Annotated in this window: 98 protein-coding genes and 1 tRNA gene (1 of these 99 cut by a window edge); 69 read left to right on the top strand and 30 right to left on the bottom strand. The window is 47.2% G+C overall.

Annotation, left to right across the window (positions count from 1 at the left end):
• Window positions 1-207: 207 nt before the first annotated feature.
• The 5 genes from H6995_08405 (at window position 208) to H6995_08385 (ending at window position 6,526) form a co-directional block, all read left to right on the top strand.
• Window positions 208-2,439, top strand: a complete 2,232-nt coding sequence (locus H6995_08405) for a TonB-dependent receptor (protein MCP5215016.1) — start codon at window positions 208-210, stop codon at window positions 2,437-2,439.
• A 76-nt stretch (window positions 2,440-2,515) separates the two neighbouring features.
• Entirely contained in the window at window positions 2,516-3,301 is a 786-nt protein-coding gene (locus H6995_08400) for a glucose 1-dehydrogenase (protein MCP5215015.1), read from the top strand.
• Between the two features lie 31 nt (window positions 3,302-3,332).
• Window positions 3,333-3,857 carry a VOC family protein gene (locus H6995_08395; protein ID MCP5215014.1) on the top strand — a complete coding sequence of 175 codons (525 nt, stop codon included), beginning with the start codon at window positions 3,333-3,335 and terminating at the stop codon, window positions 3,855-3,857.
• Window positions 3,858-3,946: 89 nt separating this feature from the next.
• Window positions 3,947-5,692 carry a thiamine pyrophosphate-binding protein gene (locus tag H6995_08390; GenBank protein ID MCP5215013.1) on the top strand — a complete coding sequence of 582 codons (1,746 nt, stop codon included), beginning with the start codon at window positions 3,947-3,949 and terminating at the stop codon, window positions 5,690-5,692.
• A gap of 39 nt (window positions 5,693-5,731) precedes the next feature.
• A complete protein-coding gene (locus H6995_08385) occupies window positions 5,732-6,526 on the top strand; it encodes a glucose 1-dehydrogenase (protein ID MCP5215012.1) in 795 nt (264 codons plus the stop codon).
• Window positions 6,527-6,557: 31 nt separating this feature from the next.
• Here the strand turns inward: H6995_08385 and H6995_08380 are convergent, their stop codons facing one another.
• Both H6995_08380 and H6995_08375 read right to left on the bottom strand, forming a co-directional pair.
• Window positions 6,558-7,715, bottom strand: a complete 1,158-nt coding sequence (locus H6995_08380) for an acyl-CoA dehydrogenase family protein (protein ID MCP5215011.1) — start codon at window positions 7,713-7,715, stop codon at window positions 6,558-6,560.
• Between the two features lie 525 nt (window positions 7,716-8,240).
• A complete protein-coding gene (locus H6995_08375; GenBank protein ID MCP5215010.1) occupies window positions 8,241-9,206 on the bottom strand; it encodes a helix-turn-helix transcriptional regulator in 966 nt (321 codons plus the stop codon).
• Between the two features lie 321 nt (window positions 9,207-9,527).
• Between H6995_08375 and H6995_08370 the strand changes: the two genes are divergently transcribed.
• The 7 genes from H6995_08370 to H6995_08340 all read left to right on the top strand — a co-directional run bounded on the left by H6995_08370 (window position 9,528) and on the right by H6995_08340 (window position 18,488).
• On the top strand, window positions 9,528-11,744 hold the full coding sequence (locus tag H6995_08370) for a TonB-dependent receptor (protein ID MCP5215009.1): 2,217 nt from the start codon (window positions 9,528-9,530) through the stop codon (window positions 11,742-11,744).
• Window positions 11,745-11,762: 18 nt separating this feature from the next.
• On the top strand, window positions 11,763-12,521 hold the full coding sequence (locus tag H6995_08365; GenBank protein ID MCP5215008.1) for an SDR family oxidoreductase: 759 nt from the start codon (window positions 11,763-11,765) through the stop codon (window positions 12,519-12,521).
• 51 nt (window positions 12,522-12,572) lie between these two features.
• Window positions 12,573-13,820, top strand: coding sequence for a thiolase domain-containing protein (locus H6995_08360; protein MCP5215007.1), 1,248 nt, complete (start codon window positions 12,573-12,575; stop codon window positions 13,818-13,820).
• A 37-nt stretch (window positions 13,821-13,857) separates the two neighbouring features.
• Entirely contained in the window at window positions 13,858-14,250 is a 393-nt protein-coding gene (locus tag H6995_08355; protein MCP5215006.1) for a nuclear transport factor 2 family protein, read from the top strand.
• A 138-nt stretch (window positions 14,251-14,388) separates the two neighbouring features.
• Window positions 14,389-15,423, top strand: coding sequence for an AraC family transcriptional regulator (locus tag H6995_08350; GenBank protein MCP5215005.1), 1,035 nt, complete (start codon window positions 14,389-14,391; stop codon window positions 15,421-15,423).
• A 425-nt stretch (window positions 15,424-15,848) separates the two neighbouring features.
• Window positions 15,849-17,069 (top strand): thiolase family protein, encoded by a 1,221-nt coding sequence (locus H6995_08345; protein ID MCP5215004.1) that lies wholly within the window; start codon window positions 15,849-15,851, stop codon window positions 17,067-17,069.
• A 45-nt stretch (window positions 17,070-17,114) separates the two neighbouring features.
• A complete protein-coding gene (locus H6995_08340; protein ID MCP5215003.1) occupies window positions 17,115-18,488 on the top strand; it encodes a phenylacetate--CoA ligase family protein in 1,374 nt (457 codons plus the stop codon).
• Window positions 18,489-18,623: 135 nt separating this feature from the next.
• Here the strand turns inward: H6995_08340 and H6995_08335 are convergent, their stop codons facing one another.
• Together H6995_08335 and H6995_08330 are read right to left on the bottom strand one after the other, a co-directional pair.
• Window positions 18,624-18,965, bottom strand: a complete 342-nt coding sequence (locus H6995_08335) for a hypothetical protein (GenBank protein MCP5215002.1) — start codon at window positions 18,963-18,965, stop codon at window positions 18,624-18,626.
• 4 nt (window positions 18,966-18,969) lie between these two features.
• Window positions 18,970-19,743, bottom strand: coding sequence for a nitroreductase family protein (locus H6995_08330; GenBank protein MCP5215001.1), 774 nt, complete (start codon window positions 19,741-19,743; stop codon window positions 18,970-18,972).
• 481 nt (window positions 19,744-20,224) lie between these two features.
• Here H6995_08330 and H6995_08325 point away from each other — a divergent pair, with 481 nt between their 5' ends.
• Window positions 20,225-21,226, top strand: coding sequence for a phosphotransferase (locus H6995_08325; protein MCP5215000.1), 1,002 nt, complete (start codon window positions 20,225-20,227; stop codon window positions 21,224-21,226).
• Window positions 21,227-21,894: 668 nt separating this feature from the next.
• On the opposite strand, the gene H6995_08320 is transcribed toward H6995_08325, so the two are convergent.
• Window positions 21,895-22,644 carry a FadR family transcriptional regulator gene (locus H6995_08320; GenBank protein ID MCP5214999.1) on the bottom strand — a complete coding sequence of 250 codons (750 nt, stop codon included), beginning with the start codon at window positions 22,642-22,644 and terminating at the stop codon, window positions 21,895-21,897.
• Window positions 22,645-22,863: 219 nt separating this feature from the next.
• On the opposite strand from H6995_08320, the gene H6995_08315 reads away from it, so the two are divergent.
• From H6995_08315 to H6995_08295, 5 genes are all read left to right on the top strand, one after another.
• Window positions 22,864-26,121 carry a methylmalonyl-CoA mutase family protein gene (locus H6995_08315; GenBank protein ID MCP5214998.1) on the top strand — a complete coding sequence of 1,086 codons (3,258 nt, stop codon included), beginning with the start codon at window positions 22,864-22,866 and terminating at the stop codon, window positions 26,119-26,121.
• Window positions 26,122-26,161: 40 nt separating this feature from the next.
• Window positions 26,162-27,343 (top strand): acetyl-CoA C-acyltransferase, encoded by a 1,182-nt coding sequence (locus tag H6995_08310; protein ID MCP5214997.1) that lies wholly within the window; start codon window positions 26,162-26,164, stop codon window positions 27,341-27,343.
• A complete protein-coding gene (locus tag H6995_08305) occupies window positions 27,343-28,497 on the top strand; it encodes an acyl-CoA dehydrogenase family protein (protein ID MCP5214996.1) in 1,155 nt (384 codons plus the stop codon). The genes H6995_08310 and H6995_08305 overlap by 1 nt, the downstream gene beginning before the upstream one ends.
• 47 nt (window positions 28,498-28,544) lie before the next feature.
• Window positions 28,545-29,321, top strand: a complete 777-nt coding sequence (locus tag H6995_08300; protein MCP5214995.1) for a 3-hydroxyacyl-CoA dehydrogenase — start codon at window positions 28,545-28,547, stop codon at window positions 29,319-29,321.
• Between the two features lie 150 nt (window positions 29,322-29,471).
• The gene (locus H6995_08295; protein ID MCP5214994.1) at window positions 29,472-30,680 is read left to right on the top strand and encodes a hypothetical protein; all 1,209 of its coding nucleotides are present in this window, start codon (window positions 29,472-29,474) and stop codon (window positions 30,678-30,680) included.
• A gap of 144 nt (window positions 30,681-30,824) precedes the next feature.
• Here the strand turns inward: H6995_08295 and H6995_08290 are convergent, their stop codons facing one another.
• The 3 genes from H6995_08290 to cbpA all read right to left on the bottom strand — a co-directional run bounded on the left by H6995_08290 (window position 30,825) and on the right by cbpA (window position 34,114).
• Window positions 30,825-32,684 (bottom strand): acetate/propionate family kinase, encoded by a 1,860-nt coding sequence (locus H6995_08290; GenBank protein MCP5214993.1) that lies wholly within the window; start codon window positions 32,682-32,684, stop codon window positions 30,825-30,827.
• Window positions 32,685-32,874: 190 nt separating this feature from the next.
• Entirely contained in the window at window positions 32,875-33,174 is a 300-nt protein-coding gene (locus tag H6995_08285) for a chaperone modulatory protein CbpM (protein ID MCP5214992.1), read from the bottom strand.
• A 1-nt stretch (window position 33,175) separates the two neighbouring features.
• Window positions 33,176-34,114 (bottom strand): curved DNA-binding protein, encoded by a 939-nt coding sequence (cbpA, locus tag H6995_08280; GenBank protein MCP5214991.1) that lies wholly within the window; start codon window positions 34,112-34,114, stop codon window positions 33,176-33,178.
• A gap of 286 nt (window positions 34,115-34,400) precedes the next feature.
• Here cbpA and H6995_08275 point away from each other — a divergent pair, with 286 nt between their 5' ends.
• Genes H6995_08275 through H6995_08265 form a run of 3 tightly spaced genes read left to right on the top strand, consistent with a single transcriptional unit; the run spans window position 34,401 to window position 40,171 of the window.
• On the top strand, window positions 34,401-35,762 hold the full coding sequence (locus tag H6995_08275) for a TolC family protein (GenBank protein MCP5214990.1): 1,362 nt from the start codon (window positions 34,401-34,403) through the stop codon (window positions 35,760-35,762).
• A gap of 15 nt (window positions 35,763-35,777) precedes the next feature.
• Window positions 35,778-36,998 (top strand): efflux RND transporter periplasmic adaptor subunit, encoded by a 1,221-nt coding sequence (locus tag H6995_08270; GenBank protein MCP5214989.1) that lies wholly within the window; start codon window positions 35,778-35,780, stop codon window positions 36,996-36,998.
• On the top strand, window positions 36,995-40,171 hold the full coding sequence (locus tag H6995_08265; protein ID MCP5214988.1) for an efflux RND transporter permease subunit: 3,177 nt from the start codon (window positions 36,995-36,997) through the stop codon (window positions 40,169-40,171). Before H6995_08270 ends, H6995_08265 begins: the two co-directional genes overlap by 4 nt.
• A gap of 27 nt (window positions 40,172-40,198) precedes the next feature.
• Here the strand turns inward: H6995_08265 and H6995_08260 are convergent, their stop codons facing one another.
• From H6995_08260 to metH, 7 genes are all read right to left on the bottom strand, one after another.
• Window positions 40,199-40,618 (bottom strand): PaaI family thioesterase, encoded by a 420-nt coding sequence (locus H6995_08260; GenBank protein MCP5214987.1) that lies wholly within the window; start codon window positions 40,616-40,618, stop codon window positions 40,199-40,201.
• Window positions 40,619-40,651: 33 nt separating this feature from the next.
• Complete coding sequence (locus H6995_08255) at window positions 40,652-42,676, bottom strand: NADPH-dependent 2,4-dienoyl-CoA reductase (GenBank protein ID MCP5214986.1); 2,025 nt, start codon at window positions 42,674-42,676, stop codon at window positions 40,652-40,654.
• 83 nt (window positions 42,677-42,759) lie between these two features.
• Window positions 42,760-43,017: a hypothetical protein gene (locus H6995_08250; GenBank protein MCP5214985.1), complete on the bottom strand. Its 258-nt coding sequence runs from the start codon at window positions 43,015-43,017 to the stop codon at window positions 42,760-42,762.
• A 180-nt stretch (window positions 43,018-43,197) separates the two neighbouring features.
• Window positions 43,198-43,701: a DUF934 domain-containing protein gene (locus H6995_08245; protein ID MCP5214984.1), complete on the bottom strand. Its 504-nt coding sequence runs from the start codon at window positions 43,699-43,701 to the stop codon at window positions 43,198-43,200.
• A gap of 4 nt (window positions 43,702-43,705) precedes the next feature.
• Complete coding sequence (locus tag H6995_08240) at window positions 43,706-45,364, bottom strand: nitrite/sulfite reductase (GenBank protein MCP5214983.1); 1,659 nt, start codon at window positions 45,362-45,364, stop codon at window positions 43,706-43,708.
• Between the two features lie 164 nt (window positions 45,365-45,528).
• A complete protein-coding gene (locus H6995_08235; protein ID MCP5214982.1) occupies window positions 45,529-45,753 on the bottom strand; it encodes a DUF2970 domain-containing protein in 225 nt (74 codons plus the stop codon).
• Window positions 45,754-45,789: 36 nt separating this feature from the next.
• Window positions 45,790-49,491 (bottom strand): methionine synthase, encoded by a 3,702-nt coding sequence (gene metH, locus H6995_08230; GenBank protein MCP5214981.1) that lies wholly within the window; start codon window positions 49,489-49,491, stop codon window positions 45,790-45,792.
• 316 nt (window positions 49,492-49,807) lie between these two features.
• On the opposite strand from metH, the gene H6995_08225 reads away from it, so the two are divergent.
• The 15 genes from H6995_08225 (at window position 49,808) to H6995_08155 (ending at window position 61,428) form a co-directional block, all read left to right on the top strand.
• On the top strand, window positions 49,808-50,302 hold the full coding sequence (locus tag H6995_08225; GenBank protein MCP5214980.1) for a TIGR00645 family protein: 495 nt from the start codon (window positions 49,808-49,810) through the stop codon (window positions 50,300-50,302).
• Window positions 50,303-50,400: 98 nt separating this feature from the next.
• Entirely contained in the window at window positions 50,401-50,988 is a 588-nt protein-coding gene (gene nfuA, locus H6995_08220; GenBank protein MCP5214979.1) for a Fe-S biogenesis protein NfuA, read from the top strand.
• Window positions 50,989-51,156: 168 nt separating this feature from the next.
• Complete coding sequence (locus tag H6995_08215) at window positions 51,157-51,672, top strand: DUF177 domain-containing protein (protein MCP5214978.1); 516 nt, start codon at window positions 51,157-51,159, stop codon at window positions 51,670-51,672.
• 65 nt (window positions 51,673-51,737) lie between these two features.
• Window positions 51,738-51,917: a 50S ribosomal protein L32 gene (rpmF, locus tag H6995_08210; protein MCP5214977.1), complete on the top strand. Its 180-nt coding sequence runs from the start codon at window positions 51,738-51,740 to the stop codon at window positions 51,915-51,917.
• A gap of 77 nt (window positions 51,918-51,994) precedes the next feature.
• Window positions 51,995-52,978: a phosphate acyltransferase PlsX gene (gene plsX / locus H6995_08205; protein MCP5214976.1), complete on the top strand. Its 984-nt coding sequence runs from the start codon at window positions 51,995-51,997 to the stop codon at window positions 52,976-52,978.
• Window positions 52,979-53,066: 88 nt separating this feature from the next.
• Window positions 53,067-53,999, top strand: a complete 933-nt coding sequence (gene fabD, locus H6995_08200; GenBank protein MCP5214975.1) for an ACP S-malonyltransferase — start codon at window positions 53,067-53,069, stop codon at window positions 53,997-53,999.
• Window positions 54,000-54,027: 28 nt separating this feature from the next.
• Window positions 54,028-54,768, top strand: coding sequence for a 3-oxoacyl-ACP reductase FabG (gene fabG / locus H6995_08195; GenBank protein MCP5214974.1), 741 nt, complete (start codon window positions 54,028-54,030; stop codon window positions 54,766-54,768).
• Between the two features lie 223 nt (window positions 54,769-54,991).
• Window positions 54,992-55,225, top strand: a complete 234-nt coding sequence (gene acpP, locus H6995_08190; protein MCP5214973.1) for an acyl carrier protein — start codon at window positions 54,992-54,994, stop codon at window positions 55,223-55,225.
• A 139-nt stretch (window positions 55,226-55,364) separates the two neighbouring features.
• Window positions 55,365-56,606, top strand: a complete 1,242-nt coding sequence (gene fabF / locus H6995_08185; GenBank protein ID MCP5214972.1) for a beta-ketoacyl-ACP synthase II — start codon at window positions 55,365-55,367, stop codon at window positions 56,604-56,606.
• An 89-nt stretch (window positions 56,607-56,695) separates the two neighbouring features.
• Complete coding sequence (pabC, locus tag H6995_08180; protein MCP5214971.1) at window positions 56,696-57,541, top strand: aminodeoxychorismate lyase; 846 nt, start codon at window positions 56,696-56,698, stop codon at window positions 57,539-57,541.
• A 26-nt stretch (window positions 57,542-57,567) separates the two neighbouring features.
• Window positions 57,568-58,584, top strand: coding sequence for an endolytic transglycosylase MltG (mltG, locus tag H6995_08175; protein ID MCP5214970.1), 1,017 nt, complete (start codon window positions 57,568-57,570; stop codon window positions 58,582-58,584).
• A 3-nt stretch (window positions 58,585-58,587) separates the two neighbouring features.
• Window positions 58,588-59,238, top strand: coding sequence for a dTMP kinase (locus H6995_08170; protein MCP5214969.1), 651 nt, complete (start codon window positions 58,588-58,590; stop codon window positions 59,236-59,238).
• Window positions 59,239-59,241: 3 nt separating this feature from the next.
• The gene (locus tag H6995_08165) at window positions 59,242-60,243 is read left to right on the top strand and encodes a DNA polymerase III subunit delta' (protein ID MCP5214968.1); all 1,002 of its coding nucleotides are present in this window, start codon (window positions 59,242-59,244) and stop codon (window positions 60,241-60,243) included.
• An 18-nt stretch (window positions 60,244-60,261) separates the two neighbouring features.
• On the top strand, window positions 60,262-60,609 hold the full coding sequence (locus H6995_08160; GenBank protein MCP5214967.1) for a PilZ domain-containing protein: 348 nt from the start codon (window positions 60,262-60,264) through the stop codon (window positions 60,607-60,609).
• Window positions 60,610-60,648: 39 nt separating this feature from the next.
• The gene (locus tag H6995_08155) at window positions 60,649-61,428 is read left to right on the top strand and encodes a TatD family hydrolase (GenBank protein MCP5214966.1); all 780 of its coding nucleotides are present in this window, start codon (window positions 60,649-60,651) and stop codon (window positions 61,426-61,428) included.
• Here H6995_08155 and H6995_08150 read toward each other — a convergent pair.
• A complete protein-coding gene (locus H6995_08150; GenBank protein MCP5214965.1) occupies window positions 61,419-62,240 on the bottom strand; it encodes a hypothetical protein in 822 nt (273 codons plus the stop codon). The genes H6995_08155 and H6995_08150 overlap by 10 nt on opposite strands.
• A 52-nt stretch (window positions 62,241-62,292) precedes the next feature.
• Window positions 62,293-63,438 carry an aminotransferase class V-fold PLP-dependent enzyme gene (locus H6995_08145; GenBank protein MCP5214964.1) on the bottom strand — a complete coding sequence of 382 codons (1,146 nt, stop codon included), beginning with the start codon at window positions 63,436-63,438 and terminating at the stop codon, window positions 62,293-62,295.
• Between the two features lie 222 nt (window positions 63,439-63,660).
• On the opposite strand from H6995_08145, the gene prsT (H6995_08140) reads away from it, so the two are divergent.
• Window positions 63,661-66,447, top strand: coding sequence for a PEP-CTERM system TPR-repeat protein PrsT (gene prsT / locus H6995_08140; GenBank protein MCP5214963.1), 2,787 nt, complete (start codon window positions 63,661-63,663; stop codon window positions 66,445-66,447).
• A gap of 62 nt (window positions 66,448-66,509) precedes the next feature.
• On the opposite strand, the gene H6995_08135 is transcribed toward prsT (H6995_08140), so the two are convergent.
• The 3 genes from H6995_08135 to H6995_08125 all read right to left on the bottom strand — a co-directional run bounded on the left by H6995_08135 (window position 66,510) and on the right by H6995_08125 (window position 71,147).
• Window positions 66,510-67,352: a hypothetical protein gene (locus H6995_08135; protein ID MCP5214962.1), complete on the bottom strand. Its 843-nt coding sequence runs from the start codon at window positions 67,350-67,352 to the stop codon at window positions 66,510-66,512.
• Window positions 67,353-67,529: 177 nt separating this feature from the next.
• Window positions 67,530-70,355 (bottom strand): PEP-CTERM system TPR-repeat protein PrsT, encoded by a 2,826-nt coding sequence (gene prsT, locus H6995_08130; GenBank protein ID MCP5214961.1) that lies wholly within the window; start codon window positions 70,353-70,355, stop codon window positions 67,530-67,532.
• 123 nt (window positions 70,356-70,478) lie between these two features.
• Window positions 70,479-71,147 carry a DUF4126 domain-containing protein gene (locus tag H6995_08125; GenBank protein MCP5214960.1) on the bottom strand — a complete coding sequence of 223 codons (669 nt, stop codon included), beginning with the start codon at window positions 71,145-71,147 and terminating at the stop codon, window positions 70,479-70,481.
• Between the two features lie 49 nt (window positions 71,148-71,196).
• Here H6995_08125 and H6995_08120 point away from each other — a divergent pair, with 49 nt between their 5' ends.
• On the top strand, window positions 71,197-71,895 hold the full coding sequence (locus H6995_08120; protein ID MCP5214959.1) for a hypothetical protein: 699 nt from the start codon (window positions 71,197-71,199) through the stop codon (window positions 71,893-71,895).
• Between the two features lie 9 nt (window positions 71,896-71,904).
• The gene (gene dinG, locus H6995_08115) at window positions 71,905-74,031 is read left to right on the top strand and encodes an ATP-dependent DNA helicase DinG (GenBank protein ID MCP5214958.1); all 2,127 of its coding nucleotides are present in this window, start codon (window positions 71,905-71,907) and stop codon (window positions 74,029-74,031) included.
• A 75-nt stretch (window positions 74,032-74,106) separates the two neighbouring features.
• On the opposite strand, the gene H6995_08110 is transcribed toward dinG, so the two are convergent.
• A complete protein-coding gene (locus H6995_08110; protein MCP5214957.1) occupies window positions 74,107-74,346 on the bottom strand; it encodes a hypothetical protein in 240 nt (79 codons plus the stop codon).
• Between the two features lie 539 nt (window positions 74,347-74,885).
• Here H6995_08110 and H6995_08105 point away from each other — a divergent pair.
• The 5 genes from H6995_08105 (at window position 74,886) to serS (ending at window position 80,999) form a co-directional block, all read left to right on the top strand.
• The gene (locus H6995_08105) at window positions 74,886-77,219 is read left to right on the top strand and encodes a DNA translocase FtsK 4TM domain-containing protein (protein MCP5214956.1); all 2,334 of its coding nucleotides are present in this window, start codon (window positions 74,886-74,888) and stop codon (window positions 77,217-77,219) included.
• A gap of 87 nt (window positions 77,220-77,306) precedes the next feature.
• On the top strand, window positions 77,307-77,948 hold the full coding sequence (gene lolA / locus H6995_08100) for an outer membrane lipoprotein chaperone LolA (GenBank protein MCP5214955.1): 642 nt from the start codon (window positions 77,307-77,309) through the stop codon (window positions 77,946-77,948).
• Between the two features lie 11 nt (window positions 77,949-77,959).
• Window positions 77,960-79,294, top strand: a complete 1,335-nt coding sequence (locus H6995_08095) for a replication-associated recombination protein A (GenBank protein ID MCP5214954.1) — start codon at window positions 77,960-77,962, stop codon at window positions 79,292-79,294.
• A gap of 26 nt (window positions 79,295-79,320) precedes the next feature.
• Window positions 79,321-79,698: a fluoride efflux transporter CrcB gene (gene crcB / locus H6995_08090; GenBank protein ID MCP5214953.1), complete on the top strand. Its 378-nt coding sequence runs from the start codon at window positions 79,321-79,323 to the stop codon at window positions 79,696-79,698.
• A 23-nt stretch (window positions 79,699-79,721) separates the two neighbouring features.
• Entirely contained in the window at window positions 79,722-80,999 is a 1,278-nt protein-coding gene (gene serS / locus H6995_08085) for a serine--tRNA ligase (GenBank protein MCP5214952.1), read from the top strand.
• A 1-nt stretch (window position 81,000) separates the two neighbouring features.
• On the opposite strand, the gene H6995_08080 is transcribed toward serS, so the two are convergent.
• The 5 genes from H6995_08080 to H6995_08060 form a co-directional block, all read right to left on the bottom strand.
• The gene (locus tag H6995_08080) at window positions 81,001-81,321 is read right to left on the bottom strand and encodes a TusE/DsrC/DsvC family sulfur relay protein (protein MCP5214951.1); all 321 of its coding nucleotides are present in this window, start codon (window positions 81,319-81,321) and stop codon (window positions 81,001-81,003) included.
• A gap of 18 nt (window positions 81,322-81,339) precedes the next feature.
• Entirely contained in the window at window positions 81,340-81,624 is a 285-nt protein-coding gene (gene dsrH, locus H6995_08075) for a sulfurtransferase complex subunit TusB (GenBank protein MCP5214950.1), read from the bottom strand.
• Between the two features lie 6 nt (window positions 81,625-81,630).
• The gene (tusC, locus tag H6995_08070; protein ID MCP5214949.1) at window positions 81,631-81,996 is read right to left on the bottom strand and encodes a sulfurtransferase complex subunit TusC; all 366 of its coding nucleotides are present in this window, start codon (window positions 81,994-81,996) and stop codon (window positions 81,631-81,633) included.
• Window positions 81,997-82,004: 8 nt separating this feature from the next.
• Window positions 82,005-82,397, bottom strand: coding sequence for a sulfurtransferase complex subunit TusD (gene tusD / locus H6995_08065; protein ID MCP5214948.1), 393 nt, complete (start codon window positions 82,395-82,397; stop codon window positions 82,005-82,007).
• A 69-nt stretch (window positions 82,398-82,466) separates the two neighbouring features.
• Window positions 82,467-83,153 carry a Bax inhibitor-1/YccA family protein gene (locus tag H6995_08060; GenBank protein MCP5214947.1) on the bottom strand — a complete coding sequence of 229 codons (687 nt, stop codon included), beginning with the start codon at window positions 83,151-83,153 and terminating at the stop codon, window positions 82,467-82,469.
• A 245-nt stretch (window positions 83,154-83,398) separates the two neighbouring features.
• Between H6995_08060 and H6995_08055 the strand changes: the two genes are divergently transcribed.
• From H6995_08055 to H6995_08040, 4 genes are all read left to right on the top strand, one after another.
• Window positions 83,399-83,486, top strand: a tRNA-Ser gene (locus H6995_08055).
• 351 nt (window positions 83,487-83,837) lie between these two features.
• Complete coding sequence (locus H6995_08050) at window positions 83,838-85,796, top strand: FTR1 family protein (GenBank protein MCP5214946.1); 1,959 nt, start codon at window positions 83,838-83,840, stop codon at window positions 85,794-85,796.
• Window positions 85,797-86,443: 647 nt separating this feature from the next.
• On the top strand, window positions 86,444-87,007 hold the full coding sequence (locus tag H6995_08045) for a CBS domain-containing protein (protein ID MCP5214945.1): 564 nt from the start codon (window positions 86,444-86,446) through the stop codon (window positions 87,005-87,007).
• Window positions 87,008-87,235: 228 nt separating this feature from the next.
• Window positions 87,236-87,793, top strand: coding sequence for a hypothetical protein (locus tag H6995_08040; protein ID MCP5214944.1), 558 nt, complete (start codon window positions 87,236-87,238; stop codon window positions 87,791-87,793).
• Window positions 87,794-87,843: 50 nt separating this feature from the next.
• Here the strand turns inward: H6995_08040 and H6995_08035 are convergent, their stop codons facing one another.
• Window positions 87,844-89,118: a hypothetical protein gene (locus H6995_08035; GenBank protein ID MCP5214943.1), complete on the bottom strand. Its 1,275-nt coding sequence runs from the start codon at window positions 89,116-89,118 to the stop codon at window positions 87,844-87,846.
• Between the two features lie 139 nt (window positions 89,119-89,257).
• Here H6995_08035 and H6995_08030 point away from each other — a divergent pair.
• The 9 genes from H6995_08030 to H6995_07990 all read left to right on the top strand — a co-directional run bounded on the left by H6995_08030 (window position 89,258) and on the right by H6995_07990 (window position 97,595).
• A protein-coding gene (locus H6995_08030) for an IS3 family transposase (protein ID MCP5214942.1) occupies window positions 89,258-90,351 on the top strand; the annotation gives its coding sequence in 2 pieces (ribosomal slippage) (window positions 89,258-89,507 and window positions 89,507-90,351; 1,095 coding nt in all).
• A gap of 239 nt (window positions 90,352-90,590) precedes the next feature.
• Window positions 90,591-91,919 carry a mechanosensitive ion channel gene (locus H6995_08025; protein MCP5214941.1) on the top strand — a complete coding sequence of 443 codons (1,329 nt, stop codon included), beginning with the start codon at window positions 90,591-90,593 and terminating at the stop codon, window positions 91,917-91,919.
• A 209-nt stretch (window positions 91,920-92,128) separates the two neighbouring features.
• On the top strand, window positions 92,129-92,500 hold the full coding sequence (locus H6995_08020) for a VOC family protein (GenBank protein ID MCP5214940.1): 372 nt from the start codon (window positions 92,129-92,131) through the stop codon (window positions 92,498-92,500).
• Between the two features lie 86 nt (window positions 92,501-92,586).
• Window positions 92,587-92,997, top strand: a complete 411-nt coding sequence (locus tag H6995_08015; GenBank protein MCP5214939.1) for a hypothetical protein — start codon at window positions 92,587-92,589, stop codon at window positions 92,995-92,997.
• A 183-nt stretch (window positions 92,998-93,180) separates the two neighbouring features.
• A complete protein-coding gene (locus H6995_08010; protein MCP5214938.1) occupies window positions 93,181-94,140 on the top strand; it encodes a sensor domain-containing diguanylate cyclase in 960 nt (319 codons plus the stop codon).
• Window positions 94,141-94,226: 86 nt separating this feature from the next.
• Window positions 94,227-94,655, top strand: a complete 429-nt coding sequence (locus H6995_08005) for an RDD family protein (protein ID MCP5214937.1) — start codon at window positions 94,227-94,229, stop codon at window positions 94,653-94,655.
• A 166-nt stretch (window positions 94,656-94,821) separates the two neighbouring features.
• Window positions 94,822-95,358 carry a DUF2058 domain-containing protein gene (locus tag H6995_08000; protein MCP5214936.1) on the top strand — a complete coding sequence of 179 codons (537 nt, stop codon included), beginning with the start codon at window positions 94,822-94,824 and terminating at the stop codon, window positions 95,356-95,358.
• Between the two features lie 95 nt (window positions 95,359-95,453).
• The gene (gene corA, locus H6995_07995; protein MCP5214935.1) at window positions 95,454-96,527 is read left to right on the top strand and encodes a magnesium/cobalt transporter CorA; all 1,074 of its coding nucleotides are present in this window, start codon (window positions 95,454-95,456) and stop codon (window positions 96,525-96,527) included.
• A 105-nt stretch (window positions 96,528-96,632) separates the two neighbouring features.
• A complete protein-coding gene (locus H6995_07990) occupies window positions 96,633-97,595 on the top strand; it encodes a calcium/sodium antiporter (protein ID MCP5214934.1) in 963 nt (320 codons plus the stop codon).
• Window positions 97,596-97,740: 145 nt separating this feature from the next.
• Here H6995_07990 and paaY read toward each other — a convergent pair whose 3' ends face one another.
• Together paaY and H6995_07980 are read right to left on the bottom strand one after the other, a co-directional pair.
• On the bottom strand, window positions 97,741-98,349 hold the full coding sequence (paaY, locus tag H6995_07985; GenBank protein MCP5214933.1) for a phenylacetic acid degradation protein PaaY: 609 nt from the start codon (window positions 98,347-98,349) through the stop codon (window positions 97,741-97,743).
• A gap of 73 nt (window positions 98,350-98,422) precedes the next feature.
• On the bottom strand, window positions 98,423-101,923 hold the full coding sequence (locus tag H6995_07980) for an indolepyruvate ferredoxin oxidoreductase family protein (protein ID MCP5214932.1): 3,501 nt from the start codon (window positions 101,921-101,923) through the stop codon (window positions 98,423-98,425).
• 210 nt (window positions 101,924-102,133) lie between these two features.
• Here H6995_07980 and H6995_07975 point away from each other — a divergent pair, with 210 nt between their 5' ends.
• Entirely contained in the window at window positions 102,134-102,586 is a 453-nt protein-coding gene (locus tag H6995_07975) for an Lrp/AsnC family transcriptional regulator (GenBank protein ID MCP5214931.1), read from the top strand.
• Between the two features lie 54 nt (window positions 102,587-102,640).
• Here H6995_07975 and paaF read toward each other — a convergent pair whose 3' ends face one another.
• Window positions 102,641-103,936, bottom strand: coding sequence for a phenylacetate--CoA ligase (gene paaF, locus H6995_07970; GenBank protein ID MCP5214930.1), 1,296 nt, complete (start codon window positions 103,934-103,936; stop codon window positions 102,641-102,643).
• Between the two features lie 332 nt (window positions 103,937-104,268).
• Between paaF and paaZ the strand changes: the two genes are divergently transcribed.
• The 11 genes from paaZ to H6995_07915 form a co-directional block, all read left to right on the top strand.
• On the top strand, window positions 104,269-106,314 hold the full coding sequence (gene paaZ / locus H6995_07965; protein ID MCP5214929.1) for a phenylacetic acid degradation bifunctional protein PaaZ: 2,046 nt from the start codon (window positions 104,269-104,271) through the stop codon (window positions 106,312-106,314).
• Window positions 106,315-106,346: 32 nt separating this feature from the next.
• The gene (locus tag H6995_07960) at window positions 106,347-107,138 is read left to right on the top strand and encodes a 2-(1,2-epoxy-1,2-dihydrophenyl)acetyl-CoA isomerase (GenBank protein ID MCP5214928.1); all 792 of its coding nucleotides are present in this window, start codon (window positions 106,347-106,349) and stop codon (window positions 107,136-107,138) included.
• 14 nt (window positions 107,139-107,152) lie between these two features.
• Window positions 107,153-107,608: a hydroxyphenylacetyl-CoA thioesterase PaaI gene (gene paaI / locus H6995_07955; GenBank protein MCP5214927.1), complete on the top strand. Its 456-nt coding sequence runs from the start codon at window positions 107,153-107,155 to the stop codon at window positions 107,606-107,608.
• Window positions 107,605-108,810 (top strand): 3-oxoadipyl-CoA thiolase, encoded by a 1,206-nt coding sequence (gene pcaF / locus H6995_07950; protein MCP5214926.1) that lies wholly within the window; start codon window positions 107,605-107,607, stop codon window positions 108,808-108,810. Before paaI ends, pcaF begins: the two co-directional genes overlap by 4 nt.
• A gap of 13 nt (window positions 108,811-108,823) precedes the next feature.
• Window positions 108,824-109,783 (top strand): 1,2-phenylacetyl-CoA epoxidase subunit A, encoded by a 960-nt coding sequence (gene paaA / locus H6995_07945; protein ID MCP5214925.1) that lies wholly within the window; start codon window positions 108,824-108,826, stop codon window positions 109,781-109,783.
• 45 nt (window positions 109,784-109,828) lie between these two features.
• Complete coding sequence (paaB, locus tag H6995_07940) at window positions 109,829-110,116, top strand: 1,2-phenylacetyl-CoA epoxidase subunit B (protein MCP5214924.1); 288 nt, start codon at window positions 109,829-109,831, stop codon at window positions 110,114-110,116.
• Between the two features lie 16 nt (window positions 110,117-110,132).
• Entirely contained in the window at window positions 110,133-110,891 is a 759-nt protein-coding gene (gene paaC / locus H6995_07935; protein ID MCP5214923.1) for a phenylacetate-CoA oxygenase subunit PaaC, read from the top strand.
• A gap of 4 nt (window positions 110,892-110,895) precedes the next feature.
• Complete coding sequence (gene paaJ / locus H6995_07930; protein ID MCP5214922.1) at window positions 110,896-111,420, top strand: phenylacetate-CoA oxygenase subunit PaaJ; 525 nt, start codon at window positions 110,896-110,898, stop codon at window positions 111,418-111,420.
• A 9-nt stretch (window positions 111,421-111,429) separates the two neighbouring features.
• Window positions 111,430-112,524 (top strand): phenylacetate-CoA oxygenase/reductase subunit PaaK, encoded by a 1,095-nt coding sequence (gene paaK, locus H6995_07925; protein MCP5214921.1) that lies wholly within the window; start codon window positions 111,430-111,432, stop codon window positions 112,522-112,524.
• Between the two features lie 76 nt (window positions 112,525-112,600).
• Window positions 112,601-113,485: a phenylacetic acid degradation operon negative regulatory protein PaaX gene (gene paaX, locus H6995_07920; protein ID MCP5214920.1), complete on the top strand. Its 885-nt coding sequence runs from the start codon at window positions 112,601-112,603 to the stop codon at window positions 113,483-113,485.
• A 28-nt stretch (window positions 113,486-113,513) separates the two neighbouring features.
• Window positions 113,514-115,343 carry the 5' portion of an enoyl-CoA hydratase/isomerase family protein gene (locus H6995_07915; GenBank protein ID MCP5214919.1) on the top strand. Its footprint extends 318 nt past the window's final position, so the window shows 1,830 of its 2,148 coding nt (coding positions 1-1,830); the start codon lies at window positions 113,514-113,516; the stop codon falls past the right edge of the window.

Below are 115,343 nucleotides of genomic sequence, written 5' to 3'. Positions count from 1 at the left end.
TCTGGGTTGCTGAGAAGCTGTATTTCGCTAAGGATTTATACTCAATACTCAAATAATTGAGTAATTTTTGCTATTAAGTTTTTCCCTGGCAAAGGTAATCTGTCTACCTAACAGCGCGGCTAAAGATGGCGTTAATTGCCGTATGGCTACTGTTGTAAATGTTTAGTATAAATAACAAAAACAAATGCTTGTGGAGGATACTTTATTATGAAAATGAAGAACCTGCTTATCGGCTCAACAATTTTTTCTATGCTGTGCACAGACTTGGTAGCGGCGCAGCTTGAAGAAATTATCGTCACCGCGACGAGGCGTGAAGTTAATATACAGGACACTGGCATTTCGGTGACAGCGATTTCCGGGGAAGCTTTAGAACAGTTTAATATTACGGAAACGGATTTACTTTCCATTATTACACCGGGGCTAATGTTTCAGAACGGAGGAGGTAGCCCGCTGGTGGGATTGGTATCTATCCGTGGCGTGGCACAGAATGATTTTGCTGGTCATATTGAGTCCCCTAATGCGCTTTATTTGGATGAGGTTTATCAGTCATCTATTTCTACCAATTCCGTGAAAATGTTTGATATGAACCGGGTAGAGGTTTTGCGCGGTCCACAGGGCACACTCTTTGGCCGTAATGCGACGGGTGGTCTAGTTCACCTGATTACCAATAAGCCGACGGAAGAAACCGAAGGTTATCTCAAATTAACGGCTGGTAGCTATGATTCCTATGGTTTTCAGGGTGCGATTAGTGGTTCTGTCAGCGACACCCTGACGGCCCGTCTGGCGGTCTATTACAATAAAGCCGATGGTTTTATCGAGAATGACATAGGCCCCGATCAAATAGAAGACGACACGAAGTCTGCCCGTCTGCACCTTAACTTTGCGCCGAACGACAAACTCAATATTTTATTGAGTGCTGATTTCTATGATATGGATATCGACAATGTGGGTGCGGCCTATACCCAGGCGGCGGCAGTTGATCCAGTGACGGGTTTAGGCTTCAATGTGGGTTCGACCGGCAACCTGATCACCGGCTATGTGGATGCTGACGGCGACAAGTATAGCGGTAGTTATGATCAACCGGGTTATCTTGACCGTCAGTTCAATAATGTCTCTGCAAAAATTTCCTATGACTTCGGTGGTTATCAGCTGGTTTCCATCAGTAACTTCAATAGCGTCGAAGTGGAATATCTTGAGGATAACGATTTAAGCCCTTTCCCCTTTATCGAGTTTGGACAGACTGGCGATAGCGATACCCTAAGCCAGGAATTGCGTATTGAAGAAGTAGAGGGGGAAACCCGATGGACTGCAGGCGTTTACTACCTCAATATCGATGGCGATTACTCCCAGGATCTTAATGTCTTGCCACCGCCGGATTTCGACGCCAACGTATTGGAGCTGGGGCAGCAGGCACTCTGGTCAGTCGAAACGACTTCCTACTCAGTATTCGGCCAAATTGAACGCGATCTATCTGACCAGCTGATGCTAACGGCGGGGATACGTTGGACTTACGATGATAAGGATTATGCCTACCTTGCGGTGCCACGGTTTGCTGTTGGGGGCATGTCGATTCCAGGTGTCGCGCCACTGATCGCGCCTCCCGGCAGTTTGGTAGAAGCGTCTTTAGCAAATAACGGCGTCAGCGATAGTTACGATGAGGATGGCACATCGGCGCGGTTACAGTTGGATTATTCTGTGACTCCAGACTGGTTGCTATACGCCAGTTTCAATAAGGGCTATAAGGCGTTTAACTATAATGCCGGTTTTGCGGGTCATGCGCCCTTCGCCGGCGTACGCTTTGACGGCGAAGATATTTATGCCTACGAAATTGGTAGCAAACTGGATTTCTGGTCGGGCAAAGGCCGTTGGAATATCAGTGCTTACTATTATGATTACAAGGACTATCAAGCCTTTGATCAACGCGGCATAAACTTCACCCTGTTTAATACCGACGCCACTATCAGCGGTTTGGATACGGAATTGCAATTGAAACCAGCCGACAACACGACCTTGATGTTTAGCGCGGCGTTTTTGGATACCGAGGTTGAAGATGTGCTGATTGGTACGGATCCGGCGAATCCGATCTCGGTAGATCGAGAAGCGCCCCAGTCTCCCTCCTTTACCTTCAGTGGTGCAATTGTACAAGACTTTAATCTGAGTGCGGGGGTCATCACGGTTCAGTTCAGCGGTTACTACAACAGTGGTTACTATTCGCAGTTAACCAACGCGCCAAACACGGATATTCCCAGTTATGCGATCTTTAACGGGCGTATCAGTTTTAGCGATCCTGACAGAAAGTATCAAATCGCATTATTCGCGAAAAACCTGTTTGATAAAGAATACTTTACCTACGCCTTTGATATCGCCTCGAATGGATTTACCGAACAAAGTTTGGGGATTCCACGCTGGGTCGGTGTTGAAGGTAGCTACAACTTTTAACGTCAATTTATTCTCCTCACCCTAACCCTCTCCTCAAGGAGAGGGGATAAGGTTAACTTTAGGGCTAAGATTCATTATGAAGAGATTAACTGACAAGGTGGCACTGGTTACCGGTGGCGCTTCAGGAATCGGGCGCGCTTCCTGTGAGAAACTGGCGTCGGAAGGTGCACAGGTGCTGGTGACCGATGTCAACGTAGCGGGCGGCCATCTTACGGTGGAAACCGTTGGTACTGCAGCTCGCTTTCAGCAACTTGACGTTAGCCAGGAGGCAGACTGGATTGCTGCGATACAACAAGCGATCAACTATTTCGGTAGGTTGGATATTCTAGTGAATTGCGCAGGTATCGGCTTTAGTGGGCATGCCGAAGAGATTGATCTGGAGGCTTGGAATCAGATTGTCGCGGTTAACCTAACCGGCACGATGCTGGGTTGCAAACATGGCATCAAGGCGATCAAAAAATCCGACGGTGGTGGGTCAATTATTAACATCTCTTCTGTTGGCGGCTTACTGGGTACATCCGATTTGGCAGCCTATTGTGCGACCAAAGGCGGGGTAACGCTGCTCACTAAAGCCGTGGCCTTGGATTGCGCAGAGCTGGGTTATGGCATTCGTTGTAACTCTATCCATCCTACTTATGTGGATACCGAAATGCTTGATCCAGTAGCGGCAATGATCGGCAGTCGAGAGCAGATGGTTGCTACCATGTTGCGTAACGTTCCGTTAGGGCGTCTAGCCACAGCTCAGGATATTGCCAATTCAGTTTCATTTTTAGCCAGCGATGAATCCGCCATGATTACGGGTACCGCATTCTTGGTAGATGGTGGCACCACTGCCGGTATGCCAGCGAGTCACTCGGCTTAGTGTGGGAATTTCGAACGAAGGAGATAAATCAATGACTCAGCCGGAACGAACAGTAATGCAAATGGCCTACGTGGTCGAGAATATGGAGCAAGCGCTGGAGCGCTGGCTACAAAAAATAAAAGTTGGCCCGTTTTTTGTGCTGAAAAGTCTGGCAGCGGAAAATATGCGTTATCGAGGTGAACCGACTAATTTGGATATCGATGTGGCGCTTGGGTTTTCCGGAAATCTTTGCATCGAATTGATCCAACAAAACTGTGATTCCCCCTCCGTTTATCGCGAACTATTGCAACGCCAAGGCCCAGGCTTTCATCATTGGGGACTGTATTCTGAGACCTTTGATGAAGATGTGCTGCGCTATCAACAGCAGAATCACGAGCTGGCATTTAGTGGCAAGGTCAGCGTCGGAGCACGTTTCGCTTATATGGATACGGTGAAGGATCTTGGTGGCATGCTGGAGTTGATTGAGGTGACGCCGGTAGTGAGCGATTTATTTCACAACATGGAAAGTGCGCACTGGGATTGGGATGGCAGAGATCCGGTTCGCTATGTCGGCTAATTAAAAAATTTAGCAATAAAACCCGCCGCAGCGTCAGCAAAGTTTTAGTTGCCCGCGAACGGTAGATTCAATTTTAAGAGGTGGTATAGATGGAATGTACAGTCAGTGCAATGTTGCTCGCAATTCTCAAAAAACACGGTGTTAAATATATTTGTGGTTTGCCGGCGGCACAGATCGGTTTGATTATGGACGGCGCATCCCGCGATCCGGAGCTAAAATATGTTACCACGCGACACGAAGAAGCCGCCGGACATATGGCAGCCTCCATTTCCCGCGTGACTGATACGATGGGCGTGTGCTTCGCGACAGTCGGCCCCGGCGCGACTAATATTGTACCGGGTGTAGCTGCCGCTTATGCGGACAATATTCCGCTGCTGGTGATTACCGGTCAGAACCAGGCCAGAACCATCGACCCAAGCATTGACCAGTTGCAATCGGCGGATCAGTTGGGGTTGTTCAAATCCATCACGAAATGGAACGCCTCCATTCATCATGCCGAACGTGCACCGGAGCTGATTGAGCGAGCCGTTCATATTGCGCGTTCAGGTCGTCCCGGCCCGGTTCATTTGGATATTCCCTGTGATGTTGGCACCCAGTTATGCAGCTATGACCTGGACCAGGTTCCTCCTTATCAATTAAAAAGACCGACCCCAAATCGGGAGGAATTACAGCAAGTGTTAGGGGCACTATCCTCTGCCCGTAAACCGGTGCTAATTGCTGGCGGCGGTGTCGCGCGATCCGGTGGTGTTGAAGCATTTCGGGAACTACTTGAGGTGACTGATATGCTGGCAATGTCGACCGCCAATGGCCGTGGCGTGATTCACCCCGATCATCCGAATAATATAGGTTCGGCAGGCCTAGTGTCCGGGCAGGTAGCCATTGATGTCGCTCAGGAAGCGGATTTGGTATTGGCCTTTGGTTGCAAGTTTTCCACCTTCACTCCGATTCACAAACCACCGCATTATCCGAAACCAAAAGCGCAGAAAATTATCCAGATTGATATTGATGCTGAATGTATTGGTAAGGCGGCGCCTATTGAAATTGGCTTGGTGGGTGATGCCAAGGCGACTTTGGAATTGCTGGTTGAACTGATTAAAGAGGGTGTTCAGCTTAATCCGGATACGGCTTGGAAAGACAGCGTGATTAAAAGACGTAACGACTGCCGGGAGTTGTATCGATCAACGGCGGTTGAAGCGAAAGTGGTTGGAGGTACCGGCATGCTCAATGAGTCCGCCGTCGCTAAAGCCATCAGCGAATTGTTACCCAAAGACGCCATTGTCGCTCATGATGGCGGCCAGACCATGATGTGGACGCTTTCGCATATTCAGGTCGATAGCCCGGAGCGGTCACTTTTTGTTCCAGGAATGGGGCATCTGGGTTTTGGTTTACCCTACGCAAACGCGGCGAAACTGGCCCATCCTAAGCGCCCCGTTTTCTGTCTGACTGGTGATGGCGCGATGGGTATGACCATTCAGGAGTTAGAAACAGCGGTGCGCTACGGTTTGAACGTTATCACCATCATTTTCAATGACAGCTATTGGGGTATGTATAAACCCTTTGGAGATATACTGGATAACCCCGAGTTCGGTACCAAATTATCCAAGGTGGATTTTGCTAAAATCGCGCAGGGCTTTGGTTGCTATGCTGAAGATGTGACGGAGTTGAAACAGCTAGCTGCGGCCATTAAACGCGCAATGGAATCGAACAAACCGGCGGTGATTAATGTTGGCGTAGATTTTACACCCCATCCGATGGATTTTCTCTGGCCTAATATTATTCTGGATGGATTCCAGTTTCCCGAACTACCGAAAAATAAAATGCGGGCAGTCGCCTAAAAGTTTTGTGCCTGATAAGTTGGAAATGGAGAAATCATGATGGCTAAAGCGTCAGGTAGAGTCGGTGGGAAAATTGCACTGGTGACCGGTGGTGCAAACGGGTTGGGGCGTGCGATCGCCGCGCTCTTGGTAGAGCAGGGAGCGACAACTATTATTACAGATGTGCAGGAAGCGAACGGACAAAAAACAGCAGAAGAAATTGGTGCTGTTTTTATGCTGCAAAATGTGGCTGTGGAGTCCGAGTGGGAAGCAATCTTAAGCGCTATAAAAAGTGATTATGGCCGCCTGGATATTCTGGTGAATAATGCTGGCATCAGTGGGCCGGTAGAGAACGCCGACCCAGAAACCACCGCGCTGGAAACTTGGCAGAAGATACAGGAAGTCAACAGCCAAAGTATTTTTCTCGGTTGTAAACACGCTATTCCTTTGATGAGGTCTGGCGGTGGCGGGTCGATCATTAATCTATCATCTATCGCGGCTCTGGTAGCCACACCCTTCATAGCGGCATACGGTGCAAGTAAGGCCGCAGTGCGGCAATACACCAAATCAGTTGCCTCACACTGTGCGGCTACCGGTTCAAAAATTCGCTGCAATAGCGTTCATCCTGGCCAAATTAAAACCGCCATGCATGATAATTTGATCAATGAAACAGTACGCCTGACCGGAATTAGCAAAGAGGAAGCCGAACAGCAGTTTTTAGCCCGTATACCCTATGGCGAATACGGAGAACCGGATGATATCGCTTACGCTGTATTGTATCTGGCGTCGGATGAATCCAAACACGTCACGGGAATACAGTTGGTGGTGGATGGTGGTATGGAGCTAAACGGCTGAGTTGCAGAGTTTATCGTTGAGTTTGCTTTGGCTAGGCGATCTCTTGAAGTAACTCTCGCGCAATAATGACGCGTTGTATTTCACTGGTGCCCTCATAAATCGAAGTAACTCTAGCGTCTCTCGTGTATCTCTCCAATGGCAGCTCTTGGGTGTAGCCAAGGCCGCCCATAAATTGTAGCGCGGTATGGCATACGCGGTTTGCTGTTTCGGTGGCATACAGTTTGGCCATCGATGCATTTTTGGAGAAAGTCTTGCCGTTTTCCTTTAAATAGGCAGCTTTCATCAATAGTAATTGGGCCGCTTCAAGCTCGGTATAAGCATCTGCGAGCATCCACTGTAACCCCTGAAAATTGCTGAGCGGTTGACCAAACTGTTTTCTTTGCGGCAGGTATGCTCGGGCATAGTCCATTGCTGCTTGGCCAATACCGAGTGCTAGTGAGCCAACACCGATTCTGCCACCAGCCAGTTCCGCTACGGCAATCCGAAAACCATCGTTCAATTGCCCCATCAATGCAGATTCAGGAATGCGGCAATTTTCAAATATTACCGTGTTTGTGCTTGATCCGCGTTGTCCCATTTTTTTTTCTGTGGGGGCGATGGTTAGCCCTGGCGTATTGTGCTCTACCAGGAAGCAGGAAATGCCTTTCCCCTTGGGGCGAGAAGAGTCAGTCACTGCCCAGACAACAAAAATACCAGCATACTCGGCACTGGTGATCCAAGCTTTGTTGCCATTTAGTACCCATTCGCCGTTGCTTAAAACGGCTTTGGTACGCATTTGCGAAGGGTCAGAGCCAGCACCGGGTTCAGACAAACAAAAAGATCCAGCGCTGTATTCACCACTGCATAACTTTGGAAGGTAGCGCTTTTTTTGTGCTTCACTGGCAACGCTCTGGATCACTTCACCTACCATGTTGGTGACAGACATGGTGGCGGCGGTAGCGGCGCAACCACGCCCAATTTCGGTCATTGCCAAACTGAAAGCAACAGGACCTGCCTGTGTGCCGCCGTACTCGGAATTGACATTAAGTCCCATAAAACCAAGTTGCGCTAGCTTGTGTACGTTCTGAATGAGTATTTTGTGGCTGGACTTTTGATCCAACAGCGCGGCCTGTGGCGCTAACTCTGAGTTGGAAAATTTTCTTGCCATGTCCTGTATCATGCTCTGTTCTTCGGATAGATTCATATCCATTTGCTAAATCCTATTATTTTCATTGAGCTGAGATTAAGAGGTGTATATTTCGATGGTTAAATTTGACGGTTAAACCATCTCGTTAATATCACCACGAAGGAAAGTGTGCTTTATAATTTTACCGCCAACGATACGGATTAATGTCGTGTTTTCTCCGTCCCCAATGGCGAGTGGACGTGTATTGTCGTAGAGCTTTTCAACGAAATATTCCTTAGTGATGCGGCGCATGTTTTTGCACGGCTTCTTTTCCTCCCGTAGAATTTTATAGAAACGCCAGTCTGCAAAAATAGCATTGGTTTTATTGCTATTTAAATTACATGACTTGAACGCGGTTATTACCAATATAGTGTGAATGACTAAGTTTAAACCTATTGAGGAGTGACTATATCGGCTGCGAGATTATTGGCGAATGGCGGCAAGTTGCTAATTGTTAGCAAAAAACGCTAATCGTTTTAGCGATAAACCATTTTATTTTGAGATAAAAATAGTGGTTTCTCGCTATAAAGAAAATAAAAACATAAGTGGTTATTTGAATTTATGGCGACGAAATTGTTTTGGCGAAAGGCCGTATTTTGCTTTGAAAACACGGCTAAAGTAAGCTGAGTCATTGAAGCCGATCATGAAGGCAATATCAGTGACACTGAGGTCGCTAAGCCCCGTATCAGACAAATAGCGTGCCGCCAGGGCTGTGCGTTTATCGGAAATTGTCTTAGTTAAACTCATCTCTGTGCTCGCAAAAAGTTTATGTAGATAACGATCGCTGATGCCTAATGCCCGGGAAATACTTTGGACGCCGATATCAACATCGAACAGATTTTCCTCGATATATTCTTGTGCTTCTTGCAGTAGGGTTTGAGGATTCTTATTTTTGACTAGCTGAGTTGCCGAGCGTGATTCGGTACAGGCTTTGGCGAGATCTAGCAGTACGTTGATGATGGGGCGTTCTTCGCTGGTTCTAACCTTGTGTGCATTCTTACGTAAGGTGAGCAAGGTAGAGCGTAATATATTTGATAGCACATCATGATCATCAATGACCACAATCTGATCTTGACGAATCAGTGACTGGGCGACACTGTGGTAGGTGGCTGGTATAAATACGGAGATTTGACGAATGTTTTCTTTGGATTCGAATTGTAGGGGGTGATTGCTGTTCCAGATAAATAAATTGCCACGTTTGACGAAGTCATGACACTCATCCACTGAAATGCTGTAACCCTTGCCATCGAGAATGTAGGAAATGATGAGATAGCAAGGTTGTTTGGTAGTGCCGTGTGGCAGTGCCCGCTCGCCTTTAATAGGTAATGTCATGACATCAGTGACGAAACATTCACCGAAACTATATTTTTTGATATAGGCGTTAATCTGGCGGTTTAGGCCTTCACTCTGTTTGATTTTCCAATCAAAATGAACCTCGCTCAGATGTTCGCTAAAGGCTTTGAAGTCCTCATTTTTATTGAGTTTTTGGGCTTTCCAGTCAATTTCCAGAGGCATGCTATGCACTCCAAAGGTTGGGCATTTAGTGGTTTAAATAATAGCTAAATTTTTATTCACGTATGCGCGATTGTCTAAATATTTGTTCCCTACAGTCAAAGAACTCTGTGATAGATCGCAATATGCTATGTTCGTCAAAATGATGAAATTACCGGATCCGACTAGGTTCATCATGGTGGATTTAGGATAAGTTGACGAGTGTTTTTAGACAAGGGAATTGTAATCTTAGCTGGCGTGCTAAGAGTAGATGAAAAAACAGAAGAGAGGCTTGCGCAAGATAATCTTGGTAAGCCCGAATGCTATTCGGGAGGATAGAAATAAATGAGCAATAAAATTTCCGCATTAAAATCCTGTCTGTTTATTGCTGTCGTGAGTGTTTTGGCGCAGCTCTACGGGCAGGCAGCGCTGGCGGGTTCGATCAAAAGCTACCAGATTGAAGAGGTGATAGTTACCGCCCGGAAGAAAGCTGAGAGTGTTCAAGATGTGCCGATATCTATCGCTGCCTTCGATGCAAATTCGATCAAAGAAAACGGTTTCAGCGATACCTTGAGCATTGACGAAAAGGTGCCAAACCTGGAGATAAAGACCTTTGGCGGACAACCCAATATTTTTATTCGGGGGGTGGGTAATAATGACTACAACGCGACGACGGTGAGTCCGGTCAGTATTTATCTGGACGATGTGGTGATGGGACTGACGGGGTCGCAAATCTCTCAGGTCTACGATCTGGAAAGAATTGAGGTGTTGCGCGGTCCTCAGGGTACTCTCTTTGGCAGAAACACGACCGGTGGCGCTATAGCCTTTCATTCAAACAAGCCGACTGATCGATTTCAGTCGGGTATTAGCGCAACTGTCGGCAACTATGAGCGTAGGGGCTTCGAAGGCTACCTCAACCTGCCATTGATAGCGGACAGGTTGATGCTCAGGCTGGCGGCAAAAACCGACTATAACGAGGGTGACCGGGAAAATTTATTTGACGGCAAAGACGCCAATGGGGTGGAAACACACTCCGGGCGCGCCAGCATCCGCTATCTACCTTCCGATAAGGTGCAGGTTGATTTCAGTGTTCACGCCCATGTTGATCGGAGCGATTTTAAACAGGGCAAACCGGTCGGGACTTTCCCAGGTAACACCAGCGTGCTTGGTTATGCTGATTCCTCTCCTGGGAACACCGAGAAACTGAATTTTAACGGCAAAAATAAGCACTATATTGATGCCGAAGGAGCGTTGCTGAAAATTGAATATGATCTTGGTGAAGCCACATTGAAATCCATTACTGCATTTGAAAACAGTGAAACCGATTACTGCGGCGATTTTGATCACAGTCCGTTATCGTTGGATGAAATCTGTTTTGAAACGGATGGTGATCAGTTCTCTCAGGAATTTAATATCAATATGATGCTGAATGAAAAAACAGACTTGGTTGCAGGTGTTTTTTATCTGACAGAGGACATTCAGTATGACACCTTCGCCAATCTCTTTGGTGCACTTCCTGTCGGTGTAGCACTGCCTTTGCTGGCTGGTTCGGAGCGCGAAACAACAACCTATGCCGTATTTTCCGAACTTAACTTTGATGCGGGTAATGGCTGGTCAATTAATGCTGGCATTCGCTATACCTACGAAGAGAAAGATGCGGATTTGTTCAGTTCAGTCGTACTTAATCTGTTTAACCCCAGCGCCCCTGACATCGCTCCGGTACCCATTATTCCTATGACCAAGCTCGTGGATGATTGGAGTGCAGTCTCCGGACGCTTGGCGGTGGATTATAAGTTCAATAACGATGTTATGGCTTATGCCAGTGTTTCCCGAGGTTTCAAATCGGGCGGATTTAACCTGGGTGCTTTTTTTGATCCGAATGAGCTGACCACGGTCGATCCGGAGTATTTGATCGCCTATGAACTGGGCTTGAAATCAACCCTGATGGATAATCGTTTGCAATTGAATCTGGCGACTTTCTATTACGATTATTCGGAATTACAGGTATTAACCTTTGTTTCCGGTAGCACCCCAGCTAATCCGCTGGTGTTTGCTTTGGAAAATGCCTCCGACGCAGAGATTTATGGCGTTGAATTGGAAATCAAAGCTTTCCCTTTGGATGGCCTTGAGCTTACTGCCGGTGTTGGTTACCTAGATACCCAGTACAAAGACTTTGAATCCACCGTTGGCGGTGATTTGTCCGGTAATGTGCTGCCGGGCGCTCCGGAATGGAATATTAATCTGGCGCTTGCCTATGATATTGGGTTATCGAATGGGATGACATTGCGTCTTCAAGGTGACTATTCCTACACTGATGAGCGTTTCTTTAATTCATTCGAGCTAGAGTCAATTAGCTCCAGAGGCGATCATGACTTGCTCGGCGCACGGGTATCCTTGTTGGCGGAAGGTGGCGCTTGGGATATCTCCCTTTGGGGACGGAATCTTGCCGACGAGGAGTACGTGGTTGATAGTACCGATCTGTCAGGTGTATTCGGATTTATTCCGCTGTTCTATGGCGATCGTCGCAGCTATGGCCTTGATTTTACCTACCGTTACGAATAACCGCCATAGGTGAAAAGGGTGAGCTTTTCAGAACAAGTTATACTGGTGACAGGCGCCGCTTCGGGTATAGGAGCGGCCACCAGCAAAGCCTTTATAGACCACGGTGGCTTGGTCATTGCGCTGGATGTGAATGAACCGGGTTTACGGGAAATTAGCGCACATTGCGGTGACAGGCTCACCGCTGTGCGTTGTGATCTTGGTACTGAGGTATCAATAGAAAAAGCGCTAGCGAAAATTAAGGCACGTTTTGATCGGGTTGATGTACTAGTCAATAACGCTGGGGCAGGTAGGTTTGTGGGGATGGAATTTACCCCCGCTGACTTTGACCAGCATTTCCACATTAATCTTCGTGGCCCCATGTTATTGATCAAGCACAGTCTTGAACTGTTGCGGGCAAGCCGGTCTGCCAATGTGGTTAATATCGCCTCCGTAGCAGCGCGTCTTGAATGGGGTAATCATTTTTTGTATTCCTGTGCGAAAGCCGGAGTGGAGAAGTACACCAAACATTTGGTGCGCGACCTGCCCTGGCTGAGGGCTAACTGTATTTTACCAGGGGTTATCGATACAGCCATTATCGACCGTTTGGCGACTGCGCAAGAAAAGGCAGGGCTGTTTCAGTTAATGGAAGAGCAGGTTCCATGTGGTCGTGTGGGAAGTCCTGACGATGTCGCGCAAGCCATACTGTTTTTGGCTTCGTCCAATGCCAGTTATATCAATGGCGCATCGTTGGTGGTCGATGGTGGATTGAGCCATGCAAATACCTGGTTAGGGTTATAGAAAACAGTGGTCTTTTAAGTCATGAGTGTGAAAATTTAATAAGAGGAAAATATGTCCGCACGTACCTATATCTTGGGTGGCGTCCAATCAGACTTTAGCCGTGATATGTTCAAAGAAGGTAAAACTGTATTTGATCTTTTTAGTGAAACCATGGAGCAGGCGTTAGCAACTACTGGCATCGATCCGACTAAGGTAGAAAGAGGGCACATTGGTAATGCCTCGGGCGATGTATTGACGCACTACGCGCAAATGGGTGGCTTCTTCGGTATGGCGAATGACAAATTTGCTGGCATGCCTGCCAGTAGACATGAGGCAGCTTGTTGTTCGGGTTCGATGGCTATGCTGGGAGCAATCTCGGATATTGGCGCGGGGTTTTATGATTTGGTCTGTGTTGCCGGGGTTGAGGTGATGGGGGTTGATACCGCTGATATCAAAGAGTTCGCCACTTTGGATCAAGCGATTGGTGCACATGCTTGGCCGACGGAAAGGACCCAGGAAGAGTGGGTTTGGCCTTATCTGTTCAGCCAGTTTCAACGCGATTACATAGACCGTTATGGGTTGGATTACGCGCATCTTGGCGAAATATCCCGTATTAATCTTAATAACGCCAAGCGAAACCCAAATGCCAGAGGGAAAAATTATCCCTTCACCGATGCCTGCTTCACAGCCAACGATGAGGTAAACCCGGTGGCAATGAGCGATTTTCGTGTGCATGACGTATGCCGTACGGCGGATGGAGCGGCGATTTTATTTTTAGCGAGCGAAGATTTCGCCAGGGAATATGCAACCAAACATGGCTTGAAATTTGAACAGATACCCTGGATCAAAAGCTTTGCTCATAGCACGATGCCGACGGAACTGGCGGTTAAACGACGGCTCTCGCAGGCCTCCGGAAGCGACTATTACATGCCACACCTAAAAAAAACCATTGATAGCGCGGTAGATCGTGCTGGTATGGCGAGTATTAAAAAAATGGATGTGCTGGAGTTGCATGATTGCTTTAGCGTTACCGAGTATATGATTTTAGATCACTGTGGTTTAGCGGCTCCCGGTGAGGTATGGCAAGTCATCGAAGATGACACGATTGGACTGAGTGGATCTTTTCCGGTTAATCCGAGTGGTGGTTTATTGGGTGCTGGTCATCCGATAGGTTGTACGGGCGTGCGTATGGCACTGGATTGCTACAAGCAGGTAACGCAAAGTGCTGGAGACTATCAGGTTGAGGGTGCAAAAAATGCCATGCTGATTAATGTCGGCGGTACGCTAACGACAGTGGCCGCGATGGTCATTGGTCTCTAGTTAATCCAATCATAATAGCCTCCAGTGGAGAACAGGTTTGAATCAAGAGCAGGAAATTACACAATTACTCGATCATCATCTCAATGCATTGCTCAGCACCAATGTGCCTGAAATTCTTAGCGATTACGATGATGACTCATTGATCTATACACCCAATGGTCCGGTGCAGGGGTTATCTAATTTGAAAATTATGTTTGCTAGCTTTCTAGCAAATTTACCAGCGGATGTTTTGCAAAGTATTGAGGTCTTGCGCCAGGATATATACCAGGATACGGCATATATTCTCTGGCGAGCGGGTGATCAGATACCCTTGGGCACGGATACCTTTGTTATTCGAAATGGTAAGATCGCGATACAGAGTTTTGCCGCACAGCTGAATTTTAGTCAGTTATCAGAGGTCTCAGGCGTAAAAGATGCTATGAAAAAGTAAGTGAGTTTAGTTTATGTAATGGTAATCATGTCTCAAAAGCTTTATGAGGAACCATTCACTTTATTTTTATAGTCTTTTACTCTGTAGTAAAGCAATCATATAAACTTATCCGCAAAATCAGTTTTCAACGATCAGACTATGAATCTTAGAAATACCATTCACAGCCATTTCGTGTTGCCATTGCTGCGCAATGCGCACAGCAGAGGACTGGCTCCCGAGAAGATACTGCAATCGGTAGATTTATCACCGGAAGTGATGCATGAGCCTAAGGTGAGATTTACTTTAGATCAGTACACAGCCATATTGCGGTCGCTCTGGAAAGAGTTGGATGACGAGTTTTTTGGTTTGAGTGTTAAGCCTGTGCATTTTGGTACTTTTGCACTCTTTTGTGAGCTGTCGATGAAGGAAGGGCGCGTTGGTGCCGCTTTAGAAAAACAGGCAGAGTGTTTCAAACTTGCGACTGAGGGGATCAGATGGCACTTGGAACAGCGGGGAGAAGATGCTGTGCTCAGCCTTAAAATCAATAAATCAGAGCCGAACTCAGACAATATACTAACCGAATACTTATTGGCAATGACACACCGGTTTGCCGGGTGGTTGGCGGGTCAACACATCCCCTTATCTCAAGCCTGTTTTGACTATCCTCAACCTGACTATGTAAAAGAATATGATGTCTTATTTGGTTGTCTCTACCGGTTCGATCAACCGATACTGGCCTTAGTATTCCCTAAACACTGCTTAAACTGGTCTATTGTTCGTACCTCAGAGGAATTGATCCCTTTCTTGAAGCAGTCACCTGTGGGAATGCTAGTACGACCGGAAACGGATAAAAGCTTTGTGATTAAAGTAAGAAGAGTTCTGTTAGATTCCAGCGGAGATGAGTTAGAATTTCCGAGCTTCGAAGAAGTCGCTAAAAAATTGGGGGTAAGTGCTGGCACGCTTCGTCGTCGGTTAAAGGAAGATAATACTTCATACCAGCTCCTTAAGGATGGCATTAGACGAGATGTTGCGATTGAGCTGCTCTGCGATCCGTCAAAGTCTGTGTTTGAGGTCGCCTATGCAGTTGGTTTTTCCGAAACCAGCACTTTTTCCCGGGCTTTTAAGTCCTGGACCGGGCTGCCGCCCACGGCCTATCGTGATCTGGGTGAAGAGGCTCTCGTAGAAAATCAATAGATCAGGTTGGTTTTCGTAATCCTTGCATTGATTCATTATCATTTCTCAAATTTAAGCGCAGCTATCGCCAAAAACTCTTTTCCGTGCGGTACGAATAATTCACCTATTTTCCATTGGGACTTAACTTAGGGATTTTCTACTTGCTCCACGCGCTCTTTGATGAAACAGCGCCCCCCTTTTTTTAGATCGTAGTTGAAGCTAAGGCAAAGACTCATTCGAAATAAATAAGGCCTTAGAGCCATTAGTTTTGACGATAGTATTTTTTGCTAACAACTCGCCATTTGCTGCCATTCGCCGAACTTGGACCTACCTATATAGTGCTATCAATAACGGGAGTTCCATTGTTCGCGGCTTCCGGTTGACTATCTTGCAATCGAGTCGGATAAATTTTTTAGAGGGTTGCGCAAACAAATAAGGATCGGAATGTGAGAGACGTGGCAGTGGTCGGCGTCGGGATGACCAAGTTTGGAAAATATCAGAATACCGGTATCAAAGAATTGGTTTGCGAGTCGGTGCAAGAAGCATTGAAGGATTCGGGTATTGAGAAGAAACAGTTGCAGGCGGCCTATGTGGGGAACGCCGCTGCAGGAGCAATAACGGGGCAGCATATGATTCGTGGGCAGGTGACTTTAGCGCCCATGTCGATAGATGAGATTCCGATTTACAATATTGAAAACGCCTGTGCCAGTAGCTCTACGGCATTTAATTTAGCTTGGCAGGCAATCGCGACGGGAGTCCATGATTGTGTGCTGGTGGTAGGATTTGAAAAGCTCTACGATGAGGATAAGAATAAATCTTTCCTAGCGCTCGAATCCGGTTTAGATGTGGTGGAGTACCAAACATATTTCGCAGATGTGGAGCGACGCCTCGGGCTTGAAGAACAAATATTTAAGGAAGGCGGCGTTAACCGTAGTCGCTTTCTTGATGTCTATTCGTTTCTGGCGCGAAGGTTTATGGATCAATATGGCTTAAAGCAGGAGCATTTAGCGCAGCTTGCCGTAAAAGCACATAAAAATGGCTCGCTAAATCCTAAAGCGCAGTATCAAGAAAGGGTCACGGTTGAACAGGTTCTACAATCCGGTGATGTGTCCTACCCGCTGACTCGCATGATGTGCGCACCGATAGGGGATGGAGGTTCGGCAGCCATACTTTGCTCGGCGTCGATGGCGGCCAGATATACATCGCACCCGGTCTGGGTTGCGGGGTCTTTGGTGTCTAGCGGGAGCATCAGGTCAGACCTTGACCTCTCCATCACCAAGCGTACCGCGACCAAACTTTATGAGACTTCAGGCGTTGGCCCTGAAGACATCAGTTTTGCGGAAATCCATGATACGACGTCTTCCGCTGAAATTATGTATTTGGTAGAGCTTGGTTTTTGTGGTGGTGAAAATGCGGTCAATTGTATTGAGCAAGGATATTTTGATATTGATGGTAAACTTCCCTCTAATCCATCGGGTGGGCTGACGACCAAAGGACATCCGGTCGCAGCCACAGGTGTTGCGCAAATTTATGAGGTGGTATTGCAGCTGCGCGGTCAAGCTGGAAAGCGGCAAGTTGCCAATGCAAAAATAGGAATGACTCACAACGGCGGAGGTTTGTTAGGCGTAGAGCCCGCAGCAATGGTGATGCATTTGTTTAAGCGCTAATCCGAGAGTAACGCCTTAATAAAGTAAAACGTAGAGATTGGGTATATGAGTGCCAGCCAGGATAACAATCGACAATATTTTAATCAGGACGTAGAGCCTTTACTGAACACGCCTCAGATGAAGCTAATGCAGGAGGACAGGTTAAAGTCTGTATTGCAATACTTCTACGACAATGTGCCCTTTGATCGTGAAAGAATGGATTTAGCCGGTATCACCCCAGAGAGCATTAAAAGTCTGGATGATTTGGCGAGACGGTTGCCTTTTTGCGGGCAAGCAGACTTCAGAGCGGCCTTTGAGCGTGTAGATAATGACATGTTCAAAGCCTATGAAATCCTGTTCGGTAAGAAACGGATGCAAGACTTGCATTTACTGACGACGACCTCCGGCACCACCGGGGTACCAACGCCCTATCCGGTATTCCACAAGTCGGCAGAAGCGATGGGCGAGATTATGGGGCGCTGGGGTTGGCGCGCGGGTATTCGCAGTGGCGATCGTTTGGCGATCGGTTTTGGCTTAAGCATGCATGCCGCCGGTACGCCGCAAATATACTGGTACAAAAAAATTCCAGGTGTCACTATTATCCCCATCGGAGCGGAAGCGGGTACTGAGCGATTTTTGCAGATGGTTAAACTGTTTAATGTCAATGTCATCACCTGTACACCCTCGTTGGCAATACACCTTATAGAACGTTGTCCCGAAGTGCTGGGCAAACCTATTAAGGCGCTCGGTATAGATAGATTGATTCTTGGTGCTGAGCCGGGAGCGGGCATCCCAGAGGTGAGAGCCCGGTTGGAGAATGAGTATGGCGCTAAAGTATTTGATGTTGGCGCCGGTTATGGCGTTTCCTGCGATTGTGATGAATACCAGGGCATGCACTGGATCGCCGACGATTTTTGTCATTACGAATTGGTGCATCCGGAGACCCACAAACCGGTTGCTATGGAGCATGGTGCTACCGGTATGGCGGTGTTCACGCCGCTAGACCCTGAAGGGGCAATATTTTTTGCTAATCTTCGGGTGACTTTAAATGATATCCATCAGGTGTTTACTGAACCCTGTCCCTGTGGCAATAGCGGGTTTCGATACAAAATCGTCGGTAGGGCCGATGATATGCTCAAGGTTAAGGGTGTACCTGTTTACCCCGCAGCGATACAGGGCGTGATTAATGGCTTTGTGCCGCGTGTTTCTGGCTCTTTTCGAATTGTGCTGGATGAACCACCGCCGCGAGTTGTTCCGCCGTTGAAGCTCAAGATTGAGTATGCACAAGGCATCAAAGAGTCTGAATTGCCAGCGTTGGAGGAGGAGGTGCTTGGCAAGATGCACTCCTTACTTAAGGTTCGACCTACGATTACCTGGCTTTCCCCCAATTCCTTAGAACGAGCATTGAAGAAGACGCAACTGCTGGAGAAGAACTACTAGAGGGCCTATAAGGACTAGCAAAAGTAACGGGGTATAGAATTAACCAAATTCCATTATTCAAATGGAAAGGGCTGTCGTCTTAAGATGACAGCCCTTTTAGCATGAAAAACCGGTATAGTTGGAGGGAGTAAAAAACTATACCAGTACCCCATTATGGGTGAAAAACGAGTAGACACTGCTTCGTAAGCGGCGCTTTTCAACTCCGGTTAAACCAGACGCAACAACAAACTCCAGTGCTTTTTCGGTTAACTCTTCACGACGTTTTTTGCTGGCAAAGCGTTCTCCGGTATCGCGCTTGCGAAGAAAGCAGAAGGCATAAAGTTCATCTGGATCTTTTTCCATAAAGGCGCAAAAAGACTCCAACGCTTCCAGTTTTCCAGGGTCTTCGACAAGGGGGTCGCCTCCCCATTGATCTTTTAACCCCTTGGCCCAAATTTGCACGGTCTCATAGGATTCAATTGGTTTAGAAATCGACATAATTCTATTCTACTAGCCCCAGTTGTTGGCAGAGTCGGCGTACTTCTTCTTTCCTGCCTGGTTTTGGTTCAGGATCTTGTAGCATGCCAGCTTTCTCCAGCTCTTTGACGACTTTTTCATCACGCACAAATGGCGTACTGACGTTGCGTTCATAATAGAGATTTTCGAAGGGTGGCCTAGGCCGTTGACCTGGGTCTTCAAGTGAATATCCTATATTCATGACATAATGCGGTAACCATTCTTTAGGTACACCGAAAGCTTCTTTAGCGACGTCTTCGACCATCACTGAATAGCAGGCTCCCAAGCCCTGGTTGATAGCCATTAGCAGGCCTTGCATTGCGGCACCGCCATCATCCCAGGCCATCATAGCCGGGTAGGTTGGGCTTTCAGAAAGCGGTTTTAGTACTGCGGGCCAAGCGTGTTCTTCCACAAATTTATAGGTCCAGCCGTGGCTGGGGTTACAGGCGTGGACATCGATCAATTCCTTGACGCGATTACCCTTGTCTACAGGGACTACTGTCGGATCTGCAAAGCAATAGATATGAACGGGAGCCAACTCCATCAGTACACCGGTTACTGGTACTTTCAGTCTTTCAAACAACGCGGGATCAAGCTCATCGCGATAGACAACAACAGCTCTAAGCCAGTGGGCATTCATCGCACAGGATGATAGGCGCATTGCTTCAAGAATTTTCTGGATTTTATCCCTTTCTACCGGGCGATCTGGATCGAAAAACCGGGTGGAGCGTCTGTTACCTATTACTTGCTCAAAATTCATTATTTCTCTCCTATCATGCGCCACTTTTTATGCAAGCGCCTAAAGTTCTTTTTGGTTCTAGGTTTCGTGCCAGCGAATACTACTCCACAGGATAAAATTCGTGCAATGGACAGTATACGCCTAGCCAGCCTTTCAAGGGCAATCACACCAAATGAAAGTGATTACGGCAAAGCATAACGATCAGGCTAAATAGGGTAAATGGCGGAATCCTGCAATTCGTGTGCAAAATCTTTCACGGCTACATTTCCTGGTGGAATCGGCAAACAAATTGCCTAATTTGGCCATGTACTCTAATGTCGAACGCCTATAGTATTTTTGTCACTATTTGAGCAGTTCCAGTCAGGGGCTCAGTGATGCGAGGCGCTACGATGGATGACTTCTTGTTGATGGGTGGGGCATGTATAAAGTGCGGACTACGTCGATTTGACAGTCTAGTCGTAGTGGTTTTTGAAGCGACAGTCCGTACCAAAGGCCATATTGAATGAAGTATGTTGCTGTCAACCGTGACACCCGATCTTTTCAGCTTCCGTTGAGCGATATTCAGATACAGCGCCTTACCCAAAATGCTTTTGGTGAAATGCCGCTCAGTTGGCAGCTGATGACAACAGGCAAGTTTAATACAAGTTATCGGATTGAATTTGCGCATCTTCCTACCTGTATTCTTAGGGTGGCCCCATCCTCTGACGTTGTTCTTTTTCGGCATGAAAAGCTACTTTTGCGTCGAGAAAATTTGGTTCAGCAACAGCTGAACAAGATATCTGACAAAGTGCCCGTCAATTTGTATGCGGACTTTAGCCAGGAGTTGATCGCACGCAACTATGTCTTTCAGAATTGCCTGGAGGGTGAACTGTGGGACGCCGTTAAATGCGATTTAACTGCGGATCAAAATGACCATCTCTGGAGAAGCCTTGCGCCAATTGTTCGCGCTATCCATCAACTGGAAGGTGAGTCTTTTGGCTCGCCCTTGTTGAAAGGTAATTACCAATGCTGGAGTGACGCAGTTATAGATTGGGTTGCGGGTATGGTAACGGATATGCAGCGTTATCGACTCAATAGCACCGATGCACAAAGATTTCTTGAGCTAGTTATATTAGGGCGAGGTTTACTTGATGATGTGAAGCGTCCAACCTTGGTGCATGGCGATCTCTGGCAAAAAAATATCCTAATTACTCGCCATCATGGTGAAGTGCAAATCAGTGGGATATTGGATGCGGAACGTGCTTTTTGGGGGGAGCCACTGGCTGAGTGGATTTTTTCCTTTTTGGAAATACCTCCGGGCTTTTGGGGAATATATGGTGCGTTACCAAAAGATCATTCCGCTGTTTTTAGAAAAAGCGTATACGAGGGCAGGGGTGCTCTTCAGCTCTGTTTGGAAGCGTGGCGATTTAATTTTGATAGCGGTTTTGCCGAAAAAAACCTTCATCAAGTCATCAGGAAACTGGAGCGGCAGCTTGGATTAAAAAAGCTGGAACCAGCAGCCTGACAACTGAGAACGGCTGGGCAGCATTGGCTTGATATCCGTGATCAATATTAATTATACAAACATCTGTTATTTCTAATGCCAGTTCTACGGATTTCCGAAGGGTAGGTTGAGTAAAAATTTATGTGTTCGTCCTTATATCCTCGCACATGGTGAGATTGTCCATAGGGTAGATGAAGCTTGATAGAGAGGCGCTACAGAGGTTTGCCTACAAGGGGGAGTACACCCAGACTATACGGTGAAAAATATCTCGAAATTTGTTGTGTGGTTAAATCGATAGCACAGTTAATGCGTGCTCATGAATATTTCGCTTTGAAAGTTTGGCCAATCGCGAGAACGTTAGGGGTATCTATAGAGGAATTTTTGATTTGTTTAAAGGCTGATGGCTTGGCAATTTTGCCCGGATAAAACCAACACTGAACATGGCTGTAAATTATTGAGACGACTCCTCAAATAGGAATAAAAATGACCGCTACGATTATGTGTACCCATATTGATCATCCGCAACATGGGTAGGAATTTGCCCCCATAAAAATGGATACGTTTATCAGAGGTGCGGGAAAAATAGTTTGGCAGAGTGGTACCCTGTATAGGCAGGCAATAGAATAATGGATGCATGTTTCGTTTGTAGCGGTAGAGTTCAAAATATATTGGTTTGTAACTCTTAGCAGTTATAAGCTCTGGTGATCAATCGGTCCGTTGAAGTCTAGGCCAGCCATCTTAATGCCACGCTCGAAATCAACCATATGTTTTCGCATCCACTCTTCGGCGGTTTTTTTATCGCCTTGGCAGATGGCTTCGTACATACGGGTATGGCAATCGAGAATACGCCCGCCAGGGTGCATGCGATCAATGACGGCTTTGAACGCGGGATAGAAGAGTTGATTCAGGGGTTCGCGCGCCATTAACAACGCGTTGTTGCAGGTTGCCTGGGCGATCAAATTGTGGAATTCGATTTCCGCCTCCAGTAACTCTTTGGTGTCCGATTTAGCCGCAGCAGTTTGTTCTAAATTGGTGGCGAGTTTTTCCTTTAGTTCGGTAGAAATGCTCTCGCAGGCTAGCCCTGCAGCCAAGGGTTCGAGGCCCATCGCAATCTGCCACAATTCTTTAAAAGTGACTTCGTGCATGAGCATGGCAGTGCTTAGCGAATTACTGGCGGATTCCTTACTGGGCAGGCAAACGACTAAGCGTTTGCGGTCAGCGCGGCCGATCAGGCCACCATATTCAAGCAACCGTATGGCTTCGCGGATGGTGGTGCGGGTGACGCCGAACTGTTCGGCCAGATCCATTTCGGTAGGGAGTAATTCGCCAGCTTTTAATTCGCCGTTGATTATGGCGCTACGAATTTTTTGGCTCACCGCTTGGTAAGCGGGCGCACGGTTGAGTTTTTGAAATTTGCCATCGGCTAAGGTGTCAGTCATTTTGTTCATCAGATACATGCAAGTTTTGAATAGTGACTATCTTAGTGCAATCCATAAGCAATTGAAATGTTATCGTATTGACACATTGTCAGACAATATGTCAATATTGGCAAAATTTCAACCAAAGTATGTTTAGAAAGCGCGTCTTCTCGTTAGTTGTGGATTTATACTTTGCTGCAATGAGTTTCGCGCAATCACGGGGAACACTAGGAATTGCCAATGGGACAGAGTAAAGCGGTGACGACAAACGATACTTTAAGGCGACAAACTGTACCATTTCGGTTTATCACAGCGGCTAGTCTGTTTGATGGTCACGATGCTTCTATCAATATCATGCGCCGAATTCTGCAATCGGCAGGTGTTGAGGTTATTCACCTAGGACACAATCGTTCGGTGGCGGAAGTAGTGCAATCTGCACTGCAGGAAGATGTACAGGGAATTGCCATCAGTTCCTACCAGGGCGGCCATGTCGAATACTTTAAATATATGATCGACCTGCTCAAGCAAAACGACGCCAGCCATATTCAGGTATTCGGTGGCGGTGGTGGTGTGATCGTGCCGGAAGAAATCAAAGAGCTGGAAAGCTATGGTGTTTCGCGTATTTACTCGCCGCAGGACGGGCAGCAGCTGGGTCTGCGCGGTATGATCGATGATATGTTGTCGCGCTGTTGTTTGGGTAGTAACGACAAAGCTATCTCCTCACTGGAAATGCTTGAACAGGGCGATCGAAATTTGCTGGCACGAACTATTACTGCTATCGAGCGTGGCGAGTTGAATGATGCTCAATCGCAGGCGCTGACGCAGCGCGCCGCCAAGACCACAGTGCCAGTGCTGGGAATTACCGGAACCGGTGGTGCCGGTAAATCCTCCTTGACTGATGAGTTGGTTCGTCGCTTTCGCTTGGACACGGGCGATGCGATTAAAATTGCCGTGCTGGCGATTGATCCCACCCGTCGTAAAACCGGTGGTGCGCTGCTGGGTGATCGCATTCGGATGAATGCCATTTATCATCCGAACCTTTATATGCGCTCCATTGGCACACGTTCTTCTTCTGGTGAAATTCCAAAATCATTGGTACAAATTATCGACGCCACCAAATTGGCAGGGTTTGATTTGATCATCGTCGAAACCCCCGGCATTGGCCAGGGTGATGCTGGTATTGTCCCATTTGTCGATGTGCCACTCTACGTTATGACACCGGAATTTGGGGCGCAGAGCCAGCTGGAAAAAATCGACATGCTGGATTTTGCTGAGCTAGTGGTGATCAATAAGTTTGACCGTAAAGGCAGTGAAGATGCCTATCGTGACGTATCAAAACAGGTGCAGCGCAACCGCGAAGCTTTCTCGCAAACACCGGATGAAATGCCGGTGTTTGGTACTATCGCTGCGCACTTTAATGACGACGGCGTGACTGCTGCCTACCAGTCGTTGCTGTCAGTCTTGCGCAATAAAGGCATACGTGAATTTGACAGTCTCTTGCCTCAGGTGAAGGTTAAAACATCCTCCGAACGATCCGCTATAGTACCGGTCCATCGGCAACGCTATCTGGCTGAAATCGCTGAGTCCGTGCGTGGTTATCACGGCACGGTGGCGAAGCAGGTGAAGTTAGCGCGGGAGCGGCAGCAGCTCGTGGAATCCAGCCGTATGCTGCGCGAATCCGGCGGGCAGGCAACCAGTCTTGAGGCGCTGATTCAAGCTCGCGAAGAGGAAATGGATTCACGCGCACGCAAATTGATCGATAGCTGGCCCGCCACAAAACAGGCTTATAAAGCCGAGGCATATGTGGAGAAAATCGGTAGTCGGGAGATCAGTTTTCAGTTAACCCGCACCAGTTTGTCGGGCAATAAAATTGCACGGGTGGCAGTACCAGATTTTGAAGATCACGGTGAGTTGCTGAAATGGCTGCTACTGGAAAATTTGCCGGGGCGTTTTCCCTACACCGCCGGCGTCTTTTCTTTTAAGCGTGAGGGGGAAGATCCGGCGCGCATGTTCGCGGGGGAGGGCGATGCATTTCGTACCAATCGACGCTTTAAGAAACTGTCTGAACATTCTGAGGCGAAACGACTATCGACCGCGTTTGACTCCGTGACACTCTATGGTTGCGACCCCGGAGAGCGCCCCGATATTTACGGCAAAGTCGGTAATGCGGGCGTTTCCATTGCAACCCTGGATGATATGAAAGCACTCTATGACGGCTTTGACCTCTGCGATCCGAGAACCTCGGTTTCCATGACTATCAATGGGCCCGCGCCGACTATATTGGCGATGTTCTTGAATACAGCCATTGACCAAAAAATAGAGCGTTTCAAAGAAGAGAATCAGCGTGATCCTAATCAATCCGAATTAGCACAGCTCAAGACAACGGCCTTGGAACAGGTGCGCGGAACGGTGCAGGCGGATATTTTGAAGGAAGATCAGGGCCAGAATACCTGCATCTTCTCGACCGAATTCAGTCTGCGGATGATGGGCGATATTCAGCAGTATTTTATCGATCACCGGGTTAATAATTTCTACTCTGTGTCCATCTCCGGCTATCATATTGCAGAGGCGGGAGCGAACCCTATCACGCAACTGGCGCTGACACTGGCTAATGGTTTTACCTATGTAGAGACCTATCTGGCGCGCGGCATGCACATTGATGATTTTGCTGGCAACCTGTCCTTCTTTTTTTCCAACGGTATGGATCCTGAATACACTGTAATGGGTCGTGTGGCGCGACGGATTTGGGCGGTTGCCATGCGTTTCAAGTATGGCGCGAATAGCCGCAGTCAACGGTTGAAATATCATATTCAAACCTCCGGGCGTTCGTTGCACGCACAGGAAATGGATTTCAACGATATTCGCACCACGCTACAGGCGCTGATCGCTATTTATGACAACTGTAATAGTCTGCACACCAACGCCTACGACGAGGCCATTACTACCCCCACGGAAGAATCAGTGCGACGAGCAATGGCGATTCAGCTCATCATTAATAAAGAGTGGGGGCTGGCTAATAATGAAAACCCCAACCAGGGCGCCTTTATCATGGATGAATTGACTAATCTGGTGGAAGAGGCTGTGCTTGTGGAGTTCGATAAAATTTCCGAACGCGGTGGCGTGTTGGGAGCGATGGAAACCGGCTACCAGCGTGGAAAAATTCAAGAGGAATCCATGTTTTATGAGCATAAAAAGCATGATGGAAGCTTGCCCATTATTGGCGTGAATACTTTCTTAGGGAAACCACAGCCAGAGAGCGTCAGTATCGAATTGGCACGCTCCACCGAAGATGAAAAACAAAACCAGATAAAACGCTTGGGTGAATTTCAGCAGTCTCATGAAACGGAATCGGAGCAGGCGCTAGCCAGTCTGAAGCAGGTGCTGATGGATGGTGGCAACGGCTTCGAAGCGTTAATGGAGGCGGTAAAATTTTGTTCCCTTGGTCAGATTACGGAAATGTTATTTGAAGTGGGCGGTCAATACAGGCGAAATATGTAACGGCTGTTTAGCCGGACAATGACAAATTTAGGAATCAATCATGACAGATGAAGCAGTTGTAATTGTTAGTGGCGCACGTACACCTATAGGTAATTTTCAGGGCGTTTTCTCCGAAATGAGCGCGCCGCAACTGGGGGCTGTCGCAACCAAAGAAGCCTTGGCGCGAGCTGGGCTAAACACCGAGCAGATTGAAGAGTTAATCTTTGGCTGCGTGCTTCCCGCTGGCTTGGCTCAGGCGCCTGCTCGGCAGGTGGCGCTGGGCGCTGGTCTCGATATCAGCACGCAATGCACTACTGTCAATAAGATGTGTGGTTCTGGCATGAAGGCGGTGATGTTGGCCCATGATCAAATTAAAGTGGGCAGCTGTAATGTGGCGATTGCTGGCGGCATGGAGAATATGACCTTGGCGCCTTACCTGGTTCCCAAAGCACGCGGGGGTTTACGCCTCGGTCATGGCGAACTCAAAGACCATATGTTTTATGATGGTCTGGAAGATGCTTATAGCGGGCGTCTTATGGGCAGTTTTGCCCAGGATGTTGCCGATAAAGAGGGTTTAACTCGGCAACAGATGGATGATTACGCCGTTGTCTCGTTGCAGCGAGCGCAGGCGGCGATAGTTAATGGGTATTTCGGTGACGAAATAGCCTCGGTAACGGTCACTTCACGCAAAGGCGATGTTGTGGTCGCTGAAGATGAATTACCGAAAGTTGCCAACATTGAAAAGATTCCGACACTCAAACCGGCCTTTAAGAAAGACGGTACCATCACCGCAGCCAATTCCAGCGCCATTTCTGATGGCGCGGCATCTCTCGTGCTAACCACAGAATCCCATGCCAAGGTACTGGGCTTGCAGCCAATGGCGCGGATTGTTGCGCATTCCACCCACGCCCAAGCCCCCAGTGAGTTTTCGCTTGCCCCCGGTGGTGCAATTCGAAAAGTGCTGGATCGGGCTGGTTGGGACGCCCAAGAGGTAGACCTTTATGAGATCAATGAAGCTTTCGCTATGGTTGCATTGCTGGCAATACGCGAATTCAGCTTGGATCAGGGCAAGGTCAATATTCATGGTGGCGCTTGTGCCCTCGGACACCCGGTCGGTGCTTCCGGTGCGCGCATTATTGTCACGCTCATGTACGCGCTGAAGCGGTTGCAGCAGCAAAAGGGGGTTGCCAGCCTATGTATTGGCGGCGGTGAAGCGACTGCCGTTGCGATAGAGATGCTTTGATGGATCTCAATTTCACTGAAGAACAAAGTATGATTCAGGACATGGCGCGCCGCTTTGCCGAGGCGGAACTGGCACCTGTGGCTGAACAGATTGATCAACAGGGCGACCGAACGAGTTTTTTGCATAACTTGAAGGAGCTGGCTGCTTTAGGCTTTATGGGGCTGAATATTCGTGCAGACTATGGCGGCGCGGAAACCGGTACTATCGCGTTTAGCTTGGCGATTACAGAAATTGCCAAAGCTTGTGCTTCGACCGCTGTCACTATGTCAGTCAATAATATGGTGGCAGAAGTTATCCAGGCGATTGCCAGCGACGAACAGAAACAAACCTATCTCCCCAAAATATGCAGTGGTGAATATCCGGCTGCGGCGTTTTGCCTTTCCGAAAGCGGTGCTGGTTCTGACCCCGCTGGTATGAAAACAAGAGCGGTTAAAGAGGGCAAAAACTGGGTGTTGAATGGTTCCAAAATGTGGATCACCAGCGCTGAATATGCCGGTGTTTTTGTGGTGTGGGCTGTGACCGATCCGTCCCAGCCGAAGGGCAAAGGTATTTCCTGCTTTTTGGTGGAAGCTACTACCCCCGGCATTAGCATTGGCAAAACAGAAGCGAAAATGGGGCAGCGTGGCTCCGCGACCAACAGCGTAACCTTTGAAGATTGTCGAATTCCCGAAAGCGCTTTGATGGGTAAATTGAATGATGGCTATCAAATCGCCATTCAAGAGTTGGCCGGTGGGCGTATCGGTATCGGTTCGCTCGCGTTAGGTGTTGCGCTAGCAGCAATGGATTTTAGCCGCGCCTACATTGCCGAGCGCAAACAGTTTGGCAAAGCGATCAGCGAGTTTCAAGGTATTCAATGGATGCTGGCTGACGCCTATACAGAGTTGGAAGCAGCCCGTTTGTTATTGATGAATGCTGCCTTTGCAAAGCAGCAAGCTAAACCCTTTATGAAGCAGGCGGCGATGGCAAAAGTTTATGCCACGGAAGCGGCCAATCGAGCCTGCTATACCGCGCTTCAATTGATGGGTGGTGTCGGTTATACGCAGGAATATCCGTTGGAACGTTATGCGCGTGATGCGCGTGTCACCACAATTTACGAAGGCACTAGCGAAATACAACGCGTTATTATTGCGCGGGAATTGTTGCGGGAATTATAAGTTTTATACCTAATAAGTGTTTAATTAAATTATTTTCGAGGTTGATAATGCAAATAAAAGACAAAGTGGCGATAGTCACGGGTGGCGCATCGGGCTTGGGTCGTGCCACAGCAGAGGCGTTAATCAAAGCCGGTTTAAAGGTCGCGATATTTGATTTAAATAATGACGAAGGCGAGAAATTTGTTGCCGCTCAGGGTGATGATAAAGCGCTCTACGTTGCCGTCAATGTAACGGATGTCGAATCAGTGCAGGCCGGTATCGACCAGGCGCTAGCAAAATTTGGAGCACTGCATATCTGTGTGAACTGTGCGGGAATTGCGCCTGCGAAAAAAATCCTGGATAGAGAAGGGCAGGCGATGCCGCTGGAGGATTTTAACAAAGTGATTCAGGTTAACCTGATTGGTAGTTTCAATCTGGCCAGATTATCGGCACAACAATTTGCTAAAAATGAACCGATGGGTGAAGCCCTTGAACGTGGTTTGATTATCAACACCGCATCCGTAGCAGCCTATGAAGGTCAAGTTGGGCAGTGCGCCTATGCTGCCAGTAAAGCAGGTATCGTCGGGCTTGGGTTGCCAATGGCGCGCGATCTAGCGCCACTGGGTATTCGCGTCAACACCATCGCTCCCGGCATTATGGGCACACCTATGTTGCTCGCTATGCCGGAAAATGTGCAGCAGAGCTTAGTGGCGAATGTGCAGTTTCCAAAACGTTTGGGGTTGCCCAACGAATTTGCTAAGTTGGTGATACATATTGCCGAGAATGCCTATCTGAATGCCGAAACCATTCGCCTGGATGGTGCGTTGCGGATGCAGCCTAGATAATGATCTGGGAGGCTAGCTCTGTCTGCCAGATGTCGGAGGTAACGATTTTAGGCGACCTTGGTAATTTCTTCTATTTGATAGTGCTGGGAAGCGTTAATATGTCGTTCATGAATCGAAAATTGTTAACCCTACACTACCATTAGGTCGGCCATGCTAAGGCTATTATTTCTCGCACTTTTGCTGCCAAACGTACTGTATGCCCAGTCGCAGTTTGATCTGGATTATCTGGTTGAATTACAACCCAAGCAAGATCAAGCCCTAGTCACAGTGAAAATCGGTGTCGGTGCTGAGTTAATTTCGCGGCTGCGCTTTCGACTCAAGCCGGGTATCCACACTTTTTTAAGTGCTGAGGGTAAATTTTCAAAAGCAAAAAACAGCGTCGTTTGGACTCCGCCGGAAAATGGTGGCGCGATAGTTTTCTCCAGCAAAATAACGCATGATCGTGGTAATGGCGCCTTCGATGCGATGGTGGCCGAAAGCTGGGCTATTTTTCGTGGTGATGATTTGATCCCTGCGGTTAATATGCGTGCCAAAAAAGGCGCGAATTCAAGCGCTAAATTGCAGTTTAAACTGCCTGCCGGTTGGCAAAGAACAGAAACAGGATGGCCGCGCGTTTCGAAAGATGTCTATTTAATCGATAACCCAGAGCGCCGATTTGATCGGCCAGTGGGTTGGATGATTGCCGGTGATTTCGGTAGTCGCGCGGAGCAATTCGGTGAAACCCGTGTCGTAGTTGCCGCACCGAAGGGACAGCGCTTACATCGCATGGATGTAGTTACTTTTTTTGGATGGGTTTGGTCCGAACTGAAAAGCGCATTTGGCGATAGTCCAGAGAAACTTTTGATTGTCGGGGCAGAAGACCCGATGTGGCGTGGTGGCTTGTCCGGTCCTAATTCATTATTTCTACATGCCGACCGACCCTTAGTCAGCGAGAACGGCACCAGTGCTTTGTTGCATGAACTGGTACACAGTTTCACCCGCATTCGAGGCGATAAAAAGGATGACTGGATTGCTGAAGGTTTGGCGGAATTCTACGCCATTGAATTACTCTATCGATCGGGTGGAATTACCGACGAACGCTATCAACGCATATGTACTTGGCTGGAACAATGGTCACAGGGTGTAAAAAAATTACGGCTAGCACGATCCAGCGGAAAAACCACAGCTGCCGCTGTTTTGCTACTGCAAGACCTGGATAAAGAAATCCAGATTACGACAAAACAGGAAAAATCACTCGATGATGTAACTCGAATGCTAATAAAAAAACGCGTGGTCTCATTGAAAGATTTACGTGAAGTTGCGCGAGAAGTGATGGGTCGCAAATCTATGGTGTTGCAATCGGGTTTATTGGGTGCCTAACAGGTTGCTTTACCCATCCTTAAGAACGAGTCGATCGTCAATACCACACTTCATATTCGGGCGTATTTATTTTCCGGATACAAGCCATAATTACTTTTTCTGCATGGATATTTGGTTACATAGACCGGGCAAAAATAAAATCTGCTACTCGCTCGTCTCCATCCCGTTCAGCGCCATGTTGCGTTTACTTACAATATCCGCTTGCGAGCGCGTTTGATTGATCACCAACTGGCCTTTGGTGCTAAAGGTAATGCCCGCCGCATTGGCTTCATCGGTGTCGATATGCATTTCGGTGACGTAGGTATTTTTCACACGAATGAGTGTATTGGAAAAAGCGACTCCCCGTTCGCCGTTGCCCAGTTGAACATCAACGTAATCGCCGTCTTGGAGGCCCATTTTTAAAGCATCCTCCTGGCTCATGTGGATATGCCGAGCGGCAATAATCAACCCGTTGGTCTCCAGTTCTCCGGCCGGGCCTCGTAGTTTGACTATGGGGGTGTGTTCCAGTTTTCCGGAGGGTCGCACCGGGGCTTCGAGTCCCAGTGTAAACGTGTCGGTTTTCGAAACTTCTATTTGGGTTTGATCCCTTGTGGGCCCAAGGATTCGCACATGTTTCAGGGTTCCCTTCGGGCCAATTACCTCAACAGTTTCTTCAGCGGCCCAGGCCTCGGGTTGGGTCAGGGTGCGTGCTTTGCTGAGTTGGTATTCCTTGCCAAACAGCTTGATAACAGCTGCGTCAGAAAGGTGCACATGCCGGGCGGATACGGCGACTGGAATATGCCAGCTATTGGGTTGGGGGTTGCTAGGTTTCGCCCGGGTGAGGATATGTTTCACTTCCTGAGCGATCATATTCTGCTCACAGGTTTGAGTGACAATGACTTTAATACGCGAATCAAAGGATTGTATTTGTGGTGCTTCGTAGCCTTTAAGTTTGATTGCTTGGTTGATGTCGTCATCCAAATGCAGGCCAAGGAATTCAAATTTGTCGCAGATACGGCGGCGCATCGAGGCAGAATTTTCCCCCACCCCTCCGGTAAAGGCGATGACATCTAAGCCACCCATGGCGGCGGCATAGGCGCCAATATATTTACGGACCCGGTAGGCGTAAACGTTCAATGCCAATTGTGCATCGGTATTGCCTTCGGCCGCCATTTGCTCGACATCGCGCATGTCTTCGGTGCCGGCCAGCGCTTTCAAGCCACTTGCTGAGTACAGTTGTTTTTCCACCATTTCGGCAGTTAGCCCTAATTCCCGCGAGAGATAGGCAAAGAGCCCTGGGTCGACATCGCCAGAACGGGTTCCCATGACCAAACCTTCCAGTGGTGTCATACCCATGGACGTGTCAATTGAAAAGCCACGGTTGATTGCGCAAACGCTGGCACCGTTGCCTAGATGGCAGCTAATGATTTGTAAATCCGTTACCGGCCGATGCAGTTCTTTTGCTACTCGCAGGCCAACGTACTTGTGGGAAGTACCATGAAAACCGTAACGGCGCAGACCTTTATCTCGCCATTCTTTAGGCACCGCATAGGTGTAAGCGCGGTCAGGAATAGTATGATGAAACGCCGTATCGAATACGGCAACTTGCGGTAAGTTAGGCCAAAGGTCACGGCTACGGGTGATTGCCAATAGGTTTGCCGGATTGTGCAAAGGGGCTAGTGGCGTACATGCTTTGATAAAGGCTAATACCTCTTCGTCAATCAGGGTGGCATCATGGAAACGGTCGCCTCCGTGGGCGACGCGATGGCCGACCGCGTCGAAAACATCAAAACCGAACTCATTTAAAATGCTGGGAACAGCAGCAATCGCATCTGCCAGGTTTGCCAGCGACTCCTTCCGGTGCCCAGGCTTTCCCTGCTCACCTCCGGCACGATAGTGTAGGATACAGCCACCATCTTTAAAACGTTCGAACTCCCCCTTAAATACTCGACTATCTTCTTTGCTCATATCAAAAACACCGAATTTGAGGGAAGAACTACCGGCGTTGAATACCACTATTTTCATCTGTTGCTCGCTTTGATGCCAGTTATTGCTGGCTGAGTTATTTGGTGTATTCTATTGAGATTATATGACAATTTTTTGAGTTTCCTCAGTTACGGGGAGGCAAGAATCATGGGTATGAAGGAGGGTTCAAGGAACAGCCGATCATTTAATCAGCAGTGCATAAACCCCCTGCGTGGCTATAAAAATACAACTATAAAAAGCGTTTAAGTTGTTGGCGAATATACTGGTTTTCTCTTTGCAGTGACTCCTTTTGTTGCAACAAATCAATCACCATAGCAACGGCAACCCAGTCAATCTCCAAGTCTTGATGTAAGCGGATGGCCTTTTTTAGCCAGTGGACGCTGGTGGAATCGAACACCCAGTTTACCAGGTCTTCACCTTCAACCGGTTCCGCTACTCCTGACTCGACCGCGGCTAAAATCATTTCTTCTGTTATGCTTTCAGTCAGACACAGCTCGCTGGCTGAAACAGTTAATAATATCTCGGTCATTTTAATTACTCCACGCTGCTCGGGGGTCAAAGCTGGCTGAGCTTGCCAGTTTTTTCCAGAGCTGTTCAGTCGCTTCATTGGTAGTCGGGGGCATCACTATTTTTACGATGGCATATAGGTCACCCATCCCCGTTTTGGTCGGTAGCCCCTTGCCTTTGATACGCAACTTCTGGCCGGATTGGGCATTGGGTTTAATAGTCAGATTGATCTTGCCGGTTAAGGTCGGCACCGTGACTTTGGCACCCAATGCGGCTTCCCAAGGTGAGAGGGGAAGAGTAATGAGCAGGTTATGGCCTTGTATATCAAAAAGGGGGTGTGGGACTAGGCGAATGTGTAGGTAGAGGTCTCCGTTTGTGGCGTTTCCCTGTCCCGGTGCGCCTTGACCTTTAATTCGAATTCGTTCTCCATCCGTGACACCTTTGGGTATCTTCACGTTTAAACTTTTTTTAATTTGTCTGACCTGGCCATCCTCGAAAACAGGTATATGATAGGTAACTTGTTTGGATTCTTCTGTCAGCGTATCTTCCAGAAAAATCGGCATTTCAAGCTCCAGGTCTCGTCCTCTGAAGCCGAAATTGCCTTCAGACTGCGCGCCGCGATGCTCAGCACCCGCCCGACCAAAGATGGAGTTAAAGAAATCTGAAAACTCCTGATCAGAGAATGAATTTGTCTTGTTTGTGTTGTGCCAACCGGGAGGAGGTTCAAATCCTGCCCCAGCTTTACCACCATACTGCCTCAGCTCGTCGTACTCAGCCCGGCGTTCGGCATCTTTCAGTACTTCATAAGCTTCTGCAACCTCCTTAAATTTATCTTCAGCGCCGGCTTCGGGATTTACGTCAGGGTGGTACTTGCGTGCCAGCCGCCGGTAAGCCATTTTGATATCTTTGCTTTCCGCATCCGGCTCAACGCCGAGTATCTGATAATAGTCTTTAAATTGCATAAGGTTATCCAACGTAAAATGGCAATCGATCACAGCACTGAAGGCTGCATGATATCTCAAACAATGCCGCAGCCAGCAGGTCAGATATTACTTTCTTATGGCTCGTTTTTATAGTGTGATTTTAACGAGTGTAAAGCTTTGTAAATAAACTTTTGACGAAATTGAATTATTGTAGAATAGGCGGTCTTTGCAGGGCATGAACCATTGAGTCGTGCCATGATGAAAGCCTGCAGTTATAAAAATTAAGGAGCACCTAATCAATAGTTTAAGATCTAACCTGCCTAAGTTGGCTGTATTGGTACTTATCCTATTGTTGGAGGCCTGTGCCCGTTCTGGTATATCCATAAAAGGCATCCCTCCCGAGTTACCTGCTCAATGGCGCACTGAGTTAAAGGTTGGGCCAGTTGAGTCTGACTGGCTGGCGCAGCTGGGCGGTGAAACCTTAGCGCAACTGGTGGCTGAGGCCTTCGCAAATAATTTTATGTTGGCACGACAGGCCGCTGAACTGAATGCCGCAAAACAGCAGGTCGTGATTGCGGGAGCGTCGCTCTATCCTGAGCTTGATTTGGGTTTAAGCCAGAGTCGTAATCGACTGATAACGGCGAACACTAGCGATCACAGCAGCCATGCAAATATTGAGTTGGCGTTAACCTGGGAACTTGATTTGTGGGGCCAGTTAAGTGATACGAAACGCCAGGCGGTATTAGCTCTGAAAGCGCGTGAGGCCTCTTTTGAACAGGCCAAGTTGCAACTGGCCAGTGATGTCAGCGCTGCTTGGTATGATGTGCTGGAGGCCAGACAGCTTATCGAACTGTTTGAAGAGCGCCTAGCGAATTTGGAACGAAACTTGGAGATTATCGAATTTAGTTATCGCCAGGGCATTACAGAGGCCTTAGATGTCTATTTAGCACGTAATGAAGTTGAACAGGAACGGGCGCGTTTGGCTCAGCAGCGTCAAAGTCAGTTAGAGGCCGTGAGCAAATTGCAACGTCTGCTTGGGCGCTACCCGAATGGAACGATGACGCTCTCGACATCACTCCCTTTTATCGCAGAACCGATCAGTGCGGGCGTACCATCAGAGTTGTTGAAAAATCGCCCCAGTGTTCAGGCGGCATGGCTTGAACTTATGGCTGCCGACGCGCAATTGGCAGTAGCGCATAAAGCACGCTTCCCTTCGTTACGTTTGACTGGCACTGTGGGCGATGCAGGGGGAACACTGAATAAACTCTTTGATGGTGGACCGCTAGCCTGGTCGCTATTAGGTGGTGTTACTCAGCCATTATTTGCTGGTGGGCGCTTAGCGGCCAGAGAAAAGCAGGCACAGGCGGAATTAAAGCAACAGGAACAACAATATCTTGATCACATTTTTACCGCTTTCCGGGAAGTGGAAAATTCATTGTATAAACAACAAACCCTCGGTCAGCGCTACCAAAGCTTTCTAAAGGCACAGGAAAATGCGTTAGCTGCACAGAGATTGGCGTTTGAACAGTATCAGCGCGGTTTGATTCCCTATACCAGTGTTCTGGAGGCGCAGCGGCGGGCTTTTGATGCTCAGACCACGGTATTGGGTTTACGTAATCAACTCTTACAAAATCGCATAGCCCTTAATTTGGCACTTGGCGGCAGTATTGCTTCCAGTACTGAGTGATAACGGAAGATAAAAATGGTCGTTACTAAAAAAGCAATAATTCCTCTCATTGTGTTGGCTGTGTTTATTATTGTGGCGTTGTTAATTTTTAATAATCCACCGGAAGCGAAACGCTCTCATTTACCTTCCAAACCTCAGTTAACGGTAGAGACTTTGGCGCTGAAGCAAGCACCCTATCAGGTTCGGTTGCAGAGTTACGGGACGGTGCGTCCGCGCATTGAAAGCCAGTTGGTGGCACAGGTTAGCGGTCAAATTGTTGAGGTCAGTCCACAGTTTCGCAACGGTGGTTTTTTTGAGCGTGGCGACCAATTGGTGAGGATTGATAGCCGTGATTATGAGGCTGAAGTCAATATTGCCAAGGCCGCGTTAATTAGCGCCGAGCAGTTGCTGGCGGAAGAGCAGGCGCGTTCGGAACAGGCGTTGGAGGATTGGCGACGCTTAGGTAACACGACGCAAGCATCAGATCTGGTGCTGCGCAAACCGCAGCTACAAGCGGCGCAAGCACAAGTGATTTCGGCACAATCGGCATTAGACAAGGTACAGCTCAATTTAGAGCGCACTCGTATCCTGGCGCCCTTTGCCGGGCGGATTTTGAATAAGCAGGTTGATGTGGGTGAGGTGGTCTCTAACAATATGCCGCTGGCCTCGATTTATGCGACTGATTATGTGGAAATACGGCTGCCGTTAAAAAACCGTGATTTGGATTACATTCGCTTGCCGGAAAGTTATCGCTTTAATGCCACCCAAAACAATGAGCCAGTCGCGGTAACTATTTATTCAGACTTAGTGGGCGACCAAATTTGGCAGGGAAAAATAGTGCGTACTGAAGGGGCGATCGATGGCACCAGTCGGCAGTTGCACGTAGTAGCGCAAATTGATGACCCCTATGGTGCTCAGGCAACCGGCAAACAGCCACTAAAAATTGGTGAATATGTGACGGCGCAGATTCAAGGGATACGACTGGAGAATGCTTTGGTCATTCCCAACAGTAGCATTTACCAAGGCAGTTATGTTTATTTAGTGGAACAGGGAAGGTTGTTGCGTCGCAATATAGAAATTGCCTGGCAAAATGACCATGAAGCTATTATTCAACAAGGGCTTATCACAGGAGACCAGCTTGTATTAACACCGCTAGGACAAGTCGCGTCTGGTATTCCGGTAAAAGTGTTAAATCCATCCGTGTCCAACGTTGCTCAGCCTTTAGCGCTGGTTCCTGAAAAGGGCAAAACTCCATGATCAGCTGGTTTGCACGCAACCATGTAGCGGCAAATCTGTTAATGGTCAGTATTTTCGTGGCTGGTTTATTGTCTTTGAACAGTAAAATTCCTTTGGAAGTATTTCCTTCCATCGAATCCGATTTGATACGCATTGCCGTTTCCTTAAGAGGGGCAACACCGGAAGATGTTGAGCAGGGCGTGAGTATCCGTATCGAAGAAGCGGTGCAGGACTTAGAAGGAATTGAGCGTTTGACCAGCCGTTCAATGGAAGGTACTGCTCTGGTGACGGTGGAAGTAGAACCGGGGTATGACCCTAGAGAAATTCTGGCCGATGTAAAAAGTCGCGTTGATGCGATCAGTACCTTACCGAGCGAAGCGGAAAATCCGGTGATTAGTCTATCGCAGCACAAATTCGGGGTGATCACGGTAGCGGTGGCGGGTAATTTGAGTGAGCGGGAAATTCGAGAAATCGGTGAGCAAACGCGTGATGACTTGCTGCGGCTGCCGCAGATTACCCAGGCGGAATTAAGCGCAGTCCGTGATTATGAAATCAATATCACTATCCCGCAGGATCGTCTGCGCAATTATCAGCTCACCCTGGAGGCTGTATCTGCCGCAATTCAGAACCACTCCTTAGACTTTTCCGCAGGTAACGTGCGCTCCGAGGGTGGTGATGTATTGATCCGCTCCAAAGGCCAAGCCTATCAGCGCGATGAGTTTGAAGCCATCGTGGTCAAGACCAACGCTGATGGCAGTATATTGCGCTTGGGTGATATCGCCGATGTTCGCGATGGCTTTACTGAGGATGCCCTAAAAACACGTTTTAATGGTAAGCCAGCCGCCCTGATAGATGTCTATCGTATCGGTAATCAAAGTGCGCTGGACGTGGCAGAGGCGGTGCGACAGTATATCGATCAACGTCAAAGCACATTGCCGCAGGGCTTGGAGTTAAGCTATTGGGATGATGACTCGGTTGTGGTTAAGAATCGACTGGGTACATTGATCCGAAATGCAGTTCAGGGCGGTATTTTAGTGCTTGCGTTATTGACGCTTTTCCTGCGACCTTCAATCGCGTTTTGGGTGTTTCTTGGTATTCCCATCAGTTTTATGGGCGCCTTCATTTTTATGCCCCTACTAGGTGTTTCGCTTAATATTCTCAGTCTGTTTGGTTTCATTCTGGTGCTCGGTATAGTTGTCGATGATGCGATTGTTACGGGAGAAAATGTCTATACCCATCTACGCACTTCGGAGACGGGACTAGAGGCGGCGATTCGAGGTACGCAAGAAGTTGCTATCCCGGTGACCTTTGGTGTGTTGACCACCATTGTAGCCTTTATGCCATTTACCTTTGTGGAAGGGCGACGCGGCGTTCTTTTTGCCCAGCTGGCGCTGGTCGTGATCCCGGTACTGTTGTTTTCGCTGATTGAGTCCAAATTTATTCTGCCAGCGCACCTCAAGCATATTCGGTTGAAAAATGGCAAGGAGGGACCGACCAAACGTTTGAGTCAATGGCAGCAGCGTTTTGCTGACGGGTTTGAACAGGTCATCATTCGTTACTATCGTCCGCTGTTAGCTCGCTGTGTCGAGCATCGCTATCAAACGCTGGCATGGTTTGTCGGCGTGTTAATTCTCATTCTCGCCATTATTATGAGTGGCTGGACGCGCTTTGTGTTTTTCTCCAGTGTTGAAAGTGAAACGGCAACGGCAACCCTCACCTTTCCGGCGGGTACGCCGTTAGAAGTGACTGATCGTTACGTTGTACATATGGCTGACGCCGCCAGACAATTGCAGGAAAAGTATGAGGATCCTTTGCTCGGTAAGCCCTTAATCACCAATATTTTGGCGATTTCCGGTGCGGCGGGTGGCGGCTCTAGCGGTCCTCATTTAGGACAGGTGCGTTTCGAAACTATTGCTGCGGAAGCACGGTCATCTGCGGTAACTACCGGTGACCTGGTACGAGAATGGCGTGACCTTATCGGGGCAGTGCCAGGTGCAGAATCCTTGCTGTTTCGCGCTGAGTTTGGCCGTCCGCATGATCCCATTGACATTCAGTTCAGCGGTACCTCACTGGCGACATTGGGTGAAATTGCCGACAAGGTAAAAGCACGTCTTGCTACCTACCCAGCGGTGTTTGATATCGCCGATAGTTTGTCGGATGGCAAGGAAGAATTACAAGTAGAGTTGACCGAGCAAGGACATGCATTGGGCTTAACCCGACGAGATGTGATTGTCCAAGTGGGGCGCGCCTTCAAAGGCTTTGAGGCGCAGAGGATTCAGCGTGGTCGTGATGATATAAGAGTGTTGGTGCGCTTCCCGATAAACGAAAGAGAGTCGGTCGCCAACCTAGAGAATATGTTAATCAGTTTGCCAAGTGGTGGGCAGGCTCCGTTGTTACATGTAGCGACCTTGGTGCCAGGCCGCGGGCCAGCGGCGATTAATCGTATCGACCAATACCGTACGGCTAGTGTCACGGCTGATATTAATAAAGAAGTGACTAACATGACGGTATTGCAGGCGGACCTGAAGGTCTTTCTTGATGAGTTGTTACTGCAATATCCTGGCATTACTTACTCACTTGAAGGTGAGGCCAGAGAGCAGCAGGAGTCCTTGACCAGTATTTTGATCGGAGCGCTGGTCGCTTTGTTTGTGATTTATTGTTTACTGGCGATACCCTTTAAGTCTTATTCTCAGCCCTTTATTGTGATGTCGGTGATTCCTTTTGGCTCTGTGGGTGCTGTGATGGGGCATTGGCTGATGGGTGTTGACCTTTCTATTATGAGCGTGCTGGGGATTATGGCGCTGATAGGCGTGGTAGTGAATGATAGCCTGGTGTTGGTAGATTTTATAAATAAACGCAGACAAAGTGCAGCGGTGACGGGTGCGCAAAATAGGAGTGAGTTGATCAATAATGCCATTCTCAGTGCGGGAGTATCCCGGTTTCGTCCCATTATGCTGACATCGTTAACCACTTTTTTTGGTCTGTTACCACTGCTGTTTGAACGTTCAACACAGGCAAAATTTTTAATGCCGATGGCTATTTCGGTGGGATTCGGTGTGATTTTTGCCACCTTTATTACGTTGATTCTGGTGCCTGTGAACTACCGTATTATGGAGGATATCAAGTCGTTAATTGGTGTCTTTAAAACATGGGTAAAAACCAAGAGCCGAATGCAACGGCCTCATTCGAGCTAGAACATTCCTCTTAGAACCTGTATATCGCTAGAGCAGCATATAGGTGCTGGTAATATGCGCGATGGGTTTGTCCGGTCGTTCCGTGTAAAGGTTCACTTCTCCGTAAACGATGCTACGTCCTTGTTTAATAATTTTAGCGTGGGCAATGAGGTCTGCATCTGCTGCGGGGCGTAGGAAAGAAGAAGATTGCGATACGGTGGTCATAGGCACATAGGCATCTACCGCCGAACAAACCGCAAAGACCATGGCGGTGTCCGCTAATGCCATGATGGCTTGTCCGCACACAGTACCACCGATCCGGTTAAGCTGCTCTGCTGCGGGCACTCTGAGGATTGCCTGCCCTTCGGCGACCTTGTCGAAGTGAATGTCCAATTCTTGAACCCACGGCGCAAACCCTTCTTTGAGTAGCTGTTGGGCTGCGATGATATCAAAGCCTGTCGTTTTCATCGGGTACCTTCTTATTGTTAATTAAAGTGTCATCTAAAGTTGAGTTGCAAGTCGCGTACCTTGGTTGATTGCGCGTTTGGCATCAAGCTCTGTTGCTTGATCTGCGCCACCAATGAGGTGATAGGGTTTATTTAGTCCATCCACCAATTCACGCAAAGATTCCTGCCCGGAACAAATGATGACATTATCTACCGCCAGCACGCTGGGTTCGCCATTAATCGTTAGGTGCAGGCCCTCATCATCAATACGCTGATAATCGCAGCCGGAGAGCATCTTCACACCCTTATGTTTGAGTTCGGTACGATGAATCCAGCCAGTGCTCTTGCCTAGGCCTTCACCTACTTTCGAGGTTTTGCGTTGTAGCAAGTAGATTTCACGCGGTGAAGGTGTGGCTTTGGGTTTAACACCCTCGACTCCCGCACGGGTGGAGAAGGTCATATCCACACCCCATTTAGCCATAAAAGCAGGTATATTCAGGCTGGTATCTTCTGAGCCATCTACTAGGTACTCGCAGAGGTCAAAACCAATACCGCCTGCTCCTATCACAGCAACTTTTTTGCTGACGGGTTTGCCTAGTTTCAACACATCCAAATAGCTCAAAACTTTTGGGTGATTGATTCCCTCGATTTTTGGAATGCGTGGCACAATGCCTGAGGCGATAACCACTTCGTCCCAGTCTGCAGCGTTTAAATCATTGACGTTAATTCGCGTATTGAGTTGAAGGTTAACTCCCGATAGCTCAATTTGGCGCTGGTAATAGCGCAGCGTTTCATAAAATTCGTTCTTTCCGGGGACTCGTTTTGCGATATTGAATTGCCCACCAATTTCGTTCTCAGCATCATAGAGAGTGACCTGATGTCCTCTTTGCGCTGCCGTCACCGCAAAAGAGAGCCCAGCAGGCCCAGCGCCGACAACCGCTATTTTTTTGCTGGTGAACGCTGGGGTAATGACGAGGTCTGTTTCATGACAAGCGCGTGGATTGACCAGACAAGTGGCGATTTTTTCATTAAAGATATGATCGAGACAGGCTTGGTTGCAACCGATACAGGTGTTAATTTCATCGCTTTTTCCGGCAGCCGCTTTATTGACAAAATCGGGATCGGCTAAAAACGGGCGCGCCATGGACACCATGTCAGCATCGCCACGCGCTAATACCGCTTCGGCAACATCTGGTGTATTAATACGATTTGAAGTAATCACCGGAACGGGCAGGGCGCTCCTAAATTTTGCTGTGACCCAGGTGTAGGCCGCCCGCGGCACCTTGGCAGCAATAGTGGGAATCCGCGCTTCGTGCCAACCGATACCGGTATTGATGATGGATGCTCCGGCTGCGGCAACCGCTTGTCCTAGTAGCACGGTTTCCTCATAGCTACTGCCACCCTCAACCAGATCAAGCATCGACAGTCGGTAAATAATGATAAAGTTGGTGCTGACGCGTTCTCGAATGCGTTTAACAATGGTGAGCGGTAAGCGAATACGGTTTTCGAAGCTGCCCCCCCATTCATCTTGGCGGTGATTGGTACGGGCCGCGATAAACTGATTTAGTAAGTAACCTTCTGACCCCATCACCTCAACACCGTCATAACCGGCTTTTTGCGCCATTTCGGCGGCAGTGACGAAGTCCTGAATTTGTTGTTCGATTTCTTTGGCGCTCAGCTCGTGTGGAATGAAGACATTGATCGGCGCCTGAATAGGTGAGGGGGCCACTAGATTTTTTGAGTAAGCGTAACGACCAGTGTGCAGTATTTGCATACATATTTTACCGTCCGCTTCGTGCACCGCATCGGTAATGACACGATGGTCAGCGATATCGGCTTCTGTTTGCATGTGCTTCGCTTTGGGGTGAATCGCTCCATTTTTATTGGGGCCAAAACCGCCTGTGACAATCAACCCAGCACCACCACGCGCGCGTTCAGCAAAAAAAGTTGCCATGCGTATATGCCCATCCGGTAACTCTTCCAGGCCAGTATGCATGGAACCCATCAGGACACGATTTTTTAATTGAGTAAAGCCGAGATCGAGCGGCGCTAGCAGGTTGGGGTATTGGGGTGCCGACATTTGTTCTCCAAAAGTAAAAAAGGAAGCGGTCGAAATAGTCTGGTCGTTATGCTGTGCTGATTAACCAGAAATTTCTGGCAGAACTAGTCGTCTTTGTTGCTTTTGCCTGTGGCCGCTTTTGCCGCCATCGACATGAACTGCTGAAACTGTTCGATACCCTGAATTCCCAGTGGCAGGTAGCGCTTTAGTAATAATTCTGGATCGCTCATTTCCTCAATGCCCTGGTCTATTTTTTCTTGAATTTTTTTCATTGTCGCTTTTTGCATAGGCTCTATGTCTGGCAAACCCAGCATTTCACGGGCTTCCTTGGGTGAGAGGTCAATATCGATATTGATTTTCATTTTCATGCGGGCTCTCCTCGTGGTTAGCGAAGTCTATAGGGTTGTTGGATCGATCAATTTGGCTGCTGCCTCGCATTTATAGCTTGGCGTTAATCCGCAGTATAAATAGGGTGAGGGGCATTTCAAGCGATATGAATTAATTTGGCTGGTAATCCAGCCAAATCGGTGTGACCAATTGGCTTAGCGGCGTCTGAAAAGGGGTTGTGGTTGATCAACGGCGGCCTGGTAAGAATGGCTGATTGAGGTCAGGCTATTTAAAGCGGGCTCAATTTCTTTGCCCTCCTTTAACGAAAAGCTATCAAAGCCGCAGCGACGCATATAAAACAATTGATCCTGCGTGACATCGCCGATGGCGCGAATTTCTCCTTGAAAACCATAGCGTTCTCTAAGCAGGCGCGCGTAGGAGTATCCTCTGCCATCAGTAAAAATAGGGAAATTAATGGCAATTAATGGGAGTTTTTGCAGCCTGTCTGCAATCCATTCCGGCTCTTCGTCGCTGTTAATCCAGATCCCCACTTTGCCTGAATGTTGTTCGAGAAGCTCGGCTTGATTTTGCCAAAGTTTCAGTGGGACGATAATGTCACCGCTGTTAGGAAGTTGGTATTCACCTGACTCTGACGGGTTTATTAACTGCCAGCTATTTTGCTGAATTGCGCCATCTTTGATGATGCTCTGTTTTGTCATATCACTAAGCATTGTTGTAAACCTGTTGCTTAAAAGGATCAAGCCCGATGCGACGATAGGTATCAATAAAACACTCTTCTTCAACACGGTTTTCAATATAGACATCGACTATCTTTTCAATCACATCTGCAACGACATCTTCGCTGAATGATGGACCTAAGATACTGCCGAGAGAGGCGTCTATACCAGAGGAGCCGCCCAACGAGATTTGATAAAATTCAGCCCCCTTTTTATCGACGCCGAGAATGCCGATATTGCCCACATGGTGGTGGCCACAGGCATTCATGCAACCGGAAATATTGAGGTCAAGATCGCCGATGTCGTAAAGATAATCAAGATCGTTAAAGCGTTCCTGAATTTGCTGGGCAATCGGGATGGATTTAGCATTTGCCAAGGCACAAAAATCACCGCCAGGACAGCATATCATGTCAGTTAACAACCCCAAATTAGGTGTCGCGAAGCCATATCGTTTGGCGTCCTGCCAGAGATCATAAAGGTCAGATTGCTTTACATCAGCCAAAACGATGTTTTGCTCATGGCTGACGCGTAATTCACCAAAGCTATAGCGTTCGGCGAGATCGGCCATAGTGTCCATTTGCTCATGAGTGGCGTCACCCGGGGCAATGCCAGTTTTTTTAAGGCTCAGCGTGACAGCGGCATAGCCCGGTTTTTTATGGGGATAAACGTTACGCTTAGCCCAGTTGGCAAAAAACTTATTTTCAGATTTATGGGCTTCAAAAGAGGCATCATTTTCGGGTAGTGTTTCGTAATCAGGCTCCGTAAAGAACGATTTTAAACGTTCAATTTCGGCCACGGTGACGGTACTTGGGCTGTCTTTAATTTGCGCCCACTCTTGCTCAACCATTGCCGTAAACTTTTCAGGTGTCAGCGCGCGCACCAGAATTTTAATACGTGCCTTGTGTTTGTTATCGCGTCGGCCGTAGCGGTTATACACCCGCAGAATCGCTTCCAGGTAGGTCAGTAAATGCTCTTTCGGTAAGAAGTCGCGTACCTGGCTAGCGATTACCGGTGTGCGGCCTAAGCCGCCGCCGACAAACACTTTAAAGCCGTTTTCATCGGCTTGATTAGTGACGATATGAAGTCCGATATCGTGCACCATTGTCGCTGCACGATCAGCACTTGGAACCGCATTGACCGCAATCTTAAACTTGCGCGGGAGATAAGCGAACTCCGGGTGGAAGGTTGACCATTGACGAATCAGTTCGCAATAGGGGCGAGGATCTTCGATTTCATCCCGGGCAACACCGGCAAATTGGTCAGTCGTGGTATTTCGAATGCAATTACCGCTGGTCTGAATCGAATGCATCTGCACGCTTGCCAGATCCGCCAAAATATCGGGTACCTGTTCGAGCTTAGGCCAGTGCAGTTGCATATTTTGACGCGTACTGAAATGGCCATAGCCTTTATCGTAAGTCCGGGCGACGTGCGCTAACATGCGCATCTGCTTTGCTGACAACATGCCATAGGGGACAGCGATACGCAGCATCGGCGCATGTCGTTGAATATAAAGCCCATTTTGCAGGCGTAGCGGGAGAAATTCATCACCGCTTATTTTGCCAGCCAAAAACCGTTGCATTTGGTCTCGAAACTGGGCGACGCGATCATTCAGTATTTGTTGATCGCATTCATCGTAAACATACATGACTTAACAAAATTCCTATGGTCAGAAGTAAATTACTCGCTGGGAGGGCATCATACTTGGTTCCAGTTGTTCTATAAAACATCAAATTCTTATATCTTTAGAACCAGTTTGTAGCGATAGCGGAAGAATGAACAGGTCTTGTTGAGATTCCGGTTTAGCCTTGCTTAGCCGCCAGTTGAGCTCAATACAAATCGCACAATAATCACTAAAGTAAAGATAAAGACCAGGGTAAACACAATGCCAGCGGCAATATAGGTACCTGGTTTGGCTTTGGTGAAATCACGTTCGCGATTTTTATGGCTTTGTACGCCAATGGCGGCGGCTAAGACACTGGAAATAACCTGCCATAATGTTAATTTATCTGGATCTTTATTTACGCTCATTTGCATTCGCCTGTTCTGGTTTTAGGTTTAGCTTTCATCAGCTCAGTTTTCATAAACAAGGTTGGCAGCAAGCCACCGTTCCAGTTGTTCTACGTCCATATTCTTGCGAGCGGCTAAGTCCGCAACCTGGTCGCGGTCAATTTTGCCGACACCAAAGTAATTTGATTCTGGGTGTGAAAAGTACCAGCCACTGACCGATGCCGCAGGCGACATGGCGAAGCTTTCGGTAAGAGACACCCCAGTGTGTTGTTCTGCAGACAACAAATTAAAAAGTGTAGCTTTTTCGGTATGATCAGGGCAGGCGGGATAGCCTGGTGCTGGCCGGATACCTTGGTAACTCTCTTTGATCAGTTGGTCATTTGTTAAGTTTTCGTTGCCGCCATAGCCCCAAAATTCCTTGCGCACCCGTTCATGCATTCTTTCGGCAAAGGCTTCCGCCAGACGATCGGCAAGGGCTTTAACCATGATGGCATTATAGTCATCATGGGCTGCTTCAAATTGTGCAACAAGCTCTGGTACTCCGATGCCAGTGGTGACCACAAAACCTCCGATAAAATCGGAAATACCTGTTTCCTTGGGTGCGATTAAATCGGCCAGGGAATAGTTGGGGTTATCGTTGGGTTTGTCTGTTTGCTGGCGCAAATGGTGGAGTTTTATGGCGGTCTGTTGGCGTGATTCATCCTGATAAACTTCGATGTCATCCTTATTCACACGGTTGGCAGGCCATAAACCGATCACCGCTTTGGCTTGAATGAGTTTTTCATCAATCATGCGCCGGAGTAATTGCTGTGCGTCGTCAAACAAAACTTTAGCTTGTTCGCCAATCTTCTCATCCTTAAAGATCTTGGGATATTTTCCACCTAGCTCCCAGGTAATAAAGAATGGTGTCCAATCAATATAATCGATCAGCTCGGTTAAAGGATAATCATCGAATACCTTGATACCTAAGAAGTTTGGCCGTGGTGGTTGATAGCTTGCCCAGTCGGTCTTTAGCGAATTCTCACAGGCGGCTTGATAGCTGAGTAGCTTGGTTTTAGGACGACGATTTTGGTTGCGTTCACGCACCTCTGCGTACTCTTTGCGACGGGCTTGTACAAACTCAGGTTTTTGCTCCTGATTGAGTAGCAGGGAGGCGATACCTACGCTACGTGAGGCATCCGCTACATAGACAGTCGCATCATTTTGATACTGGGGTTCAATTTTAACAGCGGTATGCGCTTTTGACGTGGTCGCGCCACCGATCATCAGTGGTATATCAAACGCCAGTCGTTGCATTTCTTTTGTCACATGGACCATCTCATCCAAGGATGGTGTAATCAGTCCGCTCAGCCCAATAATGTCTACCTGTTCCTCGCGTGCTGTTTTCAGTATTTTCTCGCAGGGCACCATCACACCAAGATCAATCACCTCATAGTTGTTGCACTGCAATACGACGCCGACAATATTTTTGCCGATATCGTGGACGTCGCCCTTTACGGTGGCCATTAAAATTTTACCCTTGCGCCGCACTGATGAGGTGTCTTTTTCTGCCTCGATAAAAGGTAACAGATAGGCGACTGACTGTTTCATCACGCGTGCGCTTTTCACCACCTGAGGTAGAAACATTTTGCCGGAGCCGAACAAATCGCCGACTACATTCATACCATCCATGAGCGGACCTTCAATGACCTTGATGGGCTTATCCGCTTGTAGGCGCGCCTCTTCAGTATCTTCATTGATGTAGCTGGTTATGCCTTTGATCAGAGCATGCTCGAGACGTTTGTTTACCGGCCATTCCCGCCATTCCTCGGTCTGTACTTCCTTGATGCTGCCATCATCGCGGAAATCGTCAGCAATTTTCAGTAAATTTTCGGTGGCATCGGGTGAGCGGTTCAGCACCACATCTTCCACACATTTTTTTAATTCCTTAGGGAGATCGTCGTAAACTGCTAATTGACCAGCGTTGACGATTCCCATACTCAGACCGGCTTGAATCGCGTGGTATAGAAATACTGAGTGAATGGCCTCGCGCACCGGATTATTACCACGGAAGGAGAAAGAGACGTTGCTGACGCCGCCGGATACGGACGCATAGGGTAAGTTTTGCTTGATCCAGCGGGTTGCTTCAATAAAGTCGACAGCATAGTTATTGTGTTCTTCGATACCTGTGGCGATGGCAAAAATATTGGGATCGAAAATAATATCTTGTGGTGCGAACCCAACCTGATTAACCAGTATCTCGTAGGATTTTTTACAAATATCTATTTTTCGCTGTGCTGTGTCCGCCTGACCTTGTTCGTCGAAGGCCATGACAATCACCGCTGCACCATAGTGCAAACATTTGCGCGCTTGTTCAATAAAGGCTTGTTCGCCCTCTTTCATGCTAATGGAGTTCACTACAGCCTTGCCCTGGATGCATTTCAATCCGGCTTCAATGACTTCCCATTTGGATGAGTCCACCATAATGGGGACTTTTGAGATATCTGGTTCGGCTGCAACCAGGTGGAGAAATTTAACCATGGCCTGTTTGGAGTCAAGCATGCCCTCATCCATGTTGATGTCGATAATTTGGGCACCATTTTCAACCTGTTCTCGCGCAACATCCAAGGCGGTATCGTAGTCTTCCTCTAGGATTAGGCGTTTAAATTTGGCTGAGCCGGTGATATTGGTGCGCTCGCCGACATTAATGAATAGCGAGGATTTATCAAAATTAAAGGCTTCCAGGCCGCTTAGACGGCAGGCAACAGGTAATTTAGGAATTTTTCGTGGTGTCTTTCCATCTAATGCTATTGCAATTGCGCGAATGTGCGCTGGTGTTGTACCGCAACAACCACCGACAATATTTAAAAAACCTGATTGTGCAAACTCTAGAATGATAGCGGCCATTTCCTGATCGGTTTGGTCATACTCGCCAAATTCATTTGGTAGGCCGGCATTTGGGTGAGCACTGACGTAGGTGTCTGCTTTATTGGCGAGTTCTTCCAAGTATGGACGCAAATCTTCTGCACCTAAGGCGCAGTTTAAGCCAATTGAGAGTGGCTTTGCATGCACCACGGAATTCCAAAAGGCTTCGGTAGTCTGCCCTGAGAGGGTACGACCGCTGGCGTCAGTGATAGTACCGGAAATCATGATTGGTAATCTAAAACCTTGCTCGTCAAAGTATTGCTGTACTGCATAAATAGCTGCTTTTGCGTTAAGCGTATCAAACACTGTTTCGATTAGAATAATATCAACGCCACCCTCAACTAGAGCTGCAGTTGCTTCATGATAATTGGACGCTAACTCATCGAAAGAAACATTGCGGAACCCTGGATTATTAACATCTGGCGATAAAGTGGCGGTGCGATTGGTTGGCCCAAGAACACCAGCGACAAAACGCGGTTTGTTGGGTTGCTTTTGAGTGAACTCATCGGCGACGGAGCGAGCTAAGCGTGCTCCTTGCAAATTCAGTTCATAAACGGTCTCTTCCAGAGCATAATCGGCCTGTGCAATACGGCTAGAATTAAAGGTGTTGGTCTCCAGAATATCTGCACCCGCTTGTAGGTAAGCCCGGTGGATATCTTTAATTATCTGCGGCTGAGTAATAGAGAGTAGGTCGTTATTGCCTTTGAGTGAGTGACTAAAATCGTGAAAACGCTCGCCCGCATAATCGGCCTCTTCTAGGCTGTGACTTTGAATCATCGTGCCCATGCCACCATCAAGAATCAAAATACGATCCTTCAATGCGTTTTTTAGCAGTGTAATTCGATCGTTGTTGATAGGCATGGAAGATCCTTTATATATAAATGGGTTTGGCAGAAATGATGTTATCAAATCTAAAAGGGCGCTGTTGAATAATATAGATAGAGCATAGCTTTCATTTTTAACTAGGAAGACTTTATAGCATTAGAGGAGAGGTTAATCAAACCTATATCAAAATATTTTGATATAGGTTTGATTGTGATGATAAGGAAGTTATGCTGGTTAAAAGCAAATGAAAGCGATTCGATCTCTCGATCCCGATGCCAAGGTTCGATAGAATCGCGACCTTCAAACTGAATTCTAAACAGAGCAATTATTACAAAAGGTCATTGGATAAATTATGGAAAAGATTTTTGAACGCACTATGTATGCAAGTCGGTGGTTGTTAGCGCCGATATATCTGGGTCTTAGTTTTGCCTTATTGGCTTTAGGTATTAAGTTTTTTACTGAATTGGTGCATGTGCTACCTAATATTTTTGTGGTATCCGAAATGGAACTGATTCTTCTGGTGCTCTCCTTAGTTGATATTTCTCTGGTAGGGGGTCTGCTTGTGATGGTTATGTTTTCGGGTTATGAAAACTTTGTCTCACAGCTGGACTTGGAAGATGGTGGTGAAAAGCTGAACTGGCTGGGGAAGCTGGATACCGCCAGCCTCAAGAATAAGGTGGCAGCTTCAATTGTGGCAATTTCTTCGATTCATCTGCTAAAGCTTTTCATGAATGCGGAGTCTATCGACAATGATAAATTGCTTTGGTATGTGGTGATCCATATCACCTTTGTTGTTTCTGCATTTGCCATGGGGCTGCTGGATAAAATTACCAGAGTGGAGCACTGATGCATGCGGCCAACGGCTGGGCAAGGATGTACGCTAACTATTTATTCGAGTCCAGCTATGGCGTACAATGAGATTGGTTATCATTTTGAGAGGCTGTGATGGACAAAATTATTGATATTACCCCAAGCGCCAAAGATTACTTGGTTGGTTTGTTGGCAAAACAGGAAACTGAGGGCATAGGCGTGCGGGTCTTTGTACAGCAGGCCGGCACACCACAGGCTGAGACTTGTTTGGCTTATTGTCGTCCTGGCGAAGAGCAAGAAGGAGATATTCAGCTTGATGATACGCCTTTCCCTGTCCGTATTCAGCAGAGCAGTATTCCTTTCCTGGAAGATGCCGTGATTGATTTTTCCGCCGACAGCATGGGTGGGCAATTGACCATTAAAGCACCAAACTCGAAACTGCCCAAGGTTAATGAAAACAGCACATTAGAAGAAAAGATTAATTATGTACTATGGACTGAAGTTAACCCAATGTTAGCGTCCCATGGTGGCGAAGTAAGTTTAATCGACGTGGTAGAAGATAATATTGCGATTTTGCAGTTCGGGGGCGGTTGTCAGGGCTGTAGCGCTGTAGATATGACGCTCAAGGATGGAGTTGAGAAAACATTGCTGGAGCAGATCCCTGAATTAAAAGGTGTTAGGGATATGACCGACCATACGGACCGCAGTCAGGCATTTTATTAAAAACTACTGAATTTTAGGAAATTTAATACTACAACCCACTAGTTGATGTGGGCTAGGTTTTATAGTTTGCCGGGAGGGTTTAAGCGTTCTGAACGAAGATAGCTTTGGCGATAAAAACCCTTGATTTTCTTTGACATATAGGGCCTCTGCCCCTATTATTGCGCGCCTATGTCGGTAGCACCCTTTCCCAAGACAGTTGAACCGCTAAAAATGTCGGAACAACGCATTGATTTGCAGGGCAAGATTGCGCTGAGTAAGTTGCATCGTTTACGGGATTTACTATTGGACGATGCAGGTGAAGTATCGGTTGTGCTGCAGTTTGGTAAAGATGAGCAGGGAATACGCACCATTGTGGGTTCATTGCAGGCTGAAGTGATTATGCAATGTCAGCGATGTTTGCAGCCGGTGACGGAAAAGATCGAGGCTGAAATTAAGTTAGGGGTAGTGTTTAACGAGGATGGCGTTAAGAATCTGCCGAGTTATTATGACCCCTTACTACTTAGTTCAGCGGAAGTGTCTTTATGGCAAATGGTCGAGGAAGAGCTGATTTTAAACTTGCCCATCGCCGCTAAGCACTCCTTGGGAGAATGCAGTATTGAATTGAGTTATGGCGATGAAGCGGCGCTTGACGCCCCGGCAACGCCAAATCCATTTCAGGTATTGGCGCAGTTAAAAGATAAGTAGTTATTTGGATGACTCTTATTATATAGGCAATATTTTTACGATTTGTTTTTAGTGGAGCAATAAAAATGGCAGTACAGCAGGATAAAAAGTCACGTTCGCGCCGAGGTATGCGCCGTTCGCATGATGCGCTAACTTCAGCTACTTTGTCAGTTGATGCGATGACGGGTGAAGTGCACCGTCGTCATCACGTTACCCCTGATGGCTTTTATCGTGGTCGTAAAGTAGTAGAAACCGACGAAGAATAGTTTAATAAGCCACAGGAAAATGTTTAACGACTTATTCAGTGGCTCTTTTGCAAACAGTTACTATTGCAATTGATGCGATGGGCGGGGATTTCGGTCCCCGCGCTACCGTCCCCGCCGCCGCCCAGTGTTTAGCGGATTACCCCGATATTTACCTGCTCTTAGTGGGTGATAGAAACGCAATCGGCTTACACCTAGGCAAGCTCCCGCAGCAGCAACAAGATAGAATTCAGGTTATCCATAGTAGTGAAGTCGTCACTATGGATGAAAAACCTGTGCACGCATTACGTAATAAAAAACAGTCTTCTATGTATCTCGCTATTGATGCCGTCGCTCAAGGTAATGCTGATGCCTGTGTGAGCGCAGGTAACACTGGCGCGTTAATGGTGCTGAGTCGATCACTGCTTGGTATGCATGAAGGCATAGATCGTCCAGCGTTTATCAGGGAGATTCCGACTCTTACCGGACACTGTCACGTGCTGGACTTAGGTGCGAATGTTGGCTGTGATGCCCAGCATTTGTATCAATTTGGCGTAATGGGCTCAATTGTGGCGCGGGTAGTGGATAAAAATCCAAATCCACGCGTAGGTTTGCTAAATGTTGGGCAGGAGGCGAGTAAGGGTATTGAACAGGTTAAGGAGGCGGCTCGCTTGCTGCAAGGAAACTCGCAGATCAATTATATTGGTTTTGTTGAAGGCGATCATATTTTTGCGGACGCAGCGGACGTTATCGTTTGTGATGGATTTGTCGGAAATGTCGCACTGAAAACCAGTGAAGGGTTGGCGAAAATGGTGAGCCTTTTACTGACCCAAAATTTTCATCAAAATATGTATACCAAGCTGATTGGAATGCTTAGCAAGCCTGTATTAAACAGGCTGGTTAAACAAATAGACCCAAAACGGCATAATGGCGCTAGTTTGTTGGGTCTGCAGGGTACATTGGTTAAAAGTCATGGTAACGCTGATATCGCTGCCTATAAACAGGCTATTCGGCGAGCTATACATGAGGCGACGAGCTGTCTGCCACAATTAATTCAGAAAGATATTTCTGAAATAAATATTTAAAGTAATTTATATTTTACACTTGATCAGGTTTGAAGGGCTTTAAGCCATTTGCAAGCCGTTACCGACAAATTACTAGCAGGATACCGCTATGAATCAAAAACTAGCTTTTGTCTTTCCCGGGCAGGGATCGCAGTTCCCGGGTATGCTCGCGGATTTGGCCACGCAATACAGTATTATCCAAACAACTTTCGCCGAAGCGTCAGAAATTATGCAACGAGATCTTTGGCAGTTGGCTCAGGAGGGATCTGATGCCGATCTAAATCGGACAGATTTAACGCAACCCTTACTATTAACAGCCAGTATTGCCTTGTGGCGACTTTGGGGTGAGCAGGGTGGACAGCAACCGGAATTTGTTTCTGGCCATAGTCTGGGTGAGTACTCAGCGTTGGTGGCAGCGGGAGCTATCGAATTTGGTGACGCTGTTGGCCTAGTCAATAAAAGAGGTCTTTTCATGCAGGCTGCGGTGCCGGAAGGTAAAGGCTTAATGGCAGCCATTTTAGGTCTGGAAGATGAAACATTAGTATCGGTTTGTGCACAGGCGTCTCAAGGCCAAGTGGTTTCAGCGGTTAACTTTAATGCACCTGGTCAGGTGGTGATTGCTGGGCAAGTTGAGGCAGTAGAGCGGGCGATTGAATTATGTCAGGCGGCTGGCGCCAGAAGGGCGCTACCTTTATCGGTTAGTGTGCCCTCGCATTGTGCGTTAATGCGCCCGGCAGCAGAGCAACTGGCACAGGCGTTGTCGCATATTACCATCAAACAACCACTCATACCCGTGGTGCAAAATGTCTCTGCAGCGGCATTGACTGATTCGGAATTGATAAAGCAAGCTTTAGTAGAACAGCTATACCGGCCTGTGCTATGGGTTGACTGTGTTAATACCTTGACGGCAAACGGCGTCGAGCGAGTAATAGAGTGTGGCCCTGGCAAGGTGTTGACTGGTTTAAATAAACGGATTAATCGGCAGTTGGAGCTTGCCGCTATTGGCGATTTGGCTAATTTCAATGCGGCTTTATTGCTGTAAGGATTAATATAAAGGTGGAGTACGCGTTATGAGTATCGAAGGCAAAATAGCATTGGTGACCGGCGCTACCAGAGGGATAGGTAAAGCCATAGCCGCTGAACTGTCGGCTCAAGGAGCAATTGTTGTTGGTACAGCGACCTCTGAGTCAGGGGCTGCGAGCATAAAAAACGCCTTGGTAGCAGCAGGCAATACCGGCACTGGTATTGTTCTAAATGTGTCTGACTCGGAATCGATCAAAAAGGCTTACGATTTTATCACTGAAAACTATGAGGCACCGAGCATTGTTGTTAACAATGCGGGAATAACCAAAGACAATATTATGCTGCGCATGAAAGATGAGGAATGGGATGATGTTATTAATACTAACCTGACTTCCATTTACCGAGTGACAAAAGCAGCATTACGTGCGATGACCAAGGCGCGCTGGGGTCGGATTATTAATATAAGCTCTGTGGTTGGCGCGATGGGTAATGCCGGGCAGGCAAACTATGCCGCTTCTAAAGCGGGTATTGAAGGATTTACCAGAGCATTGGCGAGAGAGGTTGCTTCGCGTGGCATTACTGTCAATGCCGTTGCTCCTGGTTTTATTGATACCGATATGACGAAGGGGCTAGCGGAAGCGCATAAGGAGGGGCTGCTGACTCAAATTCCGGCAAACAGATTGGGGCGTGCTGAAGAGATCGCCGCTACCGTTGCTTTTTTAGCCAGTGATGGGGCGGCCTACATCACGGGAGAGACTATCCAGGTCAATGGTGGAATGTATATGTAATCGAGAGAAAAACGCCCATTTTTGGTGCTATACAGAGGCATAAGAAAATGGGTTTTTATAGAAAATCCGTATTGTATTAGCTGAAAACTTTGATAATATGCGACTTCGTTTTATGAGTGACATAATAACTAAATACGAAAACAGGGTTTTCAAGACTAAAAGAGAATTTTAAGCAGCCAATTTTGCTGCGACCTTTAAATTTTCCATAGGAGTAGCGAAGGCTATGAGTACCGTTGAAGAGCGAGTAAAAAAAATTGTTTGTGAACAGCTGGGTGTAAAAGAAGAGGAAGTAACCAGTGCATCCTCGTTCGTAGAAGATTTAGGTGCGGACTCATTAGATACCGTTGAGTTAGTAATGGCGTTGGAAGAAGAGTTTGAAACGGAAATTCCTGATGAGGAAGCAGAGAAAATTACTACAGTTCAATTAGCTGTCGATTACATCAACGAACACCTTTAAAACATTGTAAATGTTTATAAAAAGCCGCACTGGCTAAAGTTAGTGCGGCTTTTTATTTAGGTCGGTTGGTTTTTCTTATTATCAATGAGCCTTGGTTTTCCTGTGCTCAAAAAGATAGCTCGGTAATTGGAGGATAAGCATGTCACGTAGGCGAGTAGTAGTGACGGGGCTCGGCATCCTGTCTCCGGTAGGAAACAACATCACGGATAGTTGGAGTAATATCGTTGCGGGTAAGAGTGGTATTGCTGTCATCGACCACTTTGATGTGTCAAGCTACACAACCCGGTTTGGCGGTTCAATCAGAGGTTTGGATACGGATGCATACCTTTCTACTAAGGATGCCCGTAAAATGGATTTGTTTATCCAGTATGGCATGATTGCAGCAATGCAGGCCATTACAGATGCAGGGCTTGAATGTACAGAAGAAAATGCCCATCGCATTGGTGTCGCCATCGGTTCTGGTATTGGTGGTTTAACGATGATTGAGAAAAACTACGATGCCATCAAGCAATCGGGCCCACGCAAAGTGTCGCCTTTTTTTGTGCCTGGAAGCATTATCAACATGATATCGGGCAATCTCTCTATTAAGTACGGGTATAAAGGCCCTAATATTTCTATTGTTACGGCCTGTACGACAGGTACGCACAATATAGGCTTTTCCGCGCGCATGATTCAACAGGGTGATGCTGATGTCATGATCGCCGGTGGTGCCGAAATGGCAACATCCCAATTAGGGCTGGCTGGCTTTTCTGCCGCCCGAGCGCTATCGACCAGGAACGATAATCCGCAAGCTGCGAGCCGACCCTGGGATCGTGACCGTGATGGTTTTGTGCTAAGTGACGGTGCTGGTGTGCTGATTTTGGAAGAATACGAGCGCGCGAAACAGCGCGGTGCCCAGATATATGCTGAACTCTCAGGGTTTGGCATGAGCGGAGATGCTTATCACATGACGTTGCCCTCCGAGGATGGATCCGGTGCTGCTGCTTCAATGCAGAACGCCATTAACGATGCGGGCCTGAACGCGGAACAGATCGATTATATCAACGCTCACGGTACCTCGACCCCCGCTGGTGACCGTATTGAATCATTAGCTGTGGAAAAGGTCATGGGTGATGCGGCAAAAAAAGTCGCAGTGAGCTCGACCAAATCCATGACTGGACACTTATTGGGGGCAGCGGGCGCTGTTGAATCTATTTTTGCCCTGTTGGCGATTCGGGATCAAGTTGCTCCGCCAACCATTAATTTGGATAATCCAGATGAAGGCTGCGATCTAAATTATGTCCCCCATATCGCTCAAGAACGACGAATTGATGTCAGTATGTCAAACTCCTTTGGCTTTGGCGGTACCAATGGCACCCTGATATTCCAACGTTTGAAATAGCATTCAATTAGCGGTATCAAAGGCCTCCATTTGTTAGGGGGCTTCTAAATAGGTCAAACCTTATTTAGAAGCTCCTAGGTTAAAGTTAGATGAACTCTTCTTTCCCTGTAATACTGGTTAATGGGCGAGCGGTTCAGCAGGTCTCTGTTCTGGATCGAGGTTTGGCCTATGGTCATGGTTTATTCGAGACAATTCGCGTAAATAATGGCTTGCCGCAACTCTGGCAACAGCATCTGGCGCGTCTAAAAGTAGGTTGTGAGCGGCTTTTTATCCAATGGCCAGAGGATATTGAAGCTAAGTTAACACAAGAGGTTGCGGAGCTTTGTGCTCGCTCCAATGCGTTGATTAAGATTATTTTTACAGCGGGAAGCGGTGGTTTGGGTTATGCAATACCAGAAGCTCAAACCCCGATGCGTATTGTGATACGCTATCCATTGCCAGACTACCCTCTCGAATACACAACCGCCGGAATAGCTGTCTGTACTTGCGACTACCGCCTTGCCCAACAAACAAGGCTAGCGGGTCTAAAGCACCTTAATCGTCTAGATCAGGTGCTGGCTAGTGCTGAATGGCGGGGGTCAAAATATAAAGAAGGTATCATGCTCGATCAGCAAGATAGGGTGATCGAAGGTACGCGAAGCAATTTATTCGCTGTGGATAAAAATGGTGATTTGCTGACGCCTCAATTGAGTCGTTGTGGCGTTATGGGCGTTATGCGCCAGTATTTGATTGAGCAGGCCGCTCTTTGCCATATTAAAGTCTTGGAAGGTGATTATTCCAGTGCTCAGCTTAAAGCTATGCCGGAGTTGTTTGTTTGTAACAGTCTCATTGGTATTTGGCCGATTCGGCAGTGGGATCAACATGATTATTCGGTTGGCGAAATAACACGTCGACTACAGCTGCTGGTCAAAAAGCTTTTTGTGGTTCAATCATGAAAAGTCTAAGCAAATATCTTCTCTGGATGGTAATTTTTCTATGTATCACCGGAGTAGCAGTTAGTTATGCTTTTTATCGCTATTTAACAACTTCAGCGTTTTATGCTGAGGCTTCTATTCTGGTCGAAATCAAACCAGGCACGCACTTTAGCGAATTAGCACATTACCTGGAAGGCCAGAATGTGATCAGGAAGCCAAAATGGTGGACTGCCTACGCAGTGGCGACTGGACAGGCGGAAAAAGTGAAGGCCGGTGAATACCAAATTCAACCCGGTAGCTCGCCGCTGCAAATATTGGATATGTTCATCAATGGTAGGGTTGTTGTCTACCAGCTCACCTTGGTGGAAGGTTGGCGCTTTGTCGATGTGCTCAATAAGTTGGCGCAGCAGGAAAAGTTAGTGCATTTGAGCGCCGGGCTTTCCCCTCAAGAAGTCATGGTCTTGCTCGGAAAGCCGGGGGAGCACCCAGAAGGACGATTTTTCCCCGATAGCTATCAGTACGTAGCTGGGAATAGTGATATTGATATCCTTAAGCGCGCCTATGCTAGGCTTGAGCAAGTGTTGACTGAGGAATGGCATCAGCGTGCTGATAATTTACCCTATGAAACTCCTTATGAAGCCTTGATTATGGCTTCAATCGTGGAGAAGGAAACGGGTGTGGCGGATGAGCGTGAGCAAATTGCAGGAGTATTTGTCAGACGGTTACAGAAAGGCATGCGATTGCAGACTGACCCCACTGTTATTTATGGCCTGGGAGATGCGTATCAGGGTAATTTGCAACGCCAGCATTTGGCTCAAAAGACGCGCTATAACACTTATCTTATAAAAGGGTTACCGCCAACACCCATTGCAATGGCGGGACGAGCGGCAATACAGGCAGCTCTGCATCCGGCGTCAGGCTCAAGCCTGTATTTTGTCGCACGGGGTGATGGTAGCCACTTTTTTTCTGATACACTGACCGAACATACCAAAGCGGTTCAACAATTCCAGATTAAGCAAAGAACGAAACAGTATCAATCGTCACCAAAAATAGAAGCTAAGTAGCACATGGCACAAAATAATAAAGGCCTTTTTATCACCGTCGAGGGAATTGAGGGTGTCGGCAAAACGACCAATATTGAGTTCATCAACCGTTTTTTAAAGCAGCAAGGCATTAGCGTTACGCTGACGCGGGAGCCTGGGGGCACTGAGATTGCAGAGCAAATCAGATATTTACTGTTGTCCCATCACAATGAACCACTAACTGAAGATGCTGAACTTCTATTGGTATTTGCCGCGCGGGCACAGCATCTTAATCGATTGATCAAGCCTGCGTTAGCGCGTGGTGACTGTGTGCTTTGTGATCGCTTTACTGATGCCACTTATGCCTATCAAGGGGCGGGACGGAAATTATCGATGCCTCGTATCGCTCAACTTGAACAATGGGTGCAAGGTGATCTGAGGCCTGATGTAACCCTGCTTTTAGATGTGCCGGTTGAACTAGGGCTGTCCCGAGTTGAACAAAGAGGGGCCCCGGACCGCTTTGAATCGGAAAAAAGCGCCTTTTTTGAACGCATTCGTCAGAACTATCTGGAGCGGGCAAAGTTGGAGCCAAAGCGAATATTCATTGTTGATGCGAGCCAGACGCTAGAAAAAGTGCAAGAAAGTATCGTGGTGATACTCAATCAAATACTTTCTCCTGATAAGGTGAACAGGTAACGGATGTCAGAGAATAGTGCCGCGGAAATTTATCCTTGGTTAAAATCGTCTTGGCATAATCTACTACGCCAGCACGAACAGGACAGTATGCCCCACGCATTACTACTAACAGGCCCTCAGGGTATCGGTAAAGCGCATTTCGGGTTTCAACTGGCACTGTTCCTGTTATGTTCTCATCCAGCAGGAGATCGCGCCTGTGGTAGCTGTAAGAGTTGCTGTCTAATGCGCTCTGGGACACATCCCGATTTGTTACGGCTCTCGCCGGAAGATGAAGGCAAGGCAATTAAGGTTGATCAGGTTCGATCTATCAATCACTTTGTTGGACAAACGGCACAGCTCGGCGGCTATAAAATTATTTTGCTTCATCCCGCTGAGGCGTTAAATATTAGCGCCGCCAACGCCTTGTTGAAGAGTCTGGAAGAACCAAACGGACGCTGTCTTTTTGTGTTGCTTACAGATCAGCCAAGTAGATTGCCTGCGACTATTCGCAGCCGTTGCCACCAAATTGCGTTACCATTACCCTCTAAGGAAGACGCACTTATTTGGCTTAGGCAGCACGGGAGCGACCCGGATTCAATGCCGTTATTGCTTAACCTTGCTAATGGTGCCCCGTTGCTTGCGCTGAGTTACCAAGAAAGTGATTATCTGTCGCAACGGGACACATTAATCAAGGGGTTCATGGCATTACAAAAAGGGCAGGCTAGTCCACTGGAAATTGCGCAACAATGGCAAAGCCTGGATTTGTTAGCTATCCTGAACTGGATGAATCAGTATGTTATTGATCTGATCAAGCTTTGTCTCGTGAAAGATGATCAATTTTTAAAGAACTCAGATGCTAAGCTGTTTTTATCGGCGATGGCCGAGCAAGTTTACGCGAATAAGCTATATTTATATAGAGATCGACTGGTTGAGGCGAAGCGAGGATTGCTCTCAGGCAATAACCCTAATAAAATCCTGCTGTTAGAAGACTTGCTGATAAGATGGTCTCGATGTATTTCACACTAGAAAAGAAAGGCAATATTTATGGCTGATGGCGGCCCACGTAATGGCATATTGTCGCTGACAATTAAAGATAAAGCAGTGCTATATGCTGCCTATATGCCTTTCGTAAAGCATGGTGGTTTATTTATTCCCACCAACAAGAAGTACAAACTGGGTGCTGAAGTGTTTATGTTGCTTACCCTAATGGATGAGCCGGAAAAACTACCGGTGGCGGGTAAAGTCGTCTGGGTCACACCGAAAGGTGCTCAGGGTAGTCGAGCTGCTGGTATTGGTGTTCAGTTCAATAACGAAGACGATACCGTGCGCCATAAAATCGAAACCTATCTTGCCGGGTCGCTGCAATCTGATCGTCCGACCTACACGCTTTAATTTCTCTTATTTTACATCAACATACAGCAGGAAGTTATGATGCTGGTTGACTCTCATTGTCATTTAGACCGTCTCGATTTAAGTCAGTATGCCGGTGAAATTTCTGGCGCAATCACCGCGGCGCGTAATGTCGGTGTCGAGCGCATTCTTTGTGTTGCCATTGATTTGGAAAATCTACCCAAGGTGCTAGCTATCGCAGAACAATTTTCTGGAGTGCATGCGTCGGTCGGGGTGCATCCTTTAGAGCCGGAGGATAATAGTTTGCAGGTTGAGCAGCTTATTCGCCTGGCGAGGCATCCAAAGGTGGTCGCCATTGGTGAGACTGGACTCGATTATTTTTACGGAAAAGACTACATAGCATTACAAAAGCAAAACTTTCTAACGCATATAAAAGCCGCGCGCACCTGTAAAAAACCACTGATTATCCATAGCCGCGATGCCAAAGAGGATACCCTCAGATACTTAGCCGAGCATGCGGATTTGGAGGCGGGTGGTGTAATGCATTGCTTTACGGAAGATTGGGATATGGCACAGCGAGCGATAGATATGAATTTTTATATTTCGCTTTCGGGTATTGTCACTTTTAAAAATGCCGCTCAGCTTCAGGATGTGGCGAAAAAAATCCCCTTGAATCGGTTGTTAATAGAAACCGACGCGCCTTATTTGACGCCAGTGCCGTTTCGTGGCAAATCGAATGAGCCAAAGTATGTTGCCCATGTAGCTGATTGTATTGCACAACTGAGAGGTATCAACAAGGCGGAACTAGCAGAGGCCACAACTGAAAATTATTTAAATCTGTTTCAGCTCTCTCAAGAATGAATGTCACCCTCTCTGCCGGCAAAACTATTGGGTCCATGCCAGGGTAGTAATCGGTAGGCGCCATGAGAACAGCAGTCGAAAAATGGATATTTGACAATTGCAAAGTAGGGCGAGTAGTCGAAATCCCGGGGTAGGTAAAGTTTTGCGTTGCGTTGATAAAACTTTATCTGCTGTTCTTCGTTTATTTGTACCAAGGGTAATATGGGGAATTGGATATGCTGAAAGGCCTCCGCGATCATAGTAGAACAAACCGTTTTAGTTGGGCGCCCAGAGTTATGTTCAAACAAGCTGGAGCGCCAACGACGTGGCCAGAGCGCCCAAGGGAAGATAAATCTTGCTAGGTCTAGTATCTGTCTGAAATCATAGTCTAAACCTAAGCGCAAAATCACAAAATTAATCACCTCTTGGCTATCCTCTGTGGAAAGGCCATTGGGTCGACAGACTCGCAAGTGTTCCTTTTCATAATAGCTTAAAGGATTTACAACGGTGCCGGAGCCGAGCAGACTTTCAATGATCAAGGGTTCGTCTGGGTCACCATCAAAATAGTGGGAGAGTTTGGCGCGAAATTCAGGATTTTTAATATCCCGTGCACAACCAATGTAAAGTGCTGCATGGGTCCAAGAGCTTTGTGTGATTTGCCGAATCACTTCGCTAATGCGAGTACGTCCTTCAACCAGGATAACATCACAGGGCCTGATTTTTTTGCACATCTCTTGGAAATCACTCAGTGGCACCTCGTCGACAGATAACGCCTCTCTGTGGTTAAGCCAGGAAATAATTGGTTTGCTAAAATAATGACTAATGAGGCCCATGCGTTCGCTCTAAATTGCCATGTTACTGAACGGGATGATGTTATCGAGTTGTTTAACTGGAGACAATAGGGCCGCAAATCCGTCTGATAAAATCGATAGCCGTGCTCAGCTTATCAGTAGAAGTATAAAAATGAGGAGAAAACCGGATGCCGCCACCACGACAGGCGCAGACGATATTGGCCGCTAATAATTGCTGGTGTAGCTGCTGTGCAGCGATTGAGCTATGTTTAAAGGTTACTATGCCAGAACGCCTTTCCGGTCTAAGATCGCTAATCAGATGAATTTCTGGTAGTTGCTGTAGCTGGTTGATGAGGTAATCGACCTTCTCGTCAATGAGTCGAGCAACCTCCTTGCTGCCGACTTCTTCAAGCAAAGACAAGCTAGCATTGAGCGCGTGTGCTCCCAGCATGTTAGGGCTGCCGCACTCAAAACGCTGCGCGTTATCGGCCGGCTCCCAGCTAAGGCGATCATAGTCGCCACGATTTTTTACCATATGCCAGCCAAATTGCTGAATACTTAATAACTTTCTAGCTTTTGGGCTGGTGTAAAATAGCGCAAGACCTTCCGGACCGAGCATCCATTTATGTCCGTCGGCGACTACAAAGTCAGCATGATAGGCCTGAACGTCGAACGGCCCGGCTCCAATGCTTTGGATAGCATCAATACAGAACAGCAGATCTCTTTGTTGGCAGGCTTCACCCAAAACGGCGCAATCCATCCGCAATCCTGTAGCGTATTGAACGGAGCTGATCGAAATAAGTCGAGTACGGTTATCTATTAAATGAATAATAGCGTCTTCAGGGGAGTCTGATGCGCTTAAAGTCGCCACTTTCACCTCTACGCCAAAGCGGGAAAGTGATTCCCATACAATTCGGTTAGAGGGAAATTCCTGATCGCTAATAATCAAGTTGTCACCCGGTTTCCAGTCAATACCGTAGGCAATAACAGACAATGCCTCAGATGTGTTTTTTAGCAGTGCGATATCATCTACGCTGGGGGCATTGATAAATTTGCGTAGCCGCTCTCGGAGCTTATTTTCAGTGGTTAGCCAGGAAGGGTAGTTGCGTGCGCCATATTCCACATTTTCCTTGGCAAATTGGTTAACTGCGGCGAGGGTACGCGCTGGCCAGGGAGCAACTGCCGCGTGGTTTAGATAGATCAAATCTTGATGTAAGGGAAATTCTGTTTGCCAATGCATCGATAATCCAGGTGTTTAAATAATGAACAAGTGAAAATCTGTGATTATTAGCTATAGTAATAGTGCCGCCCGCTCTGGGTTTTATTGAATATCCAGGCGGTAAATTCAAGTTAACAAAATTCAGCTAAAGTTAAAACTCTTGCCGTGTTTTTAATATCAGGTTAGTTTTCAGCCAGCCACTCAAATCGGACCGTAGCGGTCGTCGTAAAGGAATCATTGGTAATGAAATATCGTCGTAAACCCATCAGTCAATTTTTTCGAAACCAGCTGCTATTGCCCGGACTACTGGGGTTGTCTTTAGGCGTCGCGGCGGATTATTTGTCAGATGCGCAGAGCTATTACGAAAAGAAGGAGTTTCAGTCCGCTATTATCCAGCTGAAGAACGAGCTGCAGAAAAATTCAAAAAATACACAAGCAAGATTTTTACTGGGCCAAGTATATTTGGCAAGTGGTAGCTTTATTGATGCAGAAAAGGAACTCAAGGTTGCGCTTTCGCTTGGATCGGAGCAGGACAAAACACAAATACTTTTAGCGAAAGCATTGCTAAATCAAGGAAAGGTGGATGAAGCATTAGCGACACTTGAAAATAAGGTATTTAGCAATCCTGATGAGCATGCCGAGGCGCTGGCGATCCAGGGTCATTTATACCTAGCGAAAAATAAACTGGAGGACGCTAGGGCATCTTTCAAGCAGGCGATTGAATTGGGAGGACAAGCATATGCTTTATTGGGACGAGCCCGGCTCGCTCTTATGGAAGGAGAAATAGATGAGGGGTTGGTAGATATCGATAAGGCGTTAACACAAGATCCGGCCTTTATCGAAGCGCTTTTCACCAAAGGGCAGGTCTTAGCATCGCAGGATAAATTTCCGGAAGCGATCGCGGTTTTCAGCAAAATTATCAAGGTAGAGCTGCATCATATGGGCGCTCGGCTCGCGCGCGCGGAAGCTTATATCCGGTTAAAGCAATTAGATGCCGCCAGAGCAGACGTTCAAGATGTATTGCAACAAAACGAGATGCAGCCCCATGCAAATTTCATTATGGCAAGGTTACAGTTAGACGCACAGGAATATCCGCAGGCGCAGACGTCAGCAGAGAAGGTGTTGCGTATGAGTCCGAACCATCAACTCAGTTTTTTTGTATTAGGTGCGGCCCATTATGCACAGGATAATTTTGAGCAAGCCAAAATATATCTCGAAAAATTTATTGCGCTAAAACCAACGCATATAACCGCTGCTCGGGTATTAGGGGCGACTTATCTCAAGTTGGGGGATCCTTCGAGTGCTGTCGATATATTGGAGACGGCGGATCAGGGGCAAGAACATCAGGACGCACAGTTACTCAATGTTCTTGGTCGGGCTTATATGAAAATGGGGGAGTTTGAAAAAGGAACGGCCGCCCTGAATCGCGCGATACAAATAGAGCCAAATATTGAAGGGGCGCAGGCTCAGATTGCGCTGGCAAATTTAGCCGCAGGAAACACCAAAGAAGCAATAAAGCAGTTAGAAGAACTCAATAGTAAGGATGCCTCCGATGAAATGACTAGCATTATGTTGACCTTGTCTTATATCAAGCAGGGGCAGTTTAATATGGCATTCAAAACTATCGATAATGCGATTAAAATTTCACCACAGAAAAGTAATTTTTATAATCTCAGAGGCTTAGTCTATGAAGCGCAGGGCGATAGCGCGGCTGCCAGGGATGCCTATCAAAAAGCATTAGCGATTAATAACAAATTTATTCCCGCAATACTCTCGTTGGCAAAGCTGGATTTTCGGGAAAATAAATTGGATTTATCAGCTGCAAAATACCAACAGGTTTTAGCTATAAGTCCTAATCATATGCAGTCTCTGCTTGCGCTTGCCCAATTGGCGCAGGCCAATGGTGATGAAAGCAAGATGCTTGACTGGATTAAACAGGCGAGAATGCGCAACCCAAATGCCCTACAGCCCGTAGAAATTCTGGTGAATTACTATCTTTCCAAAAACGAACTTGATAAAGCCCTAAATGAAGCCCGTAAATTTCAAACTGAACACCTGGACAATGTGCAAATAGCATCCGCGCTGTCACGGGTTCATCTCGCTAAGGGTGAAAACGAAGAAGCTAAACACCAACTGCAGAAGCTGATTAATTTTAATCAGAAAGATTTGTCGCATCGTATGCAGATGGTGCAAATTTTGATGACAGAAAAGCAACCAAGGCAAGCATTAACCTTCATTGATGAAATATTGCAACTTGATGAGCGCTATTTGCCAGCGTTGTTAGCGAAGTCGCAATTATTGATTAGCGAGAAGAAATTTAAAGACGCGGAAAGTGAGATTGCCAAGATTGAAAAATGGTACGTTGGCAGTTATTTAGGTCAACAGTTAACTGGAGATTTGATGCTTGCCAAGGAGCAACCTGAACAGGCGTTGGCACGATATGAGCAGGCATTTGCACAAGCGAAAACGGCCTATCTTGTGAGCGTGTTATTTGAGCAATACAGTGCGCAGGGTAACTGGGAAACTGCTGCTGACAGATTACAGTCTTATGTCGATGCGGTACCTCAGGATGCCGGTAACAGATTACGCCTTGCGTCTGTGTACCAAAAATTAGAACAAAACCAGAAAGCGGTAGAACTATACGAACAGCTGATTGAGCAAGTGCCAAATAACCCCGTGGTGCTGAATAATTTAGCTTGGCTTTATTGGCTAAAGCAAGATCAACGTAGTCTTGACTATGCAGAACGCGCGCTTGCCGTCGCACCGGATAAAGCAGAGATTGCTGATACCCTCGGCTGGATAATGTTACATATGGGGGATAAAAAGAAGGCTTTAGAGATCATTCGTGATGCGGCAAGTAAGGCCCCGACGATGCCGGAAATCCGCTATCATTTAGCCGTTGCTTTGCATAAAAATAATCAAAACGAACAGGCGAAAAAAGAATTAACACGCTTGCTCCGGGATTACCCAGGTTTTTCTGAAGAGCAAAGCGCTAAGCAGCTATTAAATGAAATGGGGGAAGGGAGGTAAAACCTTTCTCGGAGAAATAAAAAACGCCCAGTTAAAGGCGTTTTTTTTTCAAGTTTGAGGGCTTAGATGAGTTTGCGTTTTCTCAGTAAAAGTAACCCTAATCCTAACAGCGCGGCTGTTGCTGGTGAGGGAACTGTTCCATTGCAGGGGTCGCCGGGTTGGCAGCCAGGGGTTTCATTAACAAACCCTCTGATTTTTTTAAGTTTGGCATAATCGTCATCATTAGTAATACCGGATACTGCACCAGAAAGGTATTTGTTATAGGCACCGACTAACCAATGGGTTGATGCGACATTACCAGTATTTTTAATTGAAACATACTTATCTGAGTCTACATTGGATAGGTGGCCACTATAGTTTGGATCACCCACTAAATCCCATCCTGCATTTGTCAAGCCACGGGTAGTTCCCGTTGTATCTGTAGGATCTGAATTCAAGTTCGGCATATAAGTGGAGTTGTAGGAATCGGTGCCGGTGTATGCAAGAACCGTCATGTCAGTGTCATAGGTGTTATCGGGCCAGCCGATCCAGAGATCAGTCAACACAACGGGCTGATTAAACACGAATAATACAAATTCTTCTGGACCATAGTTATCAATGGCGTGCTCGGGGCTGCTCTCGTTGCGGTTAATTACAATGCCACTGCTGTATGAAGAGAGGTTATAGGAAACGAATTCATCGTTGGCACTGCTACCACCACCGTTACCGGTCGCATAGCCGCTAGTATTAGCCCACCCAGATAACTGTGCAGTGATATTATCACCAGTTACGCTATCAGTAGCGCTTTCGTTATATAGGTCGCTGTCCACAAGATACATTTCAAATGCGGCATGAGCGCTTGACCATGTACCAGAAAGCAAGATGCTTGCGCTTACTATTTTTATGATATTTACAATCTGTTTCATAAGGGTTCTACCCGCAGTCCTTAAATGGTAATAACTAAATTTGTACTATCGATACCAAAGCAATATTCGAACCAATATTAAATATATCTTTAAAATCAACAAGATAGTTAATCTCTGTTTAAAAAAACAGAATTGCCTTGATGGATGTGTAAAAAAAACTGACACTTGGTGCTGTGCCTAGCCATCGAGCTGAATTTTCAGTGCTTCTGCCTCTTTACGGCCATTAAAATTTTGAGGCCGCTTAAGAATCCGGTTGAGTTCTAATAAAGCCTCTTGGTCGCGCCCCAAACGGTGTAGTGCAACAGCAATATGGTAACGTATTTCTGCATTGTCTGCTGCACGAGTTAATGCTTCACGTAAGTAGGACAAGCCTTGTTCAAAGTCACCACTGAGAATAAGCAGCCAGCCCAGAGTGTCGTTTATTGAAGGGTTTTTGGGCAGTATCTCATAAGCACGCCGCGCCGATGCCATCGCCTCATTGTGCTTTTCTAGGTAAAGTAGCGTATTGGCTAAATTATTATGCAAGTAGGGGTTTTGGGGTTGTAGTGCGATGAGTTGGGAGTAGACCTTGGCCGCATCTGTGTATTTATTTTGGGCAACATAAAACTCCGCTAATGCGTTTTTAATAAGCAGGTCTTCTGGGTTATTACTTAACCAACTGGTTAACGTTGTTTCTGCTGAGTTCAATTCTTTGGCGCGCCGCTGCGCGATATGCAGCCGTAAAGTCAGTTCTGATAGTGACTGCCGCGAAAGTGCTTTTTTATATTGCTGTTCTGCCTCCGGGTACTTTTTTTGCTGCATCATCAGATCGCCAAGAAGACGAAAGCCGATACTCATTTGTGGAAATTTATTTACTAGAAATTTAGCATTGTCCATTGCTTCATCTATTCGGCCAAGCGATAGCTGTGTTTCTGTCAACAAGACTCTGGACTCGGAGTGCATTGGGTTGCTCTGAAGCGCTTTAAAAAGTGCGTAGCTTGCTTGTTCCTGAGCATCTAAAGCGATTTGATAGCGCGCAATGCGCAGGAGCCAGTCAGGATTGGATGCCGCTAAGCTGGCCATTTTACTAAGCAGTCCCAGCGCCTGCTTAGTCTCATTTTGCGCTATCAGTACCTTTAGTTGAGTTTCGAGTACATACAGGTTGTGTTGATATTTTTCCGCTTGCTCTGTGGCGTATTTGGCCGCTTCGGCTAGTTCGCCAGTTTGAATTAAGAGTTCAATTAAATAGCGCTTGGTATTGAATGACTCGGGGTTAGCGGCAGTTGCGTCGGTAGCCCATTTAAGGGCATCGCGAGTGTTGTTTTCACGCATTGAAATCCGCGACATTTCTAGCATCGCTTGACTATTTTTCGGCTCTCGTATGAGTACTGCAGATAATAGCGATTTGGCCTCGGTGAAGTTGTGTTCCAAGGTGTTGATTTTAGCGAGATTTATTTCTGCCGTAGTACGTGAGGCGTCATTGGTTAGCAGTTTTTCAAATAGCTGTCGTGCCAGCTTAAGATCACCCAGGCTGACTTTGCTGATGGCAAGTAAACTGATGTAAGTCAGATTTTCAGGTTCTAACTTTAAGAGCTGTTCGGAGGCTTGATGTGCATGGTTAAAGTCTCCTCTGTTTAAATACATCAGCACGAGTGGCAGACCCGCGAGTACTTTCGTTTCAGTTTTATTGAAAATCTTCTCTAGATCCTGCATACCCCGATCAATATAGCCGGCTTGGAGCCGGGAAATAGCCAACCTAGTATTCAGTTTGGGGGAATCGTATGCATTGGATGTCGCGTATTCGAGTAGGTTAACGGCTTTTTGATGCTGACCTGCGCCGTGATAGGCCTCTGTCAGCAGTGATATCAGGTCGGGGGTAAATCGAATCTGCTCCATTAGTTTTTCTAAAATATCAGTGGCGTTAAGATAGTCACCTCTACCGACATAGAGTTTAGCCAATGATATGAGCGGCCCAACTTCGTTGCCCCCCATTTTTACGTATTTTTCAAAGTTATGTAGAGCGAAATCCTTGTTACCCAGGTTGAGGTTGGCAATGGCGGAGATCAGTATCAGTTGCTGATTTCGGTCTACGATATCTGGCCCCATCACTTCGATGACATTAAGAGCCCTGTTGAGGGCATCACGACTGCCATGTTCGTCTCCGGCACGCGCGAGCTTGATAGAACGTAGATAGGATACGCGGGGATCTGAGTTACGCGTTTCCGATAATTTTTTGAGTTCCGGTGTGGTTTCATTGTCTCTACCAAGGTCGAGCAGTAGGCTTACCTTGGCTATACGAGCTTCACTGCGCTCTGGGTCAAGGGAAAGCGCTAGGTCATAGTTTTTCAGCGCACTTTCCGCATCTCCTTGAAGTTGCTTGAGCGATGCTTGTGCAATCCAGCTATCTGGGCTGCGCGGGTAAAGATCAAGCAATCTATCAATGATTTTTTCCGCTTCTGCCAGCTCACCTAATTGCATTGCCCGTGTGGCCTTTGTGGCGAGTAATTCAGCCGCATTAGGATCTATGTTTTCCGCTTCGCTCAAGGCGTCAAGAAACGCCTTATCATTACCAATTTCCAGCGCGGCTTGGGCGCGTAGTACGAGAAGTTCGGCAAGTATTTTTTTCGGTAGTTTAGGTAGAGACTGGGCTAAAAAAATATCATGCTTAAATTGCGCCATGTAGCTTTTTGCCAGTGGTATTGCTAATAGGGAGGGATCTGCGCCTAATTCACCGGCGTCTTTAAGTGTTGTTTCGGCTGCAGCGTAATTGCCGGCTTTTAGGTGAGCTTGCCCTAGAAGAACCAAAGCGGGGAGTAAGCGTGGATTTTTTTGTAATGCATTCTTAAGCTGAATAATGGCCGCTTCATATTTTTGTTCATTAAATTGTGTTACAGCGTCTTCATAGAAACTATTTGCCATTTTATCGTTATCGGCAAAGACGGGCATGATCAAAAAAAATGTGATGAAGGCGGGTATTATCTGACGAATCAGAGTACGAAGACCTAAGGGTAAAGATATTATCATTCGATTTACAATCCTGGTGCGGTAAAGCTTTAGGCTGAAAGTATAGGACTAAGCTGAAGTTTCTTCCATTGAGGTATTTGAATTAGTCAGAGGTTTCTAACCGCTATTTCGGTAAACTCTTTTTTAAAATGAGTCTTTATTGCTTTTGATTACGGGAATAGCAGGTTTGGAGCCTTGATTTGTTACTGAGCTTTTGAAAAACCGTGAGATCGCGCAAAAAACCCTTTTAACCCCAGTCCAAATTTTTGGCAGCAGCCAAATGAGAAGAATGAGAAAAGCCAGCAACAACACTAGAAATATCCAAGGATGTTGAATGGCTGTCCATAATCCTATAAATACCGCGATATCTTCCCCCAGCGAAACCAGCCAGTTACTGAAGGGTTCAGGAGAAGTATTGACGATGATTCTACTGCCCGCTTTAGCGGCATGCGAGGCTGTAGCCAGGCTCCCGCCAACGATAGCTGCCGCTAACTCAATAGCAGGGCTAGTATCGCCAATTAGCGTTGCTGCCAATACAGCACCAGCTGGTATACGGATAAAGCTGTGGATGCTATCCCAACCGGTATCGACGCCAGGGATTTTGTCGGCGGTAAATTCAACCATGTACATTAGGCCTGCTGCCGACATCACCAAAGGGTCAGCTAATATTTCAAGATTGGCTGGCAAGGCCATATGGCCGGTGTTGGCCATGATGCCAAGCATCAGTAGGGTGGCGTACAGATTGATACCGCTGGCCCAGCCGACCCCCATGGTAATTGCAAGTATGGCTATAATGTGATCCAGTTGTTCCATCTTTTACAGTCCTATATCATGCGTGTTCGTTATTAGCAGAGCATCCGGAATGTTATCTAGAGTTTACAGTAAACTGATTCGTTTAAGTTGCTTAATTGCTTGTTTGATGGCGATTTCCAGTTGTGGTTCAAATTCAGGGCTTATTCAAAATCTGGCGAAGTCCGATATCAATATGGTGGGCGATAGCCATATTCAACAGACCAATATATTACTCAAGAGTTTGGTGTATAAGCTCTATAAACGAAACCCTAGAGAATTGCAAAAAAATGGTATGCACACTATTGCCGAGCGGATCGAGCAAATTTTTTCTGATCCTAAAAATTTGCGTTTTGCCGAGCTGAATTACAGGGAAAGTATTGATGCGATGTTGCTCAGTTTTGACGATAGTTTTGAAGGAGATCGTGTGTTTGCCTTAGGTGTTGGACTCAGGGGGATGTTTTATCGTGCCTATAATGAAAATGCGGAACTCTTTATGCTCGACAAATTGGATTCGCAAAAGCTTTACAACTGCGCCAGAAATATAGAAATCGTTGCTTGGCGTTTAGCGCATCGCCGCGATGCGAGAGGGGAGCTTTATTTGTTGACGAATAGCATGGACGAACCGGCTAATCTGAGTTTTGAACGGTTATTTGGCAAGCTCATTATGTTGCAGGACATGATAGCTAAAATTACTGCTGATCGCACCGAGCGTACTATTAATAAAATTGTTCATCGCATCGCCACTGCGGTGTTCCTTCCGGTGGGGTGATTGGTTCGAATGCTCTCAGCTGATCTTAAAAATGCTATCCAGGACGCTTACCGGGTAGTGCTAAAAAATAAAGGGTTTAAGCCGCGTACGGGACAACGGCTGATGATTGCTGAAATTGCGAGAACACTGGGTTGTATTCAGGAGGATGCAGCCGGGGTGCGCTTGGGTGAGTCGCATATCTGTGTCATCGAGGCGGGTACGGGTACGGGTAAAACTCTGTCCTACATGCTTTCCGCATTGCCGGTTGCGCTGGCTAAAGAGAAGAAACTGGTGGTTTCTACCGCAACGGTAATGCTGCAAGAGCAACTGGTGCAGAAGGATCTACCGGATTTACTTCGGCACAGTGGTTTATCCTTCAGTTTTGCGATCGCAAAGGGGCGTGGCAGGTACATTTGCCGGTCGAAATTAGACATTCTTCTCGATATCAATGCCTCACTCGGTCCAGAACTGACGCTATTTGAAGACGAATTGGCTGCAAAGCTTGATGAACCGACGCTAAAGCTCTATCAGCAGATGCTTGCTGCCATTGAGGCGAATACCTGGAATGGTGATCGAGACGGTTGGAATGATGCTCTCAGTGGTAAGCAATGGCAACCCGTGACGACGGACCACCGTCAGTGTACCAACAGGCAATGTGCCTACTTTAAAGATTGCAGTTATTTTTTAGCGCGCAAAGAAATTGTTGAAGCGGATGTGATTGTGGCGAATCACGACTTAGTGCTTTCGGATTTAGCACTGGGTGGAGGTGCACTGCTTTCAGTGCCGGCGGAAACCATTTATGTTTTTGACGAAGCACACCACTTGCCGGATAAAGCGCTATCCCATTTTAATTATCAGATTCGCATCAAAGCCAGCAAACAGTGGTTGGAACAAATCCCCAAACTTTTGGCTCAACTGACGGGGCAAGTTGGTTATTCCGCAGAATTAGATGAGCAGCTGAAAAAACTACCGGAGACTCAAAAAGCAATTGAAGAAAATCTTATTTTTGCTTTGGAAATAGTCAGCAGTATCGTCGAAAATTCAGATGCAACAGATAATCTGCAATGGCGTTTTAAACGGGGCGAGGTGCCTGATGGATTACGGATAATAGCGAAAAATCTGGCGCTTCAATATGGGAGAGTATGTGTTGCCTTGGAAGCGGTCAGTGATTGTCTGTTGGAAAAAAGTAAGAACGACCTAGAGGTCAGGTCGGTAGTCGATCGCCAGTATCCACGCTTAGCGCTTATGTTAGGGCGCTGCCATGCTGCCAATATGCTTTGGCAATCCTACGCGCAGGATGAGAGTACGGCGACATCCGCGACAGCCCCTACAGCTCGCTGGATTATGAAAGTGGATACTCTGGGGCAACCAGATTATGAGCTTTGGAGTAGTCCAATTATGGCTGCGGATTTATTGTCAAATATGCTGTGGTCTGCCTGTTTTGGCGCTGTGCTGACGTCAGCAACACTGACTTCTGTCGATCAGTTTGAACGTACCAAAATGCGGATGGGCTTGCCAGAAGGAACCCGCTATAAAATAGTGCCAAGCCCATTTAATTATAATCAGAACGCTACCTTTGAGGTGCCTCAGGGTGCAGCTGATCCTCGGGATGCAGATCAATTCACACAAGTCTTAGTTGGGCAGCTTAATAAAATCATTGAACCGCAAAAAGCTACATTGGTTATTTTTACAGCCAGACAGCAAATGCATGCCGTCCTCAAGGAATTGGATGAATCGCTCAAGCCATTGGTGATTATGCAGGATGATTATTCCAAACAGATGCTGGTTAAGCGTCATTGCGAAAAAATTGATGCGGGAAAAGGAAGTATTATCTTTGGTTTAGCAAGTCTTACTGAGGGTATCGATTTGCCGGGAAATTATCTAAGCCACGTCATTATGGCTAAACTGCCTTTCACCGTTCCCAGTGACCCGGTCGAAGCAGCACTAAACGAATGGCTAACGGATCTGGGGCGTAATCCGTTCTGGGAAATCAGTGTGCCTGACGCGGCCATACGCCTGAAGCAGGCCTGTGGACGCCTGCTGCGCTCAGAAGAGGACAAAGGAAGGATTACGCTATTAGACAAGCGCATACTGACGAAAAGTTATGGCAAAGCAATGTTGGATGCATTACCTGATTTTCAAAGAGTGATTGGCTGAGTTGGTAAGAGCCGCCGATGCGCGGTCGTTTAGTGTTGTGGCCTGTATAGCAACGCTCTTTATGGTAGTGCTTGGCTAAAACTTTTTCAGATAAGATATACCGTGGTTGTTGAGCCCGTAATAATGGCCGCCTCGGTCAACAACCAGCCCGACACCCCACTTTTTACCAATCTTTGCTTGGCCAAAATATATATTTTGGCCAATTTCCCAACCGCGAATACGCATGGTTTTATCAGCCTTAAAGCGCACTAATCCCAGCGCGTAGTGTCCTTTTGATTGAATGGCGGGGCTTGGTTCATTGGCGTACAAGGACATATAGTCATCTGACGCATAACTATTCAAAATTGGCGGGAGTATTGGGCTGGAAGCTATGTGTAAATTAAGGTTAGGCTTTTCATCTTCCCCTGCGTAACACGGAAGTGAAAACAAAGATGCTCCGGCTAAAAGCATCGTAATACTGGATAATAGATGTCTCCTTGCTCTTATCGACATGGTCTTTTGTACCTCTCCATGTTCAAGGAGGAAGCTTTCCTGAACAGTTAGTTACTTATATAACTCGATCACTAAGTTTATACAAATTCACACTTCACGGTGCTTTATTAGAAAGTTTTATAAGCCCATGAATTATTGGAAGATGTTATCTTTAGTCTAAATATTTATTACAGATGTTTTTTTTAGAAGCACCGGTTTTTTAGGATTAGCTAAAATGTGAAATTTTCAGGGTTTTCAAACGGTTGTCGTCAATCATAAGCGGATCAAAAAAAGGCAATGCGTAAAAGCCTCTAATCCGCTAAACTCGGTCTATTTTTAGAGGTACGAAGTTCGGGTGCCACAAGATTTCGTCGGGAATAGCGTTGAATAAAAAGTTAAAACAAGCCGAGAAAGAAAAACTAAAAGAGAGCCAATTTTCAACTCATTTAGCTCATGGCTTAAAGGAGGGGGCATTAATTGGCTCGGTGGCTCTTTGTGCTTATTTGCTGTTAGCACTTTTTAGTTACAACCCCCAAGATCCGGGTTGGACCTATACTGGCGCTGTGGACGCACAAGTGTTGAATAATGCAGGCCGAATAGGTGCCTGGTTTGCTGATGTGCTCTTATCTACCTTAGGCTACCTTGCCTATTTGTTCCCTGTGATGCTTGCTTACCGCGCTTGGTTAATCTTTCGAGAAAGTAGCCAAGATAAACCATGGAATTGGCCGTTGTTCGGCTTACATAGTCTGGGTTTTGTTTTGGTCATGATCGCAGGCACCGGGCTTGCGACCTTTCATTTCAATGAATATGTCTGGGAGTTGCGTGAAACGTCCGGTGGAATTCTTGGGCAGCTAGTACAAAGTCTATTCTTGGGCGGGTTTAATGAGGTGGGTAGTACGCTACTGTTGCTCTCGCTTTTCCTCATTGGGCTAACCATTTTTACGGGGATTTCTTGGCTCAGAGTGATGGATGGGATCGGTCTGTTTGTGTTAAAGACATTTGATTTCCTTATTTCTTCAATACGTCGTATTCGCAAGCACTTTGAGGAGAGGAAAACTACCCAAAAAGCACAGGAAGTGCGCAAACGTGCATTTGAAGTGCATATCGAAAAGGAAATCAAACGTGAGCCACCCAAAATAACAGCGTTGCTGCAAAAACAGGAACCCAGTAAACGTGTACAAGAGGAACGCCAGACGAACCTCTTTGAAGCAGAAGTGACCGGAACGTTACCACCTTTGTCTTTATTGGATAAGCCAGATGCCAGCAAGCATAAGGGCTACTCCAAGGAAACCTTGGAAGCCATGTCGCGGCTCTTAGAAATCAAACTCAAAGATTTTGGTGTAGAAATTGAGGTGGTGGCGGTACAGCCCGGGCCGGTTATTACGCGTTTTGAAATTCAGCCGGCTCCTGGTGTAAAGGTTAGCCGCATTAGTAATTTGGTCAAGGATTTAGCGCGTTCGCTAGCTGTGATTAGCGTGCGAGTGGTTGAAGTGATCCCCGGCAAATCTGTGGTTGGAATCGAGATACCCAATGAAGATCGTCAAATTGTACGTTTGGGGGAAGTGCTATCGTCGCCGCAGTATGACTCTCGCTCATCGCCTCTGACCTTAGCCTTAGGGCATGATATTGGGGGCGTTCCAGTCGTTGCGGATTTGGCGAAAATGCCTCACTTGCTGGTGGCCGGAACCACCGGTTCAGGTAAATCCGTGGGTGTTAATGCGATGCTGCTGAGCTTGCTCTATAAAGCTACGCCGGAAGATGTTCGACTCATCATGATTGACCCCAAAATGTTGGAATTGTCAGTATATGATGGTATTCCCCATTTGCTGGCTCCTGTCATTACCGATATGAAGGAAGCGGCTAATGGGTTGCGCTGGTGTGTCGCTGAAATGGAACGTCGCTACCGTTTGATGGCGACTTTAGGTGTGCGCAACCTAAGCGGTTACAACCGTAAGGTAAAAGATGCTGAAAAAGCGGGGACACCATTGCCAGATCCGCTGTGGAAACCGGAAGATGATTTATTAGTCGAGGAGCGTCCTAATTTGTCGACCTTGCCCTATATCGTGGTGGTGATTGATGAGTTCGCCGACATGATGATGATCGTCGGCAAAAAGGTCGAAGAACTAATTGCTCGTATCGCGCAAAAGGCACGGGCTGCAGGTATTCATATGATCTTGGCGACGCAGCGTCCATCCGTAGATGTGATTACTGGGTTGATTAAGGCTAACGTGCCGACGCGTATAGCATTCCAAGTATCCTCAAAGATTGATTCACGCACGATTCTTGACCAGGGCGGCGCGGAACAATTATTGGGGCATGGCGATATGCTTTATCTACCGCCAGGTTCGGGTGTGCCTATCCGCGTGCATGGTGCTTTCGTTGCTGATGACGAAGTACACCGAGTAGTGAAAGACCTAGTCAGAAGAGGTGAACCGCAGTACATCCATGAAGTCTTAGAAGGGCCATCGGAGTCGGCGCTGATGTCAGGCTCGAACAATGGTGGCGACGATGCGGAGCAAGATGAGCTTTATGATGAGGCCGTACAGTTCGTCACACAATCACGACGAGCTTCTATTTCAGCGGTGCAGCGTAAATTAAAAATAGGCTATAACCGTGCAGCGCGCATGATTGAGGCGATGGAAATAGCAGGAGTGGTGACAGAAATGAGTTCCAATGGCAGTCGTGAAGTTATAGCGCCTCCGCCTATTGAGGATTAAGTTTTATTTCGTTACTTATTTTTTATTTTATTTCAGTTAGATAAGTGGTTTGCTTAAGAGTTTTTCTGAAGTTAATTAGGGATGTTTATGAAGAATACAGGTCACCTTAAGCGGCTGTTGATTGGCTTTTTCGTTATTTGGCTAGCCTGCATTGAAGCCACCTTTGCCGCAGAAAATAGCACAGAAAAACTGACAAAATTACTGATTGACATGCAGTCTTTCAAAGCAAAATTTAAGCAAATTACACTTGATGGCAGTGGCAACAGCATTCAGGAAATGGCAGGTGAGTTAGCAGTACAGCGGCCGGGAATGTTGTATTGGAAAACCAATCCACCCTTTGAGCAGCTGGTGATTTCTGATGGCCATCAACTCTGGTTTTACGATCCGGATCTTGAGCAAGTGACCGTACAGAAACTAGATCCGCGCATTACGCAAACGCCTGCACTTTTGCTCAGTGGTGAGGTGTCGACTCTTCAGGCTTCCTATCAAATCAGCGGAGAGCAAATAAATAATTTATGGGTGTTTGTGTTAATCCCTAAGGAACCTGAAAGCCTCTTTGAGCAGCTGAAGCTTACCTTCTCTGATGGTGAGCTGGCACAAATGCATATAAAGGATTCTCTTGGCCAACGTTCCAGCTTTGAGTTCTTTGAAACCCAGACGGATGTAGAAATTGCCCCAGAGCTGTTTCATTTTACGCCGCCGGAAGGCGTTGATGTTATTACGCAGTAGTTCCATTCGAGATGCCTGATTTATTTGAAGCAAAAAGCTATCAGCCTCTGGCGGCGCGCATGCGCCCTAGAAGGCTGACTGATTTTGTTGGGCAAACGCATATTTTGGGAGAGGGAAAAGCGCTGCGCTCGGCAATAGAAGAGGGCGCGCCCCATTCGATGGTGCTGTGGGGGCCTCCGGGCGTCGGTAAGACAACTTTGGCGAGGCTGATAGCCGAACTGTCACAGGCAGATTTTCAAGCACTCTCAGCGGTTATGTCTGGGGTGAAGGATATTCGTGCGGCGATTGAGCGGGCTAAACAGTCACAGGCACAGCACAATCGTAAAACCATTCTGTTTATTGACGAGGTTCACCGCTTCAATAAAGCGCAGCAGGATGCGTTTTTGCCCTATGTCGAGGATGGTACCGTTATATTCATAGGTGCCACTACGGAGAATCCCTCGTTCGAACTGAACAATGCGCTATTGTCCAGAGTGCGGGTTTATGTATTACGAGCATTATTGGAAGAGGACTTATTGGGGCTGCTAAAACGTGCTTTGTCCGATGTCCAAAATGGCTATGGCGAAGATCAGGTGGTGATTAGTGAAGCGATGCAGCAGAAGATTGCGCGCGCCGCTGATGGAGATGCCCGTCGGGCGTTGAATATACTCGAAATTGCAATTGATCTGGGTGAACAACAAGGACAACAAGTTCATGTTTCGGAAACTACCCTGGATGAAGTTTTACAGGAAAGCAGCCGTCGTTTCGATAAAGGCGGTGATTTATTTTACGAGCAGATATCGGCGCTGCATAAGGCGGTTAGAGGTTCTGCGCCGGATGCCGCCATATATTGGCTGATGCGCATGCTCGATGGCGGCTGTGACCCGCTCTATATTGCGCGGCGCGTGGTACGCATGGCGAGTGAAGATATTGGTAATGCCGATCCGCGCGCGCTGGAAATTGCACTGAATGCTTGGCATGCTTTCGAACGTTTGGGTAGTCCTGAAGGTGAATTGGCCATTGGGCAAGCCGTTTTGTATCTTGCCTGTGCGGCCAAAAGCAATGCCGTGTACACAGCTTTTAATTCGGTAAAAGCCGATATTCAAAATAGCCCGAGCTACGAGGTGCCGATACATATCCGTAATGCCCCGACGCAACTGATGAAAGACATGGCGTATGGTGCTGAATATCGCTATGCTCACGACGAGTCCGAAGGCTTTTCAGCGGGCGAAAACTATCTGCCGGAGGCGCTAAAGGATCGACGCTATTATTATCCAGTTGAGCGTGGGTTAGAGGTTAAAATTAAGGAAAAATTAGATTATTTGGAAGGCTTAAATAAAAGTGCGGCGAACAAACGCTACCAATAAAGGCTGCCAATAAATAAAGATGAATTATGACTAAGATATTAGCAATTGCCGTCGGCGGTGCGTTGGGTGCACTATCGCGTTATTGGGTGGTAGGTGTGATTACCAGTCTGTTTGAGCGTAGCTTTCCATTTGGTACCCTCGTGGTTAATATTCTCGGCTCGCTGCTAATAGGTATTCTTTATGTGCTTATTATCGAAAAACTGGATGTTGCGGCTGAATGGCACGCTATCCTAATGGTAGGTTTTATCGGTGCATTTACGACGTTTTCCACCTTTTCGCTGGAGACCTTAATATTGCTACAGGAAGGTCGAGTTACCGCCGCATTAACCTATATTTTTTCCAGTGTCTGTGTCTGCCTGTTAGCGGTTGCTCTCGGGATGTGGGGCACGAAACAACTATTTTAAATTAACAGGAGTATTACGGTTCAATGTTGGATCCCAAGCTAGTTCGCCAGAACCCGCAGGAAATCGCCGAGAAATTATTAAAGAAAGGTTATCGTTTGGATGTGGCGCAATTAAATGAGTTGGAAGCGCAGCGCAAGCAGATACAGGTCGAGACTGAGCAGTTACAAAGTGAGCGTAATTTGCGCTCTAAAAATATCGGTAAAGCCAAGGCAGCAGGAGAAGATATCACACCACTTTTGGCCGAAGTAAACCAGATGGGTGGTCAGCTGGAACAAGCCAAAACGAATTTGCAGGAGGTTCAGGAAAAGCTGGAGGCCATCCTAATGGACGTGCCTAACCTGCCTGATGATTCAGTGCCAGAAGGAATCTCTGATGAAGATAACCTGGTGGAGCGTCATTGGGGCGAACCAACACCATTTGATTTTGAGCCCAAGGATCATGTTGATCTATCTACCGCGCTGGGTGGCGTTAACTTTGAGGTAGCGACGAAAATTACCGGCGCTCGATTTGTTACCATGCAGGGTGCTATCGCCAGAATGCATCGTGCTTTAATACAACTGATGTTGGATACCCACACTCAGGAGCATGGTTACCAAGAAATCTACGTACCCTATATCGTTAATGCAGATAGTTTACGTGGCACCGGCCAATTGCCGAAGTTCGAAGAAGACCTTTTTAAAGTCAGCCATGAGCAGGATTGGTATCTGATTCCAACCGCCGAAGTGCCTGTCACGAACATGGTGCGGGATGAAATTCTTGACGCGCAACAATTACCGTTGAAGTTTGTCGCCCATACCCCCTGTTTTCGCAGCGAAGCTGGCAGCTATGGTCGAGATACTCGTGGCATGATTCGCCAGCACCAGTTTGAAAAAGTAGAACTGGTGCAGATGGTTAAACCGAGTGATTCTATGGCCGCACTAGAAGCATTAACCGGCAATGCGGAAGCCATACTACAAAAGCTTAAATTACCCTATCGGTTAGTGAACCTTTGTGGTGGAGATCTGGGATTTTCAGCAACCAAAACCTACGACTTGGAAGTTTGGTTACCCGGTCAGCAAAAATACCGCGAAATTTCATCCTGTAGTAATTTTTTGGATTTCCAAGCACGACGTATGCAGGCGCGTTGGCGTAATCCGGAAACTGGAAAACCGGAATTATTGCATACCATCAACGGCTCGGGTTTGGCGGTTGGTAGAACATTGGTCGCGGTTATGGAAAATTACCAGCAGGCTGATGGCAGTATTGTTGTTCCTGATGCGTTGCAGCCCTATATGGGTGGGCTCAAGGTAATTAACGCTTAGCCTAAATACAATTAGTCGGTTTTGGTAAACCAGCTATTTTACAGGCTTTGCGCATTGGGGTTTCGGGGAATAGACGTAGTAGATAGATACTGCGGCCCTTATCCGGCCCCAATTTTTCTGCCATCAATTTAACGAAAACCCGTGTCACAGGGGTGTGCTGGTATTCTTGATAGACATCGCGCAGCAGCCAAATGATGTCCCAGTGTTCGACGCTGAGATCAATGCCTTCTTCTTGCGCGATTACGCAAGCGGCGGTTTCAGACCAATCACTGAGATGTTTAAGGTAACCTTCTTTATCTGTGGGAACCTTTAGCTTAGACATTGGCGCGGGCGGTCGGGCTTAATACCAGCTTTGTACACAATCGTACTGCTCGGTAAGTACAACAAAACCGGCATAATCTACCAGAGTGATCTGTGAGGAAAGTTTGTCGAGTATGCCTCTGGCCTTAACATCGGGCGCTAATGCGTATACTTGATGATCACGTAATCCCTCAAGTTCTGTGCCCTCAAGTGCGGCATAAACACCATCCTCGATCAAGAGAATCGCGCTGTCTTTTGCTGCTACCCTTAGGCAGGTTTTAAGAGCCGGGTTTTGAGGAGATTTGTTGACAGTATGTAAGATCATAAAAAGTCAAAAGTTTAATATTACTTGTTGTTGGGACAATAATTGCGTGATCTTAGGGCTATCGACCAGCTCAACAGGAATCACCAAATCCTCTTTTTGCAGACCTCTTTGTAGGAGTGATTCTGCGTCGACGTAAACATGTTTTACTTCATACATCTCTAACATGGGTAAAGTTTGGGAACTATTTTTCTGCTGGATATCGGCAGGGTCCTGCTCACGCACCAATTGAAATACCCCGTCGTCCATATACAGAATGCTCGTGTTTTGGTTGAAGACAGCACACATCAGCGCCACATCCAACGCCTCTTTGGCAAAATTTGAGGAGTAGGGTGGCCGACGGTTTAGCACCAAGAATGATTTTGATTCAGCCATTGCGCCGCCTAGCAACCAAAAGTGATGAGGCGGTCAGACTCAATACCCGCGTCAACCAACTGGCCGAGCCCCGATAGGCTGAATCCTTCAGCGAGGTTATCGGCTTCTTTTTCATAACGCGCAGCTTCGGTCTTGTCCAACAGGCCACGCCTTAATGCCGCCGCGATACAAACAACGGCATCAATATTATGCGCTTTAATGAGCTCGTTCCAACGTTGTGGGATATTCTGTTCATCCTGCGGTGGCGTTGCCAACTGAGAGGCATTTTGCACCCCGTCCATGTAGAAAAACAGACGATATATCTCGTGCCCTGCTGCGAGAGCTGCTTTGGCAAATTGATAAGCCGTGTCCGGTGCCTGAGAAGAATAGGGTGCGCCGTATATGGCGAGAGAAAATTTCATGGCGTTAGTGTAGCTAAAAAAAAGCCCCGTGACGATTGTCAACGGGGCTGGTTTTTATCGTTTTAAAAATTAATCATCACCGCCCAGGGCGCCCATAATATGGAGTAAGCTGACGAAGAGGTTATAGATATCCAGGTAGAGAGCAACTGTCGCCATAATGTAGTTACGCTCACCACCGTTAATAATGCGGCTGGTATCGAATAGAATAAAGCCCGACATGACTAGTGCAATCACACCACTGAGAGCCAAATGAGCGCCAGCAATATGAACACCGAATATTCCAGCCACCATCAAAGCAAGCATGGCAACAACAGCGATGATTAGACCCGTCATCAAGAAGCCACCCATGAAAGAAAAATCTTTACGGGTTGTTAATACATAGCCGGAAAGCCCGAAGAAAACCACTGCAGTGGTGCCTAGCGCCTGCATTATTAACATGCTGCCGTTAGTCATCTGCAAGTAATGATTCAATATTGGGCCAAGCGAGGCTCCGAGAAGTGCCGTGAAAGCGAAGACTACGAGCAAACCTTTCTCAGAGTTTGCCGTACGAGGTAGAACAAACCAGACCAGACCGATGGCGACGAGACTCATAATCATGCCAACACCGTGGCTAAGGTTGACCGCCATAGAGATGCCTGCTGTCACAGCACTCAGCAAAAGTGTGGCTGCTAGCAGGGTGTAGGTGTTTCTAAGAACCTTACTGACCTCAGCGTTTGAATCTTGTGATGCTGAAATACTATAGGGTTTAGTTGGCATAACGATTACTCCAGATTGCTATAAATTCAATTGACTATGATATTAAAGCTTGGTGAGAGTTCAAACTAATGGACTCACAAATATATCCTGTAGCGATCATACTGACAATCACTGCAAAATCAAGAGAATGCGTAGACTAATAGCTTTACTGCTAAATGCAGGCCGATAGGCTGCAATCAAATCCATTTAAATCCCGTATTCGGGATTGACACTTTTATTCGATAGGGTAATATGCTGGCCTCTTTGGTGGGCTGGCTGAGTGGTCGAAAGCGGCGGTCTTGAAAACCGTTGAGGGGCAACCCTCCCGGGGTTCGAATCCCTGGCCCACCGCCATTTAAAAGGGGGGTTAGTGATAATGTTAGTCACTAACCCCTTTTTTCTTGTCCAGTTTTTCAAAACTCATAATTTGCTCAACGCTGTTCGTCACCCATCGACTCTAGAAATTTTGCATGGTACGTTGGTGTCATTTAACGACCCTTCACCTACCGATGACAATAACCCTTTGGTCGACTTTAAACGAGTAGTAGCTAAAACTGTGTATAAAAACAATAACTTTTTAGATAGAGTCTAGTTAGCTGTAGAGATACCATAAATCAATTTTATTGATCATCCAGCTTGACTCTCTAGTCACTACAGCCTTTATAATTGCGAATTATTCTCATTAACACATTTGAAATATTAACGATGACAAGTCCTTGTTTGGCTTTTTGTAATTACTTGCAGCAAATTTTTGTGTGGAAAACCAACCATAGTGGTTTGTTGCTGTTTCTGATTGTTTTTGGTGCTAGCACAGCTATCGCTTCAAATATGAATTATTTTTCTGAGCTACGCCAACTCGTCCAACTCGCAGAATATATTAGCGTTGACTACCCTGCTGCAGTGCAAGATGGTGAGGTCATTAATGCTGGCGAACATCAGGAAATGATTGAGTTTTCTGGACTGATTCTTAGTAAAAGTGTGCTCCTTGCTGGAGTGCCGGATGGGAATAGAACGGTTACAGATAAAGCTAAATCACTGCAACTGGCCATTATCAGCAAGCAATCAGTTGAAATGGTTCAGGCACTAGCGGCGGACTTACGAGGATCGTTATTGACATTGGCGCCACAGGCTTCTGTTCCAGACAGTTTAATATCTAATGCCGAAAGCCAAGCTTTATTTCAACAGAGCTGTGCCGGTTGTCATGGTGAAACGGGGCAAGGGGATGGCGCTTTAGCAGCGACCTTAGCACCGCCCCCTACCAATTTTACGGACAGAGAACGCGCAGCTAACCGGTCTGTTCTGGGGTTGTATGATGCTATTGCTAACGGCATTGATGGTACAGGGATGGCTGCTTTCAGTCAGCTAACAGAGAAGCAAAAATGGTCGCTGGCTTTTTATACTGGCAGCCTTGCCTTCCAGTCTGCCACCGCATCATGGCAGCAAACTGAGTCGGTTATTTCTTTGCAACAATTAATAAACTACAGCCCGAACTTTCTATCCAAAGAGCTGCCTGCCGAGCAACGCAGCCAAGTGGAGTGGCTGCGAGCTAACCCACAGCAATTATTTATCACTGAAACTAATCCTATATCTATTACCCGAAAACAACTTGAAGCTGCCGTTATTGCATACCGAGCTGGTGCTTACAGCAAGGCCCATGATTTGGCGGTGAGCGCCTATCTGGATGGTTTTGAACAGGTTGAAGTGAGCTTGTCGGCCAAAGACAAGGAACTTAAAGATGAGCTTGAATCGTTTTTAATTTCTCTTCGGCAAATATTCAGCCGGAGCGGAAACGACCAAAAATTAGATACCGTCCTACCAGCAACTTTCCAGAAGCTGACGCAAGCGGAAAGTTTGCTTACGCAGTCATCACTCTCAAGCGGAGAGTTATTTAGCGCGAGTTTGGTGATCCTCTTGAGAGAGGGGTTAGAAGCCTTGTTGGTGGTAATCGCGTTGACGACGGTATTGCTTCGTACCAATCGTAAAGACGCTTTGAAGTATTTGCATTTAGGCTGGGTTTCAGCACTCTTTGCTGGAGGAGCTACTTGGGTAGCAGCTCATACCCTGATTTCCATCAGTGGAACCAGTAGAGAAATTATGGAAGGTGTCGGTGCTCTGCTCGCTGCGATTGTATTATTTTATGTGGGCTTCTGGATGCATAACAAATCCCATGCGGCGAACTGGCAGGCTTACATTCAACGGCAGATAGATTCACATTTAAAAACAGGGACTTTATGGGGGATTGCGGCACTTTCCTTTGTTGCTGTCTATCGAGAAATCTTTGAGACAGTACTATTCTACGAATCGCTGCTGACACAGGCTGATAGTTCTACTTATTCGTCTGTCATTGCCGGCTTTGCTGTGGCTGTTGGACTGTTGGTGGCTGTGGCATGGGCATTTATTCGCTATTCCGTCAATCTCCCTATATCCCGTTTCTTTGCTTCGACCACTTACTTGCTGTTAGCACTGGCATTTGTATTAATGGGAAAGGCCATCTGCGCGCTGCAAGAGGCTGCGCTTATCGGTATTTCAGCTTTTCCCATTAACTTCAAAATAGAATGGTTAGGTATCTATTCAACTTGGCAAGGGGTACTGGCGCAAGGTTTAATATTGATACTGTCGATTGCGCTAACGATGGCTCCAAAATTTCGAAGGAAAACCTATTAAAAGGCTTACTGGTGCAATGGGATTCATTCATTTTATGATAAAAACATCAGTAAAATTTATTTGGATGGGCCTGGGCAGGTTCTGCAATTGACCTTTAATGAGCCCATTTGGAACTTTAACTGAATGGAATACTCGAAAACAGCTTCGAATCACTACAACTAGTCGTACAACTTATTTATAGCCGATTTAAATGATTCGCCTTTTCTTATATTTCACCTTCGCACTATTTAGCTGCCACAATTTTGTCGCAGCTACTGATAGGGAGCTAGGGCTCACTCCCGACACATCCATCGTTGCTGACCTGGATGAAAAGGATTATGGCAACATCAAAAGCAGCAGCTCGAATGGTGGTGAAAAATTTACCTCAACTACACCCTTTGCAGCCATACAGTACTGCCTGAGTTCGTCGCCACGCGTATATCCCTCTCTCCCGGCAAAGAACAGCGAATATAAACTACATCATATCCGGTCACCCCCTTTCATCTCCTAATACAGTCGTCATTTAATATTTCCGCCATAACGCTATTCCAGGCCTAATAGGCCGTTAAGGGATCGCCCTAAGACCCTGCCATACCATTAGCAGATGTTATATGCATTGGATTAGGTGGGAAACAAGCTTAGTTTGAAATTGCTTAAGAGGTATTGAGATGAAAAATATTGAGTTATACAGTGAAGAAAAAGTGGACACGCTAGTTTGGCCGGATATCTATCGTCAAGTTACTGAGGAATCCCCCGCATTATCCGTATTGACTGATTTTAAATTGAACGAACCATTGGTTATTGATGCCAACGCAAAAGCCGTGGCGGCAGTAAAAATGATGCTTAATGCTGATGTGTGGTTAAAGTTGGTGGTTGATCACAATGGTGCTTTTTTGGGTATTGTTAGTCGGGATGATTTGTCGGAACAGAAAATAATGGAAAAAGTAGCCGAGGGTTATGATCGGCCATCTTTGATGGTGTCGGATTTGATGAGGAAAAGACAACTGATTAAGGTGTTTGAATACTCTGAGTTGGCTTATGCTAGCGTCAGGGATGTGATAAAGACTATGACCAAGTTTGGTCAACTGGATTGTCTGGTTGTAGATAGATCCAAACATCACATCAGGGGCATTATATCGACAACTGAAATTACACGAAAACTCAATATACCTATCTATATTCAGGAACTGCCGAATTTTGGTGAAATGGTTAAGGCTTTATCTCATCATTAAAAACCATCGGCGATATAATTTGAGTAGAATAGAAGTGTTCGGGGTGCTTCGGCTATTGCCGTTGCATCCCTGAATCGAATTTGGTTAACCGCTTGGCAGGACGCATTCAACGGATAGGCGTTGCTATTGAACAGAAAGTGTAAAACACATAAAAGTATATTGTTTTGTTAATGGGTAGCTTAAATCAGGCGATATCGACTTTTACAGAATAATGAGTGACAGTTAAATATGGGTAAAAAGGTGTTTGGTTTTATTGGTGCAATATGGGGTATTTTTGGGGTGTCCGCCTTCCTTGCCTGGGCCGTATTCCGTTTGACGCCCTATATGCTGGAAATATTTTACCTGGAGTTGCAGTGGTATCACTGGCTTTTATTGGTTCTTAACGTAGTGTTTATGGCCTATACCGAGGGATACAAAGGATTCCAGCAAGGTGCCGCACCACGACTCGGCGCCAGAGTTCGGTACCTCTATCAAAATCCGACGGTGCTACACGTCATTTTCAGTCCCTTCTTCTGTAGTAGTTATTTCCATACAACGCGGCGGCGATTGATTGCTCGTTATATTTTAACCAGTATGATTATTCTGTTAATTGTCGTCGTGAGTCATTTTCAACAGCCCTGGCGAGGGATCATCGATGCGGGAGTGCTGATCGGCTTGGCCTGGGGTCTGGTCGCGATTTTATACCAAAGTATCAAAGCATTGTGGGCTGATGAATTTTATTGTTCACCCGAATTACCGGAAAGTGCGGCCGTTGTTTTAATAAAAGAAACTGAGCCGCAGGTATAGAAGCTATTCGAATACCGGGGTCAAGAATCTATATTGTTGGGCTTTGCGTTTTAAAAGTCTACGCTCGCTTTGGGTTTTGCGGCTTCGGCATTTTTCTGGCGAAAAGCCTTGCGCACGGTATCCCCGCCCAGCAGATATTGCCATTCCTGAATAATTTTCATCCCTTTCGAGGTTTCGGGTGACACCAGCATGAAGGGTGCGCCTTGCAAACGGGCTAATTTTAGCTGCAACTCCAAGTTGCCGGGGAAAGCGCTTGCGGGATGTGCACCGTTGACGCAGCGACCGCGCATAATGCCCGAACAGGGATGGCTAAACCCTTGTTTCATGACATAGTGTTGCTTGGGATCTGCTCGTTGCACCATAGCTTCTTTTTCAGCCGCACTGGTTAGCAGAACATCAGCATAAACTAGATTATTTTCGGGAGATGTTTGGTAGGCCGCGCCTTGGCGGGCGTGATTACTTTTAGGGTTGTAGTTGGGTTCACCAAAGGTTTGTCTTGCCTGATCAAGTGCAGTCTTATAGTCAAAGCTCTGGGTATTGCCAAAAAATTGCTCATATTCGATGTAATAAATCAATTTTATCGGTTGCCCGGCGAAACGGTTAAATGTCTGATTAGAATTGCCACTTCGGTCACGCCTGCGACTCATTCGGTCCGTTGCGGCTTGAGCTTGTTGGGCTTTCTCCTTTTCAGCAGTGGCGCGGGCTTGTTGGATCATGGTTTGGCGCTGAGCATCCATCTCGCTCAGCATTTCGTCAGAAACTTCATAGGCCAAAAACTTGACGATATAACGCTTAATCATATGACTTTTTTGTGCAGTAGATAAATTTCGTAAATCTTCCTGCTGATAATTGCCGATCTGACCGTTGATATTGTGTACTTCCATCATATATTGGTCGGCATAACTGAGATATCCGAATCCGGCTTTTGTGAGGATATCGTGCGCGGTACGGGCAGGCATGCCTAGGCGAATTCCCTTAAGTGGAATATCAAGTACACTGGGGCTGCCGGCAGGCGCCTCGTCCAAGTCGATAAGTTTAGCGGCATCGTCTGAATAGGTCTGTGTGGTTTCGGCGGCGGGTGCTCTATACGATGTGCTAGCGGGTTTGTCAGGGCTGTTTTTGACGGAATCTTCAATCTTTACTTGCTGACTCTCTTTCTGCTCCGTTACTTCATCGATGGTCTGATCGACGACATTGTTGATTTCTGATTTAATACGTTCCAACCAGTCGGCCTGAGTATTCACTGAAAAGGATATAGAAATCGCTAGCACGAGGTTGATGCTGTGTAATCTGAGTGTACTGGAAGCACTGGATTTAGAAGGCATTTCAATAGTCCCCCTGAGGATATACTGTGTCGTAAATTATACGAAATGGCTCCGGGTATCAAGTGTAATGTGACCTGCTCCCCGAATTGACTACCAGGTTGATCTAAGTAAAGTCTGCTTTCAAGAGGAGAAAGCAGCAATGAAAAAGCGTTATAGCGAAGAGCAGATTATCGGTTTTTTGAGAGAGGCGGAGTCAGGGATCCCGGTCAAGGAATTATGTCGCAAACACGGTTTTAGCAATGGTTCATTTTATACTTGGCGCAGCAAATACGGCGGCATGGATGTCTCAGAAGTTAAACGCCTCAAGACCCTGGAGGATGAGAATGCTCGGCTAAAGAAGTTACTAGCCGATACAATGCTGGACAAGGAAGCGCTGGAGGTAGCGTTAAGAAAAAAGTACTAACCCCAACAGCAAAGCGTGAAGCCGTGGATGAAATGCTGGCGTATACTGCCGTTTCAGAGCGCCAAGCCTGTCAGCTGGTGGGGATTTGTCGTAGTACCTATCGCTATCAGTTAAAGCGGATCGAAAAGGATGAGAGGCTATCGTACCGAATCATTGAGCTGGCGCAACAAAGGCGCAGATTCGGTTACCGGCGCATTCATGCCCTATTACGTCGGGAAGGCCAAGAGGTGAACCACAAGAAAGTGTACCGACTTTATACGGAAGCCAAGCTGGCGGTAAAGCGCCGAAAGCGGCGTAAAACCTTGGTCGTTCCCAGAGAGTCGTTGATGTTACCGACACGGCGTAATGAGGTCTGGTCAATGGATTTCGTCATGGATGCTTTAGCTAGTGGTCGACGGATAAATATCCTGACGATTGTCGATGATTGCACCAAGGAGTCGGTTGATCTGATTGTGGACTTTGGTATATCGAGTCGATATGTCACCCGGATACTGGATCAAGCCGCTCGATTCAGGGGCTATCCGAAAGCCATAAGGACAGATCAAGGTCCAGAGTTTACCGGAAAAGCATTGGATCAATGGGCTTATGAAAACGGAGTTGAATTAAAACTTATCCAGGCTGGTAAGCCGACACAGAATGCCTTTATCGAATCATTCAATGGCAAGTTTAGAGATGAATGTTTGAACGAACACTGGTTCCATTCTTTGGCGCATGCAAGAGCGATTATTCGTGAATGGAGAAGAGATTATAACGAGTGTCGGCCACACTCAATGCTGGGATATAAAACCCCAGTTGAAATGGCTGAAGAATTAAACCAACATGCAGACTGAGCTCAGATGCTGTGGTAGTAATACTGGGGGCAGGTCAAATGGGCCTTAGCTGGGTATGGAAATTACGCTTGTCTCGCTTCACTGATTCATATCTTTATTGATGAAAAACCAATGACGGAATTAAGAGTGGATAGTATCTATTCTGAATTTTGCCTATGAAACACTTATACAAAGTTGCGATAACTGCAGTATTATCAACCGAATCAGGTGAATAACAGGGACTGAAAAGGGTTAATAAAATGGCTTTAGATACGCTGGATCAATTTGCGACAGAAATTGGTGTGAAGGTAAATGAAGCGCTCGCGCAGCCAGAAACCTATACACAGATAGGGATTATTTTTACGATCTATTTTCTCGCCTTTGTGCTTGCCAACCGAATTCGAAAACTTGCTCCAAGCCTCGATGCCAAAAAGGAAGTAACAGCAACTTATCCGCTACGAAATTTTGTCAGCAAGTTAGGCATTTTGATTTTTCCGGCACTTGCTATTCTTATGTTGCGGATTTCTATCGAAATCACTGCAAGCACCATTAAGCAGGGCTGGCTTGTTCAGACTGCGCTCACTATCGCTATATTGCTGTTGTTTAATTCTGTCATTAAAAATTTCATCACCAATCAACTAGTGGCGAAAGCGTTCAGATGGGTTGGGATGCCCCTGTTATTTCTGCATTTGCTGGGTGTTTTGAATGCTTTAATCGAAATACTGGAGTCGATTTCTATCTCGGTAGGCAATATCGATATCTCTGCCTACGGCATTGCCCGTGTGACTATTTTTGGCTCATTATTGTTCTGGCTCGGTCGCGTTTCCAATCGAACGGGCCGGGATATTATTAGCCGACAAGAAAACCTTGACCAACGCACACGTGAAGTCGCCTCCAAATTGCTTGAGGTAGGGATATTTTTCCTTATCTTCCTGCTGTTACTGCAAGTGATGGGAATTAATTTAACGGCATTGGCCGTATTTGGCGGGGCTTTAGGTGTTGGCTTGGGGTTTGGCTTACAGGCGATAGCTTCCAATTTTATCTCCGGAGTCATACTCCTGTTGGATCGCTCTCTCACTATTGGAGACTATATCGAGCTAGAGGATGGCCGAACGGGTGTAGTTCGCGAGTTAAATATGCGCTCTACCACACTGGAAACATTCGATGGCAAAGACATCATGGTGCCGAACGAAAAGTTCATCGTCGATACCTTTACCAATTGGACGCACAAGAACAAAAGCCAGCGTTATAGGGTCGATTTTTCAGTAGCCTATCACAGCGATGTCAGAAAGCTGGTGGAGATCATCAAGCAAGTTGTTGCCAGCCACCCACAGGTTTTTAGCGGCGAAGAGGTTCCATTTGAAGAACGACCTGACTGCGAAATTGATAGTTTTGGCGATTCCGGTATCAATATGTTCGTCGAGTTTTGGATGGAAGGTGTTGACGATGGTAAAAATCGTGTCGGCGGCGACCTGCTATTAATGATTTTAGAGGCATTGCAAGAAAATGGCTTTGAAATTCCTTTCCCACAACGTGAGGTCCGAATGATGAATAAGGACTTCTCCATTAAGACTCAGCAGGACGGTTGAGGGGTGGGTATAAAAATACTCAGCTTTCGTTAAAATCTGGTTCATTACTAGTAGCATTGAGCAATGTTTTCGGTTCATGTATCACGTGTGGCGACCTCTCTGACGATAATAGCCAAAGAAAATGGAAAGCAATTTTAACGGCATTGCGGTAGGATAATTTCTAAACTCAAGCATATATTCTGTACGCAAAGATTTTTTGGAGAATGATCATGATTGGTTACGTTACCCTAGGCACCAACAATTTAAGTAAAGCGGCTGAATTCTATGATAATTTGCTCAAAGAGCTCGGCGCTGCTCGTGTCTTTGATAGTGAGCGCGCTGTCGCTTGGGGAGCCGACTCCGGTACACCGATGCTAGCGGTGATGAAACCTTTTGACGGTAATCCGGCGAGCGTTGGCAATGGTGTAATGATTGCCCTGGCGGCAAAGAACACTGTAGCCGTCGATGCGTTGCATGCGAAAGCCTTAGCACTTGGCGCGAAGGATGAGGGTGCCCCCGGCTTGCGCGATGGAGGTTTTTATTGTGCTTACTTTCGCGACCCTGACGGTAATAAGTTAAACTTTTTTTGCCACGGCGGATAGTCTGTTACTAGAGTGGATATGAGATAGCGGGCGTTAGCTGTTGTGCTAGTTAGGCTATCGTTCGGTTTGATCCGAAAGGGAAAAATATGAAAGCTTGGTTATATAGCGCTACCAGCGTGGGTGCGCTTCGTGCCAGTTGGCCGCTGCTCGATAAGGATAAGGAGGCTAACGAATGCGGCGTTGAGCCGCTTGAATTGGCCGAATCCGCCGCCAAGCAGGCGTTAGAGCATCTCGATGCTAAGGTTGATGAAGCAAGGAGTTTAGATGAGCTCCGTGCGTCTTTATTGGCGATAGCGGCTTGTAGTGATGCCTGGCAAGCGATTCAGCCTACCCATTGGCAAGAGGGTATACAGATTGTCGTGGTTGACTATCTGTTGCCGGATGGAAGCCCCATGTTTATCCCCTTCACATTTCCCTACCATCAAATACTGGACGATAGTCAGCTTAGCCAGCTGGTAGAGCGTGTCGTGGACGGGCAGGGAGGCTGTTGTAGTTAGGATGAGATAGTTGGGGGTTACATAATTGGGGTGTTATTAGTGGTTTGATCGTCAAGAGAAAACTCGGAACGCATATTTTATGCTGTAATCAGGCATAACCCCTGACGTAGAAAGACAGCTATAACCTATTGTAAGCATCAAGATAAAAACTTAGCCCGCCGAATTTAAGAGCTAGGAGGTGACATGAAAGCGCCTGGAATCCCCGAAGATGAAAAGTCTCGTCTCATCGCTCTGCGTTCACTCAATATTTTGGATACTCCGGAGGAAGAGCGCTTTGATCGCCTGACGCGGCTTGCTAAACGTATGTTTGGTGTGCCGATTGCGCTGGTGAGTCTGGTTGATGAAAGCCGTCAATGGTTTAAATCCTGTCATGGTTTCGGTGTGCGGGAAACGCCGCGTGATATTTCCTTTTGTGGACATACCATTTTGGGGGATAAATTGTTTGTCATTCACGATACTAAAAAGGACGAGCGATTTGCGGATAATCCTTTGGTCATCGATACGCCCAATGTGCGTTTTTATGCGGGTTACCCACTCAAGCATATGGATGGCAGCAAGCTGGGCACGTTGTGTATCATCGATAGAAAACCCCGTAGTCTTGATGCAGAGGATGTCGAAGTTTTTAAGGATCTTGCTCAGTTGGTGGAGCAGGAATTGATTACATCACAGCTAGCCACTTTGGATGAGTTGACGAAAATATCGAACCGAAGAGGCTTTATCGTCTTAGCGCAGAAGAGTTTGGATATCTGCGCACGGCAGGGGGTGCGGACTTCACTGGCGTTTTTTGACCTGGATAAATTCAAACTGATCAATGACAATTTTGGTCATGCTGAGGGGGACATGGTGCTGAAGGTTTTCGCGGACCACATGAAAAAATCCTTTAGAAATTCGGATGTTTTTGCGCGTATCGACAGCGATAAGTTCGCGGTACTATTAACCGATACCCCTTTTGAGGTGGCGGAGAAAGTTATAGCCCGGTTCCGCAAAGCTATTGATGCCCATAATCAAGAAGCACAGCGCGGCTATAACATAACCTTTAGTGATAGCGTCTTGGCCGTTAACCATGGGCACGATCGTTGGGTTGATGATGTTTTGAAGAAAGCGGGTGAGTTAATGTTCGAGAAAAAAAGAAATTCAAATTAAGCATTTTAACGGCTTGACTCCTGGTCGTTGTTAGCACTAATTCGATGGCGAATAGATGACCTCTTTGCCACGTTAGAGAGAAGATTATGGATAATAATTTAGAATACGCAGGATTTTGGATTCGTACAGCGGCAGCGCTTATCGATACTATTTTAATGCTGACGGTGATATTTCCCGTTTTAACACTTATCTACGGGAAAAATTATTGGCTGGGAGAGTCTTTGTTTTTAGGTTTCTGGGACTTGCTGTTCAATTATGTTCTCCCGGCTACGGTAGTTATTTTATTTTGGATTGCTAAATCCGCTACGCCAGGAAAAATGCTATTCAAACTTATTATCATTGATGAAAAGACTGGCGGTAAACCGTCAGTAGGGCAATTAATAGGTCGTTATTTGGGGTACTATGTATCGATGCTGCCGTTGATGCTAGGCATTATTTGGGTGGGTATCGACCAGCGTAAGCAGGGGTGGCACGATAAGCTGGCCGGAACACTCGTTGTCAAGAGTATGCGTTAAGTATCAGCCAATATGTGACCACGATATTGGGAATCGACACCTCATGGCGTATTGCTGCCCGTCTACGAACAACTTGTCGCTTATGCCTGATGCGGCGTGAGGTGCTGGTCGAAAGTCCAATTAGCAGTACAGAAATTCATTTATCAGGAAATTAAACGGTTTAACTATGGCAAACTCTCTAGCAGATCAATTATTAAAATCCGGTCTGATTGATGCAAAAAAGGCGAACCAAGCCAAAAAGGAAAAAAAGAAACAACAAAAACAACAGTTTAAAAGTAAAGAGGTTGCGCCGGATGAAACTAAGCTGGCAGTGCAGCGTGCTTTAGCTGAGAAGCAAAACAAGTCCCGCGAACTCAATCAACAGCGGGAATTGCAACTGCAAGCTGCTGCGATTTCGGCCCAGATTAAACAGCTTATAGCCAATAATATTATTATGCATGAAGGAGACATCGGCTTTAATTTTGTCGATGCCGGGAAGGTTAAAAAGATTTATATCAACAGCAAAATTCAGGACGATTTAAATAAAGGGCGTCTGGCGATTGTAAAGTTTGGTAAGAGCTATGAGTTAATGCCAGCGAAGATCGCAGAAAAAATCGCCCAGCGTGATGCTTCCTATGTACTCTTGGTTAACAATAAGACAGAGCTAGTTGATGAGAGTGATCCCTATGCGGACTACCCGATTCCCGATGATTTGATGTGGTGAAACTGTTGCTGGGTAAGCCGAACCATGCTTAATTAACCAGAGCCTAGCACCCCAATCCGAGCGATTCTAATCTTTGTAAACTAAAATAACGTCCTATGACCTACTTTAATAAACGCTATCACCCGCCAGGGACTCCTCCCGGTACGTTCACGGAGATGCCCGTCAGTGCTGAAACGCCACTGCGCATTCGCTTGATCGAATATGGCATCCACGACATTAGCGTTAGGGATGCCGTGGCAGTGACTGAATGTCGCCCAAATTTAAAGTCAGATACCATTACCTGGGTGCATGTACAGGGTTATCCAACGGAGGCGGCATTACTGAGCTTGGAAGCGACTTTCCAACTGCATTCACTGGCCTTAGAGGATATTTTTAATAGTGGCCAACGTCCTAAAATTGAGCCCTTTGACGATCAACTTTTTGTGGTGATGAACCTTCCTACCATGGAGGAGGGGCTGGTCAATATTCAACAGGTCAGCTGTTTTCTAGGCAGGAATTTTTTAGTTAGTTTTTGTGGTGGGGACGCGGCTCCTTTTGACGCTATTCTCAAACGTTTACAGGACAAAGGTAGCCGATTGCGTTCAAGGGGTGCGGATTTTCTGTTGTACAGTTTGCTTGATGTGGTCATTGACCAGGGTTTTCCATTACTAGAAAGTTTCGGCTTCCAACTGGAAGAGCTGGAGGTACAGATTCTCGATGGCGCAAATGCTGACACTCTGGAGACCATTCATGTCGTTAAGCGCGAGTTGATTCTGTTGCGGCGTATGCTGTGGCCACAGCGGGAGGTAATCAATCAGTTGCTGCGTGATGAGCATGAGTTGATTCAGCAAGGTACGCTGGTTTATCTGCGCGACTGTTACGATCATACCATTCAGGTGATGGACCTGCTGGAAACCTACCGCGATATGAGTGGCAGTATGCTGGATATTTACCTATCCAGTATCAGCAACCGGATGAACGAAGTGATGCGGGTTTTAACGGTGATTGCGACCATTTTTATCCCGCTGACCTTTATTGTCGGTGTTTACGGAATGAACTTTGATCGAGCTGCTGGCCCTTGGAGTATGCCGGAACTGGGGTGGCCCTACGGTTATCTGTTAGTCTGGCTGGCAATGGTTGCAATAGCTGGTGTTATGGTTGCGTTTTTCCGCCATCGCAATTGGTTTTGAAGACTCAATCAGTGGCCTAATCAGTTGCTATTTATGTATGAGCTGCTAGTCCTTGCGTATTCAACGTATAAATTTTGTTGACTTGCCATTTAAGAGGTTCAAGTCATGCTAGATTTACTTTTATTGTTACTTGGTATCGCGTTGCTTACCTTTGGTGGTGAATTGCTCATTCGCGGCGCACTCAGTGCAGCACAGCGTCTGGGTATCTCACCATTACTCAGTGGTTTGGTTATTGTTGGTTTTGGCACTTCCGCACCGGAACTGGTCGTTTCGGTTGATGCGGCGCTTAATGGGCGGCCAGATATTGCTGTTGGCAACGTGGTTGGTAGCAATATTGCAAATATTTTACTGATCCTGGGCCTCTGTTCTTTGATAATGCCGATGGTGGTTAAACCTTTAGCATTAAGGCGGGATGCGATTACAGTAGTCGCTGCCAGTTTATTGTTAATTTTGCTGGGTGACGGAGCGACGCTGGGAAGATCGGCTGCAATAATTTTGTTAGCCTGCTTGGCTCTCTACCTGCTCTGGGCATACTGGAGCGAAAGCTATCAGGGGGCGCCAGCAGCTGAAGTTCATCTTGCTGAAGCCAAAGAAGTTAGTACTGCAGCAAAACCGGATGTGGTGACATTAAGCTATGTTATTTTTGGGCTGCTGTTTTTAATTGGTGGTTCGGATTTACTGATTAAAGGCGCGGTAGGTATCGCTCATTATCTAGACGTTTCTGAAGCCTTAATTGGTCTGACCGTTGTTGCGGTTGGTACCTCATTACCAGAGTTAACTATCTCCGTTATTGCTGCATTGCGGCGTCATGCCGATGTTGCCGTGGGTAATGTTCTTGGCAGCAACATATTTAATTTGCTGGGAATTTTAGGTATCTCCGCTTTATTACAGCCATTTTCGATACCGGCACGAATTCTCGAATTTGATCAGTGGGTGATGCTGAGTACAGCAATACTGTTGTTGATATTTCTATATACCGGGCGTCGTTTAAGTCGGTTGGAAGGAGGTATACTCCTGGCAGGCTATGGCTGTTACATTGGTGTTAGCTTAGTCGGTTTTGCTGGTTAAGGGATGATTAAAGCTGATTGTACTTGAGAGATGGTTTTTAACATTTGGGGCCAGCATGATTGGTGTCTTCGTTTGAACACAGGGGTATTGATAACGGTACATTTTTATTCGGAAATCGGGGCCCGAGTAAAAATTAGAAAACCAACTACTCCCAATCGCTCCTTGTCTCATACAACGGCTTAATATCACTACCCTCAATTTTTTTCCGATTAGGTTCAACCTTCGTCAGTGGAGCCACTTGTTTGAGGCTGCCAAGAGATCGAGTGACCAGAGTATGATATTCAGCGGTTCCGCGCGTTTTCCATTTTAATTCGTCATCGGTAACGGCACGTATCACCTTGGCGGGTGTGCCGGCAATCAGGCTTTGCGGTGGGCATTCAAAGGCGGCTTTGACGAAGGAGCAGGCGGCGACAATGGAGTTCTCTGCTATCACTGCACCATCCATCACCACCGCGTTCATTCCTACCAGCGCATTGCGGCCAATACGGCAACAATGCAGTACGGCACCGTGGCCGATGTGTCCATTTTCCTCGACGATGGTATCCCGGTCAGGAAATCCGTGCATCACACAGGTATCCTGGATGTTGGCACCTGCTTTGATGATCAATCGACCGAAATCACCACGCAGTGAAGCACAGGGGCCGACATAAACGCCGGGGCCAATTATTACATCGCCAATCAACACTGCTGACGGGTGTACAAAGGCGGTCGGGTCGACCACCGGGGTTACGCCATCGATACTATATACTTGCATATTGCCCTTCATCTTCGACTTGTATATTGAGCATCATAAAAGCATTTTTAGCTAAGCTTGGCAATCAATCGCATCATGCAACTTCCACAAATTTCACTGGCTCTGCTCTGCCGTAAAACTGGCCAAGTAACGCTTCGGTTTGTTGCTTGGCGGCCTTCATTGCCGTTTCCTTGATGGGTCCATAACCCCTGATTTGGTCGGGAACTTTTGCTACGTCTACGGCGGTAGCCAGGTTGTCTTTTGTTAACCGTCCGAGCAGCTCTGAGATAGTGGCTCGGTACTGCTCGATCAAATCGCGCTCTGCCTTGCGTTCTGTGCTGCGACCGAAGGGGTCAAAAGCCGAGCCGCGCAAAACTTTCAATTTAGCGGTTAGTTTTAGCGCGGATAACATCCACGGGCCGAAGGTGAGTTTTTTTGGGCGACCCTGTTCGTCGAGTTTGCGTGCGAGCAATGGCGGGGCCATGTTAAATGTCAGCCGATAATCACCTTCGAAGGTGTTGGCGAGTTTATTCAGAAACTGTCCGTCGGTATAGAGTCTGGCGACCTCGTACTCGTCTTTGTAGGCCATCAATTTGAACAGATAGCAGGCGACGGCTTCTGTGAGAGCAAAACCATCAGCGCCCAGCGAGGCTTCTTTGGCTTTGACCTGATCCACAAAATCGCGGTAGCGATCCGCATAGCTGTGGTTTTGATAGTCGACTAAAAAGCGGTATCGCTTCTCTATGATTGAGTCTAAATCGGTGGCAATTTCCACAGGTTTTTCGCCAGCGATTGCCTTAACAAAATCAAACTCTACGGCCGCCAGGCGTCCCCAATGAAAGCCTTGTTTATTAGCCTCCACGGCGACACCATTAATTTCGATGGCTTTGAGCAGCGCTTGTAAACTAACTGGCACTAAACCCAATTGCCAGGAGTAGCCCAAAAGGAAAATATTCGAGAATACTGTGTTGCCAAGCAGGCGTTCGGCAAGGCTGTTAGCATCCAAAGTGTTGACCAGATTTGGCCCAACCGCCTCCGCTAATGTTTTGACCCTTAAGTCGGCCTGCATATTGGCGTCACGTTCGAGCACAAAATCACCCGATGGCAATTCCGACATATTGACGATAACCCGCGTATGTTGGTTACGCAGGACATTAATTGCTCGCGGGTCGGTACCTACCACCATATCGCAGGCGATCAAAGCATCGGCCATACCATGATCTATGCGCACCTGGTTGAGTTGATCGGGAGCAGCCGCCAAGCGCACATAGCTCAACACCGAGCCGCCTTTTTGTGCGAAGCCCATAAAGTCGAGAACCGACGCGCCTTTGCCTTCCAAGTGCGCGGCCATGGTAATTAACGCGCCGACGGTGACCACACCGGTGCCTCCCACACCGCCGACCAGCAGATCAAAGGGTTTTGTCAGGGGTGATGGCTCCGGTTCCGGCAGCGCTTTGACGCGATGTTCAAATTCTTCATTTTTGCCGACTGCTACGGGTTTGCGTAATGCGCCGCCTTCGACGGTGACAAAGCTTGGGCAGAAACCTTTAACGCAGGAGTAGTCCTTGTTGCAGGAGGATTGGTCGATTTTACGCTTGCGCCCGAATTCAGTTTCCAGAGGGAATATCGACAGGCAGTTGGATTGTTTAGAACAGTCGCCGCAGCCTTCGCATACCAGCTCGTTAATGAAGATGCGCTTCGCTGGATCGGGGAAAGTGCCGCGTTTGCGGCGGCGACGTTTTTCCGCGGCACAGGTTTGATCGTAGATCAGCGCAGTGACGCCTTTAATATCCCTTAACTCTCGTTGTACGCTATCCAGTTCATCACGATGATGGAAGGTGGTCTCGACAGGGAAAATGCTTTTATCGGAGTATTTCTCAGGTTCATCGCTAATGACGGCAAGCCGGTTGACCCCCTCCGAATGCACTTGGTTGGCGATAGCCGGAACACTAATAGTGCCGTCAACGGGCTGGCCACCGGTCATAGCCACGGCATCATTAAACAGTATTTTATAGGTGATATTGATATTGGCCGCGATGGCTTGGCGAATCGCCATATAGCCGGAATGGAAATAGGTGCCTTCGCCTAAGTTTTGGAACACATGCTGATTTCCGGTAAAGCGGGATTTGCCCACCCAGTTGACGCCTTCGCCGCCCATCTGAATTAGCGATGAAGTATTACGGTTCATCCAGGAGGCCATAAAGTGGCAGCCAATACCGGCTAAAGCCTGACTGCCTTCGGGCACTTTGGTTGAGGTATTGTGCGGACAACCAGAACAGAAGTAGGGTAGGCGGCGCACTCCACCGGGGGCTTTAACGGTCACGCCGGAATTGCGAATGTGTTCAAGTTGTTTATCAAATTTGATGCTCTGAAATTCGTAACTGATGCGGCCTGCGACTATAGGCGCCAAGTAAGAGGGACTGAGTTCTGCAGTCCAGGTTACCAGTGGCTGGAAATATTCATCGTATTTGCCCACCATGCGCTTTGGTTTGTCGCCGGGATAATCGTAGAGCAATTCCTTGAGCTGGCTTTCGATGATGCCACGCTTTTCTTCGATGACGAGGACTTCTTCTTTACCCTGTAGAAACTGGCGCACGCCTAATGGTTCGATGGGCCAGACTAAACCAATCTTATAGATATCAATACCAAGCTCGCGAGCGCTCGCTTCATCAACGCCCAGCAGGGAAAGGGTTTCCATGAGATCGAGATGCGCTTTGCCGGTGGTAATGATACCCATGCGCGCATTAGGAATATCATAGATTTTTTTATCGATCGGGTTGGCTCTGGCGAAGGCATGCACAGCCTTAATTTTGTCCACCATCCGGGCTTCGATCTGTGGTCCCGGTAAATCCGGCCAGCGGAAATTAAGGCCACCTTCTGGTGCTTGGTAATCCTCGGGAATGCGGAAGCTTGGGCTCGGGGTTAACTCAACCGAAGCGGCACTTTCGACCGCTTCAGAGATAGCCTTAAAACCCACCCACATTCCTGAGTAACGGGAAAGGGCAATACCATAAAGACCAAAATCAATATACTCCGCAATATTAGCGGGATTCAACGTCGGCATATACCAGGCCATAAAGGCAACATCAGACTGATGTGACATGCTGGATGAAACGCAACCATGATCATCGCCAGCTACCACCAATACGCCGCCGTTGGCGGAGCTGCCGTAACCATTACCGTGCTTTAGCGCATCACCGGCGCGGTCTACGCCTGGGCCTTTGCCGTACCAAATGGAAAAAACACCATCCACTTCCCGGTTGGGATCCACTTCCACCTGCTGGGTGCCAATGACTGCGGTGGCGGCCAGATCTTCGTTCACAGCGGGAACAAAGGTGATGTTGTTGGTATCGAGATATTCTTTGGCGGCCCATAGCGCCTGATCGTAGCCGCCCAGCGGCGAACCACGATAGCCAGTGATGTAGCCAGCGGTGTTCAAGCTTGCTTGGCGATCGAGTTCGCGCTGAACTAGCGGTAAACGCACCAGTGCCTGAGTGCCAGTCAGAAAAACTCTGCCGCTGGATCGACGATAACGGTCTTGCAATTGGTAATCATCGATTGGCTTGATGGGTTTTGCTGTGTTGGTCGGCATCATTGGAATCTCACTTCTGGCAGTTCGCTCAGCTATTGAGTTGTTTGTATGTAACTCAGTTGGCAAAAAACAATTTTACTATGCATCGGAAGAAATAGGCTTTCTAATTATTTTTATTGATAGGCATATATAGAGATAAAAAATACAAAAAGTGTTATATAAGGAAAGATTATTTTAATTAAGTGAAATAACATGAATAAAACTTTAGATGGGATGGATAAGATTGATCGTCAGATTCTTAGTGTGTTGCAAGCGGAAGGGCGGCTAACAAATCAACTGCTCGCAGAACGCGTTAAGATGTCACCGGCAGCTTGTTGGCGTCGCGTGAAACAGCTGGAAGAGCGCGGGGTAATTCAAAACTACGCCGCAATTTTGGATCGCAAACAGGCGGGCTTTAATTTCTGTATTTTTGTTCATGTCTCGTTATCAAGACACATTAAAGAGGACGTGGAGAAGTTTGAGCTGGCCATTAAAAAGCGACCGGAAGTATTGGAGTGTTATGCCACGACGGGGGACTCAGATTTTATTCTCAGGGTTGTGGCCTCGGATATTGAAGCCTACGATCAATTTTTAGAAGAGTTTATGTTTGGTTTGCCAGGGATATTGCAGGTGAAATCAAGCATTTCACTACGGGAAATAAAGTTCGATACAAAATTACCTTTGTGACCGGAAAAAGAGGTAGATGCGACAACGGCCGCATCTACAATGTCATGATTAATTTTAACTATTGCGCTTATCGATAACGCGTTGTGCCTTGCCTTCGGAGCGAGGGATGGTGCCAGGATTGCCGACTTGTACTCGAGCTGAAATACCGATATTTGACTTCACTTTATGGATTAGCAGTTTGGCGGTATCAATCTTTTGGTTTTCATCCAGACTGGCGCTGGATTCAACATTAATAGTCACTGAGTCCATACGGCCTTCGCGTGTCACCTCAATCTGGTAATGTGGCGCCAGGACTTTAAGGGATAAAAGCTGTTCCTCGATTTGACTTGGGAAAACATTCACGCCACGAATAATTAGCATGTCATCGCTACGACCGGTGATTTTGTCCATGCGACGCATAGTGCGCGCAGTGCCTGGCAGCAAGCGGGTGAGGTCGCGTGTGCGATAACGAATAATAGGTAATGCTTCTTTGGTCAGGCTGGTAAATACCAGTTCGCCTTCTTCGCCATCGGGCAAGACTTCGCCAGTTTCCGGGTGAATGATTTCCGGGTAGAAATGATCTTCCCAAATAGTCGGGCCGTCTTTGGTTTCGATACATTCCTGAGCAACGCCAGGCCCCATGACTTCCGATAAACCGTAGATATCGACAGCATCAATACCCATGCGGCTTTCGATTTCTTTACGCATGGCGTCGGTCCAGGGCTCAGCGCCAAAAATACCGACGCGGAGTTTGAGCTTGTTTATGTCGACATTACGTCGTTCCAGCTCATCGGCAATATTGAGCATGTAAGACGGGGTGACCATGATGATGTCTGGATTGAAATCTTGAATCAGCTGAATTTGTTTTTCGGTATTACCACCCGACATCGGAATTACGGTGCAGCCTAAATATTCAGCGCCATAATGAGCACCCAGACCGCCAGTGAAGAGACCATAACCATAGGCTACATGGACTATGTCTTTTTTGCTGCCACCTGCAGCGCGGATTGAGCGAGCAACCACGGAGGCCCAAGTATCAATGTCTTTGCGCGTATAGCCAACCACTGTTGGTTTGCCCGTCGTTCCGCTTGACGCGTGAATACGAACAACGTCATCCATTGGGGTGGCGAACATGCCAAAGGGATAGTTATCACGTAAATCTTTTTTGGTGGTAAAAGGAAACTTGGCTAAATCGGATAGTTCACGCAAATCCGATGGGTGAACACCTTTGTCATCAAAGCTTTGTTTATAGAAAGGTACATTATCATACGCGTGCTGAAGTGATTTGCGCATGCGTTCAAGCTGTAGCCCCTGAAGTTCATCAACGCTTGCGGTTTCAATAGCTTCACCGGCAGTGTTCGCTTTGTTCATAATTATTCCTGTATTACGCCAATTTTACGGAAACCCTGATTGTCTTTGTGGAGCCCTTAAATCAATGTAAACCAAAGCGAATAGGGTAATTCGCTCGTGGCCAGATCCTTAAGGCAATCGACTGAATAGCGGTTGGTGCGCTCACAATGACTTTTTATAGTTCTTTTTTTGTGGCTATTTGTAAGCCATTGGAAATATTTTTGCCAGAGTTTTATAGCAATTATAGTTCTTCAAAATATTACAAAAATTCTGTATCTTTTGCAATAGTGTATCATTTACAATATGATCTAAATCAAGAAGACTCATCCCAAGTAGAAAAAAGAGGGGCAATAATGAAGTTACAAAGCTATGTGAACGGGGCGTGGCACGAGGGTGTTGGCGGCGGTAAGCAGGTATTTAACGCCGTTAATGGCGACTCCGTTTGCGAGGTCAATAGTGATGGTATTGATTTCCAACAGGTGCTCAAGCATGGTCGTGAGAAAGGTTCAACGGCGTTAAGAGCGCTTACCTTTCATGATCGAGCCAACCGCCTGAAAGCGATGGCCAAGCATTTGATGGCAAAAAAGGATGAATTTTACCGAATATCAAGTTGGACTGGAGCCACTAAGGCGGATAGCTGGGTAGACATTGAAGGTGGCGTCGGTACCTGCTTTGCGTACTCTAGCTTAGTGCGCCGCGAGTTCCCTAATGACACAGTATTAGTAGAAGGTGCGGCTGAGCGGCTTTCCGCCAAAGGGACGTTTTCCGGGCGGCATATTTTAACCTCCAAGCAAGGCATCGCTTTGCATATTAATGCCTTTAACTTCCCCTGTTGGGGAATGTTAGAAAAAGTAGCGCCGAGTTTGCTGGCCGGTATGGCGGTAATCGTTAAGCCAGCGACTAACTCAGCCTATCTGACGGAAGCCATGGTACGTGAAATGATTGCCGGTGGGTTTTTCCCGGAAGGTGCTATTCAGCTGATCTGTGGTGGCGTTGGTGATATATTTGAACATCTGCAAGAACAGGACGTAGTGACCTTTACCGGCTCTGCAGCGACCGGGCGCAAACTGAAAACACACCCCAACATCGTTGCCAATTCGATACCTTTCAATATGGAAGCCGATTCACTGAATTGCTCCATTCTTGGTAAAAGTGTTGAGGTTGGCAGTGAAGAATTCGATCTTTATATCAAAGAAGTTGCGCGTGAAATGACAGTCAAAGCGGGGCAGAAGTGCACCGCTATTCGGCGCGCGATTGTCCCGCAGGATAGAGTGGAAGCGGTTGCACAGGCTTTATCACAACGCCTGAGCAAAATTAGCATCGGTGACCCCAGCGTTGAAGGTGTGCGCATGGGACCTCTGGTTGGTCGCGACCAGATGGAGGATGTCTGGCAAGGTCTGGAAACTTTACAACGTAGCTGTGACGTCATCTATGGCGGCAACCGGGATTTTGAAGTAACCGGTGGTGACAAAGACAAGGGCGCTTTTTTCCCAACCACACTCTTACATTATGCGAATCCGTTACAGCCGGGCACGCCTCATGATGTTGAAGTATTTGGTCCTGTCAGTACGCTAATGCCATACAATAGCTTAGAAGAAGCCACGGCCATTGCTAAAATGGGCAAAGGTAGTTTGGCCGGTTCCGTATTTACCTACGATAACCAGGAAGCCAGAGATTTGGTGCTGGATATGGCGGCTTATCATGGCCGTATTCTTATCGTTAATCGAGACTGTGCGGCAGAATCAACCGGACATGGTTCACCCCTGCCGATGCTAGTGCATGGTGGCCCTGGCCGTGCCGGTGGAGGTGAAGAGTTGGGTGGTGATCGCGCCATTAAACATTACATGCAGCGCACAGCATTACAGAGTTCACCGACCATTCTTACCGCTCTTACTCAGGAATACCATGCGGGCGGGGCGACGATTAGCGATGCCACTCACCCCTTCAAAAAATACTTCGAAGATTTACAGATTGGTGAAACCCTTAAGACTCATCGGCGTACCGTCACCGAAGCCGATGTTGTTAATTTTGGTTGTGTCAGCGGCGATCATTTCTACGCGCATTTTGATGCGATAGCTGCCAAGGATTCTCTCTTTGGCGAGCGTGTCGCGCACGGTTATTTTGTCATATCCGCTGCCGCCGGTATGTTTGTCGAACCCTCACCGGGCCCGGTTTTGGCCAACTACGGCATGGATAATCTGCGGTTTGTCGAGCCAGTGAAGATTGGTGATACCATTCAGGTGAGCATTACCGTTAAGCGTAAAATTAAAAAAGATCCAAGAACACCGGAGGAACAGCCAAACGGAGTTGTCGTTTGGGCGGTGGCAGTGGTGAATCAAGAGCAAGTGACCGTAGCGCTTTACGATATTCTGACACTTGTCGCACGCCGCGAAGCATAACAGCAAGGTAAAATTTGAACAGGAATTAAAACATGACCTTTGAAACTATCAAATACAGTCTCAGCGATGGCGTTGCCGAATTACGGCTAAATCGTCCGCAAATGCTTAATAGCTTTAATGTTCAAATGCACCAGGAAATTCGCACAGTCATTGATCAGGTGGAAAATGATAAATCCATTCGCTGCTTACTACTGACGGCGAACGGACGTGGTTTTTGTGCCGGTCAGGATCTCAATGATCGCGCTGTCGCACCGGGTGGAGAGGCGCCTGATTTGGGCGCATCGGTCGAAGCCTATTACAACCCCTTAGTACGCAGTTTAACAGGCATGCCCAAGCCTGTTGTTTGTGCGGTAAATGGTGTTGCGGCGGGTGCGGGAGCCAATATTGCGCTGGCCTGCGATATTGTTTTGGCGGCGCGTTCGGCCAGTTTTATCGAGTCCTTTTGTAAGATTGGTGTTATTCCGGATTCTGGTGGCACTTGGAATTTGCCGCGTTTGGTCGGCTTAGCTCGAGCACGTGGTTTGGCACTAACCGGAGAAAAGATCAGCGCCGAAAAGGCGGAATCCTGGGGCATGATTTGGCGCTGTGTCGATGATGAAGCGCTAATGACAGAAGCCAGAGCCTTGGCGAAACATTTGGCAACTCAGCCCACTAAGGGTTTGGGCCTTATCAAACAAGCATTGTTGGGTTCGGCAAACAAATCGCTGCATGAGCAACTCGAAGTCGAGAAAGAACTCATGCGCACTGCTGGCAGAACCCACGATTATCAAGAGGGTGTTGCCGCATTCACCCAAAAACGACAGCCGAATTTTAAAGGCGAGTGAGCGCCGCGATGGATATGCAAACCTCTACACAAACACAACAGGCGTTGGCGGAGGCCTGCGTCAACACGCTTTACCAGCGTGATGTGGCATCACAGGATTTAGGCATGAAACTAATCTCCATCGCACCGGGACAGGTAGTGATGGAGATGAAGATTACTGAAAAGATGCTTAACGGCCATAAAATTTGTCATGGTGGTTATATTTTTGCCTTGGCGGATTCCACCTTTGCCTTTGCCAGTAACAGCGAGAATTTTTCATCGGTAGCAACAGATTGCATGATCGACTACGTAAAACCCGGCAAATTAAATGATCTGTTAACAGCGCGAGCAAAGCAGATTGATCAGGGTAAACGCGTTGGTTATTACGACGTGAGTATTACCAATCAAGAGGGTGTAAAGGTTGCCCATTTTCGCGGCAAATCTTACCGGCTTGGTGGCGCCATTTTAGATGAAGACGGAGAGTCAAAATGACAGAGGCCTATATTTGTGATGGGGTGCGAACAGCGATTGGTCGTTATGCGGGTGCGTTGGCTTCAGTGCGTACCGATGATCTTGGTGCTGTGCCGATTCGTGCGCTGATGCAGCGCTACCCCAATGTGAATTGGGAAAAATTAGACGATGTATTTTACGGCTGCGCCAATCAAGCGGGTGAAGATAACCGCAATGTGGGTCGCATGAGTGCGTTACTTGCGGGTCTACCTGCGGCGACTGCGGCGGTTACCCTAAATCGTCTTTGTGGTTCCGGTATCGATGCAGTCGGTACAGCGGCTAGAGGCATTAAAGCAGGTGAAATTTCTCTGGCAATTGCTGGTGGTGTCGAGAATATGTCACGCTCGCCTTTTGTTATGGGTAAGGCTGAAAGTGCTTTCAGCCGTAACGCGCAGATCTACGATACCACCATGGGTTGGCGTTTCGTGAACAAGCTCATGAAGGCGCAGTATGGCATCGATTCAATGCCGGAAACGGCGGAAAATGTGGCTGAACAGTATGGCGTTAATCGTGAAGACCAGGATGCTTTTGCGCTCCGAAGTCAGCAGAAGGCTTGTGCTGCGCAGGACAACGGTAATTTTAACGACGAAATCGTCGCCGTTGAAATTCCTCGGCGTAAACAAGAGCCATTGATCTTTGATAAGGACGAACATCCTCGTGCTGGCACCACCTTAGAAGCGTTAGCTAAATTGCCGACGCCTTTTCGAGAAGGTGGTACGGTCACGGCGGGCAATGCCTCTGGTATTAACGATGGTGCTTGTGCGTTACTGGTGGCATCGGAGCAGGCGATAAGTGACTATCAACTAACGCCAAAGGCACGTGTCGTGGCAATGGCAGTTGCCGGTGTCGATCCCCGTATCATGGGTATAGGACCAGTGCCCGCCGTCCAGAAAGTATTAAAGCTCGCCGGTTTGAATATCGCCGATATGGACGTAATCGAATTGAATGAAGCCTTCGCCGCGCAGGGTTTGGCCGTAATGCGCGAATTAGGTTTGCCCGACGATGCCCCACAGGTAAACCCCAACGGTGGAGCCATCGCATTGGGCCATCCCTTGGGAATGAGCGGTGCGCGTTTGGTCACCACCGCAACCCATCAGTTGCAGAGAACGGGTGGCCGCTATGCCTTATGTACAATGTGTATTGGCGTTGGGCAGGGGATCGCCATGATTATCGAACGAGTTTAGTGAGGAGGCAGCAATGAAGACAGCTTTGAGTGAACAGGAATTAGAGCAGCGCTTTCAAGAGCGTATTGACTCAGAACAAAAAATTGAACCCAAGGACTGGATGCCGGATGCGTACCGGAAAAATTTGATTCGTCAGATTTCCCAACACGCCCATTCCGAAGTGATCGGCATGCAACCAGAAGGTAATTGGATCACGCGTGCGCCCAGCTTGCGTCGTAAAGCGGTCTTGTTGTCCAAGGTGCAGGATGAAGGCGGGCACGGCCTTTATCTGTACAGCACGGCGGAAACGCTGGGCACATCGCGCGAAGAGATGATTGAGGCACTACAAAACGGCACTGCTAAATACGCCTCTATCTTTAATTATCCGACCCTGACCTGGGGAGATATCGGCGCAATTGGTTGGTTGGTGGATGGCGCGGCTATCGTCAACCAAGTGTCTTTGCAACGCACTTCCTACGGCCCTTATGCGCGCGGCATGGTGCGCATCTGTAAAGAGGAAAGTTTCCATCAACGCCAGGGTTACGAAATTATGCTGGTATTGGCGCGGGGCAGTGCAGAGCAAAAGCAAATGGCACAGGATTCGCTGAATCGTTTCTGGTGGCCATCATTGATGATGTTCGGCCCGCACGATGCGGAATCGGCGCATTCAGCGCGTTCGATGATTTGGAAAATCAAACGTCAAAGCAACGACGAGCTACGCCAGAAATTTGTTGATCAAACCGTGCCACAGGCAGAGTTTTTAGGTTTGACTGTGCCCGATCCTGATTTGAAGTGGAACGAAGCCACCGGGCATTACGATTTTGGAGAAATCGATTGGGATGAGTTTCATCGCGTACTGATGGGCAACGGCCCTTGTAACCGTCAGCGCATGCAGCACCATGTCAAAGCCCATGAAGAGGGGCGTTGGGTGCGCGAGGCGATGCATGCCTATAATGAAAAGAAAAAAGCACAAAAGACTAAAGCCGTCGCTTAGATTACTTTGAATCATGACCTTAATGGACAGTTAATGGTGAATAAAATGGCAACAGACAGTTTAGATTTATTTGAAGTTTTTATCCGTTCTAAGCGTGGTTTGGATCACAAGCACGTGGGCAGTTTACATGCGGACGACCATGAACAGGCACTTGAGTATGCGCGTGATGTATATACCCGTCGTAGCGAAGGCGTCAGCATTTGGGTCGTCAAATCTTCCGATATCGTTTCTTCGCAGGAAGAGGATAGCGAAAGTTTTTATGATCCGATGGACGACAAACCCTATCGTCACGCGACTCATTACCAGCTTCCCGACGAAGTGAACAACATGTAATTGGAGGGACAGCAGAATGAGCAATGAACAACAGCTATTGGAATACGCGGTGCGTCTTGGCGACGATGCCCTGATTATCGGCCACAGATTATCAGAATGGTGTCGTAACGCCCCTTTTTTAGAAGAAGATCTCGCAGTCAGCAACGTTGCCTTGGATTTTATCGGTCGCGCCCGGATGCTCTACAGTTATGCAGCAACCTTAAAAGGGAATGGCGCGACAGAGGACGATTTTGCCTACCTGCGTGATTGTCGTGAATTCCGTAATTTTTTGATTCTGGAACTACCCCGTGGTGATTACGCCTTCAGTATGATGCGCCAGTATTTGGTGGATGCCTTTAATGTCGAGTTTTTATCGCAACTCTGTCAGTCAAAGGACAAGCAATTGGCCGCCATTGCTGCGAAAGCCATCAAGGAGTCGGTTTATCACCTGCGTCGTAGCAAAGATTGGGTTTTGCGATTAGGTGATGGTACTGAAGATAGTCATCAGCGTTCACAAAAGGCATTGGACGATCTCTGGGGTTTTACCCATGAGTTGTTCGAAATGGACGAGTTGGAGACAACTCTAGCCGGTGCCGGTATCGCGGTTGATCGCAGCCAGTTGAAAGATGCGTGGAAAGCGAATGTCTCAGCGCTTCTTGCCGAAGCGACTCTCAGTGTGCCTGAGGATGACTGGACGGTAACGGGTGGCAGGGAAGGTATGCATACCGAGCATCTCGGCCACTTGCTGTCTGATTTACAGTTTATGCAGCGTGCCTATCCTGGGTTGGAGTGGTAACACCATGATGTCTTTCGCGGAGCAAATTCCGCTGGTGAGCCCGGAGCAAGCCGAGCTACAAAAGCGCAGGGCAAATTCTGCTGATAGCTCCTTGTGGGATCTGTTGGATCAGGTCAAAGATCCAGAAATCCCCGCTATCAGCCTGTGGGAGCTGGGTGTATTACGTGATATCCAACGTCAGGGCGACAGCATCAAGGTGGTGATTACACCCACCTATTCGGGCTGTCCGGCGATGGAAACCATGAGCGCGGATATTCACACAGTGTTAACGCAGGCGGGATTTACCCAGGTGACTATAGAGATGAGTTTGTCGCCTGCTTGGACCACTGACTGGATGAGCAGCGAAGCTCGTGAAAAACTGCATAACTATGGTATCGCACCGCCGCAACAAAATTTAGATGCGGTTTCGTGCCCACATTGCAAATCTGACCGGGTTGAACAAGTCAGCGAGTTTGGTTCTACCGCTTGTAAAGCATTATATCGCTGCCTCGATTGCGCAGAACCTTTTGATTACTTTAAACAAATATAGAGTATAGCCATGTCTTCTAATACTGGATTTTTCTCTTTACAAATTGCCGATGTCAGGCCCGAAACCGATAAGGCTGTGTGCGTATCTTTCGAAGTACCTGAAGATTTGGCAGATACTTTTCGGTTCAAACAGGGGCAATATATTACCCTGGAAACGGAAATCAATAATGAGCCGGTGCGTCGTTCCTACAGTATCTGTTCTGGTGTTTTTGACAAGCGCCTCAGTGTCGCTATCAAGAGAGTTGAAGGAGGAGTGTTTTCAAATTACGCCAACGAACACTTAAAAGCCGGTGATACCATCAAGGTGATGCCACCGCAGGGAAATTTTTTCGTGCCGGTTGCACCGGAAAAGGCGCGTAAATATCTGTTTATTGCGGCTGGAAGCGGCATCACGCCGATTATTTCCAATATCAAAACCATTTTGCAGGCGGAACCGAATAGTCTCGTGACTTTACTGCTGGGAAACCAGCGCAGTAGTACCATTATGTTTCGCGATCAGCTCAGCTTTTTAAAAAATCGCTACATGACGCGTTTTCAATGGGTAAATATCCTGAGTAAGGAAGATCAGGGTTCTGACCTGTTGTCGGGCCGTATCAATAACCGCAAAGGTGGCGAGCTGAACAAGCGGTTAATTACGATTGCTGAGTATGACGAATATTTTATCTGTGGCCCGGAGTCTATGATTTCAGAGGTTTCCAGAGGTTTGCGTGCGACCGGCGCTGATGAGTCAACGATCCACTATGAGCTGTTTGCCTCTTCTGCGGAAGACGCCAGAGCTATCATCGAACGGCACCATGCTCGTGCCATTAAAATGGCGGGTAAATCCAGCCGCGTTACCATTGTTGCCGATGGTCGTTCCAGCGAGTTTGAGTTGACTGCCGACGGTGAAAACATTCTTGATGCGGGCATGGCGCACGGCTTTGAATTACCCTATTCCTGTAAAGGCGGTGTTTGTTCGACCTGTAAGGCTAAATTGGTTTCCGGTGAAGTTGAAATGGATATCACTCATGGCTTAGAGGAAAGCGAAATAGCGAACGGGTTTATTTTGACTTGTCAGGCGCACCCCGTGAGTGAGTCTGTCGTGGTTGACTTTGACCAAAAATAAGTATTTTCATAGCGAGCTTGAGTGACAGGTGGATACCCTAGTTAGAACGCGATCAAACCCTGTAGTGCGAAAGCTCATGGATGACTTTCAGCAGCAGCGGCCAATTCGCAGTGGCTCATTGATTGTTTCGGTTTTTGGCGACGCTATTTCGCAGCATGGCAATAGCGTATGGCTGAGTAGTCTGATTAAAGCTTTATCACCCTTTGGCTTGGATTCGCGGCTAGTTAGAACTGCAGCCTTTCGTTTGGTACAGGACGAATGGCTGCATAGTGAAAGAGTCGGGCGATGTAGCTTTTATAGCTTGACGGAAACCGGGCTGCTGCATTTCGAAGCAGCAGCAAAAAGAATCTATGCCCCAGAACCGGTGAGCTGGGATGGCAAGTGGACCTTGGTAATTCCTACTTTAGTCGAAACCGGAGAACGAGATCAGCTTGTGAAAGAGCTTTCCTGGCTTGGTTATGCCAACTTCGGCGGTGGTATTTTGGGTTACCCTGGGAATGATCGAGTGTCGTTGGATAAGAGCCTGCGTGCGCTAAAAATGCAAGATAAGGTTGCGATCATGACGGCCCGTTCTGAGGAGGTCGCTTCAAGCAAATCGCTACAGGCGTTAATGCGGGAGTGTTGGAATATTGATGAACTTGGCCAACGTTATAGAGAGTTTATCGAGCGTTTTTCGCCTATCACCTCCGCCGTTGCGACAGCCTTGACACCGGAAGAATCGTTTCAGGTCAGAACCTTGCTGATACATGAATACCGTCGTATTCTGCTCAAACACACGGACTTGCCTGAAGGCACATTACCGAAAAACTGGGCTGGCCATATTGCCCATGAAATGACGGCTAATATCTACCGCGCTGTACACAAAAAAGCCAAGACATTTTTGCGTACTGAAATGAAAACCGTTGATGGTTATTTAAAGGAAGTTATTCCGAGTTACTATCAACGTTTTGGTGGATTGTAGGTTCGAAGGGTATGCCCTCATTTTGGGTATGCAACCAGACAAACGATACAACTATGAACGCAAAAACCAGTTTGGAGAGAATAAAGTGACCAGCCCCGTTAACTATTCGCTGGAAGGCGATCTTGGCATCATCCGTATTAATAACCCCCCGGTAAACGCACTGTCTTTTGCTGTTCGTTTGGGGATCGTAGAGGCGATCAACCAAGCACAACAGGATGCCAGTAAAGTCATTCTTTTGCTCTGTGAAGGGCGTACCTTCGTTGCCGGGGCTGATATCAGCGAATTCGGTAAACCCATGCAAGAACCTTTGTTGCCGGAAGTTATTGCGACGGTTGAAGCGTCGAACAAGCCGGTAGTCGCCGCTTTGCATGGCACGGCGCTGGGCGGCGGTTTAGAGCTGTCGATGGCAGCGCATTATCGCTGTGCTGTGCCATCTGCTAAATTAGGCTTGCCGGAAGTGAAACTCGGCTTGATGCCGGGTTCCAGTGGTACGCAAAGATTACCTCGATTGATTGGCGTAAAACCTGCGCTCGACATGATGATTAACGGTAACCCTATTTCCGCTCAGCACGGGCTTGAATATGGTGCAATTGATCGTCTGATTGATGGTGATTTAATGACAGGTGCAAGAGCCTATGCTCAGGAGCTTGCGGTGGCGGGCGTTGGGGTGCGCCGAGTCAGCGAAATCGAAATTGATGCGGGTGCCATTGAAGAAGATTTCTTTGAACAATATGAGCAAAGAGTTAAATCAAAAATTCATGGGTTGCTGGCACCACAGAATATTATTAAAGCGGTGAAGGGTGCTGTAGAGCTACCCTATGCCGAAGGCTTAAAACAGGAGCGGACACTCTTTATTGAGTGTCTTAATTCTCCACAGGCTGCAGCACAACGCCATGCGTTCTTTGCTGAGCGTAAAGCGGCGAAAGTGCCACATGTCGGCAAGGATGTTCTTCCCAGAAAAATCGACTCCGTCGGCGTGATTGGCGGCGGCACGATGGGCAGCGGTATCGCCATCAATTTTCTTAGTGCAGGTATTCCTGTCACCATGATAGAGGTCGCGCAAGAGGGTTTGGATCGTGGACTTAAGGCCATTGCTGACAGTTATCAGGGCTCCGTGAAAAGCGGGCGTATTTCCACGACACAGGCAGAGAAATCATTGAGCTTACTGAAAGGCAGCCTGGATTATGCCGATCTCGCCAAGGTTGATCTGGTTATCGAAGCGGTGTTTGAGAGTATGGACGTCAAGCGCGAAGTGTTCGCTAAGCTGGAACAGCATTGTAAACCGGGATGTATCCTGGCTACCAATACTTCCTACCTCGACATTAACGAGCTGGCCTCCTACAGCAGCCGTAAAGAAGACATCGTTGGGATGCACTTTTTTAGCCCCGCCAATATTATGAAATTGCTTGAAGTTGTGCGCCCCAATGATGTCTCTGATGAGGTGCTGGTTACTGTCATGCAGGTCGCAAAAACGATTAAAAAAGTACCGGTGTTAGTTGGCGTCTGTGATGGTTTTGTCGGCAATCGCATGCTCAAAGGTTATGGCCGCGAAGCACAATTGTTAGTGCTTGAGGGGGCCAGCCCCGCGCAGGTGGATAACGCTATTCAAAACTGGGGAATGGCCATGGGGCCGCTCGCGGTTGGCGATATGGCGGGCCTAGATATCAGTTATCGAGCCCGGCGTAATCGTGGCATCGAGTCAGGCGCCGCCAAAGATGGCTGTATTGCCGATGCCCTGGTGGATATGGGCAGATTAGGGCAAAAGACGGGGAAAGGATTCTACCTTTACGACAAGGAAACCCGTAAGCGCCAGTCAGATCCAGAAATTGACCCAGTCATTGAGCAGTTGGCGAAAAAA

The sequence above is a fragment of the Pseudomonadales bacterium genome, from assembly GCA_024234615.1.
Classification (GTDB): Bacteria; Pseudomonadota; Gammaproteobacteria; order Pseudomonadales; family IMCC2047; genus JAJFKB01.
The sequence above is the reverse complement of the archived record's forward strand: the minus strand, read 5'-3'. Positions and strand labels throughout refer to the sequence as shown.

Coding starts and splice junctions, on each gene's coding strand:
- H6995_08080 (MCP5214951.1), bottom strand. CDS start 81,321: ATGTCTAAGCTAAAGGTTCCCACAGATAAAGAAGGTTACCTTAAACAT.
- H6995_08330 (MCP5215001.1), bottom strand. CDS start 19,743: ATGAATTTTGAGCAAGTAATAGGTAACAGACGCTCCACCCGGTTTTTC.
- H6995_08380 (MCP5215011.1), bottom strand. CDS start 7,715: ATGGATATGAATCTATCCGAAGAACAGAGCATGATACAGGACATGGCA.
- prsT (MCP5214961.1), bottom strand. CDS start 70,355: ATGATAATATCTTTACCCTTAGGTCTTCGTACTCTGATTCGTCAGATA.
- H6995_08340 (MCP5215003.1), top strand. CDS start 17,115: ATGAGTGCCAGCCAGGATAACAATCGACAATATTTTAATCAGGACGTA.
- paaF (MCP5214930.1), bottom strand. CDS start 103,936: ATGAACAAAGCGAACACTGCCGGTGAAGCTATTGAAACCGCAAGCGTT.
- H6995_08305 (MCP5214996.1), top strand. CDS start 27,343: ATGGATCTCAATTTCACTGAAGAACAAAGTATGATTCAGGACATGGCG.
- H6995_08145 (MCP5214964.1), bottom strand. CDS start 63,438: ATGCATTGGCAAACAGAATTTCCCTTACATCAAGATTTGATCTATCTA.
- fabD (MCP5214975.1), top strand. CDS start 53,067: ATGAATCAAAAACTAGCTTTTGTCTTTCCCGGGCAGGGATCGCAGTTC.
- nfuA (MCP5214979.1), top strand. CDS start 50,401: ATGGACAAAATTATTGATATTACCCCAAGCGCCAAAGATTACTTGGTT.
- paaZ (MCP5214929.1), top strand. CDS start 104,269: ATGAAGTTACAAAGCTATGTGAACGGGGCGTGGCACGAGGGTGTTGGC.
- H6995_08160 (MCP5214967.1), top strand. CDS start 60,262: ATGGCTGATGGCGGCCCACGTAATGGCATATTGTCGCTGACAATTAAA.
- H6995_08245 (MCP5214984.1), bottom strand. CDS start 43,701: ATGACAAAACAGAGCATCATCAAAGATGGCGCAATTCAGCAAAATAGC.
- H6995_08285 (MCP5214992.1), bottom strand. CDS start 33,174: ATGACCGAGATATTATTAACTGTTTCAGCCAGCGAGCTGTGTCTGACT.
- paaA (MCP5214925.1), top strand. CDS start 108,824: ATGAAGACAGCTTTGAGTGAACAGGAATTAGAGCAGCGCTTTCAAGAG.
- paaJ (MCP5214922.1), top strand. CDS start 110,896: ATGATGTCTTTCGCGGAGCAAATTCCGCTGGTGAGCCCGGAGCAAGCC.
- H6995_08165 (MCP5214968.1), top strand. CDS start 59,242: ATGTCAGAGAATAGTGCCGCGGAAATTTATCCTTGGTTAAAATCGTCT.
- H6995_08260 (MCP5214987.1), bottom strand. CDS start 40,618: ATGAAAACGACAGGCTTTGATATCATCGCAGCCCAACAGCTACTCAAA.
- H6995_08150 (MCP5214965.1), bottom strand. CDS start 62,240: ATGGGCCTCATTAGTCATTATTTTAGCAAACCAATTATTTCCTGGCTT.
- fabG (MCP5214974.1), top strand. CDS start 54,028: ATGAGTATCGAAGGCAAAATAGCATTGGTGACCGGCGCTACCAGAGGG.
- H6995_08120 (MCP5214959.1), top strand. CDS start 71,197: ATGTTATCTAGAGTTTACAGTAAACTGATTCGTTTAAGTTGCTTAATT.
- tusD (MCP5214948.1), bottom strand. CDS start 82,397: ATGAAATTTTCTCTCGCCATATACGGCGCACCCTATTCTTCTCAGGCA.
- H6995_08320 (MCP5214999.1), bottom strand. CDS start 22,644: ATGACTGACACCTTAGCCGATGGCAAATTTCAAAAACTCAACCGTGCG.
- H6995_08240 (MCP5214983.1), bottom strand. CDS start 45,364: ATGTATGTTTACGATGAATGCGATCAACAAATACTGAATGATCGCGTC.
- cbpA (MCP5214991.1), bottom strand. CDS start 34,114: ATGCAATTTAAAGACTATTATCAGATACTCGGCGTTGAGCCGGATGCG.
- paaC (MCP5214923.1), top strand. CDS start 110,133: ATGAGCAATGAACAACAGCTATTGGAATACGCGGTGCGTCTTGGCGAC.
- H6995_08375 (MCP5215010.1), bottom strand. CDS start 9,206: ATGCCTCTGGAAATTGACTGGAAAGCCCAAAAACTCAATAAAAATGAG.
- paaX (MCP5214920.1), top strand. CDS start 112,601: ATGGATGACTTTCAGCAGCAGCGGCCAATTCGCAGTGGCTCATTGATT.
- H6995_08405 (MCP5215016.1), top strand. CDS start 208: ATGAAAATGAAGAACCTGCTTATCGGCTCAACAATTTTTTCTATGCTG.
- H6995_08400 (MCP5215015.1), top strand. CDS start 2,516: ATGAAGAGATTAACTGACAAGGTGGCACTGGTTACCGGTGGCGCTTCA.
- H6995_07975 (MCP5214931.1), top strand. CDS start 102,134: ATGGATAAGATTGATCGTCAGATTCTTAGTGTGTTGCAAGCGGAAGGG.
- corA (MCP5214935.1), top strand. CDS start 95,454: ATGACCTACTTTAATAAACGCTATCACCCGCCAGGGACTCCTCCCGGT.
- H6995_08040 (MCP5214944.1), top strand. CDS start 87,236: ATGGGTAAAAAGGTGTTTGGTTTTATTGGTGCAATATGGGGTATTTTT.
- H6995_08270 (MCP5214989.1), top strand. CDS start 35,778: ATGGTCGTTACTAAAAAAGCAATAATTCCTCTCATTGTGTTGGCTGTG.
- H6995_08010 (MCP5214938.1), top strand. CDS start 93,181: ATGAAAGCGCCTGGAATCCCCGAAGATGAAAAGTCTCGTCTCATCGCT.
- H6995_08135 (MCP5214962.1), bottom strand. CDS start 67,352: ATGAAACAGATTGTAAATATCATAAAAATAGTAAGCGCAAGCATCTTG.
- H6995_08020 (MCP5214940.1), top strand. CDS start 92,129: ATGATTGGTTACGTTACCCTAGGCACCAACAATTTAAGTAAAGCGGCT.
- H6995_08050 (MCP5214946.1), top strand. CDS start 83,838: ATGACAAGTCCTTGTTTGGCTTTTTGTAATTACTTGCAGCAAATTTTT.
- dsrH (MCP5214950.1), bottom strand. CDS start 81,624: ATGATCTTACATACTGTCAACAAATCTCCTCAAAACCCGGCTCTTAAA.
- H6995_08250 (MCP5214985.1), bottom strand. CDS start 43,017: ATGAAAATCAATATCGATATTGACCTCTCACCCAAGGAAGCCCGTGAA.
- H6995_08315 (MCP5214998.1), top strand. CDS start 22,864: ATGGGACAGAGTAAAGCGGTGACGACAAACGATACTTTAAGGCGACAA.
- H6995_08300 (MCP5214995.1), top strand. CDS start 28,545: ATGCAAATAAAAGACAAAGTGGCGATAGTCACGGGTGGCGCATCGGGC.
- H6995_08295 (MCP5214994.1), top strand. CDS start 29,472: ATGCTAAGGCTATTATTTCTCGCACTTTTGCTGCCAAACGTACTGTAT.
- H6995_07990 (MCP5214934.1), top strand. CDS start 96,633: ATGCTAGATTTACTTTTATTGTTACTTGGTATCGCGTTGCTTACCTTT.
- lolA (MCP5214955.1), top strand. CDS start 77,307: ATGAAGAATACAGGTCACCTTAAGCGGCTGTTGATTGGCTTTTTCGTT.
- H6995_08060 (MCP5214947.1), bottom strand. CDS start 83,153: ATGCCAACTAAACCCTATAGTATTTCAGCATCACAAGATTCAAACGCT.
- paaK (MCP5214921.1), top strand. CDS start 111,430: ATGTCTTCTAATACTGGATTTTTCTCTTTACAAATTGCCGATGTCAGG.
- H6995_08310 (MCP5214997.1), top strand. CDS start 26,162: ATGACAGATGAAGCAGTTGTAATTGTTAGTGGCGCACGTACACCTATA.
- H6995_08335 (MCP5215002.1), bottom strand. CDS start 18,965: ATGTCGATTTCTAAACCAATTGAATCCTATGAGACCGTGCAAATTTGG.
- H6995_08035 (MCP5214943.1), bottom strand. CDS start 89,118: ATGCCTTCTAAATCCAGTGCTTCCAGTACACTCAGATTACACAGCATC.
- H6995_08265 (MCP5214988.1), top strand. CDS start 36,995: ATGATCAGCTGGTTTGCACGCAACCATGTAGCGGCAAATCTGTTAATG.
- H6995_07960 (MCP5214928.1), top strand. CDS start 106,347: ATGACCTTTGAAACTATCAAATACAGTCTCAGCGATGGCGTTGCCGAA.
- H6995_08370 (MCP5215009.1), top strand. CDS start 9,528: ATGAGCAATAAAATTTCCGCATTAAAATCCTGTCTGTTTATTGCTGTC.
- H6995_08025 (MCP5214941.1), top strand. CDS start 90,591: ATGGCTTTAGATACGCTGGATCAATTTGCGACAGAAATTGGTGTGAAG.
- mltG (MCP5214970.1), top strand. CDS start 57,568: ATGGTAATTTTTCTATGTATCACCGGAGTAGCAGTTAGTTATGCTTTT.
- H6995_08255 (MCP5214986.1), bottom strand. CDS start 42,676: ATGTCGGCACCCCAATACCCCAACCTGCTAGCGCCGCTCGATCTCGGC.
- H6995_08325 (MCP5215000.1), top strand. CDS start 20,225: ATGAAGTATGTTGCTGTCAACCGTGACACCCGATCTTTTCAGCTTCCG.
- H6995_08390 (MCP5215013.1), top strand. CDS start 3,947: ATGGAATGTACAGTCAGTGCAATGTTGCTCGCAATTCTCAAAAAACAC.
- H6995_08170 (MCP5214969.1), top strand. CDS start 58,588: ATGGCACAAAATAATAAAGGCCTTTTTATCACCGTCGAGGGAATTGAG.
- dinG (MCP5214958.1), top strand. CDS start 71,905: ATGCTCTCAGCTGATCTTAAAAATGCTATCCAGGACGCTTACCGGGTA.
- tusC (MCP5214949.1), bottom strand. CDS start 81,996: ATGGCTGAATCAAAATCATTCTTGGTGCTAAACCGTCGGCCACCCTAC.
- serS (MCP5214952.1), top strand. CDS start 79,722: ATGTTGGATCCCAAGCTAGTTCGCCAGAACCCGCAGGAAATCGCCGAG.
- metH (MCP5214981.1), bottom strand. CDS start 49,491: ATGCCTATCAACAACGATCGAATTACACTGCTAAAAAACGCATTGAAG.
- H6995_08000 (MCP5214936.1), top strand. CDS start 94,822: ATGGCAAACTCTCTAGCAGATCAATTATTAAAATCCGGTCTGATTGAT.
- paaI (MCP5214927.1), top strand. CDS start 107,153: ATGCAAACCTCTACACAAACACAACAGGCGTTGGCGGAGGCCTGCGTC.
- H6995_08110 (MCP5214957.1), bottom strand. CDS start 74,346: ATGTCCTTGTACGCCAATGAACCAAGCCCCGCCATTCAATCAAAAGGA.
- H6995_08350 (MCP5215005.1), top strand. CDS start 14,389: ATGAATCTTAGAAATACCATTCACAGCCATTTCGTGTTGCCATTGCTG.
- paaB (MCP5214924.1), top strand. CDS start 109,829: ATGGCAACAGACAGTTTAGATTTATTTGAAGTTTTTATCCGTTCTAAG.
- H6995_08125 (MCP5214960.1), bottom strand. CDS start 71,147: ATGGAACAACTGGATCACATTATAGCCATACTTGCAATTACCATGGGG.
- H6995_08215 (MCP5214978.1), top strand. CDS start 51,157: ATGTCGGTAGCACCCTTTCCCAAGACAGTTGAACCGCTAAAAATGTCG.
- pabC (MCP5214971.1), top strand. CDS start 56,696: ATGAACTCTTCTTTCCCTGTAATACTGGTTAATGGGCGAGCGGTTCAG.
- H6995_08360 (MCP5215007.1), top strand. CDS start 12,573: ATGTCCGCACGTACCTATATCTTGGGTGGCGTCCAATCAGACTTTAGC.
- H6995_08045 (MCP5214945.1), top strand. CDS start 86,444: ATGAAAAATATTGAGTTATACAGTGAAGAAAAAGTGGACACGCTAGTT.
- H6995_08005 (MCP5214937.1), top strand. CDS start 94,227: ATGGATAATAATTTAGAATACGCAGGATTTTGGATTCGTACAGCGGCA.
- prsT (MCP5214963.1), top strand. CDS start 63,661: ATGAAATATCGTCGTAAACCCATCAGTCAATTTTTTCGAAACCAGCTG.
- H6995_08395 (MCP5215014.1), top strand. CDS start 3,333: ATGACTCAGCCGGAACGAACAGTAATGCAAATGGCCTACGTGGTCGAG.
- H6995_08385 (MCP5215012.1), top strand. CDS start 5,732: ATGGCTAAAGCGTCAGGTAGAGTCGGTGGGAAAATTGCACTGGTGACC.
- H6995_08015 (MCP5214939.1), top strand. CDS start 92,587: ATGAAAGCTTGGTTATATAGCGCTACCAGCGTGGGTGCGCTTCGTGCC.
- H6995_08290 (MCP5214993.1), bottom strand. CDS start 32,684: ATGAAAATAGTGGTATTCAACGCCGGTAGTTCTTCCCTCAAATTCGGT.
- H6995_08235 (MCP5214982.1), bottom strand. CDS start 45,753: ATGCAAATGAGCGTAAATAAAGATCCAGATAAATTAACATTATGGCAG.
- H6995_07980 (MCP5214932.1), bottom strand. CDS start 101,923: ATGATGCCGACCAACACAGCAAAACCCATCAAGCCAATCGATGATTAC.
- H6995_08225 (MCP5214980.1), top strand. CDS start 49,808: ATGGAAAAGATTTTTGAACGCACTATGTATGCAAGTCGGTGGTTGTTA.
- H6995_08155 (MCP5214966.1), top strand. CDS start 60,649: ATGCTGGTTGACTCTCATTGTCATTTAGACCGTCTCGATTTAAGTCAG.
- pcaF (MCP5214926.1), top strand. CDS start 107,605: ATGACAGAGGCCTATATTTGTGATGGGGTGCGAACAGCGATTGGTCGT.
- fabF (MCP5214972.1), top strand. CDS start 55,365: ATGTCACGTAGGCGAGTAGTAGTGACGGGGCTCGGCATCCTGTCTCCG.
- acpP (MCP5214973.1), top strand. CDS start 54,992: ATGAGTACCGTTGAAGAGCGAGTAAAAAAAATTGTTTGTGAACAGCTG.
- plsX (MCP5214976.1), top strand. CDS start 51,995: ATGGGCGGGGATTTCGGTCCCCGCGCTACCGTCCCCGCCGCCGCCCAG.
- paaY (MCP5214933.1), bottom strand. CDS start 98,349: ATGCAAGTATATAGTATCGATGGCGTAACCCCGGTGGTCGACCCGACC.
- crcB (MCP5214953.1), top strand. CDS start 79,321: ATGACTAAGATATTAGCAATTGCCGTCGGCGGTGCGTTGGGTGCACTA.
- H6995_08095 (MCP5214954.1), top strand. CDS start 77,960: ATGCCTGATTTATTTGAAGCAAAAAGCTATCAGCCTCTGGCGGCGCGC.
- rpmF (MCP5214977.1), top strand. CDS start 51,738: ATGGCAGTACAGCAGGATAAAAAGTCACGTTCGCGCCGAGGTATGCGC.